Genomic DNA, 115,343 nt, shown 5'->3' on the forward strand with positions numbered 1-115,343 from the left:
GCCTCGGGCCGGGTGAGGAATGCGCCGGCCAGGGCCTGGGGTGTCGTCAGGGCGACGGACGGCAGCACGCCTTCGGCCTCCGGATCGAGTGTGGTGAAGCAAGACACAGTGTATTGCTTCACCACGCTCATCCAGGATCTCCCCCGGCCCGGGTCGCGAACGGCCAAGGTGGCGCGCACCGCCGACGGAACCGGCCGCCCAGCGAACGCCCGCTCGTGGGACCGGCCGTCCGTGGGACCGGCCTCCCATGGCAGGATCTCCGTCGTGACGAGCGCGGCCGGTGACTTCGAGTTGACCATGGATGAGCTGCGTGTCGTGGCGCGTTTCGCGGCGGAGAGCGCGCAGGAGGTCCTCTCCGTCTACGAGGACGCCCACCCCGGCGACCCCCGGCCCCGCGCGGCCGTCGATGCCGCGTGGGAGTTCGCGAACGGCGCCCGGAGGACCAAGGTCCAGCGCGTCACCTCTCTGGCAGCGCATCGCGCGGCGAAGGAGGCGGCCGACGAGGCCGCTTGTCTGGCCGCCCGCGCGGCCGGTGACGCGGCGGCGGCCGCGTACCTTCATCCCCTCGCGAAGGCCACCCAGGTGGGCCACATCCTGCGCGCCGCCGCATGCGCGGCGCGCGTCGCCGAGTTGACCGCGCCCGACGATCCCGACGCGGGCCTCGATCTCCTGGTGCGGACACGGCAGCGCGCGACACCGGTACTGATCGATGTCCTCCACAGATACCCCCTCGCCCCGACCGGCAGGAGCCGGGTCGCAGAGCTGATGAGCATGCTGGACGCTTCCCTGCGTGCCGTCGCCCGCCCGGGGACACCGGGCCGCTCCGTCCCGGCAAACCGGGCCGCGCCCTAGCTCCCGCTTCCCTCTTCCGAGTGGCGCGCGCGACTCCCCGGCATATCCGACGCCGCGGTGACGCACGACAAATGAGCGTGCTTGCTCACTCGTTGCGTCACCGACGCGGCCTGAGACTCCGTGGGGGGCCTGTGGAACTGTGGCTGCTGAACAATCTGCCCACCACCGCGATCGCCGCCGTGATCGTCGGCGGCGTCGTCATCCTGGCAGTGGGGGGCAGCGCGCTGACACACCGAATGCACCCGCAGCTGGCAGACGGGGAGCACAACGACATGGTCGGCGTCGTCCTCGGCATGTACGGCGCCATCTACGGCATCATTCTCGCGTTCGTCGTCGTGACGCTGTGGACCCAGGTGCAGGACGCCGACGCGGTGGTGCAGAGCGAGGCGTCGTCCCTGGCCCAGCTCACCTGGGACAGCGAGGTGTTCCCGCCCGCCCGACGCGACCGTGTCCACGCGGCCGTCGGCGCCTACACCCACAAGGTGGTCGACGTGCAGTGGCCCCTCATGCGCACCGGCAAGCCCCGGTACTCCGTCGCCCAGCAGCAGATGCGTGACCTGTTCACCTCGCTCCAGACGTACGAGCCGCGTACGGAGCGGGAGAAGGCCTTCTACCGCAAGGCGACCGACGACCTCAACGAGGTGGTCACCCAGCGCCGCGCCCGCATGACCATCGCCGGCCAGGAACTGCCCGGGCTGCTGAAGACCCTGGTGTACGGCGGCGCGCTCGCCTTCATCCCCCTGACCTTCCTCTACGGCATCAGCAGCCGCCGCGTCCAGCTCCTCTTCGTCGGCTCGGTCGCCGCCCTCATCGGGTTCAGCCTGCTGCTCGTCGTCGTCCTCGACCACCCCTTCGCAGGCAACATCAGCGTCGACACGGCGGCGTACAAGGTGGGCCCCCTGGCACAGTTCTGGTGACCTCGCACGAGCAAGGGGGGCGCGTGCCACGCCGCTTCGCGGGTCGCCTTCAGTGCGGCTTCACGTACTCGACCTTCACGACGTCCGGCACCTGGGGCAGCTTCTTGCGGCCCGTCAGGAGGGCCTGGACGGAGGTGTCGTTCATCAGGTAGCGGCGGAAGAAGGCGCTGGTGTAACCCGTGGCGATCCTGCGCTGGGTGGTCTCGTCGAGCCCCTTGTGCTGCTGGTCGGTGCCGTCCTGGGCGACGCAGCGGCCGGGCCGCTTCCCGGGAACGGCGTCGTTCTCACCGGCTACCTGCCCGCTGCGGGGAGACCACTGGGTGTTGAAGTAGTTGTGGTTGCCGCCGGTGAGGGTGATGCCGTGGAGCGGCGCCTTGTTGCGGCCCTTGTTCCACTTGACGTACTCACCGGTGTTGACCTGGTCGCAGGTTCCCCACAGCACGGCCATCGGGACCCGGGTGACGGGCTCGTTCTCCCAGGTGGCGGTGGGGGCGAGGCCGAGTGCCGCCTTCACCTTCACCCCGGCGGGCCAGTCACCGTGCCGCTTGTCGGAGGCGTGCTGCATGACTCCGCCGCCGCCCATGGAGTGCCCGAGAGTGCCGACCCGCCCGAGGTCCACGTGCTGGGTGAAGGAGACGGCACTCGCCCGGCCGGTCTTCGCATCCTTGAGCTTGCCCTTCAAAGGGCCCTTGCCCGCGTCGAGTTGCCGCCACAGATCCAGGTGCTTGTTGATGAGGGCGGCGCGCGCCTGGTAGACGGAGTCGGCCTGACCGCCGCTGGTGGCGTTGATGCCGTTGGCTCCCATGGAGACCACCACGAAGCCCTGCCGGGCCAGGTCCTTGGCCAGGTAGTCGTAGCCGGAGCTGCTCGGCAGCGGAGCGATGCCCGGCCTGCACGGCCACGCCGACAACCGGTCGCCCATCTTGCCCATGATCTTCAGCTGCCTGTCCGCTTCGGCCTTGTCACCGGCCTTCTCGGCCGCGGCCAGCGCCTTCCTGGCCTTCGTCATCCGATGCTGCGCGGCACGGTCGGCGCAGGTGTTCCACAGGCCGTGCTGCATGACGATCAGTGGATGCCTGCCCGGGGCCACGCCCTTGGCTCCCGGCCCCTTCGGATAGTGCACCACCGCGGCGATCTCGTTCTTCCCCCGGTACGGCGGCGCGGGCACGAACGCCTGGTTCCCCAGGTCGTAGGTCACCCGTCCCACCGACGGCGAACCGGCCCCGGTGCCGGGCGAGGCCGCACCGGCCATGGCCGGGTGGGGCATGACCGCCCCGAGCACGGTCACCGCGGCACCCGCGCACAGCGCCGCTGTACCGACTCGACCGCCGAAGGACTTCCTGCTGTGCGTCTCCGCCGCCATGCGGGGTCCTGCCTCTCACATCCTCATCGATGGATCGGTACGCCCACCGCCCCCGGGCGCGATGAGGCGCCGCGGATGCCCGGCGCACCTTCCATCGGTGTGTCACCTTGCATAAGACCGCCCACGAACCGAGGACTGCTTCCCCGCTCGCCGTGGACGGATTTCGGAGGTTAACGCGCAGTTGTCAGGAAGGTGTCAGAGCTACGGACAGCTCGCGCCCAGCGGCAGGAGGACCGGGCTGAGCCAAGAGGCCGATCGTTGGTCAGGGGCGACCCGTCTTCCGCGTCCGAGACCGCAGGCCCAGCCGAGTTGAGCTCCTCCGAACGTGATGGCGCCATCGTCATCGAGGTGTCGGAGGGGACCCTGCTGCCCGAGCAGCTGGCGGGCGCGGCGCGGCAGCGAGGTCGTTGGTTACGGGGAAGAATGTCTGACCATGAGCGATGACGAGATCACGCTGTTCGAGGACCTGCGGGAGCTGGCGCCGGTGGAGGAGGGGAAGCTCGGCCACCACACCGTGCTCAACGCGGGCGGGGCGCGGGTGGTCGTGCTGGCCTTCGAGGCCGGGCACGTGCTCAAGGAGCACCGTGCGCCGTGCCCCGTGCTGCTCCAGGCGATCGACGGGCGGCTGCGCGTGACCGCGGGCGACCAGATCGCCGACCTGCGTCCGGGCGGGCTCCTGTACCTGCCGGCCTCGGCGCCGCACGCCGTCGAGGCGCTCGCCCCCTCCCGGCTCTCACTGACCCTGATCGGCATCTGAGGCCCCGGCCCGAACAGCGCCCCGCAGGGACGCGGGGAACCGCGCGATCAGCCACGACGGGCCCGCGTCCCGGCGAGGCCCCGGACCCCTGGCGGTGCCCGGCGCCCACGGGCATCAGGCCAGGCTCAGGAACAGCTTCTCCAGTTCCTCCTCGGTCAGCGGCGGGCGCTCGCCGTCCGTGGCGGCGAGGCACTCGCGCATCCCACTCGCGATGATCTTGAATCCGGCCCGGTCGAGTGCGCGGGAGACCGCGGCGAGCTGGGTGACCACGTCCTTGCAGTCGCGGCCTGCCTCGATCATCGCGATGACGCCGGAGAGCTGTCCCTGGGCGCGGCGCAGCCGGTTCAGGACGGCGGTCATCGTCTCTTCGTTGTGGGCGGTCATGGGGGCCGCTTCCGTTCTGTCGCAGGGGTGGGCGGGCGGCGGTCGCGGTACCGCCCGCCCGGGGTGGGTCAGCCGTGCAGGCCCGCGCGTGCCGCGTCGAGGGTCTGCGGGTGCGGCCGGTTGTGCGGCAGCTTGGCCAGGACCGCGGCCATGCCGCAGGTGCCGCTGACGCCCGAGTACACCAGGCCCGCGGCGATCCCGGCGGACAGCAGCCGGGCGCGGGGGACGCGCAGGCCCACGGCGAGGCCGGTCAGGACGAGGGCGCCCGCGGCGAAGCGCACCTGCCGGTCCATCGCCCAGACCTGGCGCTGGACCGGCAGGTCGGCGACAGCGAGGGGCAGACCGGCGGACTGCCAGGCGTCGGTGCCGCCCGCCAGTTCGGCCGCGTCGATCCCGGCTTGCTCCAGTCGTTCGCAGGCCGTGCGGGAACGGGCCCCCGAGGCGCAGACGACTGCCAGTCCGCGGCGTTGCGCCGTCTCGCGCAGGTCGGGCAGCAGTGCGCGTACGGAGTCGAGGGGGACGTTGACGGCGCCGGGGACGTGGCCCTGGGCGTACTCGGAGGCGGAGCGGACATCCACGACGAGGACGCCGTCGGCGATGCGGGACTCCAGCTGGGGCGGGGTGAGAGGGGTGTTCACAGGGGTTCCTTCTTCGTTCCGGGGCTGGTCGGGAAAGTCGTGGTTCAGGCGGCGAGAGGAGCGGAGCGCGCCGGGTCGGCCGCGTCCGGACAGGTGGTCCGCGCGGCGGCCCAGGTGGCGTAGCCGCCGTCGAGGTTGGCGGTGGGACGGCCGGTGAGCTGGGTCAGGAGGCGGGCCGCGGTGTGGCCGCGCAGTCCGACCTGGCAGTGGACGATCAGCGGCTGCCCGGCAGGGATCTCGTCAAGGCGGTCGCGCAGCTGGTCGACCGGGATGTTGAGCGCGCCGGGGATCGAACCGCGGGCGTGCTCGGCCGCGGTGCGGACGTCGATCAGGGCGGCGCCGTCGGCGAGCGCGGCGTCCAGTTCGTGCCACTGCACCGCTCGACCGGTCCCGGTGGCCAGGTTCTCGGCGATCATTCCGGCCATGTTCACCGAGTCCTTGGCCGAGCCGTACGGCGGGGCGTAGGCGAGCTCCAGATCGGCCAGGTCCGGGGCGGTGAGACCGCCCGCCATCGCGGTGGCGATCACGTCGACGCGCTTCTCCACGCCCTCGGTGCCGACCGCCTGGGCACCCAGGATCCGCAGGTCGTCGGGGTCGTACAGGACCTTGAGGGCGATCGGGGAGGCCCCCGGGTAGTAGCCGGCGTGGGAACCGGGGTGCAGGTGCACGGCCTGGTACGGACGGCCTGCGGCACGCAGTCGCTTCTCGTTCCAGCCGGTGGCTGCCGCGGTGCGGCCGAAGACCTTCACGACCGCCGTACCGGCCGCTTCCCGGGCCCGCACCGGCCGCCCGGCGATCACGTCGGCGACGAGGCGTCCGTGCCGATTGGCCAGGTTGGCCAGCGGGACCAGGGCCGGTTCACCGGTCAGCGCGTCGCGCTTCTCCGCCGCGTCGCCGACCGCGTACACCCGCGGGTCGCTGGTGCGCTGGCATGCGTCGACGGCGATGCCGCCGCGCGGTCCGACGGCCAGACCCGCGGCACGGGCCAGCGCCGTCTCCGGTCGTACGCCGATCGCAAGGACCACCAGATCGGCGGCCAGGGTGCGTCCGTCGGCCAGCGTGACCTGGTCCGGCCCCACGGCGGCCGGCTGGGCACCGAGTTCGACCCGTACGCCGTGGGCTCGCAGCTCGGTGGTGAGCGGCGCGGCCATCTCCGCGTCGAGCGGCGGCAGCACCTGGTCGGCCAGTTCGACCAGCGTCACCGTCAGCCCGCGCTCGCGCAGATTCTCCGCGGCCTCCACACCGATGAAGCCTGCCCCGACCACCACGGCGGTACGGGCGCCCGCGTCGAGATCAGCGGCGACGCGGTCCGCGTCGGCCACGTCCCGCAGGGTGCGGGCCCGCTCGATGCCGGGCAGGTCGGGCACGAAGGGCCGGGCACCGGGGCTGAGGACGAGCCGGTCGTACGCCTCCTCGTACTCGCCGCCGCCGACCAGGTCGCGTACGCGTACGGTGCGGGCCGCGAGGTCGATCGAGACGGCCTCGCTGCGCACCCGCACGTCCAGGCCGAACCGGGCGCGCAGGGCCTCCGGCGTCTGCAGCAGGAGTGCGTCGCGCTCCTCGATGACGCCGCCCAGGTAGTAGGGCAGTCCGCAGTTGGCGTAGCTGACGTGGGCACCGCGCTCAAGGACCACGATCTCCGCGTCCTCCTCCAGCCGTCGCAGCCGCGTCGCGGCCGACATCCCGCCCGCGACGCCACCGACGATGACGACCTTCATGTTTCCTCCTGGCACGATCGCTCTCACCGTACCCCCGGGGGTATTCAAAAATACGGGTGGGGGTATCTGTACTGCTGTTCCGCAACGAACCGGAGGACCAGGTTCATTCCCGGACGACAACGCGACCCCTTCGGCAAGCCCGGCACCTGGGGCGTGCGGAGGGCCAGCAGGTGGCGGTGCGGGGCGTGGACGCCGGGGGGCTACTTGCAGACGGTGCCGTCGGCCGGGGCCTTGCCGTCGATCAGGAACGTGTCGATCGCCTTGGTGGCGCAGCGGTTCTCGCCGTAGGTGCCGTGGCCCTCGCCGTCGACGGTCAGGGTGACGCCGACGCCCTTGCCCAGTTGCCGGGCCATGCGCCGGGCGCCCTCGACGGGCGTGGCCGGGTCGCCGGTGTTGCCGACGACCACGATCGGGTCGGCGCCGGGCGCGGCCACCTCGGGCTTGTCCGCCGCGCCGCGCACCGGCCACTGCGCGCAGCCGAGCAGGCCCTCCACCATGGACGGGCCGAAGACCGGGGAGGCCTTCTCGAAGGCCGGACGCTTGTCGTCCACGTCGGCCCGGGTGTGGCGGCTGCGGGTGTCGGCGCAGGTGATCGCGGCGTTGGCGGCGTGCATGTTGCTGTAACGGCCCTTGTCGTCACGGCCGTTGTAGGAGTCGGCGAGCATCAGCAGGTTGTCGCCGGTGCCGCCCTGCATCGTCTCGCCCAGGCTCTGCGTCAGGGCCTCCCAGCCCTCCTCGCCCGCGTACAGGGTGGCGCCGATGCCGGTCAGGGCGAGTTCCTTGGTGAGCTTGCGGCCGCTCTCGGTGGGCGCGGGCTTCTTGTCGAGCTTGGCCAGCATGGCGTTGACGCGCCGGTTGCCCTCGGCGGCGCTCTTACCGGTCGGGCAATTGTCGGTGTACTCCTTGGCGCAGTAGGCCATGGCGGACTCCAGCGACTTCTGGAAGGCCGCGGCCTGGGCGAGGCCCGTCCGCACCGGGTCCTGGCTCGGATCGACGACCGCGTCGAAGACGGTACGGCCGACGTTCCTGGGGAACAGGTGCGCGTAGACCCCGCCGAGTTCGGTGCCGTAGGAGATGCCGAAGTAGTTCAGCTTCTTGTCGCCGAGCACCTGGCGCATCAGGTCCATGTCGCGCGCGGTGGTGGCGGTGCCGACGTGCGGGAGCACCTTGGCGGAGTTCTTCTCGCAGGCCCGGGTGATCCGCTCGGCGTCCTTGAGCGCGTCCCCGCTGCCCGGGTCGGTGTCGAGCGTCTTGTCGTCCAGGCACTTGACGGTCGTGGTGTTGCCGACGCCGCGCGGGTCGAAACTGACCAGGTCGTAGGCGGCGTTGAGCTTGGTGTAGTCCTCGGCCGCCTGCGGGAGCGTGGCGACGCCGGAGGCGCCGGGGCCGCCGAAGTTGTAGACGAGGGAGCCGATGCGCTGGTCGGAGTCGGTGGCCTTCTTGCGGATGAGGGCCACGCCGACGGTCTCGCCCTTCGGCTCGGCGTAGTCGAGGGGCGCCTTCATGGTGGCGCACTGCCATCCCTTGCCGGGCGCTTCGGCGGCGCCCTGGGCGGCGGACGGCGCGGGGCAGGGACTCCAGGACAGGCGCTGGCCGGTGAGGGCCGCGGGCAGCCCGCCCGTCCCCCCGGTCGGGGTCACGGTGGACGTCCGCCCGCCCTTGCCCGCGTCGTCGGACCCGCCGCCGCAGCCGGCGAGGGCGGGGATCGCGAACAGCGAGGCGGCGGCCAGCACCGCGGTGCGACCCGGACGTATGGGGTGGGGCATGCTGCGACTCCTGCCAATTTCGGTCATGTGAGAGTAATGAGAGTAAATGGTGAGCAAAGTCGGCTGTACTTTACCCACCGCCTCACATTGACCGTGCCGCACCCCGGCAGGGAGTCCGCGGCGGCCGTACGGACAACGGCGGGAAGCACGAACGCCCCCGCCACGGGACCCGAAGGCCCCTCGGCCGGGGGGCGTCGGCCTACTTGCCGGCGTCTTCGGCGCGCGTGTGGGCGACCAGGGCGTTCGCGTGTCCGTGACCCAGTCCGTGTTCGGCCTTGAGCCAGGCGACGAGCTCCATGTGCTTGGTCAGCGGCGAGCTGCGGATGAGGTCCATCCAGTCCGCGATCGGGCGCCCGTGCTTCTTCTCGATGGAGGGGAAGTAGCTCGCCGGGCCGTTGCCTGTCTGGGCCATTGCCGTGTCCTGTCTCTGGTGGGTGAGTGAGTGAAGGGGCGGGTGGAGGGCTCAGCGACTGGCGGAGGCGTACGCCCCGGCCAGGCGGGTGGTGACCGCGGCAAGGCCCAGCAGGCCCAGACCCGCCCCGGCAGTGAAGGCCAGGACGGTGGCGGCGGAGCCCGCGAAGCCGACGAGGACGGCGGCGGCGACGAGGCGGCTAGCGACGGCCCACCCCCGGACTCCGTGAGCGGCGAAGTGGCAGGCCAGCACGAGGAAGGCCGCGCACAGGGCGAGGTAGCCCACCATGCCGCTGAGCATGTGCAGAGTGCCGTGCCAGCTCATGGACGCGGCACGGGCGTCGGGGGCACCCGCGGGGAAACCGGCGCCGGGGTCGGCGGTGAAGACCGCGGAGAGCAGGAACGACGCGCCGAAGACAGCGGTCAGCCGGGGCGCCCACACCCCGCCGGGTCCGCCGCGCAGCACGCGGCGCATGCCGACGGCACCGGCGATCAGCAGCATGCCCGTCAGCAGGAAGCTGGCCACCTGGATCCAGCCCGGGCCGCCGAGGCTCAGCTGGCTGAGCGCGTTGCGGGTGAAGTCGAAGCCGTCCCGCGCGAGCCCCTGGATCAGGCCCGCGCCCAGGAACAGCGGACCGGCCACGACGGCTCCGGCCAGGAGGGTACGGGCCTCCGGCCGAGCGGTCGCCGCAGCGCCTGCGGTGCCTGCGGCGACGGGAGCTCCGATCGTGTGCGACGTCATGGCGCGATCCCCCAACTAGAACTAGACGGTTCAGTACTCCTCGCGGTGTGAGCGCTACAGTAGTCGGGTCAGAACTGGACTGTCCAGTACCGAAGGGAGCCGGGATGGAAGCGACCGAGCAGAGCAGGTCGGCCCGTAAGCGCGGGGCGATCATGGACGCCGCCACGCAGGTGTTCGTCGACAAGGGGTACGCGGGCACCAGCATGGACGACATCGCGAAGCTGGCGGCCGTCTCCAAGCAGACCGTCTACAAGCACTTCGCCGACAAGGAGAAGCTGTTCGCCGAGATCGTCCTGGCCACCACCCATCGGGCCGACGCCATGATCGACCTGGTGGCCGACATCCCGGCCGACGCCGACCGCCTGGAGGAGAACCTCGCCCGCCTCGCCCGGCAGTTCCTGACCGCCCTGACCCAGCCCCAGGTCCTCCAGCTGCGCCGCCTGGTCATCGCCAACGCCGACACCTTCCCCGAGCTCGGCGCGGCCTGGTACGAGCAGGGCTTCGAGCGGGTCCTCGCCACCCTGGCGGGCACCTTCCGGCACCTGGCCGACGCGGGGCTGCTCCGGATCGACGACCCGCTGCTCGCCGCCCACCACTTCTCCGGCCTGCTGCTCTGGATCCCCGTGAACCAGGCCATGTTCCACGGCGGCCCGCAGCACACCCAGGAAGAGCTCGACCGCTACGCCGACGCGGGTGTCAGCGCCTTCCTCGGCGCCTACCGCTGAGGCGGCCCCGGCCGTCAGGACACCGGCGCGAAGAAGGCGGCCCGGTGCCAGGTCTCCAGCCGCAGGAGGTCGAGCAGGGCCGTCTCCGCCGGGCCCGAGCCGGGCCGGACCGCGGCGACGACGGGCAGCGACACGACCGGGCACACCGGCCGGACGAGGTGCTCGTGCCCGTGGGGCACCGCGGAGGCCGGGACGAGCGTCACGCCGAGACCGTGGGCGGCCCAGCGCACGGCCGTCGCCGTCTGGGACACGCGGGCGACCGTGGTCGGGGTCAGCTCGTTGTCCCGCAGCACGTCCCGCAGTACGCCGTCGAGGGCGCTGCTCTGGTCGAACCGCACCCACGGCTCGCGCTCCAGCTCGCGCAGCGCGACCCGGTCCGCGGCGAGCTGCGGATGCCCGGCGGGAAGGACCACGACGAACTCCTCGTCCCCGAGGTGGTGGCCCTCGTACAGGCCTTCCCCGCACGGCCCGGCCATCAGGGCGAGGTCCAGTACGCCGCCGCGCGCGAGGCGCTCCAGCTCGGCGGGGTTCGGCTCCTCGAAGACGGTGACCTCAAGGCGCGGGAAGCGCAGGCGCAGCGCGCTCAGGGCACCGGGCAACTGCCGCGTGCCCAGGCCCATCTGCGCCGCCACCGCCAGTTCGCCCACCAGCTCGTCGGCGCCGGCCCGCGCGGTCGCCCGCGCCCGCCGCACCGCGCTCACGGCGACCTCCGCCTCCCGCAGGAACGCCCGGCCGACCACGGTGGGCACCAGGCCGGTCGGCGTGCGGGTGAACAGGGTCACGCCCAGTTCCCGTTCCAGGCCGCGGATCTGCTGGGACACCGACGGCTGGGCGACGCGCAGCAGTTCGGCCGCCGCCGTCACCGATCCCTCCTCGGCGACGGCCAGGGCGTACTCGAACTGACGAAGGCTCATCGGCTCCCGTCCCCTCCCTTGCGGTGGAGCGCGGTCCGCCCCGTGGTCATCGTTGTATGTAAGCGGCCGGGCTCCCCCGCTATTTCGTCCCGGAGCACACCGGTAGTACAACCGGTAGTACAGCGGAGTGCAGAGGTGAGCCGAGGACGCCGGGTCGCGGCAGGTGACGGGCGGTCTCGCCGGTGCGGCGGGGCAAGGGATCGGCCTCCGGGCCCCTTGCGGGTCCCGGAGGCCGATGTCATACGGGGTGCGCGTTTCCTGGACGTTCCTCTCCATCAGGGCTACGGGCCCGGAGTGCGGCCCTCGGGTGTCAGTCGCGCAGGTGGTTCAGGGCGGCACGCATCAGGGCCGCCCTGTCGGTGGCTTCGGTGACGTGCTCGAATCCGAAGCCGAGCAGGACGCTGTCGCGTGCGGTGACCGCGGCGTGGGGCCGGTAGAGCTCGCCGGTACGGGCCCAGTCACCGGTGATGTTGGCGCTTCCGGGCGGGGCCGGGGCGACGGCCCAGGTGCCGAGCGAGGTCTCGAATCCCTCGGTCTCGGTCGCGGTGCCGCCGACGACCAGTTGGGCGTTGTCGGCGAAGAGGCCGCGGCCGCCGTCGGAGGGGTCGGTGACGGAGCTGAGGGAGACCTCGACCTTCTTGCCCGCGTAGGCACTGAGGTCGAAAGCGGTCTGCTTCCAGCCGCCGGAGGAGCCGGTGAAGCTGTTCCAGCTGCCGCTGCTGCCGCTGGCCGTGCAGCTGGTCGCGCCGCGGGTGAGGTAGTGGCGCAGGAACGGGTGGGCGTTGATGAAGAAGCCCGCCGTGCACTGGGCGGGCACGGCGCCGGACGAGCCGCCGTTGCGGTCCGCCAGGGTGGTCCAGTCGTCGGCGCCCGGGGTGTGTGCCTCCAGCAGACCGTGGTCGAAGCCGTTCTCCAGGTTCCAGTTCAGCGCGAGGCGCAGCTGCGGCTGGTCGGCGGCCGTGACACCGGTGAGGTCGATGGTGTGGGTGAGGCGCTTGTAGTCCCGGTCGGAGTGGGTCGCGGAGGCCATGCCCTGGCCCGCGTACGGGGCGTAGGGGTTGGTCAGGCCGGGGTAGGCACCCGCCGCCGCGCTCTTGAACTGCGGGAACTGCTGCGCGGGCAGGTTGTCGGAGGTGACGGTGAAGCGGCCCGCCTTGTCCAGCGGGTTGCCTTCGGCGCCCGCGACCGGCCCGTCGGCTCCGGCGAGGACGCCGCTGCCGGTGAAGCGCTGGGCTCCGGCCGCGGGCAGACGTTCGTAGGCACCCAGGTAGTACTGCGCGAAGTCGTCGGTGAGCGCGTCGCCGAGGTCGACGTTGCCGCCCGCCCGCTCGCCGGACTCGATGAGTTTGCCGCCCTCGTTGAGGTAGGCGCGCAGGGCCAGCTGCGTGGGCGCGCCGGGCACCGGGTCGCCGGTGTAGTGCACCACCGCGCGGAAGTGCGACAGGACGCCCAGCGGGTGCGGGGTGCCCTGCTTGGCGACGTCCCAGACCGCCGCCGTACGGCCACTGGCCTTCACCGCGTCGACGTACTTCTGGGTCTGCGTGGCGCTCGCGCCCTCCTCGGCGACGACGAGGGTGTTCGCCTTGGGGCGTTCGGCGACGGTGTACGTGAAGTGCTCGCTGTCGGTGCGGGCCTTCTTGGCGCGGCCGCTGAACCACACCTCGACCTTGTCGCCCACACGCGCGCCCTCGACCTCGGCGCGGTACTGGTCGAAGTACAGGTTGTCCTCGCCGCCGTAGGTCTCGCCGCCCTTCCACCGCGTGAGTTCCTCGGTCTGCGTGCGGCCGCCGTTGACGCGGTAGCGCAGCTCCTTGTCGCGCACCGACCTGCGGGCGGTGACGGCGACTTCCTGGTCACCGCCGCGCGCGTAGGAGGTGGTGAAGGAGTCGGGGGTGAAGTCGGGGGCGTCGGCCCCGGTGACGGAGACCGGGCGGTCGGGGTGGAGCGCGGACTCGGCGACGGCGAGCGCGAAGGGCACGTTCTTCGCGAACTCCTGCTGGATCAGCTTCTCGTCGTCGGGGAAGGTGAAGACGGACGCGCAGTCCTGGGGCTTCCAGGCGTCATTGGGGTCGATGTTCGAGGCGGTCTGGCAGGTGGACATCTCCGGTGTGAACATCGCGATGCCGTTGACGTTGCCCGCGTGTCCGTCGGCCTCGCCGTTGGTGGTGTACAGCTCGGAGGAGACCTGCGGGTGGTAGCCGGGGACCGCGGGCTTCTCGGGGGTGCCGGCCAGGGCCTTGTAGAGCACGTCGTCAGGCGTGGGGGTGGCGACCTGCCAGCCCACCCCGTAGAGGATCAGTTCGGCCGCCGAGTGGTAGTTGATCCCGTACGTGAAGCCGATGCGCTTCTGGAAGCGGTCGATCGCCTTCGTCTCGGGCTCGGACATCGGGCCGGTGCCGCGGTAGGTCTCCGAGGACGCGTTCGGGGACGAACCCTCGTTGTCGTAGCCCCACTTGTAGGAGAAGTTGCGGTTGAGGTCGACGCCGTCGCCCGCGGCGATCCTGCCGTCGCCGTCGATGTCGCGGAGGTTCTTGCGCCACTGGCGGTCGCCGTCGGCGGCGTGCGTGAAGTCGTAGCCGTCGGGGCTGGCGGAGAGCACGAACCACAGCTCGGTGGAGTTCACGAGCTTGGTGATGCGCTTGTCCTTGCCGTAGTTGTCCAGGTAGTGGTGCATCAGGCGGCGGGTCATCTCGGGGGTGATCCACTCGCGCGCGTGCTGGTTGGACATGTACAGCGTGGCCGGCTTGGAGCCGTCCTTGGACTTCGCCGCGCCCTTGGAGAGCTTGAGGGCGAGGATGTCCTTGCCCTGGAGGGTCTTGCCGATGGAGACGACCTTGGTGAGGCCGGGGTGGGCCTGCGCGGTCTTGACGATCTCCTCCTGGAGCCCGCCCTTACCGCTGTAGGGCCGGTAGACGCCGTCGCCCGCGGCCGCGAGCCGCTTCTCGGTGGCCTGGGAGATCTTGCGCTCTTCGAGGTCGACGCCCTGGCGTTCGACCGACTTCGCCTGGGCTTCGGTCAGATAGAGCTCGACGCGTCCGGTGCCGCGTCCGGGCACCTGCCCGGCGAGTTCGTGGGCGTCCTGGCCCGCCTTGAGCACGATGGGGATCTGCTTCTTGGTGATCTCGGCCTGGTAGACCTTCACAGCCGCCGCGTCGCCGTCGGCCGAGGCTCCGGCCGGGCCGCTCGCCTGGGCCTGCGGTGCGGCGGCCACCCCGCCGACGAGCAGGGCACCGGCGGCGAGGATCGATCTCGCACGGGTTCTTCGTCTCATGAGCCCCCCTTGCAGTTGTCCGGCACGTTTGTGCGCGAACGCCAGGCTCGTCATGCTTCATGATCATGTCAATGGGTGGGTGGCCGGTTCCTGCTCCCGTCGGTACGCGTGTGGACCGCTGGGCCCAACTCCCTAGGCAGGGACGCGTGTTCGCGCGATGCTGGGGAGGTCGCCGCCGGGCCGCGCCTTGGCGCGCCCGTGCGCGCGCGTGGACCGCCCACGCCCCGCCGGGGCCCGCGCGGGCGGCCCGCCGCGCCCGCTCACCACGACCGGGGGAATCCACCGTGAAGGCCATCGTCCAGGACGTCTACGGCTCCGCGGACACCCTTCACGTACGGGACGTCGACCGGCCCTCCCCCGCCGAGGGCGAGGTGCTGGTGCGCGTGTACGCCGCCGGGGTCGGCCCGGACGTCCGGCACGTGATGACCGGGCTGCCCCTGATGGTCCGTCCGGTCTTCGGACTGCGCGGGCCCAGGAATCCCGTACGGGGCTGGGACGGCGCCGGACGCGTCGAAGCGGTCGGCGCGAAGGTGACGGACTTCGTACCCGGCGACGCGGTCTATGGGCACCTCGACGGCTCCTTCGCCGAGTACGCGCTCGCCAAGACCGCAAGGATCGCCCCGAAGCCCGAGAACGTCACCTTCGAGCAGGCCGCCGCCGTCCCGGTCTCCGGCGTCACCGCCCTCCAGGCCCTGCACACCAAGGCGGGCCTGCGGGCAGGCCAGAAGGTGCTGGTCATCGGCGCATCGGGCGGCGTGGGCAGCTTCGCCGTCCAGCTCGCCGTCGCCCACGGCGCGGAGGTCGTCGGCGTCTGCGGCGGCGCATCGGCCGACTTCGTGCGCTCCTTGGGCGCCACGGCCGTCCTCGACCACACCCGCCAGGAGATCACCGACAGCCCCCACCGGTACGACGTCGTCCTCGATGCCGCCGGGAACCGTCCCCTGCCCCGGCTGCGCCGCGTCCTCACCCCGAACGGCACCCTCGTGCGCATCGGCGGCGAGGGCGGGAGCCGATGGTTCGGCGACACCGGCACCCAGCTGCGGATGGCCCTGCTGACCCGCTTCGTACGGCACGATCTGCTCGGCCTGCTGGCCGTCGTACGCCGGGCGGACCTGCTGACCCTCACGTCCCTGATCGAGAGCGGCGCCCTCACTCCGGCCGTCGACAGCGTCCATCCCCTGGCCGAGGCCCCGGCCGCCGTCCGCCACCAGGAGCGGGGGCATCCCCGGGGGAAGGTCGTCCTGATCGTGGGGCCCGGGGCCTGACCGGCGGCTCGTTCCTCAGCCGGAAGCCCTGAGGCGTGCCACTTCCCCGGGCGCGGTGTAGACGGTCTGCCCCTCGGCGAGCTGCTGCTCCAACGCCGCCGCCGCGCGCTCGAAGTACTCGGCGCGCACGCCCGCGTCCCGGGACGCCCGCGCCATGTTGCGCACTCCGGCGAGCGCCACGTCGAGCCCCTGGGTGAACTCCGGCTTCGCGTCCGAGTCCACGTCGGCGGCGAGGTACTTGGCCGCCCCCAAGACCGCGCACAGCGCCGCGAGCGGCCAGGTCATCGGCCTTGGCGGCGATGAGGGCGTCCGCCAGTGCCCGTCCCATCTCGCCGAGACCGATGGCTGTGACTGCTGCGGGGCCGGGGCCGGGGGCGACCGTGGTGCCGGTCCTGGTGCTGGTGCCGGGCCGAGCCTGGCGCCGGTCCTGGTGTCGGTGCTGGCGCCGTGGCCCACAAGTGCTCCTGCTGGTGCTCGTCCGATCAGATGGGAGCGCGCAAGTTCCGTCCGTCGACGCGGGCCAGTTCCGGCCGTGAGCCGGAGGGGCGCGAACCGGAAGGCGTGAACCGGACCGGCGTAAGCCGCACGGGCGTAAGCCGCACGGGCGTAAGCCGCACGGGGGTGTGAGCCGGACGCGCGTGGACTCATGCGGGGGCAAGCCCCACCTCCGAATGTCCGGCGTGCTCCAGTGACCCGCACGGCCTCCGTACGCAAGGGTGATCGGCATGACGACCAGGTCGCTCCACTTCCCCGTACGCAGGCCCTCCCGAACGCGCCCGGCTCACCGGACTCGTAGACACCGCCTCCACCTGGTGGCGGCGGTGTCCGTCCTGACAGTGGCCGGCTTAGGCATCGGCCTTGAGCAGCCGGGGCAGGCGGCGACCGGGCCGACCGGTACCGTGTCGGCGCACGACGCGCCTGCTTCCGGGAAGGACGCCGGAGCCCACCGGCGCGACCAGCTGGACACGTTGGCGCGGAAGGTGGTGGCTGCCGGGGCACCCGGTGTGGTGGTGCGGGTGGATGACGGCCGCGGTCGGCCGATCGAGGTCGTCGAACAGGCGCCGTGGGCCCGCTCCGAGCACCGGCTCCGGCCGGGCGACGAGTTCCGGATGGGCTCCAACACCAAGACCATGATGGCCACCCTGGTGCTGCAACTGGCCGCCGAGGGCAAGCTCGCGCTGACCGACCCGGTGGCCAAGTGGCTGCCGGGCCAGGTGCCGGACGGCCACGCGATCACGCTGCGCATGCTGCTCAACCACACCAGCGGCCTGCACGACTACACCGAGGACCCGGAGCTCGTGCCCTCCATCCTGGGCAAGGACCCGAGGCGGTGGACCTCGGAGCAGCTGCTGGCCGTGGGCGTACGGCACGATCCGCACTTCCCTCCGGGCACGCGGTGGGCGTACAGCAACACGAACTACGCCGCGGTCGGCGCGGTCCTGGAGAAGGCCACCGGCCGGAGCCTGGCGGAGCTGGTCCGTGACCGGATCGCCCGGCCGCTCGGCCTGCGGCACACGTACTACGCCGAGGACTCGACCTGGCGCGGCCCGCACGCCCGCGGCTACGAACCCGACGCGGCGCACATGCCGCCGGGCGTGCCGCCCGAGTTCCGGAACTACGCCGGGGTGCCCCGAGCGGAGCACGTGGACGTCTCCGCCAACAGCCCTGCGTGGGGCGGCGCGGCCGGTGCGGTGGTGTCCACCGCCCGTGACTGGGACCGCTTCTACACGGCGTTGATGTCCGGCGAGCTGCTCCCCGCCGCGCAGCTGGCGCAGATGCGCACCACCGTGCCGATCTTCCCCGACCAGCCGGACGGGCCCGGCTACGGCCTCGGCATCCAGACCGCCACCACCGAGTGCGGCACGGTGTGGTCCCACGACGGCGGCATCCCCGGCTACCTCAGCACCCACCTCACGGACCCCACGGGGCGGCGCACCGCGAGCGTCCTCATCTCGACGGAGGCGTTCGCCGAGTTCCCGGAGGCCTTCCCCCAGCTGATCAAGTCGGCCAAGGCACTCCAGTCCGCCACGCTGTGCGCCCTCTTCGACAAGCCCGGGGCGGGCGGGGGCACCGCCGACGTCTCCTGATCCACGCGGAGACGACGCTGCCTCCCCGCACCGGATAGTGGAACCCGTCCCGGCGAGCGTGCCGAAACCGTCCCGCACATCGCCGACCGTCCCACCCGCACCACGTTTTGTCCCGTGGTGCGGAAACGGGCTGCCGGACAATTCCGTGGGCGCTGGAATCCCTGGTGCACGGCCTCAGTCGCCGTGTCCCGGCGAGGGGGTGCACAGCCCCTTTCGCGGAGCATCCGCGGGTCCCCCCTCGTTTCCGTACGCCCTGCCGTTCACGCGGAGGGCAGGGCGTACCCGGGGCGCGGCATTCCAAGACCACAGCGTCCACACAGGAAGCCAGCAGATGAACCTTCGCAAGAGCCTTACTCTCGTGACCGTCTCGATCGCCCTGGGCGGTGGTGTGGCGCTGGCCGCCCCGTCGGCCCAGGCCGATCAGCCCGCCTTCCGGAGCCAGGCCATGGACTCCGGCCTGACGGCCTCCGAGGCCACCCAGTTGCAGAGCACGATCGACACCCTTCTGGCCAAGGAGGGTGGAAAACAGACCGCCGCCAACGAGATCCGTTACGCGGACGGCAGGCTCCTGGTGCCGCTGCCCGGCGAGAAGTACGTACGGGAGCTGAACGGCAGTCGGGCCGAGGGCACTGCTGCCAGTGCGCGCCACACCTGCACGTACAAGCGCCTCTGCGGCTACTCCGGCCGGAACTACACCGGTCAGGAGCGCGAGTGGTACCAGTGCAACGTGCTCTACAAGAAGCCGAGCGGCTGGCGCAGCGGCGGCTCCTGGTACAACAACCAGACGCCGGGGCGGCAGGGCAGCTGGTACGACCACAACAAGCGCTTCCTCTCCCACACCAGGCCCGCGCCCTACGGAACCAACGGCAACTGGGCCCCCGTCGGCTACATCAAGGCCTGCTAGTACCCCGCACACGGCCGTAGGCCCCTGGCATCCACAGCGGGTCGTCTCCTCTCCCCGGAGGCGGCCCGCCGTCGCGCCGCCTGGCGGTCAGCGGTCGCACAGGGCCGCCTCCATGGCTTCTTCGAGGTGCTTCACGGCTTCGCCGCTCTTCGGTTCGAGGGTCATCGAGACGCTGGCGGCGCGGCCGTCGTCGGTGGCCGCGGCCCACGTTCCGTAGCCCGGTATCGCGCCGCTGTGGCCCCAGGCCACCTTGCCGCAGGAGGGCAGCTTCACGCTGACGATCCCCAGTCCGGCGTGGTAACGGCGCTTCTCCGCGGGGACGTTGGGGTCCTCCATGGGGACGGTGGTGCGCATCTCCTTGAGCTGGTCCTCCTTCAGGAGCCGCTCGCCGCCGTCGAGCAGCGCGGAGAAGAAGCGGTTGAGGTCGGAGTTGGTGGAGACCATCGCGCCTGCCGCCCAGGACGCGGAGGGGTCGATATCGGTGACGTTGCGCGGCGGGGCGTCCGCGTGATCCTGGCGGTAGCCCTGGGGGTGGCGTTCCCGGATGGTCGTCTCGCCGGGGGCGGGGAAGTAGGTGTGGCGCAGCCCGATGCGCCGGATGACGCGCCGGTCGACTTCCTCGGCGAGGGGCCGTCCAGTGACCTTCTGCACAATGAGACCGGCGATCAGGTAGTTCGTGCTGCTGTATCCCCACTCCGTACCGGGAGTGAAGACGGCTTCGTGGCCGAGGGCGACGTCCAGGGCGTCGCGGGGAGAGAGGTACCGGCGCTCGAGGATGTCGTTCGTGACGTCGCCCTCGTACTCGGGAAGTCCGCTGGTGTGCTGGAGGAGCTGACGCACCGTGATCTTCTGTCCGTCGATCCCCTTTCCGCGCACGAGGCCCGGCAGGTACGTCTCGACCGAGGCGTCCAGGGCGATCTCGCCCTCGTGGACCAGTTGCAGCACGACCACGGCGGTGAACGTCTTGGTGACGCTGCCGATCCGGACCTGGCCGTCCCGGGGCACCTTCGCGTGCGTGTCCCGGTCCCCCACACCCGCGGTATAGGTGCGGAGGTTCCCGTTACGGTCCATGGCGCTCGCCAGTGCCCCGAGGGCGCGGTCGGAGTGCAGCAGGGTGTCCAACCTCTGGCGCACAGGGTCTCGTTGGTCGGCGGTCGCGGGCGCCGCCAGGCCCACGGTGACAGCGGCGGCCAGGGCCAGAACGGTGAGGGGGAGTTTCTACGCATCAGGGTTCCTCCAGAGCAGCGGTGACGTGCCTCAGCGGTGAGATCAACTCTGCTGAGAGCGACCGCCGTTGTCCATCGGTGATCACCCTGACCGGTCCCTGATCCACCCTGGGAGCGGACTCCTGGTCACCCCTGGGAAGTCACCGCCGCGGCGGCGGTGAACCAGGCGTACACAGGAGCCAGCCGCGCCGAGGCGGGCCATCCGTTGACCGTCGACAGGAGGCGCCAGTACCGCTCGACGTGCGGGTCGGCGGTCAGGAGGAGGCGGGCGAGCAGCCAGCGCCGCAGGTCACCGTCACCCGCGTGCTCGAACGCGTACCCGTAGAGGTCGCTCAGCGAGTCGGTGAGCGGCGCGGTCAGCAAGGAGGCCGGGAGGATGCCGACGGTCGCGGCCTCCAGAACGCGTTCGCGCAGCGCCCGGTTGAGGTCGTCGTGCAGGGCGCTGACCGCCTCTGGGGAGGGCTCTTGGGCCTGGGCCTCGGCGACACGCCGGATCGCAGCCCGGAACTGCGTGCTCCGGCACAGCTCGGCGAGTTCCGCCCAGGCTCCGACCTGGTCCGGGGCGGGATCGTCGGGAAGCTCCGGCAGGACGGACCGCATCAGGCTCGCGAACTCCGGGTTGGCGTCCCCGTCCTCGAAGACGGCGTCGATGAAGTCGGCCACCAGCTGGTGCTGTTCGGCGCGGGAGAGCGTGGCGAGTCGGTGCATGAGGTCCACTTCCATGGGGGTGGGGCCCTGCCGTGCGACGGCCCGCAGGACCGCCCGGCGCAGCCGCAGGGCCTGGATCTGTACGTCGAGCGCGTCGGCGTGCGCCTCGGCGACTTCGGGGAGGGACACCTCGTGGTCCAGCACCTTGCGCACGGTCGCGAGGTCGAGCCCGAGCTCGCGCAGCGTCCGGACCAGGTCCAGGCGGGCGAGCGCGTCGGGGCCGTACAGCCGGTAGCCCACCGGGCTGCGGTCGGTCGGCGGAACGAGTCCCTTGTCGGAGTAGAACCGGATCGCCTTCACCGTCAGACCGGTCCGGCGTGCCAGCTCTCCGATGGAGTAGAGGGAGGATGAGGTGTCGCTGTGCATGCCCCTAGCTTGATGTCTCCCCCGACGGGAGACTCAACCGGTGCGGGGTGACCCGCCGAGTGGTGCGGGTTGCCTACCGAGCGGTGTCGGCTGAACGTCACCCCGTCGGGTCACCAGGACGACGGCGTACGTGCCGCTGCTCGGCCAGCGCCCTGAAGGAACACGGGCCGGGCCCAGACCAGCGTGTCAGGGTCGGCAGTGGCATGGCCACGGGGCCCTCGTAGCGGACGAGTCGAGCCACCTCCGCACCCGGTGAAGGACCGATTTCGAAGCCGGGCAGAAAAAGCAGGCTCCTCCCGGTCACATTTCCCCGCCGCCATCCGTCATGGCAGTGACCGCACGATGCACGGTCTTGAGACGACATAAGGAGATAACGATGGGAACACGTTCGATCACGGCGGAGATCCCGATGGAGCCGCGTCTGTCCGAGGACCCCGCGGAGCTCGTTCCGGAGCTGGCGGCGGTGTCGGCCGCGCTGTTCAAGGTCACCGGCAACGGTTCGGTGCCGCGTTCCACGATCAGTCTGCTGCAGCTGCGTGCGGGCCAGATCGTGGGCAGCACCTATCTGACCGTTCTGCACACCGGCTTCCTGCGCAAGGCCGAGGAGTCGGAGGAGCGGATCACGTCGGTGGCCTCCTGGCAGGACTCGCCGTACTTCACCGCCGCCGAGCGGGCGGCGCTGGCCCTCACGGAGGCGGTGCTCCAGCCGTCCGCGGACGGTGAGCGGGTCTCCGACGAGCTGTACGCCGAGGCGGCCGCGCACTACGAGCCCAAGGCGCTCGCCACGCTGATGTTCGCGATCGGGCAGGTCAACTTCTTCATCTCGGTGGCGCTCATCGCGAAGCCGGTGCCCGGGCGCTCGTTCACCGATCCGTGGAAGTGACCCGCCACAGGGCTCGGCTCGTGCGCTCGGATTCCGCCTGAGCCGAGCCCGGGGCGGCCGCATGTGTGCGGCGGCGGTCGGGGCCGCCGCCGCACACGCGCCTCCGCCGCCGAGGTGGCACGGCTCAGGCCCCGGCCTCCCCTCGGACGACCGCTTGCCGCCGGCGGATGGCCGCTGCCCGATTCGGATAGGGCAGAGCCTCGACGCGCCCTACGGTTTCGTGGAAATCGGCGCTCTGGAGGCGTACATGGACAGGTATCGCGGGGTGCGGACGGCCGTGGTCGTAGGGGCGGGCATCGCCGGTCTGACGGCGGCCACTGCTCTGGCGCGCGACGGCTGGCAGGTGGAGGTCGCCGAGGCCGGCCCGCCGGAGGCTCCCGCTGGTTGGGGGCTGTGTCTGACCGGCCCTTCGCTGCGCGCGCTCGACGAGTTGGGGCTCGCGGACGCGTGCACGGCCGAGGGCTACGGCATGAGCACGATCACGCACGTGGACGTGCACGGCGAGCCCGCGGGTGAGGTCCAGTTGCCGCGCCTCATCGGTGCGCGACGGCCGGCGATGGCGGGTATCGCGCGCCCCGCCCTCCACCGCGTCCTGCACGCGGAAGCCGAGCGGTGCGGCGCGGTGGTGCGCCACGGGCTGACCGTGGCCGCGGTGGATCACGATGGGGCGCTCGTCCGCGTACGGCTGTCCGACGGGACGGTACGGCGAGTCGCCCTGCTGGTCGGCGCGGACGGGATCCGCTCGGCGGTACGGGGCCTGCTGGGGCTCGAAGCCTCGCTCGACTTCCACGGGCAGATGGTCTGGCGGGCTCTGGTGCCCCGCCCGCGGTGGGCCACAGGGATCCATCAGTTCGCCGGGAAGGCCGACACCGCCGGACTCGTCCCCCTCTCGGACCGACAGGCGTACGTGTTCCTGACGGAGAACGGGGTGGAGCGGAGCGCCCTGCCCGAGGCCGAACTCGCCCCGCGCCTGCGGCAACTCCTCGAGGCGTTCCCGGGGCGGGTGGAGGAGATCCGCTCCCTCGTGGCCGCGTCGGCATCGGTGGTGCGCCGCCCGGTCCTCACGGCGCTCCTGGGAGGCGCCTGGCACCGGGGCAACGGCGTGGTCATCGGGGACGCCGCGCACGCGCCCGCGCCGCAGATGGCCAGCGGGGCCGCCCTGGCCATCGAGGACGGGCTCGTACTGGCCCGGGAGCTCGCGCGGCACGAGTCCGTCGAGCTGGGGCTCCAGGCATTCGTCGGCCGACGCGCGCGGCGGTGCCGGACACTCGTGGAGACCTCGGTGGCCATCGCCGGTCTGGAACAGGCGCGGCGCCACCACGAGGCGTATCCCCTGGCCGACTCCTGCCACCGGCTCATGGCCGAGCCCGCGTGACCAGGCGCGGGGCCTCTCGGAGCTTCTGCGCACCCGGCTCGGGGGAAGCCGACGACCGGCCTCCGTGGCCGACAATGGGCCCCTAGGGAAGGGTCCCGCCATCGTGCCGACGCCGCTGCGCCACCACCTCATCACCAGGTCCCGGAACCCCGCCGACCTGCTCAACGCCGCCACCCGTCTGTTCGGCGGCGCGATCTCCGCATCGCCCCTGGACGAGCTGTGCGGTGGCGAGCACGAACTGCGCGGCGTCGCCGCACCCGACTTCGCGGTGGGCTACTTCGCCTCGCCGCTCGACGTACGGGTCGCTACGCCCAGGGGCCGCGCCCGCGGCTCCTACTTCGTCAACATCGGTGTCTCCGGGGCCATCTCGGCCTCGTGCGGCGCGCTGCGGGCGACCCTCGACGAGACGACGGCGGGAGTCGCCAACCCCGGAGACACCCAGGAACTGCGCCCCCTGCGCGGCCGCAGGACGCGGTTCCTGGGCCTGCGGCTCGACGCCGCCCTGGTCGACCAGGAGTTCACCGCGCTGACCGGACATCCGCCGGTGTCCACCGTGCGCTTCGACTTCGCCCTGGACCTGGCCAGGCCCAAGGGCCGGGCGGTGCGCCTCCTCGTCCGCTCCCTGCTCGAACAGCTGGACTCGCAAGACCCCCTGTTCCAGCGCGCGGAGCTGCGGCGCGGCCAGCTGCGCTGCCTCGTCACCGCCCTGCTCCTGGCCCAGCCGCACTCGCACACCGACGAGCTGCGCGACGGCCCGCGCCCCGGCTACCCGCGTTCCCTGCGGGCGGCCCTCGCGTTCATCGAAGCGAACCTCAGCGAGCACATCGGCCTCGACGACATCGCCGACGCCGCGGGATGCAGCCCGCGCACCCTCAGCTCCGCCTTCCGCGGCCGACTCGGCCTCTCCCCCATGGCGTACGTCCGCGATCTGCGGCTCGACCGGATCCGGGAGGACATCCTCACCTCCACCGACCCCGTCGGCACGATCGCCTACCGGTGGGGTGTCTCGCACCTCGGCCGCTTCGCCGGTCAGTACCGCGCCCGCTTCGCCGAACTGCCCTCCGACACCGCGCGCCGCAGATAAGGCCGTGGTCGTGCGGGAGCAGCGCCGCTGACAGCCGGGGGAAGGCCGTGGCCCGGCCCGACGGCCGGACCACGGCCTTCACGACCGGGTGGCGACACCGCACCCGGCCCCGCCGCCCTGCCGCATGCGGGCGTCCATGGACGTGCTCCGGTCGTACGGGTCGACCTCGGGGCCGTCCTCGGCGCCGGGGGCGGCACGCTCGGAGCCGAACTTGGGGGTGAAGTAGCCGGTGGTGTTGTCACAGCCGCCGTTGGTGTAGTCCGCCTTGTACGACACCAGGGAGAACGTGCCCGGCTCGGTGATGACCTTCGCCGGGTTGTCCCAGCTCATCACCACCTCCCTCCGCACGATGGTGCGCACGACCTCGTCGCTCCCCCGCACGGCCCGGTCGCTTCCCTTCGCGGTTTGGTCGCTTCCCTTCGCGGCCCGTACGACCGGATAGACGTACGTGACGTCGCTGACGACCTCCAGGGCGCCGCGCTTCCCCTCCCGGAAGGTGATCCGCCCACGTGTCTTCACCACGTCACCGGCGGGCCGCACCTCGGCCTTCGGGAAGCGGCTGAACAGCAGCAGGGGGTCGTTCTTCCGGCTGGGGGTGTCGAAGGCGGCGGCCAGGTAGTCCCGCACGTCCTGCTGGCGGGGGTTGATCAGCGCGATGGCCTTCTTGGGCCGCTGCCCCCGCAGCACGTCCTCGTCGAGGCTGGACAGGGCGAGGAAGTCCCGGCTGCGCGCGAGCGCCCGCGCGACCTGGTCCTTGCTCATCCAACCGATGGCCCGCGCCGGCGGCACGTGGATGCCCGCCGCCCCGTCGCTCCACCGCGCCGCCGGAGAGCCCCTGAACGGCCGGTCCACCGTGGGCAGTTGCTCTGCCTCCCGTGCGGGCGGCTGTTCGGGGCGCTCCGACTCGGCGGCAAGGGGCTTGTCCCCTCCGTCCCCGCCGTCGCTCCCGAACCATCCCGACACCTGTCCCGAAGCCAGGGCCACGACCAGCAGGACGGCCGCCACCAGCAGCCCGACCACGTACCCGGCTTTGCCGCCCGCTCGCCGCGGGGAGGGCTGGTGCGTCCGCCACCCGTCCGGCGGGCCGGGCTCCTCCTGAAGGCGCCGCCCCACCATCCTGGCTCGCGCCGACGGCTCCTGCGGTGCGCCCGCGCTCCCGGCCTCGGCGTCCCGCAGGAAGCGCTCCCACTCCTCGTCCGATATCTTCCTGTCCCCACTCACGATGCGCTCCGCGCCCTCCCCGCCCTCTCACACCTCGGACCTTTGTTCCCGTACTCCATCACACCGCTTCACCACACCGCCACAGACCCCGCGCAGCGGCGGAACACGCGCTCGGCAGGCGGCCGTTCCCCTCGGCATCCCGGGCAAAGGTGCTGCAAACGCCGGTCAGCAAGGGATGGGGCCGTCGGCCTCGAAGAAGCCTCCGGTCGGGACCGCGCCTCCCTGGCGAGGACTCCGCCCCACCCGTCGTGAACCCTGCCCCAACCCCCGGTGAACTCCGTACAACCAGCCCCGCCCCTCGGCAGTCAGACCCGATAGCCCTCGTCCCGTCGACCGAGTGGGAGCCTCCGTGCCACACAGCCGCCGCATCCTCACCTACGCCATCGCAGTCGCCGCCGCGGTCACCACGGGGCTCGTGCTCCCGTCCGGTGCCGCCGCTGCCGCGCCCCGTGCCACCACGAGTGACTTCAACGGCGACGGCTACGCGGACCTCGCCGTCGGCGTCCCGGACGGGACCGTCGGCGGCCGGGCCGAGGCCGGGTACGTGAACGTCGTCTGGGGAGGTCCGAGGGGCGTCGGCGCCCACGGGAGCATCCGTGTCACCCAGGCCACCCCCGAGGTTCCCGGCACCCCGGAGACGGGCGACCGCTTCGGCGCGTCCGTGGTGCTGACCGACCTCAACGGCGACGGCATCGCGGAACTGCTCGCCGGTGCCCCGGGGGAGGACGTCACCGACCGCGGTACGGACGCGGGTACGGTCCTCGTCGTAGGCGGTTCGAGGAACGGGCCGGGACCGGGGTCGACGGTCCTGACCGGGCCGTCGCCGTCGGCCGCGTACGGCAAGTCGGTCGCGGCGGCCCACCTGACCGGCGGCGCCAACAAGACGATCGTGGTCGGCGGCACGGACAAGGTCGTCGCCCGGGTCATCCAGGGCGAGGACAGCATGGTCACCACCGTCGTCGCCGCCCCCATGGGCGGCCGCGCCCCCGTCCTGGCCACCGGTGACTTCGACAGCGACGGCACGGCGGACCTGGGCGTGGCGTACTGGACCGCGGACCGGCCCAGCACGCAGTCCCACGTACGCCTGTGGAAGTGGGACGCAGACCGGTCCGAGATGGCCAACTTCTGGAACACGGACAACGCCGGTGTGACCTCCCTGGCCGCCGGTGACTTCGACGGCGACGGCCACGACGACCTGGCGCTCGGCGAGTGCCGTGAGATCGCCGACGAGAACATCGACGACCCGTGCGGCCCCGAGCGGCTCGCCAAGGGCGGCGGCGTCCACGTCCACTACGGAAGCCGCGCGGGCGGCTCGTTCGGCAGCCGCACCCAGACCCTCAACCAGGACACGGAGGGCGTCCCGGGCGTCGCCGAGGACGGCGACCGCTTCGGCGCCGCCCTGGCCGTCGCCGACGTCAACCGCGACGGCCGCGACGACCTGATCGCGGGCGCTCCCGGTGAGGCCATCGGAAGCAAGGCGGGGGCGGGCGCCGCCTGGCTGCTGCGCGGCGGCGCCCGTGGCCTGCTCGACGCGGGCGGCGCCGCCAGGTCCGTCTCCTGGAACCAGGACACGTCCGGTGTCCCGGGAGTCGCCGAGGCGGGCGACGCCTTCGGCGCGGCGGTCGCCGCGGGCGACTACGACGCCGACCGCGTACCGGACGTCACGGTCGGATCCCCCGGCGAGAACGCCTCGCTGGGCGCCGCATGGCTCCTCCCCAGGGGTGCGGCCGGGGGCTCGCTGGCGTTCTCACCCCGCACGCTCGGCCTCCCGTACCTCTCCACCGCGCAGAAGTACGGGAAGGCGCTGAGCAGTCGCTGAGGCCGTCAGGGCACGGTGATGACGATCTTGCCGCGCGCGTGGCCGGAGGCGCTCTCGTCATGAGCCGTGGCCGTTTCCTTCAGCGGGAACACGGCGTGCAGCGGGACGGTGAGACCGCCGCGATCGGCGAGTTCGGCCGCCAGCGGCAGTCCCGCCCAGCCGGGTGACTCTCCTGCCGGGGAGCGGGAGAACCGCACGCCGTGGCGGTCGGCGTCGAAGTCCGCGATGGTCACCACGCGGTCCGGGTCGCCGACGAGGCCCACCAGTTCGGCGAGGGAGCCCTTGCCGGCCGCGTCCAGCACCACGTCGACTCCCTGGGGAGCCAGTGGGGCGAGGCGGTCGGCGAGGCCTGCCCCGTAGGTGACCGGAACGACGCCGAGCCGGTCGAGGAAGGCGTGGTTGCCCTCGCTCGCGGTGCCGATCACGGTGAGGCCGCGGGCCCGGGCGAGTTGCGCGGTGATGGTGCCGACGCCGCCGGCGGCCCCCTCGATCAGCAAGGTCATGCCCTCGGCGGCGCCCAGGGCCTCCAGGACGCGCGTGGCCGTGTCGATGTTGCCCGCGGCGCCACCCGCTTCCTCGAAGGACCACGACCGGGGCTTGGGCGCCCATGCCTCAAGGACGGCGTACTGGGCCGCGGCGCCTCCCTGGTCCGCGACCGGTACGAGACCGAAGACCTCGTCCCCCAAGGCGGTGCCGGTCACCCCCTCCCCCACCTCGTCGACCACTCCGGCGGCGTCCATGCCGGGGATGTGGGGGAAGTCCAGGGTAGCGATGCCCCGCAGCATCCCCGTACGCAGGTACCAGTCGGCGGGGGTGACACCCGTGGCACGCACCGCGATGCGGACCTGCCCCGGCCCGGCGTGCGGCTCTTCGGCCTCCTCCACGCGGAGGACTTCGGAACCGCCGTAGCGGTGGTATTGCACAGCGAACACGGACAACCTCCGTAGGTGGTGAAAGTGGTTCGGGAGAAGAGCTTGCCGCCACTCCCTATTTGACGCTCCGTCAGATCCGTGACGTTGCCGGATCCGTGGCGCTGCCAGATCCGCGGTCCCGTCAGATCCCCGCTTGTTTCCCGCCGGTGAAGAAATTGATCATGTCCTGCGGCGTGGGGTCGTGGGCGACCGCGGCGGCGGCCGCCGCGCCGCGGGGGAAGAGCTCTCGCTCGTACTCGGTGAGGGCGGTCTCGATGTCGCCGGGGTGCGCGGCGATGGCCCGGCCGAGTTCGGCGCCGTCCTGCAAGGCCAGGTTGGCGCCTTCGCCGTTGGGGGTCGCGAGGTGGGCGGCGTCGCCGAGCAGGGTCACTCCCGGCACCCGGTCCCAGCGGTGCCCGACCGGCAGGGAGTGGAGGGGGCGCAGGACCGGCGCGACGTCGCTGGCGGTGATGAGCGCGGTGAGCTCCGGCGCCCAGCCCTCGTACTCCTCCGCGATCCGCGCGGCGGCCGCGGCGGTGTCGGTGAAGTCGAGGGTGGTGAACCAGTCCTGCGGCTTGGTCAGTGTGACGTAGGCGTGCAGGGCCCCGCCCTTCTCCCGGTGGGCCACGAGCCACGTCCCGTTCCCGGCCGGGTCGAACGCGACGAGAGTGCCGCCGCCGACCGCTCGCGCGGTGGCCGGGTGGCGGGTGTCGGCGTCGTACAGACGGGTCTCGACGAAGGACCGGCCGACGTATGCGGGGGTGGCATCGGAGAGCAGGGGGCGGACTCGCGACCATGCGCCGTCCGCGCCGACCAGCAGGTCCGTGACGGCGGCGGCGCCTTGGGCAAAGGTCACCTCGTGGCGGCCCTCGGCGAGGGCGCGGACGGCGGTGGCCTTGTGGCCCCAGCGGACGGTGCCGTCCGGGAGTGTGTCCAGCAGGAGTTGGCGCAGTTCGCCGCGCTGCACCTCGGGGCTCCTGCCCGTGCCGTCGTCGTCCTTCTCGAACAGGACGGTTCCGCTGTGGTCGAGGAGCCGGAGCGCCTGGCGGCCCTCCAGGACGAGGCCGCGGAACTCGTCCGCCAGGCCGGCTGCCTTGAGGGCGAGTTGGCCGGTGTGGTCGTGGATGTCGAGCATCCCGCCCTGCGTACGCGCCGCCGGAGAGGGGTCCGCTTCGTAGACCGTGACCGGGATGTCGTGGAGGCGCAGGACGCGGGCCAGTAAGAGTCCGCCGAGTCCGGCGCCGATGATGGTGACAGGGGTGTGCATGGGGCTCCTTGGGTGTCGCGATGCTGCCGGCCGCTCCCGCTCGGGAGGCCCGGCCGGATCACGGGGAGGCAGAGGACACTCCGCTGCCGGGCGGGCGGGCTGAGTCACGGGGGGCAGGCGGCTCACCCGGCCGCGCGACCGAGCAGGATCACGGGGGGGCAGGCAGTCTGCCCAGCCGCGCGGCCGGGCAGGGGCGGCTCAGACGACGATGACCCGGCGCCCGCGCGTGTGACCCGCCTGGCTGTCGATGTGTGCCGCCGCGGCCTCGGTGAGCGCGTACACCTTCTCCACCGGGATGTGGAGCTTTCCGCGCCGGATGAGGTCGGCGACCGCGACGAGCGCTCGCGGCACGTCCCCGGTCACGCCGGAGAACCGGACGCCGAGGTCGGGCGCGCCGCGGTCGGCGATGGAGACCACCTTGTCCGGGTCCCCGGTCAGTTCGACGAGCTCGCGGATCACGCCCGACCCCGCGAGGTCGAGCGCCGCGTCGACCTGGCCGAGTCCCCGCACCCGCTCGACCCAGCCCTCGCCGTACGTCGTGGCGAGGGCGCCCAGGCTCCGCAGGTAGTCCTGGTTCGCGGCCCCGGCCGTGCCGATCACCGTGATGCCCCGGTCGCGGGCGATCTGCAGGACCGCCGAGCCGACTCCCCCGGACGCTCCGCTGACCAGCAGCGTCTGGCCGGGCCGCACCCCGGCCTGGTCGACGATGCGCAGCGCGGTCTCCACCACGGAGGGGTATCCGGCCGCCTCTTCGAAGGTCAGGCCCTCGGGCACCGGGGCCCAGGCCGTGAGCACGGCGAGCTCGGCATAGGTGCCCGAACCCCGCCCGAAGACGCGGTCGCCGACCTCGACCCCGTCGACGCCCGCACCGACCTCGTCCACCACCCCGGCGGCGTCCTGCCCGACCCCGGCGGGCAACTCGACCGGGCGGACCTGCTGGAACTGGCCTTCGCGGATCCGCCAGTCGACGGGGTTCACACCGGCCGCCCGCACGGCGACGCGTATCCGGCCGGGGCCCGCGTGGGGCTCCTCGGCATCTTCGAGACGGAGAACATCGGGACCGCCGAACTCGGCGAAACTCACTCTCTTCATGCGACCGACCGTAACACTAACGGTTAGTGTTTAGAAACGGATACTCCTTTGAATTTGGTAGTGTCAGCGGCATGACCGTGCCGACCGGACGCCGTGAACGCAAGAAGGCCGCGACCCGCCAGAAGATCGCCGACACCGCCCTGCGGCTCTTCCTGGAACGCGGATACGACGCGGTGGGCATCCGTGACGTGGCCGCCGAGGCCGACGTGGCCGTCACCACGCTCTTCTCCCACTTCGCCTCGAAAGAGGCCCTGGTCTTCGAGCAGGACGACAACTTCCGGCAGCGCCTCACGCAGGCGGTCACGGAGCGCGCGCCGCACGAGCCGCTCATCCCCGCCCTGCGCCGCGAGATCCAGGCCATGGTCCGGCACTGCACGGCGGACGGCACCGCCGAGATCTACCGCATGATCGACGAGTCACGCGCCCTGCGGGAGTACGAGGAATCGATGCGCCTGCGCCACGCCGAGTCGCTGGCGACGGCCCTCATCGACGATCCCGACCTGACCCGGAGCGCGACCGCCTGCCGGACGATCGCCCGGTTCGTGACCGAGGCCTACGCACTGGCCCGCGAGGCGGCCGACCCGGAGGCCGCCGTGGACGAGATCTTCCGGATGATCGAGGCGGCCTGGGACGTCGCGTGAGCTCCGCGAGCAGCCGCGAGGGCGGATCCGCGCGTCGGCCCTCGCACCGATCCGCGCACCGGCCCTCGCGCCCCTCGACGCCCAGGGTAACAGCTGTTACCATGCGTGCTATGGCGAAGACACAACTGGGCGCACGCGTGGACCAGGACGTCGCGGACCTGGCCAAGAAGCGCGCCGCCGACCTGGGTTTGAGCATCGGCGACTACCTGGCCCGGCTTGTCCAGGAGGACGCCAGCGGACTGCGTGCGCGGGCGGTGGACGCGGCCGCCGGATTCCTGGCCGAGCACCAGGCCGTCTTCGACGAGGCCGAGCAGACCGAGCAGGCATCCCGGGGAGCGCACGCGGCCTGATGGAGCCGCACGTCGACGTCTCCTGGATCCTGCACGTCACGGAAGCCGCCGGAGCCAACGATCCGGCCCCCGACGACTACGGCGTCCCCATCGCGGCGGTCGCCCGCCACCGGGCGGCACTGTTCGAACAGCCCGTCTACGACGGGCCGTACGCCAAGGCCGCCGCCCTGGTCCACACCCTGGGCCGCTGCCGCTGGCTGGAGCGCTCCAACCTCGCGGTCGCCGCCGCCACCGGCGTCATGTACCTCGAAGCCGCGGGAATCACCGTCAAGCCCACCCGCGAGCACGCCGTCGCCCTCAAGGACCTGCTCCTGGACCCCACTTGCACCGTGGCAAGGATCGCCACGCTGCTGCGGAGCTGGCCCACCGCCTGACCCCTCCGCGGGCCGATAGCCGCCCTCCTGGCGGGCGGCGGCCCGCCGCGCCGGACCCAACCCGCCGTCCCCCACGACAAGCCCGGCCCTCAGCGGCGTGGGCCACGCGCGCATGGCTGCGGGCCCCCTCCCCCGCATCGGATTCCGTTGCGATCACGCCTTTCTGATCACACGTCACGAGATGTCGACCAAAGCGCACTTCAGGGAGCCTCATTCGTGACATCGAGCGTCACCCCTTCCGCGCCGCCCGGCCCCCGCCACCGGCGAGGAACAAGCATTGTCCAGCCAGTCTTGGCGGATGCGCGATGAACATCGGCACGCGCATGGTGAGCGCTCACGCATCGCGTCGGCGGACCGCACGGACGGTCCGGCTCCTGTCCGGCCGCCCGTCCGCGGCGCGCGCCGTCCGGCGCCGCCGCCCCGCGTGCGGGACGTCGCATCCAGCGCCGAGCACGGAGTATGCCCAGGTCAACGGGGTCCCCCGGCTCCGCGGAGCACGGCGACCCCGTTCCCGTCCCCGCGCGCACATGGGCGTGAGCGTCCGTAGCGCGGCCGTCCGTCGACTGGGTGCCGCGGTCGGCGGGGCCGGTCACTGATGGTGACGGCCGCTTACCGCATGGCTGAAAATCGTCTCTGAGTAGCCGGGCATTTTTTGGAATCCTCTGGTCATGCGCCTCTCCAAGCACTTAAGTACCTGTCAGGCAGTCGCTACCAGCCAAGAGCGACAGCTGCCGGGCGGGAGATGAGCCAACGGCCGTCTCCGCCCTGTTCGTTCGCCCAGCCGTCGTCCTCGCACCACCGTGTCGCCCCGCCCCCCCCACTGCCCGAGGAGTCCCCCGCCCATGGCCGCCAGCGCACACCATTCGGTGTCGTGCTTACACCAACCGGCGAACCGTAGCGCTGATGTCGGCTGCTGCCCGGCGGCGCGCCGCACAGCAAGCTCCGCGCGGCCAGGCCGCGCGCCGCGCCACGGGGTCGTGCACGGGGACGCGTACGGAGACACCGACGCCCTGCTGACCGTCGGGCGGACCGCCACGTCCCGGCAGCGCTGTCCGAACCGGCCGGTCGCCGCGTGAAGGAGCCCATACCGCCAGGACGCCGCACCCACGAGAGCCAGCCGAAGGCGCACGGCTCCCGCCGGGAGGCGCGCTGATGGCGAGCGCGAACCCGGCCGGCCGTGACAGGGACCTCTACGCGGCCGTGCAGGACATTCAGGCGGGCTACTGGATGCAGATGCGGCAGGTACTGGCCCGGACGGGCACCTGGCCGCAGTGGACGTCCCGGACGCAGGTCCTCGGCGTCGTCGCGGCCCAGAACAACGTCGTGGAGTTATGGCTGGAAGAGGAACCGGAGAGCCTCGCCGCCCGGGTGATGTACGCCAGGGTCGCCACCGAGCGGGTGCTGCAAGCCCACCGCGGACACCAGGCGCACGACTCCCGGCAGGCGCGGGACCTGGAGACGCTGGCGGACCGGGCCCGGCAGGCGTGCCACAGGGCGGGCGAGGGAAATCCCGACGACTCCGTGCCCTGGATCTGCCGTCTGGCCCTGGCCGAAACGGACACCCAGGGACGCTACCCGGAGCATCACACGGCTCCGCCGCCCCATGAGTATCTGCTGCCCCGCGGGCCGTGGGGGCTCCTCGGGGAAGTGCACCGCCGGGATCCGTTCAACCGCGAGGCGTGGCACCGCATGTCCCAGGCGCTCCAGGCCCACCCGGGCCCGGCGGGCCGCCAGGCGGTCGCCACGGACTTCGCCCGCTGGGCGGTCTCGTTCGCGCCGCCCGACTCGCCCCTGCTCCTGCTGCCCCTCTACGCCCGTGTCCAGGAGCACCGGGAGCGACGGGACAAGGGCGCCGAGGTCACGCTGAACCTCCTGTGGACCAGGGAGGACACCACCCGAGCGGTCACGAAGGCGTTCGAGGGCTGGTTCCGGACGTGCGATCCGGCCACCAGTTCCCAGCTGGACCTCAACTACCTCGCGTACGCGCTGGCGAGGGGCGGCTTCGCCCAGTGGGCATCCGAAGTGTTCGACGCCATCGGCGACTTCGCCACGCCCGCCCCCTGGCAGTACGACGCCCGGTATCCCAGGGACCAGTGGCAGAAGGCGTTCGAGGAGGACCGCGACGCCTGCCTGAGAGCCCACCCGCGGCCCCCGGGAAGACACCCATGACCGTCGGCCCGGCCCCGCGGCGGGCGCCGCCGCGCCCCGTCGGCGGCCCGGCAGCGCCCCGCCTGCACGCCCTCCTTCAGCTCATCCAGCTTTCCTGTGCGGAGAACCCATGACTTCGGTAAGAGCACGGCGCCAGCGGCCGAACCCGGTCCATGACGACGGCGAGGACGCGCGCATCCTCCAATCACTGGGCTACACCCAGCAACTGCACCGCCGGATGGGGGCGTTCGGCAACTTCTCCGCCTCCCTGTCGGTCATTTCGATCATGTCGGGGACCCTGCTCCTGTTCGGCTACGGCCTGAACTCGGGCGGCCCCGCGGTGATCATGTGGGGATGGCTCGCCGTCGGGCCGCTGGTGCTGTGCCTGGCCGCGGCCCTGGCGGAGATCACCTCCCGCTACCCCACCAGCGGCGGCCTGTACTACATGGCCCGCCAGCTCGGCGGCGAGCGGTGGAGCTGGTACACCGGCTGGCTCAACCTGCTCGGCCTGCTCGGCGGCATCGCCGCCCAGGACTACGGCATCGCGACGTTCACCGCCGCGTGGATGAACCTGCAGTTCGACTACACGCCGACCCCGGGCTCCCTGCTCGCCCTGTACGCGGTCATCCTCGCGCTGCACGCCGTCCTGAACCTCTTCGGCACCCGGCTGATGAACATCCTGACGTCCGTGAGCGCGTGGTGGCACCTGGCGGGGGCCGTCGTCATCATCGGCTCCCTGGCGCTCGTGCCCTCCGACCACCAGTCGGCCGGCTTCGTCTTCTCCGAGTTCACCAACAACACCGGCTGGAGCGCCCCGGTGTACGTGGTCCTGCTCGGCATGCTGCTGCCGGTCTTCGCCCTGGCCGGCTACGACACCTCGGCCCATCTGAGCGAGGAGACCAACCACGCCTCCGTCGCCGCGGCCCGCGGGATCTTCCGCTCGGTGACGGTGTCCTGGATCGCGGGCGGCATCCTCCTGGCGACGCTGCTGTTCGCCATCCAGGACTACGCCGCGACCCTGAACAGCCCGACCGACGTGCCCGTGGCGCAGATCCTGCTGGACGCCCTGGGCATGGCCGCGGCCAAGGCCCTGCTCCTCGTGATCATCGTGGCCCAGTTCCTGTGCGGCTACACCGTGACCGCCAGCGCCAGCCGGATGATCTACGCCTTCGCCCGCGACGGCGCCCTGCCCGGATCGGCGCACTGGAAGAAGGTCAGCCGCCGCACCGCCATCCCCGCCAACGCGGTCTGGCTCGCGGTCGCCGTGGCGTTCGTCCTCGCCCTGCCGTCCCTGTACTCCTCGACGGCCTTCGCGGCGGTGACCGCCATCTCGGTCGTGGGATTCACCTCCGCCTACGCCATCCCGGTGCTGCTGCGGCTGCTCCACCGCGACCGCTTCTCCCCGGGGCCCTGGCACCTGGGCCGCTGGAGCCGGCCGATCGGCTGGGTGGCGGTGGTGTGGGCGGGGGCGGTCACGGTGCTGTTCCTGCTGCCGCAGAGCAGCCCGATCACCGCCACCACCTTCAACTACACGCCCGTGGCCGTGGTGGTGGCCTTCCTCATCGCCGCCCTGTGGAGGCGCTTCGGACGCAGCGCCTACCACGTGCCCCGCTCCAGCTCCCCCACCGAGGACAAGCAGTTCGAAGGCATCATCTGATGGCAGCGACACCGCGCGCCGCGCATGCGGTTCCCGGTGGCCCCGAGGCCCCGGAGCCGTCCGCTCCCGGCCCCGAAGCCTCCACGACCTCAACGACCTCAACGCCCCAGGGGAGTACGGTGACCGACCTCACGGAGTCCATCGAATCGGCAGAGCAGCTCGCCGTCGCCTGGCGCGCCATGGTGCTCGACCGCGCCGCGGACGCGGACGTACGCGACCTTCCCGGCATCGCCGTCCGCTGGGCCGACTCCCGTTTCGCGTTCTGGAACTGCGTCACCCTGACCGAGCCCGGAGCAGGGGCCGCTCTCGCCGCGCGGCGCCTGGGCGAGGCGGCGGACATCATGCGCGCGAAGAAGCACCCGGGCTTCTTGTGGCTCTTCGAGGACCTCCTCGACGAGGAGGCGCGCGCCGCGCTGGCCACGGCGGCCGAGCAGGCCGGTCTGCAGTACGCCTTCCCCGGCACGGGCATGGCCGGAGACCTGCTGCCCGTCCCCGACCCGGTCCACCCCGACCTGACGTTCGTGCGGGTGCGTACCGACGAGCACCTGCGGGCCTACGCGGACCTCCAGGCACGCGCCTACGGGTTCCCCTTGGAGGAAGCCCGCGACGGCCTGGTCGGCTCCGCGCGCTGGAAGAGCGAGATGTACGCCTACCTGGCCATGCGGGGGGACGTGCCGGTGGCGTGCGCCGCTACGGTCGAAGCGCAGGGGCGCCTCTTCGTCGCCTTCGTCGCCACCGACCCGCAGTGGCAGCGCAGGGGCTACGGCGAGGCGGTCACGCGCAAGGCGCTGCACGAGGGCGCCCGCGCCACCGGGCTGACCCGCGCCACGCTGCACGCGACCGTCGCCGGGGCTCCCGTGTACCCGCGTATCGGTTTCACGCCGAACTCACCCATGCACTTCTACAGCCTGAAGGAGTGAGCCGTGGGGACGGCCCGCGTCGACGAGGCCCGCCCCGGGTGGGGGCGGGCCGTCCGTCAGTCGGGCCGGGTGCGCCGCTGCCGGTCGTACTCCGCCCAGTCGTCCGGCGGATAGGTCGCCTGCGGCGCCGCGAGAGCCACGTCCACCTCGAGCGCGAGGTCCCCGTCGAAGAAGCCGTCCAGATCACGGAGCCTCTCCAGCGCGCGTACGACGTCCTCGCCCAGCGGGCGCGCCATCCGGTCCACGCCCGACGGCACAGCGAGCATGCCCTTGCGGACCATCCGCACCGCGTGGTCGGCCTCCGCGTCCAGGCCCAGCGAGATGTACCCGACGCCCAGGGCGACGCCCTTCAGTGCCCTGCGCACGCCCTCGCACAGATCCCTGATCCCGTGCATCGTCTGCATGGGACCACCCGCGGAGTGGTCCCCGCCCGGGTTCGGCCCGTACCGCTCCTCCAAACGCCGCCGCTCGCCCTCCAGCAGGCCGAGCACCTCACTCAGCAGACGGCCCACACGTCCCAGCTCGCCAAGATCGTGCTTCACGATGCCCCTCCTCACGCGGCCCGCCCTGGCCGCATGACCCCACCGTCACCACCTCGCAGCCGATGCACAAGACCAGCACCCGGACGCGGGTCCGCCCAGGGCGCTCCCACACCGCATGAAAGTGGCTCTTGACCCTCACGTGGCGTCAGGCCGCATAGTCGGTGCCGTGAAAGATCACTGGACTGTGGGGCGCGTGGCCGAGCTGGCCGACGTGAGCGTCCGCACGCTGCATCACTATGACGAGATCGGGCTCGTCCGGCCGTCGGCGCGGACCGCGGCCGGGTACCGGGCCTATTCGGCGGGCGACGTGGAGCGGCTCAGGGAAGTGCTGGCCTATCGGCGGCTGGGCTTCGGGCTGCGGGAGGTCGCGGAACTGGTCGGCGACCCGTCCACCGACGCGGTGGCGCGCCTGCGGCGGCTGCGCGGCCTGCTGCTGGAGCGGCGCGATCGGGCCGACGCCATGGTGGCGGCCATCGACAGGGAACTCACGACGCGGGCGAAGGGACTGAAGGTGACACCGGAGGAGCAACTGGAAATGCTTGGCGCACGGCTGTACGACACCATCGGGGGCGCGTACACCGCGACGAGGCGCACCGAGCCGCGGATCGCCGAGCGGATCTGGGACTCGCTCGGCGACGCGCGGACGGTCCTGAACGTCGGGGCGGGCACCGGCTCCTACGAACCCGCTGATCGCGACGTGACCGCGGTGGAGCCATCGGCGGTCATGCGGGAGCAGCGGCCCGCCGGTTCGGCTCCGTGCGTGGCCGCCGCCGCGGAGAGCCTGCCGTTCGAGGACCGGTCCTTCGACGTCGCGATGGCCGTCTCCACCGTGCACCACTGGGGGGACCCGATCGCGGGGCTGCGGGAGATGCGCCGCGTGGCCCGCCGCGTGGTGGTGCTGACGTTCGACACCGACGAGCCCGGATGGCCGGACCGGTTCTGGCTCACCCGCGACTACCTTCCCGAGTTCGCCGCCGTCCTCACGGAGTTTCCCTCGCTCGCCGGGATGGCCGACGCGATCGGCGCCCGCGCCGAGCCGGTGCCCATCCCCTGGGACTGTGCCGACGGCCTGTTCGAGGCGTACTGGCGCCGTCCCGCGGCGTATCTGGAGGAGGACGTGCGCCGTGCGGTGTCGGTGTGGACGAGGGTGGGGCCCGAGGCCGAGCAGCGGGCGGTACGAAGCCTCGGTGACGACCTGCGTTCCGGGCGGTGGGCCGAGCGGAACGGTGACCTCGCCGGCCTCGACGCGGCAGATCTCGGCCTCCGCCTGCTCGTGGCGTGACCGACCACCGGGCGCGACCGTGTCGAGGCCTACGTCGGCTGACGTTCCGCGAGTGGGGGCGGCCGCGGCCGGGACGCGGAGGCGGTCACGTGCGGACGTACTGGCGGAACAGCGCGCCCGTGCCCGGTCCGGGCCGTGGCCGGAACCCGGCCCGCGCCAGGAGCCGACCGGCCTCCTCCTCGGGGAACAGGCGGTAGGCGGAGTGCTGATGCGCCAGCACGGTGTCGTTCCGCAGGACGAAGTAGTCCTTGACGATCCGCCCGTCTCCGCCGTCCTGGACGTGCTGGACGTAGCGGAGTCCACCGGGCAGCGATCGCTCCGAGGAGCGATGTGCTTCCTGGACGGACAGCAGCAACAGCCCGCCCGGCCGCAGGGCGGCGGCGAGACGTTCCAGCCCCGCGGTGTTCTCGTCGTCCCGCAGAAGGTGACTGCCCAGGTGGGCGCCGTCCTGGTCGGCGAGCCAGAGCCAGACCCCGCCGACCGAGTAGGCCACGTCGAACGCGGGCCCCCACGCCGCGCTGACGATGTCCTGGTCGATGAGCCGCACCCGGCCGCCGAGCCGTGCTCGCGCCCGGGCCAGCATGCCCTGGGTGTGGTCGATGCCGGTGAGCCGCAGCCCCGCACGGGCGAGCTCCAACAGCCGCTCGCACACCAGCCCCGTCCCCACCCCCAGCTCCAGGACGTCCCGGCGCTCGCCGATGCCCGCCACCAGCTCGCGCGCGTAGGCGTCGTAGTCGTAGTAGCCCGACGTCATGATCAGGTCGTAATACCGGGCAAGCTCCGCGTATGAGTCGGCCACCGTGCGACGCTAGCGGGGCGCGCCGCGCACCGGGTAGGTGCGCGATCGGCCTACCCGGCCCGAGGGCGACGAGTGCGCAGCAGATCCCGTACGTCCCGCCCGTCGTTCTCCACGTCGAGCCAGGGCCGCCCCTGTTTGATCACCACGGGCGCACCGCCCTGCCGGTCGTCGACCCGGAAGACCCCACCCTTGTTGGAGCTGGTAGTCGCGGGCGAGCGACCGGCGCAGCCGTGCGACCGTGCCGATGAACTTGAACGGCACGCCCAGCGGCAGCAGTTCGCGCGCCGCACGCCGCAGCACTTCCTCGGCGTTGTCCGGCACGGCTGTCAATCACTGCTCAACAGCCTTTGAACAGTCGGTCAATTGCTGATGCGCGGCCTTGTGTGTAAGTCAACGCATTTGCGCGCCGCGGCAGTTGCGCGTCAACGCGGGCGGGAGTCAGCGCAGGCGGGAGTCAACGCAGGTGCGGATCAGCCGGTGGAGGGGGCGCCGTCGCGCGGGCGTCGAGCAGCTCGTCCCAGTGCTCGCTCGCCCATCGGCACGCGGCGGTCAGCGGCTCCAGCAGGCTGCGGCCCGGCGGTGTCAGCGCGTACTCCACGCGGAGTTTCGGGTCGGCGCGCACCGTGCGCAACACGAACCCGCCCCGCTCCAGACCGCGCAGCGACTGCGTGAGCGACTTCGGGGTGACACGGCCCAGCGGTACGCGCAGTTCGAAGAATCTACGCGGACCGTCCCCCATACAGCGCAGGACCATGGGCGCCCACTTGTCACCGAAGCGGAAGGGCAGCAGCGAGGACGGACACAGCTCGTCGAAGAAGTCGGGTGGCAGCGGTGGCCGGTGTGTCATCGAGGGTCTCCCGTAGCCGGTCTTGGTATCCAGCTGACCGGAGAGCCTGGTGATCGAGCAGGCCCCCGACACGTGGAACGACGAGCAGGCCGCGGGCGCAGGCCTCGCGTCCATGACCGCGATGTGCGGCCTGAACGCGCTCGGCCCCCTCACGGGACGCACCCTTCTCGTCGAGGGCGCCGCCGGAGGCGTGGGCAGCGCGGCGGTCGAGGTCGCCGGGGCACGAGGTGCCACCGTGATCGGGACGGCCAGCGAACGCAACCACGCGTTCCTCACCTCTCTCGGCGCCGTCCCGACCACGTACGGCCCCGGCCTCGTGCAGCGCCCCTCCGCTCTCGCTCCGCGCGGCGTCGACATCGCGCTCGACACCGCGGCCTCCGGATCCCTGGACGGCCTCGTCGCGATCACGCGCGATCCGGCGCGCGTCGCGACGGTCGCCGACCACGCGCGCGGGCAGCGTCTTGGCGCGCACGTGGTCAACGCGGAGAACGACTCCACCCTGCTCTCCGCGGCCGCGGAACTGGGCAGGCAGGGCCGCTACACACCCCGTATCGAACAGGCTTACCCCGCTCGCGGGGGTGGGGGCCGTTCCCGGGGTGAGGGCCGCTCACGGGGTGAGGGCCGTCCCCGGGGGCCGTCAGACTCGGGTCAGGGCGTACGTACCCGTACCGTCCTGCCTGCCGCCGGAGTACTGGCGTATGAACTCCCCGTCCGCGTACCGGTCGTGGCCCATCATGGAGCCGGTGTACTTGTTCTGCACACCGACCTTCGAGCTGCCGGGTACGTCGCGGTAGATGTAGAACCGCTGGAGGTCGTCCTCCGTGCAGGAAGCCGTCGTCACGGCCGCCCGTTCAGCGGCCGGGTTCTGCCCGGCGATGGTCGCGCACCCGCCGATGCCCCAGTTCCACAGAGTCGCCTCGATGACCCCGTTGCTCTCCGTCACGTTGCACAGGCGCCAGTTGTCCAGGTGGGCGCTGAAGATCGACGAGGGCCGCAGGCGGACAGCGTCGGCCGCCAGGATCGGTGCGCCCCAGGACAGGGGCTTGCCGGGTACGGCGATCTTGTAGACCTCGGCCTGGCAGTCGAGAGCGGCCCGTGCGCCGCGCCCGGCGGCCTTGGGCTGTCCGGCGGACGTGCCGTTGGTGAGAGTCTGGCGCTGCTGCGCGAGGCGGTCCCGCTTCTGCTTCGCCGTCGGCGCCACCGCACCCGCCGGGTGGTCGGCCTTCGCGGCGGCCGAGCCGCAGTCGAGGAGGGTTTGCGCCTTGGCCATGATGCTGCCGGGGGGCACCTGGTCCTGGCAGCGCACCGCGCCTTCCTCAAGGGTGGTGTAGGTGGTGAAGCTGCCACCGCCGGGCCCCTCGGCCCACTTCAACGCCCAGCTGCCGTCGCCCTGTTGGACGCGGTTGCAGTTGAGGCTTCCGTACGTGCCGGTGACCTTCTTGGTGCCCTTGTAGACGCCGTAGTAGCCGGGCTGGTTGAAGTTCCACGCGACCGAGTTCGATTCGCTGCTGGTGGAGGAGGACTCCATCTTGACGTTCAGGCCCACGCTCACTCCGGCCTTGCCGAGGGTCTCGGCGGCGAAACCGCCCTCGATGGTGTTGTTGAGCCCGACGGAGACCGTGATGGTCGTCTGGGTGCTGGTGGTGACGGTCTGGTTGCCGGTGGTGCCCTCGGTGACGTACCAGCCCTTGAAGTGGGTGATCGTCGGGGACACTTCGGTGGACTTGATGTACGGGTGACGTGTGCCGAGGTCGGCCGCCGTACAGGAGTCGCCGGGCCGGGGCGACGTCGTGTCGGCGGGTGCCGCGGCAGCCGGTGAGGCGGCAAGGCCCATGGCGGTGACCGCCCAGACGGCCACCGTAGCGGTCACTGCCGCGCGTGATCTGCCGATGCGGCTGACGGGTCCTGTGGAACGCATCGTTGCCCATTCCCCCTGGTCGTGTACATGTCTGGTCGGGGGTGAATGTAGCGGCCACAGGGGAAGTGGCGTGAGGCCGGAACTGGCCACCGCATCACGAGGCTTGTTCCGCCCCTGACGCAGACCGTGGCCGGGCCGGGCCGGTTCGATCCCCGATGAACCCGTACGCCACTGGACATGAGGCATCACCCTGCAAAACGCACCAGGCACCTGGCTCGCGGCGGTGGCCGCACTCGCCCTGTGCGCTGGACGCCCCACCGGCCGCCGCCCGCCGCCCGCCGCCGTCGGGCGGCCGACCGGCCGGGGGACCGCGGCTTCGCCACGTCCCCGCACGCCCCCCCTGCGGACCCCGAGCGCGCTCCCCCACCGACACGTTTCGCTCGCGCCCAGCCCGGTACCCCGTCTGCGGCCACAGCGTGCGGAGCGGCTCGGGGTGGCCAAGAATGGAGAGCGCTGTGACCAGATTCCCGGGCGTCCCGGCACTGACCCGTCCTCGGCCCGCGTCTTCCTGGGAGTCCGTATGGGTGTCACCGACCGATTTCGCGCCTGGCCCGTCTACCGGCAGCTGACGGGGGGCGACCGTTCGGGCCGAGGCAGCGCTGCCGTGTCGGAGCGGACCGCCGGGCTGCGGTCGCGTACCGAGACGGCGGAGCGGGTGACCCAGTCCATCTGCCCGTACTGCGGCGTCGGCTGCGGCCAGCAGGTGTACGTCAAGGACGACAAGGTCGTGCAGATCGAGGGGGACCCCGACTCCCCCGTGAGCCGCGGCCGACTGTGCCCGAAGGGCTCCGCGACGCTACAGCTGACCACCGGGGCGGCCCGCCGCCACCAGGTGCTCCACCGGCGCCCCCACGGCACCGAGTGGGAGCCGCTCGACCTCGACACGGCCATGGACATGGTGGCCGACCGGGTCGTCGCGACCCGCCGCGCCACCTGGGAGTGGGAGCGGGACGGCGTGCGCACGGCCCGCACCATGGGCATCGCGAGCCTGGGCGGGGCCACGCTCGACAACGAGGAGAACTACCTGATCAAGAAGCTCCTCACCGGCCTCGGGGTCGTACAGGTGGAGAACCAGGCCCGGGTGTGCCACAGCTCCACGGTCGCCGGTCTCGGCGCGTCCTTCGGCCGCGGCGGCGCCACCACCTTCATGCAGGACCAGCAGCACTCCGACTGCATCGTCATCCAGGGCTCGAACTACGCCGAAGCGCATCCGGTGGGCTTCCAGTGGGTGATGGAGGCCAAGGCCCGCGGCGCGACCGTCATCCATGTGGACCCCCGCTACACGCGCACGAGCGCGCTCGCCGATCTGTACGTGCCGCTGCGGGCGGGGAGCGACATCGCCTTCCTCGGCGGGATCGTCAACCACGTCCTGACCGAGGAGAAGTACTTCCGCGAGTACGTCCTGCACTACACCAACGCCGCCACGCTGGTGAGCGAGGACTTCCGCGACACCGAGGACCTGGACGGCGTCTTCTCCGGCCTGGACGAGGACAGGCGCCACTACGACCAGCACAGCTGGCAGTACGAGGGCGTGCAGGTACAGCAGCCGACCGGTGAGGTCGACGAGCAGTACCACGACCGTGTGCACGCCGCGGGCGGCGCGGAGACCCACGGCTCCGGCGGCGCCCCCACCGCGCCGGACGCGCCCCGCGACCCGACGCTCCAGCACCCGCGCTGTGTGTTCCAGGTGCTCAGGCGCCACTTCGCCCGCTACACGCCCGACCTGGTGGAGAGCGTGTGCGGGGTGCCGCGCGAGACGTTCCTGCGGGTGTGTGACGCGCTGACCGACAACTCGGGCCCGGACCGCACCAGTTGCTTCGTCTACGCGGTCGGCTGGACCCAGCACACCACCGGTTCGCAGTACATCCGCACCGCGAGCATCCTCCAGCTCCTCCTCGGCAACATCGGACGGCCCGGCGGCGGGATCCAGGCGCTGCGCGGCCATGCGTCCATCCAGGGGTCCAGCGACATCCCGACCCTGTTCAACCTGTTGCCCGGCTATCTGCCGATGCCCCACGCCCACCAGCACCTGGACCTCGACGGCTTCATCGCGTCCTCGCGCACGGAGAAGGGCTTCTGGGCGGACATGCGGGCGTACTTCGTGAGCCTGCTGAAGGCCTACTACGGGGACGCCGCGCGGGCCGAGAACGACTTCTGCTTCGACCACCTCCCCCGGATCACCGGCTCGCACTCCACCTACGACACGGTCCTTGCCCAGCTCGACGGCGTCTGCAAGGGCTACTTCCTGATGGGGGAGAACCCGGCGGTCGGCTCGGCCAACACCCGTCTGCAGCGCCTGGGCATGGCCGAGCTCGACTGGCTCGTGGTCCGTGACTTCTCCCTCATCGAGTCGGCCACCTGGTGGCAGGACGGGCCGGAGATCGAGAGCGGCGAGCTGCGTACGCGGGACATCGGCACGGAGGTGTTCTTCTTCCCGGCCGCGGCCCACACCGAGAAGTCCGGTTCCTTCACCAACACCAACCGGTGGGTCCAGTGGCACCACGCGGCCGTGGAGCCCGAGGGCGACGCCCGGAGCGACCTGTGGTTCACGTACCACCTGGGCCGCCGCGTCCGCGAGAAGCTGGCGGGTTCCGACGACCCGATGGACCGTCCCGTCCTCGACCTCGCCTGGGACTATCCCGTGGCCGGACCGCTGGACGAACCCGTCGCCGACGCGGTGCTCGCCGAGATCAACGGCCATGGCCCGGACGGTGCTCCGCTGTCCGCGTACACGGAGCTGAGGGACGACGGCTCGACGCGCTGCGGCTGCTGGATCTACTGCGGGGTGTACGCCGACGGCGTCAACCAGGCGGCCCGCAAGCGGCCGCAGGCCGAGCAGGACTGGGTGGCCGCGCAGTGGGCCTGGTCCTGGCCCGCCAACCGCCGCATCCTCTACAACCGGGCCTCGGCCGCCCCCGACGGCACGCCGTGGAGCGAGCGGAAGGCCTGCGTGTGCTGGGACCCGGAGGCCGGCCGGTGGACCGGCCACGACGTCCCGGACTTCGTCCCGGACCGCCCGCCCGGTCACGTACCGGACGAGGGCGCCACGGGCGCGGACGCCCTGCGCGGCGACGATCCCTTCATCATGCAGGCGGACGGCAAGGGCTGGCTGTACGCGCCCGCGGGCCTGGAGGACGGCCCCCTGCCCACCCACTACGAACCCCAGGACTCGCCCTTCGACAACGCGCTGTACCCACGGACGCCTCGCTCCCCTGTGCGGCAGCTCCTGTCGCGTGACGGCAACCGCTACCACCCCAGCGGCAGCGCCCCGGGCGCGGACGTCTACCCGTACGTCGTCACCACCCACCGCCTGACCGAGCACTTCACGGCCGGTGGCATGAGCCGCTGGTCGCCGTATCTGGCCGAGCTGCAGCCGGAGTTGTTCTGTGAGGTCTCCCCCGCGCTCGCCGCCGAGCGCGGTCTGGAGCACGGGGGCTGGGCGACGCTCGTCACCGCCCGCAACGCCATCGAGGCGCGCGTCCTGGTCACCGGACGCATGCGTCCGCTGACGGTCCAGGGCCGCACCGTCCACCAGATCGGCCTGCCCTTCCACTGGGGTCCCAACGGCGTGGTCACCGGCGACGCCGCCAACGAACTCGTCGCCATGGCCCTCGACCCCAACGCGCACATCCAGGAGGACAAGGCGCTCACGGCCGACATCCGCCCCGGCCGCCGCCCCCGCGGGCCCGCGCTGCCGCGTCTGGTCGCCGACTACCGCCGCCGCGCGGGCATCAGTGACACCACCGGAACGGAGCCCCGGACATGAGCGAGGAAAGGGTCGGGTTCTTCACCGACACGTCCGTGTGCATCGGATGCAAGGCCTGCGAGGTGGCGTGCAAGGAGTGGAACGCCCTTCCCGAGGACGGCCTGTCCCTCACCGGCATGTCGTACGACAACACGCAGGCGCTCGGCGCGTCCAGCTGGCGGCACGTCGCCTTCATCGAGCAGGCCGCCGCGCCGCGGGGGCGCACGCGGCTCCCCCTGGTCGAGGCCGATTCCGCGAAGGGGCCCGCGCCTGGACCTTCCGGAGCCACGTCCCCCGGACCTTCCGGGACGGCGTCCCCCGGACCTTCCGGGACGGCGTCCTCCGAACCTTCCGGGACGGCGTCCTCCGAACCTTCAGAGGCGGCGTCCTCCACGGACATGCGCTGGCTGATGTCGTCGGACGTCTGCAAGCACTGCACGCACGCCGCCTGCCTCGACGTGTGCCCGACCGGTTCGCTGTTCCGCACCGAGTTCGGGACGGTGGTGGTCCAGGAGGACATCTGCAACGGCTGCGGCTACTGCGTGCCCGCCTGCCCCTACGGCGTCATCGAGCAGCGACCCCACGACGGGCGCGCCTTCAAGTGCACCCTGTGCTACGACCGCCTGGGCGCGGGCCAGGAGCCCGCGTGCGCAAAGGCCTGCCCCACCGAGTCGATCCGGTTCGGGCCTCTCGACGAGCTGCGGGAGCGGGCCGCGCTGCGCGTCGACGAGCTGCACGAGGCGGGCGTGGACGGCGCTCGCCTCTACGGTCACGACCCCGAGGACGGTGTGGGCGGGGGCGGCGCGTTCTTCCTGCTCCTGGACCGGCCCGAGGTGTACGGGCTGCCGCCGGACCCCGTGGTCACGACCCGGGACCTGCCCGCCATGTGGAAGCACGCGGCCGGGGCCGCGCTGTCGCTCCTGGGCGGCGTGGCGGCGGCGTTCGCGCTCGTCGGCAGGAGGCGGCCGTGACGTCCGGGAAGCCCGCGGTGGGCGGGCGCCGCCGAGGGCGCCGTGGCGAACAGCTCATGGTGCCCGAGGCCGAGTTCGACTCCTACTACGGCCGCCCCGTCATCAAGGCGCCCTCGTGGGCGGCTCCCGACATCGCGGGGTACTTCTTCTTCGGCGGCCTGGCCGGTGCGGGCTCCGTGTTCGCCGCGGCCGCCCAGCTCACCGGGCGCCCGCGCACGGCGACCGCGCTGAAGGTCTCCTCGCTGGCCGGTGTCTCCCTCTCCGTCGCCGCGCTCATCCACGACCTGGGCCGGCCGGCCCGCTTCGCGCACATGCTGAGGGTCTTCAAACCCACCTCGCCGATGAGCATGGGCTCCTGGCTGCTGAGCGTGTACGGCCCCGCCGCGGGAGCGGCCGCGGCCAGTGCCGTCACCCGGCGGCTGCCCGGGGCCGGGGCCGTGGCCACGGGAGCGGCGGCCCTGCTCGGGCCGGCCGTCGCCGCGTACACCGGCGTCCTGGCCGCGGACACTGCGGTGCCCGCGTGGCACGGCGCCCATCGCGAACTGCCCTACCTCTTCACCGCGTCGGCGGCGGCCGCTGCCGCCGGTATGGCCCTCGTCGTGGGTCCCGTGCGGGAGAACGCCCCCGCACGCCGCGCCGCCGGGCTCGCCGCGCTCGCGGACACCGTGGTCGTCAAGGCGGCCGAGCGGCGTCTCGGCGTCGTCGCCGAGACGTACCGGCGGGGCCGGGCGGGCGTCCTGCTGCGGACGGCGCGGGGGCTCACGGTCGCCGGGGCCGCGGGCGCCGCCTTCGCGGGCGGCCGGCGGCCCGTCGCGATCGCCTCCGGCCTGGCGCTGCTCGCGGGCTCCGCGTGCACGCGGTTCGGGGTGTTCGAGGCCGGGATGGCCTCGGCCCTCGACCCGAAGTACACGGTGGAGCCACAACGCGCCCGCCTGGAGCGGCGCGCGCCATGACCACCGCCGTGCCGGACACCGACGCGCTGTCGGCCCTGATCGTGATCGACATGATCAACATGTACGACCACGAGGACGCCGAGCGGCTCCTGCCCGCGGCGCGGAAGATCGTGCCGGTCGTGACCGACCTCCTCGCCGCGGCACGGGCCCGTGGCGCCCCGGTGGTGTACGTCAACGACAACTTCGGGCAGTGGCGCTCCCACCACGGCGAAATCGTCGACGCGGCCCTGGCCGGTCCGCACGCGGACCTCGTCGCGCCGATCGTGCCGGACGACGAGGCGCTGTTCGTGGTGAAGGCACGACACTCGATCTTCTACGAGACTCCGCTGTCCTATCTGCTGTGGGAGCTGGGAGTGCGCCACGTGATCCTGTGCGGTCAAGTGACCGAGCAGTGCGTGCTGTACTCGGCGCTCGACGCCCACATCCGGCACCTGGACGTGACGGTCGTCTCCGACGCCGTGGCGTCGATCCATCCCGAACTCGCCGACGCCGCCCTGGAAATGATGCGCACGAACATGGGCGCGCGCGTCGTCCGTGCTCAGGGCGTCACGTTCGCGGGAGCAGAGTGAGCCGTCTGATGAGGAGCACATGATGACGCGTTACGGATACTTCCTGGCGAGCGAGGAGTTCTCGCCCGCGCAGCTGCTCGACCAGGCCCGGTCCGCGGAGCAGGCCGGTTTCGACTGCCTGGCCATCTCCGACCACTACCACCCGTGGATCGACGAGCAGGGCCAGAGCGCCTTCGTCTGGACCGTGATCGGCGCGCTCGCCCAGGTGACGTCGCTGCCCGTGACCACGTTCGTGACCTGTCCCACCGTGCGGATGCATCCGGCGGTGAACGCCCAGGCCGCCGCGACCGCAGGTGTGATCACCCAGAACCGCTTCCGGTTCGGCGTGGGCACCGGGGAGGCACTCAACGAGCACGTCCTGGGTGACGCGTGGCCCGCCGCGGACGTCCGTCTGGAGATGCTCGAAGAAGCCGTGCAGGTCATGCGGAACCTGTTGACCGGGGACGAAGTCACCCACCGGGGCCGCCACTACACCGTGGAGAACGCCCGCTTGTACACGGTCCCGGACGAGCCGGTGCCGATCCACGTGTCGGGGTTCGGCCCCAAGGCCGCCGCCCTGGCCGGGCGGATCGGCGACGGGTTCGTCACGATGACGCCGGACGAGGAGCTGGTCGGCCAGTTCCGCCGTTCGGGAGGCGGTCACAAGCCGGTCCTCGGCGGCCTCAAGGTGTGCTGGGGCACCGACCGCGAGGAGGCCGTCAAGACGGTGCACCGGATGTGGCCCACCCAGTTCCTGCCCGGCGAGCTCGGGCAGGTGCTTCCCACCCCCGCCCACTTCGAACAGGCGTCGACCCTCGTCACCCGGGAGTCCGTGGCCGAGGGCACGGTCTGCGGCGACGCCGTGCACGAACACGCCCGCGCCCTCTCCGCGTACGCCGACGCCGGATTCGACGAGGTGTACGTGGGCCAGATCGGCCCGGAGCAGCAGGGCTTCTTCGACTTCTACCGCAGCGAGGTGCTGCCGGGGCTGCGCGCGAACTGAGCACGTCGGGCACGACACAGGCGGACCGGACGGCCCGCCGGGTCGGCGCAGACGCGGCAACCACGCCGACCGCCCTGGTCGTTCGGCCCCTCCCGTGAGGCCGGTACGCCTGTGACACAACGAAGACTGCGCGGACGACCGCCGGTGACTCGGTGCGAGATACAAATGCTTCCGACCGCATGACATGCACCGCGCCACTTCTGGGGGAACCGTGCAGCACACCCGAGTCACCGCTCTCGCCGCCATCAGCCTCGCCGCCACCCTCTCGCTCACGGCCTGTGGCGACGACTCCGGCAAGGGCTCTTCCACCAAGGGCTCCCCGTCCTCTTCATCCTCCTCGTCCTCTTCGTCATCGTCATCGTCATCGTCATCGGAGGGTGGCTCGAAGTCGGAGGGCGGCAAGGGCTCCGGCTCGGAGGCGGGCAGCGCGAAGGCGGGCTCCGGCGGGGACGCCGGGGCGGGGGCAGCCGCGAAGGGCGCGGCGAAGACCGGCGGCAAGGTCACGTTCTGCAAGACGCGGGACCTGGCCATCGACGCCGCGGACGCCGCGCCCGACGCGGAGTCCGGCAGGATCGACGTCACCATGGTCAACCGGGGTTCGACCACCTGCTCCGCCACGGGCTTCGCGGGCGTCGACATCAAGGACGCCGACAACACCTCGAACCCCATCGAGCGCGGCCACGCCCAGCCCCGCATCACCACCTTGAAGCCCGGCGACGCCGCCGTCTTCAACCTCGCCTACACCATCGACCCCAGCGGCGACAGCCTCGCTTCCCCGACCAACCTCCTGGTGACGCCCCCGAACGAGACCCACAGCGTGAGCCTGAAGTGGCCCGCGGGCGCGGGGGCCATCAAGGGCGCTTACACAGACGTTCAGGTGTACCCCACCCACACGACCAACTAGCAGTGCTTCTTCTGCGTCGCGGCCGTGACTCCCTTCTTCGCGCGAGCCCTTCGAGGCCGCAGTCGAAGGGGTGGCCGACACTCCCCTTTGCCATGCACATCACAATAGCCCCGCCTCAGGTACGACCGCCGTTCACAGGGTGGTGGCCGGGTGTCAGAGCTGAGCGCCTTCGGCGAAGTCCGTCGTACGGGAGAGCGTCTCCCATGCGCGGATGTCCTCGTCCACGGCCGTGCGCGCGGCGGTGACCAGGCGCAGTGCGTCCGAGCCCAGGAGGAGGTGGGCGGGTGGCCGCTCGACCGAGGCGATGTGCACGACGGCTTCCCCGGCCTTGGCCGGATTGCCCAGTTGGTTTCCGCTGGCCCTCTGCCGCGCCGCACGGATGGGGGTGAACAGCTCGTCGTAGTCCGCGATGGAGCGCGCGGCGCGCGTCATGGACCGTCCGGCCCAGTCGGTGCGGAAGGAGCCGGGCTCGATCGCCGTCACATGGATCCCGAACTGTGCCACCTCCTTGCCGAGCGCCTCCAGAACGCCTTCCAGCGCGAACTTGCTGCCGCAGTAAGCGGACATGCCGGGCACGGCCATGAGCCCGCCCATGGAGGTGACGGCCATCAGGTGCCCGCGGCGGCGTCGGCGCATGTGGGGCAGCGCCGCCTGCAGGGTGGCCATCGTCCCGAACACGTTGACCTCGAACTGCCGCCGCACCTCGGCCAGCGGGGTTTCCTCGAAGGTGCCCTCCAGGCCGAACCCCGCGTTGGCGATGACGACGTCCAGGGGGCCGACGCCCTCTTCCACTTCCGTGACCACCCCGGGGACGGCGTCGTCGTCGGTCACGTCCAGGAGGCGGCCGTGAGCCTGCCCGGGTTTCAGCTCTTCGAAGGCTCGCAGGTCCTTCTCCGAACGGACGGTTCCGACGACGGTGTGCCCGGCGGACAGGGCGGCCTGGGCGAAGGCGCGCCCAAGGCCCGTACTGACGCCGGTGATGAGCCAGTTCCGCTTCTCCATCGCCCCTCCAGGACGGCCTCGTGAGGATCTGGAGTGCCCATGCTGTCGGCGGGAGGCGGCAGGCTCAAGGTGGTGCCCCACGTACCGGGTCGTGCGGCCCGTCCGTATACGGGCCCGGTCTCCAGCAGCTGAACCCGGATGGCGGATCTCAGGAGTCTCCTGGGCCTGCAGGGAGCCTACGGTCGGTGTGTGGCTCGAAAAGCGCAGGTCACCGAGGCCTGGCCAGGTCACGGAGGCTTGGGAGGTTCTGTGAGACGGTTCCCTGTTGTTGCCGTGATGGTTTCAGGGCTGGCGGTGTCAGGAGTGCTGTCGCCGCCAGTGGCCTCCGCCCGGCAGTTGGCCCCCGAGGGAACACAGTCGTTCACCGAACCGGGCACGCAGGATTTCACGGTGCCAGAGGGGGCCGACACCCTGACGGTACGGGTGTGGGGAGCCGGTGGGCCGGGCGGCAATGGCGGGAACGGGGGCAGCGGCGGCTCGTCCAACGCCGCTAGCGGTGGGGGCGGCGGCGGTGGCGGTGGGGGCGGCGGCGGGCAAGCCGGTGACTACGCCGAGTGCGAACTGACCGGGCTGCGCGGCGGGCAGGTCCTGCGGATCACGGTCGGCTCGGGCACCGGCCAGGCCCTGGATGCCCGCACCACCCGCATCGACAGGGTCGACCCCGGACAACCGACGGCGTTCGGGACCCAGCTGGCCGTGGCGGCCGGTGGAGGCCGCGGTGGCAACGGCGGAGACGGCGGCAACGGTACTGACGCGATCCTGTTCTTCGCGGGCTCCAACGGCGGCGGTGGCGCCGCGGGCGCCCGAGGCAGCGCTTTCGGAAGTGCCGGATGCTTCCGTCACGGCGACATCCGCTACTCCAACGAGAGAGTGACCCGTGCCAGGCCCGGCACAGCAGGTACCAGAGGCACCGCTGGTCTCCCCCCGTACAAAGGCGCCCTGAGGAACCGCGGCGGCGACGGTGGCAACGGCGGAAGCGGCAGCAGCGGCCACGGAGGGATCGGCGGAGGCGGTGGTGGAGGCGGGGGCGGATACGGGCACGGCGCCGAGCGCGCGAACGAGGCCGACCACCCCGGCCACCACGGACAACCGGGCACCTACGGGTCGGGCGGAGCAGGCGGACAGGACGGGCAAGCCGCTCCCGACTACTTCCGAGGTTCGGGCGGCGCAGGCGGCAACGGCCGGATCGATCTGGCCTGGGCACCGCGACCAGCCCCGCCGGCACCGCCCGCACCGCCCGACTTCCCGGAGCTGCCCGACATCCCGGTACTCGACGTCCCTGAACTGCCCGACCTCCCGGAGATCGACTTCCCGGAGCTGCCCGATCTCCCAGTACTCGACGTCCCTGAGCTGTCCGGCTACCCGAGGGAGCCCGGCACCTCCCGGGCGAGCGGGGCACCGTCCCCTGCTCCATGACGGATTCGGCGGGCTTCCGGCCGGGGCAGCTCGGCCTGTCCAAGAAGTACTCGTGGTGCGGCGCCATGCTCGCGGGCCGACTCGTCCACCTCACGTCCCCCGCGCCGGCCCCGTGCTCCGGGGAGGGCAGTTCAGCAGGTGTCGCGGTAGGCGATGCCTGGCAGGTGGGTCGCCCAGTCTGCGCGTGACAGGCCGGATCCGGCTCGTCGGCACACCTGGGCGATCAGGCTCGCGGGATCGATGTCGTGCTGCTGGAGTCGCACATGCCGCCCTGTGGCGTACAGCGTGTGGCTGTCCGGGCTGAAGGCCAGAGAGGTGATGGTGTCCCCGGGGGTACGGAGGGAGGTGCCGAGCAGCTGGCTGGAGGCCACGTCCCAGATGTGGAGGGTGCCGGCGTCACCGGCGACCGCGAGGAGGCGGCCGTCAGCGGAGAAGGCCAGGGCCGACAGCGTTTCGTGCGGGCCGCCTTTGCGGGTGGGGTAGAGGCCGGGCAGTACGCCGAGCTGCTTGCGCGCGTCCCCGTCCCACAAGGTGACGCCGCCCATCACATCGCCCACGGCCAGGTGGGTTCCGTCGGAGCTGAAGGCCAGCGCGGCCAGTTCGTCGGGCGCCAGGACCTGTCGCTTCACTCGCCCCGAGGGCAGTTCGACCACGTCACCACCCTCGGATATCAGCTGCCTTCCGTCGCCCCGCGCCGTGAACCGGCTGTCGGAGTAGAAGCGGGAGAGCGTCTTCAGCCGCTTTCGCGTCCTGATGTCCCAGAACTCCAGGGAGTGGTGCATGGAGGTGCGGGAAAGGATCAAGGTGCGGCTGTCGGCGGAGAACGTCACCCAGCTCAAGTCCTCGGCGGGTACGTTCACACGTGCGTGGACGCGGCCCGTCCGGGTGTTCGCCACGGTGATCTGTGCAGGCGGCGAGTCCGTCGAAGTGGGCCCTTCCCGGAGCCGCACATGGGCGGCACGGCGGCTGTCGGCGCTGAACGCGATGCGGTCCTGGCAGTCGGCGGACCGTTTCGGGCAAGGTCTTCCGAAGCCTGGGCCGCGGGTGCGACCACTGCGTACGTCGACCAGGTCGAGGGCCAGGATCCGGCCATGCTCACGGACAGCGGCCACGGTACGCCCGTCGGGACTCAGCCGGGAGGCCCCCAACGGCTGTTGCCGCCACCCCTTGGCGGTCGCTTGCCCCAGGCTGAGCGTGCGGACCACGGTGCCCCCACCGTTGACGTACCGGAGGGAGCGATTCGCCGTGTCGAGCGCCAGTTGGCTGGGCCGTTCGTTGGCCAGCGGGTAGCGGAAGACCGGGGCGCCGGGGGTCGAGAAACGCCACAGGCGGATCTCGTCGTCGGTCGCGGCGGCGACGAAATCGCCGTCCGCGCTGACCTGCAGGGCCTCGGCGCCGGGGGTTTTGATCCCGGCGAGACGCCTGCCGGAGGCCAGGTCCCACAGCCGGATGCCGCTGTCCGTGGACAGGACCAGTCGGCGGCTGTCGGGGGTGAAGGCGGCTTGTCCTTCACCACACGTGGCATTGATCTTCACGGTGAGCCTGCGCTGTGCGCGGATGTCCCATATCTCTGGTCGGCGCCGCTCTCGGCAGACCGCCAGTCGGCTGTCGTCCGGGCTGATGGCCATGCTCAAGAGGGGCGCCTTGCCCCCAGGGTCGGTCAGGCGCAGGAGCATGCGGCGGCTGCGGACGTCCCACACCTGCGTCACGCCGTCGGGTACTGCCTGCTCCGGTCCTTCGACCGCCGTTCCGCCGCTCCCCTCCATGACGGCCTCCACGTCACCACGGGTGCCGTCGTCAGTCGCCAGTAGCCGCCCAGACGGGCTGAAGTCCCAGGTCAACGGCGCTACGTCGGGCAAGGTGCCGATGGTTCGCCCGGCTCGGACGTCCCACAGGCGCACCCCGTCCTCGGCGTTCAAGGCCAGGGTGCGGCCGTCACCGCTCACGCGCCCTTCCTCCATCGGTTCCTGTTCCCCAATGCCGCGATAGGTGTGGGTCGGACGGCCGGTCGCCAGGTCCCGCACCCGGATCCGCCTGCTGTCGACGGAGATGAGCTCGCGGCCGGACCTCGTCAGATAGTGGCCCGGCTCCGCGGAACCGGGCCGGGGGATGCGGAACGCGCCCTGCTCCTTTTGCGCCGCGGCTCCCAGGAGCGCGGCCCGCGTCTCCGTCGTCTCCGCGAGGTTCCAGGCGACCACGCTCAGTCGCATGGCCGTGACGGGGTCGGAGGCCCGCATGCCGGTGGCGACGGCGGCGATGCGGCGGGCCTGTGCCTCCTGGTGCTGGCGGCTGTTGACACGGTTCTGCTGCCAGGCGACGGCGCCGGCCACCAGGGCCAGGACGAGCACGGCGGCCAGGGCCGCGAGCAGTCGGCGACGGCGGCGGTGTTCGCGGGTGTGAGCGAGGCGGCCCGCGGTCACGAACGAGCGTTCCAGGCCGGTGAGCTGAGCCGGGTCGGCCAGGAGCTCCTCCGCCGCGGCCAGGCGGGTGCCGCGGTAGAGGGTGCCGGGGTCGCGGTCCGATTCGTTCCAGATGCGGGCCGCCTCGGTCAGACGGCGTTGGGTCCGCAGCCGTTCGCGTTCCTCCTCGATCCACTCGCGCAGCCTGGGCCACGCGGTGATGAGCGCTTCGTGCGCGAGGTCGACCGTGTCGTCATCCAGGGTGATCAGCCGCGAGGCCGCGAGGTCGGCCAGCACGCGAGCGACGCCGTCGGAGTCGGTGAAGGCCAGCTCGGCGCGGTCGACGGGGCGCCGCGTGTCCTGGGTGCCGTCGCCGGGAGCGATCAGCCGCAGGAGGACGCGGCGGGCGTGCGCGGCTCGGGCCGGGGACATCCGCGTGTACAGGTCCTCGGCGGTCTGGGCGATGGCGCCTCGTATGCCGCCCGACTGTTCGTACGCCTCGACCGTCAACGTGCGGCCGCGACGGCGGCGCCAGGTTTCCAGCAGGGCGTGCGAGAGCAGGGGCAGGCTCCCGGGCTCGCCCTCGACCTCCGTGATGAGACGGGCGGTCAGGGCACGTTCCACGATCAGACCCTCCGCCTGGGCGGGCTTGACGATCGCCGCGCGCAGCTCGGCGCCGCTCATGGGCCCGACCGGCAAGCTCGATTCGCGCAGGGCCGTGGCGAGGTCGGGGTGCGCCAGGCAGTGCGCGTAGAAGTCGGCACGGACGCCGAGGACGACACGCAACCGGCTGTCCGGATCGGTGGCGGTCAGGAGCAGTTCCAGGAAGGCGGCTCGCTCCCGCGCGTCGTGGCAGAGGGTGAAGAGCTCCTCGAACTGATCGACGACCAACCACGTGTCGCCCTCGTCGGCAGCAGGTACGCACACCTTCGCGTGGGTACGGGCCGGGAACGCGCCCGGGGTCAGGATCCGGACGGCCGCCGGCCGCGCCCGGCCTTCGAGACCGCGCAGCCGTGGAATGAGCCCGGCCCGCAACAGGGACGACTTGCCGCTGCCGGACGGGCCCACCACCACCATGAGGCGATGCTCCACTGCCCTGGCCATCAGATGGCCGGTCAGTGCTTCACGCCCGAAGAACAACTCCGCGTCGCCCACGTCGTACCGGGCCAGGCCGCGATAGGGCGCCGGGGCGTCGTCGCCGTGCAGGGCGGGTGGCTGCGCGTCCTGCTCCACGGCAGCGGCCTGCCAGCGCCGCTCCCATTCCCGCTCGTCGCCGCCGCACGCCCGCACGTACGCCAGGGCCAGCGCCAGGGACGGCAGCTTCTGCCCGGACGCGGCCCGCGACAGCATCGCCGCGGAGAAGCCTGCCTTGGGGGCCATGTCCCGGTACGGGATCCCACCCGCCTCCTGGCGCAGCGCGCGCAACGCGAATGCGAAGCGCTGCACCGGCCCCGCCAAGGGATCAACCGGTTTCTCCTTGCGCCCCACCCTGGCCCCCCGACGCCCAGACGATCATCAGCGGACAGCTTACGAACGCCTTTCGCACAGCCACAACCAGCACCCGGCCAGAGGCATGGCCTCCTTTAGGCCACGACTCGGCTTGTTTCACGCCACGGAAGGGGGCTGTGCAACAACTCGCCAGCGGGTGAACTCGGTAGTGCACCGGCCACCACGGCTTGCCGCTCCGGCCGGGCCCCGGCCCGCCCGACCGCATGACCGTGGCGCCGGACGCCGGTCCGCGCAAACGCGTTACGGCTTCGCACTACGGAACACCCCAACCACAGAGGAGTCTTCGTGAATCGTGTCCAAGGAACCATGTCCTCCGCATGGCGCAAGCACCTGGTAGGTGCCGCGGCGACGGTGGCTGTGGCCGGCGGCAGCCTCGTAGGCTTCGCCGGCGTGGCGAACGCCGCGCCGCACGCGCCGTCCCAGCCCCAGGTATCGGTGAGTGCCGACGCCCCTGCCACCGCGGACTCCGCGGCGGCCTCCGGGTGGACCTTCTACCGCGCCTACTGGACCAAGAGCGCGTGCGTCAAGGAAGGCCTGGCGGGCGAGCGCAAGCACTGGTGGAAGGACTCCGACTGCAAGTACAAGCGCGGCCTTGACGGCCGGATGAAGTGGTTCCTCTACGTCTACGACCGCGTGGCCGGCTAGACGCCCTCCTTCGGTTTCCCTCCAGCAGGCCTCACTGGAGGGAAACCGATGGGTTGGCCCTGGTGGCTCCCTCCCTGCCCCTTCGAAGAAGCACCGGCGCCGGAATCAACAGCGAGGAGTGCCCACCACCAGCTCCCGCACCGCACTGCCGACGCGCTCTCCGCGCCGCGGCGACCCGAGCCCGGCCGCCGGTCATTCGATCCCCAGGGGCCCGATCCCCAGGTCCTCCCGCATGAGGCGGCGCATCTCCGCCATTGCCGTGCGACGCTGCCGGATGAAGGCCGCGTCCTCGGCGGAGCCGACCGCCACCCCGCGGGCGTAGGCGTCACGCAGTCGCCGCAGGCTGTGGAACGCCTCGTTCCCGGCCGCGACGACGAGCGGCGGGCCCACGAGCCAGAGCCGCTCGCTCGCCATGTGCAACCCGGTTCCGCGGAAGGCCTCGCGCACCGCCGCGTCACGCGCCGACTCGGACCTGTGGTCGCCCAGGGCGACGGCCCGTATCTCCTCACCCGCGTCCTTGAGAGCGGAGGCGTACTCGGTGTACACGACACGCCGCAGTTCGAGTGCGTACCGTGCTTCCTCGCGCCGCCACCTGTTGCGATCGGCGATCAGAGTGGCGGCGATGCCGATCGCCGCACCGGCCAGCGTGGAGAGCAGTGGCATCCAGTCCATGCGCCGCATGCTGTCCGAACCACCGCTCCCACACCAGCGGCCCATCCCGTGGCGATCCTCTTCCGGGCGGTGAACGAGCCGTTCCCCTTGCCGTCGAGGCGGTACGGGCTTCCGGAGGTGTCGCGCGCGATCAGGTCCGCCCTGCCGTCGCCGGTGAGGTCCCCGACGCCGACGAGGGCGTGCTGCACGTCAGAGCCGTTGTCAGTGGTGGCGGCGACAATCTCCTCATGACCTCACCCCAGCACCTCGACGGCCTCCTCACCCACTTAGGACTCGCGGAGGCCGCCACCTTCACCGCCGTGCGCGGTGGCGACGAGGACACCGTGATCCGGCTCTTCGGCGGCGACCCCGAGCGGGTCCGCCCCATGCGCCTGGAGGACCTGCGCAACCACTACGCCACGAACCTCATCCTGGTCTCCCGGTCGGGCCCGACCGTCGTCGTCGTGGAGAACAACGGCTATCAGGGGTCCCGTGAGGAGGTGCTGCGCCCGCTCTCCCGTCTGGGCCGCACCGCCAGCGCCTACTGGAACGTCAACGCCGTGTCCCGACTGAGCCTGGCCGAAGACGGACTGATCCAGTCCGTGCTCGACATGGTCGTACCCGAGGACCCGTTCGGGGCGCGCCCCGACGCCTGGGACCCCCTGCTGGAGGGCCTGGACCTGGCCGACGGTGACGGCTGGGGCGAAGGCCTGGCGGCGGTCGAGCGCGCGACGGACGTGCGCTTCGACGACGCGTGGGTCAAGGGCCCGCACCGTGTCGTGGAGATCGCGCCGGTGCCGGAGTATCTGCTGGGGCAGGGGCTCGTCGACTCCCCCCTGCTCAAGCGGGAGCCCTTCGCCGGCTACCTGGCCGACCTGGGGCCCGGGCTGCTGGGGCCGATGCGCCGGCACGCCCTCGACCTGGCCCTCACCCACGCAGGCCTGCGCCATCACCCCCTTGCCACCGCGGCCCTCACGGCGCACACCCTCCCGGCCACCGGGCGGCAGCGGCTGCGCGACGAACTCACCGCCGCGCACGACCAAGCGCTCCCCCAGGCCCGCGCGCTACTCATCGGCGAGCCCAAGGAGTTCGAGCCCGAGTGGGAACGCCCCTCCCACCGCCTCTTCCGCCAGGCCATCGTCTTCGGCGTCCTCGCACGCTGCGTCGCCGCCCACCTTCCGGCCCCGACGGACCTGCTCCCGGACGTCGTCAGCTCCCTCACCACGGCGATGACCGGAGAGGGCGAACGGGTGGAGGAGTTCTGGATGCTCGCCCACCTGCACGACGCGGCACGGCGGATGAGCTGAGCGCGACGACGAGGCCTCCCCCCTGTCCGGCGAGCTCATCCGGCACGCCCTGGGCGAAGTCCTCGCCTTCATCACCCGACGGAGGACCCTGCGCCCCGCCGAGGAGTACCGCACCCCCACCGGCACGGAATGGGAGGACGAGGTTGTCACGGATCTCCTCCAACTGGCCTCACCGTCAGCGTCGACGAGCCGGTAGGGCTCATGCCAGTCGCCGGTCCCCACCAGCCGACCCCACCGAGGAACGGCCAACCTCGACAGGCCCCGTTGGGCACATGATCGTCCATCACGACCGCAGACCGTACTGGGCGACAACCTCACCTGCGCCGAATCCGAGATCAAACAGATCGATGAAGTGGCCAGCCGCAGCCGGGTCGACCAGTACACGCAGGCCACGACCGGGCTGCTGCTGCGCTATGTCGACGCGTCCACCGCCCGGGCTGCCACCGCCGCCATGAACGGCCTGACCTTGCGCGGCCCGGCCGCGTCGCAGCCACCCGCCCGCGACGAGCGAGGACATCCTGCGCCGGGCCCTGTGCCCGAACCCGGCGCTGCCCGCTGCGGCCGGGGCCTCCGCGGCGCCGGAGCGGGCCTGACGGCCGGATGCCCGCGCGCCGTCGAGGCACGGCCCGGGGGCTGGGCGCCGTCAGCTCGGGGCCCCCGCGCCGCGGACGGGTCCCGCCCAGGTGCGCGGTGCCTGGGCAGGGGTGAGGATGCGGCGCAGAGGGCCGCGCTGCGAGCGCCGGTCGGCCGGTCTGCTGCCGCGGGCAGGTGTCACGTCATTGGGAAGGTGAACGGTCATGGCGTACGACGAAGTGCTGGCGGAGCGGATCAAGGAACGCCTGGAGCCGGAAGGGGTGAACGCCAAGAAGATGTTCGGCGGGATCACCTTCCTCCTCCAGGGCAACGCGCTGGCCAATCTCTACGAGGAGGGCCTGATGGTCCGTGTCGGCGCGGACGGGATGGAGGAGGCCCTCTCCCGCCCCGGCAGCAGGCAGTTGGTGTTCCGCGGCAAGGAGCAGGCGGGCTGGGTGGTCCTCGCGGAGGAGACGCTGGACGACGACGTGCTGGAGGAGTGGCTGCGGTGGGCCATGGAGGTCACCGCACAGCTGCCGCCCAAGTAGCGCCACCCGCAGGCCGCGGCCCGGCGGCGCCGGGGGCATGTGCTCACCGGTCCCCGGCGCCGTCGTGGGTGAGGCCTCGGGCGGCGCTCAGCAGTCGCCGTCCCAGCTGCTCCAGGTAGGGGGCCAGTTCCGGGCTGCCGGTGATCTCCTGGCAGGACTCGAGGTCGATGTCCAGGAGTCGCGCGGCGATGTGGCGGGGGTTGTCCGCGGCGAGGTCCAGGGGGCCGTGTGCTCGTCGACAGCCGTGACGCGGCCGGGCAGGGACCAGGTACGGGCGCGCACCGTGTCGGTGTCCGCCGCGGCTGTGGCACGGAAGGTGTAGCGGGCGGGAGCGGTGGCCAGGCGGGTGGCGGCGTCGGTGGCGGGCGTTCGCGCGGGGTGGCGCGGTGGCCGGTGGGGCCTTCTACACCGACGCGTTCGACTGCAAGTACGTCCGGGACACGGGCGTTACCGGCCCCCTGTCCGCGGTGATCCGGGCCTGCCGGACGGTCCTCGACCTGGACCCGGCCCTCGTCGTGCCGGGCCACGGCCGCGCGCTCACGCCCACTGCAGTACGGGACCATATGGCCTACTTGAGCGAACTCGAGCACCTCATCAAGGAGCGGCACGCCAAGGGCCGGCCCTTCTACCGGGCCGCCTCCGACATCCTGGCGCGCGGCTTCCACCCGGACGTGGGCGCGCCCGAACGCGTCGTCATCGTCACCGGCGCCGAATACGCTCACCTCGACGGCCGCAAGCCCCCGCACGTGCTCCAGCTCGGCGAACAGGCCGCACGCTGGACCTACGAGCAGCACCTCCCCGCGGCTGTGCCGACATGGCCCGGCGGCGCGCCCGCGCCGGGTGATCGCTTCAGCGAGCAGCAGGAGAACACGTGCAGACCTACGTCAGCCCGCCAGGCATCGCGCACGGACGGTACGCCCTCACCACCGACGACATCGCCGCCGCCCTGCGTCGGCGCCACCCCGAACTCGCCGGACACCCGGACGTCCTCGCCGCGGCCCGCGCGGTGACCGGGCGGCGCCGCAGACGCACGCACCCCTGCCCCGACACTCAAGCGCCCGAGCCGTACGCGGTGCAGGACCGCCACGGCCAACTGCGCACGCTGATGCAGCAGGCGTGCCGCCACGCGCTGCAGCGCGCCGGGGTGGCCGCGCAGGACGTGGGAGGGCTCGTGGTCGTCCAGGACCCGCCCCCCGCCGAGGACGATCCGTTCCTCGACAGCGACCTGGTGCTCGCCCTCGGCCTGCCGTCCACCACCGCGCGCGTGCCGCTGACCGGCTTATCCACCACCGGCGCGGTGCACGCGCTGATCGTGGCAGAGGACATGGCACGTGCGGACAGGTCCGTCCTGGTGGTGGCGGCCGGGATCCACGAGCCGTTGGCCTCCGCTTCCGGCGCCCCCTCCCCCGCCGCCCTCGTCCGGTGCCTCATGGTCAGCGACGGCGCGGCCGCCGTACTCGTCAGCAGCCAAGCCCCCGCCACTCCAGGCCTGTACATCGACGAGACCTGGCAGTACGCCCGATACGACAGCCACGCCTCCACCCACATCGGGGGCTACCGCGCCGAAGACCATCCAGGCCTGGCGGCACTGCCCTGGCTGCGACCGGGCCAGGAACTCCCCGACTTCGCACTCGTCCACCCCGGCGGCCCGACCCCACTGCACTCCCTGGCCGCAACACACCCCTTGCCGCAGACCGCACTTGAGACCTCACTCACCAGCATCGCCGATGACGGCGACCTGGGCGCCGCTTCCGTGCTGCGCATGCTGGCCCGCCTCCACGAGAGCCCGCCCGCCACCGAATCCCACGGCCTGCTGCTGGGCCTGGCCCCGGGCCACCTGGCCGCGGCCTGCCGGGTCCGGTGGGCAACCTCAGCCACTTCTCAGCGGAATCGGCCGAAGTTGACACACAAAGGCGCTTCCTGACCGCCTATGTTCACCGTAGCGATCCATTAACTCGCCGTACGTCTGGTCTTGTTAGGCGTACGACCACGACGACTCGGGTGATCACTCTGCAACGCGCTTTGCGGCAACGTCCGGCTCCGCCCGCTCAAGGCCAGGGGGCGAGGCGGTGACCGGACCAGTCGAGTGCGCCCTGTCAGCAGCCGCCCAGGCGGTGCGACAGCACACTTCGGCGCAGCGAGCACCCCGCGCGGCACGCACGACGGCCGTCTCGTCACCTTGGATCTCCGGAGAAAGCGAGAGCGAGAAACGCGTATGGAAAAGCAGAACCCAGGCGTCGCCTGCGAACGGTTACGCCCGGAGCCGACAAGCCCTGAGGCCTGCGCTGCCGACGGCCGTCTGGCCGCGCTGGTCCGGGGCATCGCGGAGGTCCTCCGCCAGCGCGGTTACCACGTCGGCCAGGCCATCACGTGCACGGTCGAGGACGGCTTCTTCCCGCAAGTGGTGGTGAAGGTCGACGCCACCACCTACCTCAACATCTCCTGGCACGAACCCGCCCTCTCCTGCACCTGGCGAGCCAGCAGGCTCATGGCAGGACGACAGGACGTGGTGGAAGAACTGAACCTGAACGGCGGCGAACTCACCGCCGAGGAGATCGTCGAAGCCAGCCTCAGCGCCCTCGCACTGCCCTCACGACAGCCGTGGAGACCGTGAGACAGGCAGCCACCGCGTACCGGCTGCCGTGGATGTGGGCGTGGGCGGTGTGCGGATGGGGACGGAAATAGGGGTGCACGGACGCGCCCGGGGCCCGACGCACGTCAGTCGTCAGCCTGAGGCCTGTCGGCGCGGTAGAAGTAGTGAGTCCTGTCGTCGACCGGATTATCCGGTTCCAAGTCCCCGGTACCGACCCGGCGCAGTCCGGCCCTCTCCAGCGCCCTCCACGAAGCGCGGTTCGCTGCCACCACGGGGACGAGAACGCACGGCGCCGCCGGGTGCTCGGCCCAGGTTCGCTCGATGACCGCGCGAATCATCGCCGTCCCGATGCCCTGCCCGACCCGCTGGGGGTCACCCCCTCATGTCGCACCACGCCCGCGCGCGCTGACGCCATCACGTCCACCGCTCCCCTGCCAGGTGCCGTTCCGCTGCCGGCCGCGGAACAGGTCGTACGGCCGGGCCCAGGGGCCGTATCGCTCCGCAACATCCCGCCACGGGCACCGGTACGGGTGCGAAACCGCACGCCCTAGTTGGGGGGTGACTCGTCGGCGAGCTGGTTGCTGCGGTCGATCTCCGCCATGTGTGTCTCGGCCCAGACCCGCAGGGCGGAGAGCGGAGTTTCGAGGGACAGGCCGAGTTCGGTGAGCCGGTAGTGGACGGCGGGCGGCACGGTGGGTTCCACTCGGCGCGCGGCCAGGCCGTCGCGGACCAGGCTCTGCAGGGTGACGGACAGCATCTTCTGTGAGATGCCGGGGATACGGCGCCGCAGTTCCGCGAAACGGAGCCCGTCCGGAACCTCTTCGGCCAGCACCTTGACCACCATCGACGTCCACTTGGTGCCGATGCGGTCGAGCAACTTGCGGGTCGGGCAGCACGGATCCAGCAGATCACCCCGCTCACCGGGCCGCCGCCGACCGGGTTCGCCGGGCCTCGATGTGGTCACTTGGAGCTCACCACCTGAACGGAAAGTGCCGTCTTGGACGGACCAGGATAGTTCCCTAGCGTGACCTGGTCACCATTCCTCACCACACACTTGGAGCCTCTCCATGCCCGAACTGCGGCGCGTCCCCGTCAACGGTGTCGAACTGAACGTCGCTCTCGCCGGATCCGGCCCGGCCGTACTGCTGCTGCACGGTTTCCCGCACACCTGGGAGCTGTGGACGGACGTCATGGCCGACCTGTCCGGCCGCTACCGCGTCATCGCGCCGGACCTGCGCGGGTTCGGCGCGAGCGGCTCGGCCGCCTCCGGATACGACGCTGGCACCCTGGCCGAGGACGCCGCGGCGCTCCTCACCGCGCTCGGCGTGTCCTCGGCCGCGGTGGTGGGCATCGACGCGGGCACCGCGCCGGCCTTCCTCCTCGCCCTGCGCCGCCCCCATCTCGTCCGGCGCCTGGTCGTCATGGAGTCCCTTCTGGGCAGGCTGCCCGGCGCCGAGGACTTCCTCGCCGACGGGCCGCCGTGGTGGTTCGGCTTCCATTCCGCCGCACCCGGCCTCGCCGAGTCCGTGCTGGAGGGCCACGAGGCCGCCTACGTCGACTGGTTTCTGCACGCCGGCACGCTCGGCGACGGGGTGCGCCCCGCCCTCCGGGACGCCTTCGTCCGCGCCTACACCGGCCGCCAGGCCTTGAGCCGCGCGTTCTCGTACTACCGGGCGCTGCCCCAGAGCGCGGCACAGATCGAGCAAGCCGTCGCCACCGCCCGCCTGACGGTGCCGACGATGGCGTTGGGCGCCAGGCCCGTCGGCGCTGCGCTGGAACGCCAACTCCGCCCGGTCACCGACGATCTCACCGGCCACGTCATCGAAGACTGCGGCCACATCATCCCACTGCACCGCCCGCACGCCCTGCTCAAGCTGCTGCGTCCCTTCCTGGCTGGTGAAGACGCGAAAGCAGCGTGACCAGGGCCCCGGGTTGACTTTCGCCCGCAGAGTGCACGGGAGCGCCCGCCGAGTACACGGGAACTCCGCCACGCCACTCCAGGGCGCGACGCCCCTGACACGCGTCAACTCCTAGCTGTCGTAGCCGTGTTCATCGCGATACGCTACCTGATCATCCGTCAGCGGACGGTGTGTCAGGAGACAGCGCGTCGACGCCCCTGTGCACCGCGACTCAGGGCACTCGGCACGAATGGCCGAACCTCGCGTCTCCACTTCAGTTGGTACGCACGCGCCCCTTGCGGCCAGCGGGATAAGAGGGAGTAATGATGGGTGCACCGGCGCCCGCCCCCGCACACCGGGCGGGGTTCACCACCCTCCCCCGGACTCGCTGACGGCCGCACGCGCTCGTCATCGCCGCGGAACGGGGCCCGCACTCGCCGGTGAGGGCAGCACGGCACCGCGGCGCCATGAAGGCGTCGGCACCACGGGACCACGGCACCACAGGCCGACTGCACCACAGGGCGACTGCACCACGGACCACGACCACCAGCACGCCCCGCCCTGATCTCCAAGAGCCACCGCACGCAGGCCTCTTCGGACGGCACGCACAGCAACGTCACTCGTAACTGGCCACGTGAACCGGCGGCACAGACCATGAGGGGGACGACGCACATGGCATCAGGACAATCTCCGCCCCACGGCGCCCGGCGGCGAGGGCACATCACCCGCAGCCCCCTGCTCCGGGGCCCCGGCCGACGTCGTATCCGACTCCCCCGCGATGCGGCCGAACGCCCCGGAGCAGGGCTTCCGGCCGCCCGCAGGAAGCCGAGCCGTGTCCGCCAAGCTTGACTCACACCCGGCGCGGGACGACGAGGCGCTGCGGCACGTGCTCGAGGACGCCTCGATGGGCCGGTGGGAAGGGCCGCGGGACGTGCTCGTCGCCACCGGGTCGGACTGGGACCGGAGGATCTTCCGCCTTCAGGTCCTCGCCGAGGCCGGGGCGCGCCTCAGGTTCGCCGACACCTGGGCCGAGGCCGAGCCGCACTCCGCGCACGCCCTCGCCCTGCTCGCGAACGTGCAGGCCCTGCGCGCGATGATCGCAGGATACGACGAGGGCCGGACCCAGATGGAAGAGGCCTGGGCCACCTGCCGCGCCGCCCTTGAGGTGTGGCCGCAGGACGTGGCGCCGCTGGTGGTCATGCTCGCGCTGCTGCGCACCCACGCCCCCGACCGCGACACCCTCAACCACGTGTGGTCGGAGATCAAGCGACGCGATCCGTGGAACCGCGAGGCCCACCACGAGATCGTCACCTACCTCTTCCCCCGCCACCACGGCGCCCAGGGCGAGGCCATGTGGTGGGCCGAGGAGCAGGTGGCCCTCGCTCCCCGGGGCCTGCCCCTCGCGGTGCTGCCGCTGGTGGTCCTTGCCGAGGCGCACCGCTGTCGGCAGGAGCAGAACCAGGGCGCGTACGGCCTGGTGATCCACCCCTGGGCCGACTGTCCCCAGGCCGAGCAGGCACTGCAGCGCTGGTGGCGCCACCGGGCGCCGCAGCCGCACGCCTGCTTCGCCGACGACGCCAACTACCTGGCGCACGCCCTGTCGTTCGCGAACCGCCACGACGAGGCCCGCGAGGTCTTCGACGCGATCGGCCCGTACGCCACGCACGTCCCCTGGTCCTACTGCGGCCGCGCCCGTGAGCTGTTCCTGCGCCACCGCAGCTGGGCCTACAGCCCGCCCCGGCGGCGAAAGCGCCCCTGAGGGCGAAGCCGCTTCCGCACGCCAACACCGTCACCCACGTGTCACGCACGACTCGTACAGGAAGGGAAGGGCACCCGGTGCCTCTCGATGTATCCCGCGTCTCCGACGAGGAGCGCCTCAAGCAGCTCGGCTATCGCCAGACGCTGTCGCGCTCCATGTCCGGCCGCGCCAACTTCGGCGTCAGCTTCACCATCATCTCGATCCTCTCCGGCTGCATGACGCTGTACGGCTACGGCATGAACACCGGCGGCCCCGCCGTCATCATGTGGGGCTGGCTCTTCGTCGGCCTGATGACCCTGTTCGTCGGCCTGTCCATGGCCGAGGTCTGCTCCTCCTACCCCACCAGCGCGGGCCTGTACTTCTGGGCCCACCGCATGGGCCCGCCCCGCACCGCCGCCGCCTGGGCGTGGTTCACCGGCTGGTTCAACACCCTCGGGCAGATCGCGGTCACCGCGGGCATCGACTTCGGCGCCGCCACCTTCCTCAACGCCCTCCTCGACCTCCAATTCGGCTACGAAGCCACCCCCGGCCACACCATCACCCTCTTCGGAGCCATCCTCGTCCTGCACGGCATCCTCAACACCTTCGGCGTACGCATCGTCGCCCTCCTCAACGAGGTCTCCATCTGGTGGCACATCGGCGGCGTCCTGCTCATCTGCGGCGCCCTGGTCCTCGTCCCCGACCACCACCAGTCCACCCGCTTCGTCTTCGGCGAGTTCGTCAACAACACCGGCTTCACCTCCAGCCTCTACGTGGTGGCCATCGGACTGCTGATGGCCCAGTACACCTTCACCGGCTACGACGCCTCCGCCCACATGACCGAGGAAACCATCGACGCCGCCACCGCCGGGCCCAAGGGCATCGTCCGCTCGATCGTGGTCTCCCTGGTCGCCGGGTTCGTCCTGCTCTTCGGCTTCACCTACGCCATCCAGTCCTACAGCGGCGCCCTCGACTCCGACACCGGCGTCCCCCCGGCCCAGATCCTCATGGACGCCCTCGGCACGGCCACCGGCAAGTGGCTCCTCGTCGTGATCATCGTCGCGCAACTCTTCTGCGGCATGGCCTCGGTCACCGCCAACTCCCGCATGATCTACGCCTTCTCCCGCGACGGCGCCCTGCCCTACTCCCGGATCTGGCACAAGCTCCACCCGGGCACCCGCACCCCGACCAACGCCGTCTGGCTCGCCACCGGCGGCGCCTTCTGCCTGGGCCTGCCCTACCTGTGGAACAGCACCGCCTACGCGGCAGTGACGTCGATCGCGACGATCGGCCTGTACATCGCCTACGTCATCCCCACCTACCTCCGCCTGCGCCAGGGCGACCGCTTCGAACGCGGCCCCTGGCACCTCGGCTCCTGGTCCACCATCATCGGCACCATCGCCGTCGCCTGGGTCGCGGTGATCACCGTGCTCTTCATGCTCCCCCAGGCCTCCCCCGTCACCGCCAAGACCTTCAACTACGCCCCCCTCGCCGTCGGCGTCGTCATCGCCTTCTGCGCCACCTGGTGGCTGGCCTCGGCCCGCAAGTGGTTCCTCAACCCCAACCACCCTCGAAACCGCGCCCCGCACCAGGTGCACGTGGTCGAGCAGGAGGTGAGTCGCCCCTAACACCTACGCCGGAGTCCGCGTCGGCCCCCACGCTGTCCCGGAGGGTCGGTGCGGCCGAAGGCGCCGAGGGAGCGGAGCGCCTCCTGGCAGTGCGCGGCCTGTGCACAGAAGGGGCACCGCCTCGCGAGCGCCGTCGACACGTGGGCTGCGGGCATCAGCGACACTCTCACGCCGGACCTCATGACCGAAGGCATCGGGCTCAAGCTACCGATCGCCGCGCTGGAACCATGCCCAGGACGCCCACCCCACCGTCGCCCACAGCGTCGACGTCCTGCGTGCTGACGGCGGCGTCACCGTGCTGCTCCGCGGCAGCGGGTTCGCCCCGCACCTACCGTACGGCAGCCTCTGATCTGAGCTGATCTCGGGAAAACGGTGTAGTGGGCACGGGCGGGTCGGTAGCGTCGCGGCCATGTTGAGTGCCGACGAGCCGCTGCTGAACGACCCGAAGGACGAGCAGATCCAGAAGCTCCCGGGTGAGATCGCCTCGGGCGGCAGCAGGGCCATGGGCCTGACGGTGCGTCATCCGGAGGGAACGCCGACGGAGAGCACCCAAGGCTCCCTCCTCGGCCGGCACTCATGCGGAACATCGCGACATCGCGCGTAGCCCGAGTCCCCCACACCCCCAGGAGCCGTCTTGCACATACCCAGATACGTCACCGCCGTCTGTGCCGCCGCCGCGGCGACGGTCATGGCCACCTCCACGTCCGCGGCCGCGGCGACCGGCCCGGAGCAGGACAATTTCCTTCCTGCCATGGTCTACTCCATCCTCCGCCTCGACATCGATCCGCCGGGCGCCAATGACTGGAACTGCCGTCCCAGCGCCGCCCACCCGCGTCCGGTCGTCCTGGTACACGGCACCTACGAGAACCGCTACAACAACTGGGCCCGGATGTCCCCCGAGTTGAAGGCCCAGGGCTACTGCGTCTACGCCCTCGACTTCGGCGACACCGACGACGCCGCAGTGGCTCTCGCCCCCACCGTCAAGGGCTACGGAGACATCAAGAAGTCCTCCAAGGAACTGGCCGCCTTCGTGGACAAGGTGCTCGCCGCCAGCGGCTCCGGCCAGGTGGACCTCGTCGGCCACTCCCAGGGCGGAACCCTGTCCCGCTGGTACCTCAAGGCCGACGGCGGCGCGAACCCGAGCGACCCCTCGAAGAACAAGGTCAAAAAGGTCATCCAACTCGGCGCGACCAACCACGGCACCACCCTCAGCGGCATCGAGACCCTCGCCGACAAGCTCCACATCCTCGGACTCGGCGAGAAGCCCCTGGGGAAGGCCGGCATCCAGCAGTACGTGAAATCCGACTTCATCAAGGAGCTCAACGCCGACGGCGACACCGTTCCCGGAGTCGACTACACCGTGATCGGCACGAAGTACGACGAGATCACCACCCCCTGGCAGAGCACGTTCATGACAGCGGGCCCCGGAGCGACCGTGCAGAACATCGCCTTGCAGGAAGGATGCTTCGTCGACTTGTCCGCCCACTTGAGCATGTCGTACAGCCCACGCGCGATCGGACTGGTCAAACGCGCCCTGGACCCCACAGCCCCGCCAGCCCCCTGCGTACCGAGGGCACCCGCCTTCTGATGCCGACCTGAAAGCCCCCGGCCAAGGCTGAGCCGGATGTCCCCGGTGGGGCGGGGCGTCTACTGCCGGGTGGCGATGCGGGCCATCGTGTGGCGCAGCACGCTCCAGGACAGGTCGGAGTAGGTGGTGAAGCTCTTCTCGGTGTGGTCGTGCTCGTCGATGTACCGGAAGACGTCGCGGGAGAGGACGGCCGGGACGTGTTCTTGGACGGAGGTCTCGTCTTCGTTGAGGTAGACGTGGAAGCTGGCGGCGAAGTCACCGGTGTCGTTCAGGAGCGCGGCGGGCCGCGGGCCGCCGTCGAGGGGGCAGTGGACCTTGTGGACGGCGTAGTGCTTTCTGGACAGCCAGGCGCACATGCCCGGGGTGAGGGTGCCCAGACCGCGTTTGTCCGCCTCCCATGCCAGCCGGTCGTAGGACATGACGTCGAGTCGGCCGGTCAGGCACAAGATGATGCCGGTGGTGTCGCCGTGGGAGTGGATGGGCGAGTAGTGCTGGGCCGGCCAGATCTCCAGCACTGCCGGAGACCCGAAATCCGCACTCCAGGCATCGGCGGGGGCATCGCCGCGGTCGACGGCGAGATCGTCGTAGGTGCCGCGGCCGGTGCAGGCCACCCGGATGTAGGGCGGGTGCGTGGGGTCGATGGCGGCCTTCTTGATGAGGATCTCCCGCAGCAGCCCGGCACCCCCCGGAGCAGGCTCCTTGCCCGGCTTCCCAGGTGGCCGGGCGGGAGGCGCGAGAAGGGCGCGGATGGCCTGCACCTCCCAGGTCGCCAGGCGCACATGGGCGGCCTTGCGCACCAGGTCCGCCACGACCGGCGGCACGAGCAGCTGGCGCACATACTCGTCGAAGGACGAAGGCTGCTCCACCGTCAGCGAAGGCACCAGCAGCTCTGCCTTGACCCGCAGTTCCTTCTCCTCTACGGAGGTGATGTAGAAGGGGGGCCGTGCGTGATCGCCGCCGCCGGGCGGGGGCGCGGCGTCGGACAAAGACGTGTGGGAGTTTTCGGTCATGCCGGGCATGCTCCCTGGCCTACGTCACCGCTACGTCACCGCCCCCTCCTGGCCGCGACGGGCGCCCCGCGCGACCGCCACCAGGGCTCTTGAGCTCACCCTTCTCGCCTCGCGTGACCTGCTCGCCGGCGTAGCTCAGGCTGTCGCTCCGCGCGGAGACCAGCGCCGCCGCCGACTTTTCGGCCGCGCCGCCGCCCGTGCGCCCGGCCGCGACGTCGCACACCGACGCGGTGCGCAGCGCTGCGCGGGGTGGGGGCCGTTGCCGTTCCGCCAGGACCGCGTACGGTCACGTCGGGGTACGGATCGTTCGTCGGTCGGCGGGTCGCCGTCCGGAAAGCTGAGGAGTGCGATGAATTCGTGGAAGGCCACGCTGGACGCGGCGGGCATCGACAGTCCCGAGCTGCGTGCGGACTTCACCCGCCTGCGCCGCGTGGTCTCGCGCTACCGGCGCCACCAGTACCTGGCGGTCCGCCTGCTGCTGCCCGGGCCCATCGTGCCGCACGTGATCGCCGCGACCGTCTTCATGCACCACACCGACACCATCCTCGACCGGGAAGGGCCGGTGGAGGAGCGTGCCGCCGCCTACGAGCGGTGGGCGGAGCTGGTGCGCGAAGCGCTGACGGCCCGGCAGAGCGACCACCCCGTGCTGCGCCCCCTCCTGCACACGCACGGGGCGTACCCCCGGCTCGAACACCACATCAAGGAGTTCCTCGACGCCGGGCGGGTGGACCTGGAGTTCACCGGGTTCGCCGGGGAAGAGGACTACCAGCACTACGTCGACGCCTACTCGCTGCCCGCGTTCCTGCTCGTGGCCGGTCTGCTGGTGCCCGACCCGGACGACGTGGGCTACCGCGGCGCCTGCCGTCGGTTCATCGACGGAAGCCAGCGTCTCGACTTCGCCACCGACTTGGCCGAAGACCTGCGCGCGGGACGGCTCAACATCCCCGTGCGGACGCTGGAGCGGCACGGGGTGACCCGTGCCGACCTCGAGTCGCACCGGGACTCGCCGGAGGTTCGCTCCCTGCTGGACGAGCTGATCCGGCAAGCGCGGGCCAGCCTCGTCGAGAGCCGCACGCTGGTGACGCACCTGCCCGAGGCGCACCGTCCGATGGGCAGGGCGCTCATCGCCATGGAGGAACTGACAGCCGACGCCGCCAGGCGCAAGGGAGCACGGCTGCTGAGCTCGTCGGCGCGCGCCTCCGTCCCCGCGGCACTGCGCCTGCTGGCCCGCGAGTACCGGCGCCGGAGCTGACCCGCCCGGGCAGGCGAGCCGAGCTGCCGCGAACGGGGGATTCCGATCAAGGTACCTAGTAGGTACCATCGGGGTCATGCCGTCTTTGAACATCAGCTACAGCGACGAGGAGATGGAGGAGCTGCGGGCCGCCGCGGCCGCCGCGGGCGTCTCCCTCAAGCAGTACGTCCACGACCTGTCGCTGCGCGAGAAGCAGCGGCTGCAGTTCGTGCGGTACGCCGTGTCCTGGGGCGAGCAGCACCGCGGCGAGTTCGACGAGGCCTTCCCCGACGAGGTGCCGCCGTCGACCCGCACGCAGGGCACCGAAGCCGCCTGATGGTCCTCCACATCGACATCGCCTGGCTGCTCGACGTCCAGGAGCAGTCCGTGCCCGAGGACGTCACCGTCGCGGACTACTCCGCCCTGGTCGCGGCAGTGGCCCGCCACAAGACCCGTATCCCCCGCCCCGGCATCACACCGCCCGACGCCGCCTGGCGCGCCGCGGCCCTGCTGCACACCCTGGTCCGGCTCGAACCCCTGCCGCACCGCAACTCCCTGTACGCCTGCCAGGTCGCCGTCTCCTACATGCACGCCTGCGGCGAAGGCATCGACCCGCCCTACGGCGCGCTCGTCGAACTGGTCCGTGACATCCAGGGCCGCAAGACCACCGTGTACCAGGCGGCCGACCGCATCCGCGGCTGGCGGCTCTGAGCTCACCCCGGGGCTCCGGGGCCGCTGCCGTTCTCCAGCGGCCGGGGCTGAGGCGCCTGTCCAAGCGGGAACCCCCTCGCTGCGGCCGGGACAGGTTCGACGCCGGCCGCAGCGCCCTGCGGGATCAGGACTGGAGTTGCTCCAGTGTCTTCTTGGCATTGGCGAGTTTGGGTCCGTAGGTGACGGGGTCCTGGGTGTTGAGCTGGGTGTAGAGGTCGACGGCTTCCCGCACCAGGTCGATGGCGCGCTGCTTCTGGCCCGTGCCGAGCAGGAAGGACGTGGTGGGCGACATGATCCAGTCGGCCAGTTGCGGGCGGTAGGAGGGGTTCCGCGTGCTGAGGATCCGCAGGTTGTCGATGGCCGTGACGGTGAGGTCGGTTGCCTTGGCCTGGAGTTCGGGCTTGCCCCAGAGGTGGAGGGCGACGTCGATCGATGCCCAGGAAAGGCGGTAGGAGAGCTCCTCATCACCCGGGTTCTCCGCGATGAGCACGCGGTAGAGGCTGATGGACTCGTCGCCCACCGCCACCGCCTCATCCCAACGCCCGGACTGGGCGAGGAACGCCGCGGCCGGAGAAGCCGCCCACTGGGCGAACTGCCGACGGTAGGCGGACGTCCTTCTGCAGAGGATCCGTAGGTTGTCGATGGCGGAGACGGTGATGTCCGTCGCCTTGGCCTGGAGTTCGGGCTCACTCCACAGATGGAGAGCGACGTCGATGGACGACCACGAGATGCGGTACGCCAGCTCGTCGTCATCCGGCTTCTCCGCGGCGAGCGTGCGGTAGAGGGTGATGGCTTGCGTTCCGAGCAGGTACGCCTCGTCCATACGGCCGACGTGTACGAGGAATGGCGTGGTCGGCGAGGTGGCCCAGGCCGCGAACCGGGGCCGGTGAGCGGGGTTCTTGGCCGCCAGCACACCGGCCGTCAAGGTGCCCTGAAGGGCGAGGTCGGCGGCTCTGGCCTGGAGCTCGGACCGTTGCCACCAGAGCCCGGCGATCCCGATCACGGTCTCGGCCGCGCGGTGGACGAGCGCGTCGTCCTGCGGGTGATCCGCGGCCAGCTTCCTGGCGAGCGCGATGGCCTCCTCGCCGGTGGTCACCGACTCCTCCCAGCGGCCCGCCGCCGCGAGGTAGTGCGTCAGGAGGACCAGCGCCTCGATGGTCTTGGGCAGGTGGCGGGCATCCAGCCGGGCCAGGCGGCGCAGGAGGCGGCACGCCGCTTGCTGCGGCTCGACGGCTTCCGCGGCGCGCTGCGTGTCGGACAGGCGCCTGGCGCACACCTCCAGCGCGGCTATCAGGCGTTCCGCTCCGGTCTGCTCCTCGGCTGTCAGCACGTGATCGGCGGTGGCCCAGTGGTACGCCGTCACGCGGCCGCCCAGCAGGGGGCGGGTGAACAGCTTGCCGCTCGAAGGGTCGAACACGGCGAGTTCCGCCTTGCCGTCGCCGTCGTAGTCGGCGGGTACGGGAACGTCACCGGCCTGCCCCCAGGTCTCGGTGAGGGCTTCGCCGCCCGAGGTTCGCCGGACGCGCCAGAGTCCCCGCGCCGGTTCCCAGACCGTCTCGTCCAGGACGCCGTCACCGTCGAAGTCCGCCCATACGGTCATGGGCGCGGGCGCCGGGCCGGAGGACTTCCGGCGGAAGTGCCAGTACCAGAGGGTGACGTGGACGGCGCTCAGACCGGCGAGGTCGAGCTGGGCCTCCTGGGCTGTGGACCGCTCGATGGTGAGGCGCCAGGTGGTGGCGGGGCTGCGGCCGTAGAAGGCCTGATCGGTCATCGGCCTGCCGGGGTCGCTCTTGTCGAAGGTCGCCTGGACCGTGCTGGTCCGCGGGCCCGCCGCCGCCGTGCGCGGAGAGCCGTCGCGATACCGGTTGGTGGCCGTGCCCGGATGCTCGACCAGGACGGTCATGCGGGGGTTGGCAGACGTGGCGCCGAGCAGGCCGACGTGCAGGTAGGCGGTCTTCATCTCGAAGCGGTCGACGAACGCGTCGAGGGGAACGGTGAAGGTGGCGGTGCCGTTGGTCCGGAGTGCGTTCAGCACCTCGGGAGTGGTCACGCGGAGGTAGAGGACGTCCTGGTCCAGGCCGTACGAGTCGTACTCCTTGCGCCGGTCCATGAGCGCGAACAGCTGTCTCTTGGAGTTCTGGTACTTCTCCAGCAGGCCGTTCACCCGGCTGTCGTCACCGCGGGCCAGCGGGTGGTAGGCGTTCTCGATGTCATCCGGGTGCAGGAAGCCGTAGTCGAAGGTGAACACGGGCGTGTGGCTGCTGAAGGTCCACAGGTCCACTGTCCGGTTGGCGTAGTAGCAGTACTCGGTCAGCAGGTCCATGTAGTGCTGGTTGCGGGTGACCATCCGGCGGCAGATGTCGGTGAGCTGCGTGATGTCACGCTGCCAGCCCGCCTCCAGGTTCGTCAGCCGCGCGATGTCGTTCGTGTTGACGGCGATCTTGGCATCGGCCGCGGCCAGGTTCAGTTGCTGATGGGTGATCTCCAGCATCTGCAGCGCCCGCTCCCTGACCAGCTCCACCTGCCGGGCCAGCAGGTTCTTCTCCTCGTTCTCCAGCTTTCCGTCGACCTTGGCCTGGAAGAGCTGGACCAGGGTCCCGGACGCGTCGATGAACTTGGCGGCCTGGTCCCCGAGGTCGGTGAGCTTGGAGGTCTTGATGTCGACCCCGGGGCGCGGCTTGGGGCCGTCAGCGGTCCAGTCGAACCAGTTGACCAGATAGCTGCCGTCCCGGTACTTCCCGGTGACCGTGTCGAAGCCCTCCATGGACGCGGCGCTCTTGGCGATCATGTCGCCCGCGGCGAGCATCGCCGCGATGGTGGCACCGCCGGTGTAGAGGGCGGAGACAGCGGCGGCGATGACGATCGCGGCGCCGATCACCGCGCCCAGATCGTTGCCGGGAGGGAACTCCAGGCGCTCGCTGACCAGCTTCGCGCGGACCGCGTCGAGTTGGGCCTGGACCTCGCGCAGCTGCTTGTCGAGGATGTCCGCCCGGCCCTTGGCGGCGTCGACTCCCGCCTTGGCCGCCCTTCGCTCCGTGTCCAGGACCGTCTTCATGTCGTTGAAGTGGCCCAGGTCGGACTCGACCAGCTGGATCTTCTGCGCCTCCCCCTTGGCGAAGAGCAGCAGGTCCGTCGCCGCGGTGTACACGCCCACCACCAGGTCGCCGTAGGCGGTGACGAACTGTTCCTGCGCCGGGAAGTTCGGCACGACGTCCACGTCGTACGGCACCCCGAGGGGGGTCAGGTTGGTGGCGAGATACTGGGACAGTTCCACCGCACGGGCATGCCCCGGCCGCAGCACGAGCGCCTGGGTGAACTCGTGTCCGGCCGTGATCCGGTTGTCGTTCCGCTCCGCCAGGCCCGGTGCGTAACAGCGGAACAGGTACTCGCCGACCCGTGTCCGGTACTCCGCCCAGGCCTCGGTGTACGCCGCACCCAGCTCCCCGCGCACCATGGCCCACCACGCGTCGGCGGTGTGCGTGCGGAACTCGGCAGCCACGCTCGGTCCCGCCGCCGGTCCGGGCTGGCCCGCCGTACCGTCCCGCCCGGGCTCTCCGGGGCCGTTGTACCCCCCTCCTCCCGCTCCTCCGCCGCCTCCCGGCCCCGCGGGTCCGGCGTCGCCGCCCTTGCCGTCGCCCAGCACGCCCGACCCCTCGACCGTCTCCACGCGTATCTGGGCGCCCGGCCCGCCGACCGCCCCGTTTCCGCCGCGTCCGCCCGGACCGCCGTAGCCGGGATCCCGGCCGTCCTCCCCGGGCTTGGGCGGCTTGGTGCCGTCCTTGCCCTGGCCTCCTTGGCCGCCGGTGCCGCCCGGTCCTCCCGTGCCGCCCCGCGCGATCAGCCGTACGTCCCAGGCCCGCGCCGCGAGCAGGGTGATCGGGGTGGCGGCGCCCCCTGGCGCGCCGTTGCCGCCCGGGCCTCCGGCCTTGCCGTCGCGGCCGCCCGAACCGCCGCCGGTGCCCCCGGCACTGCCGACCGCACCGGCGGCACCGACCGGGCCGGTGGTGTCGACGCCTCCGCCGTTGCCCCGGTAGGTCTCGGCGACCAGCAGCACTGGGTACCCGGTGAGGGGCAGGACGTATCCGGGATCGTGCGTGATCTCACGGGCTATCAGCACCAGCCGCGTGCCCGGGGCCGGTCTGTCCGCGCGGATCTCCTGTAACAGGGCACTGTTCACTTTGATGGTGTCCCGCAGATAGACCCAATCAGCTGCGGACACCTCGACGTTACGCGTCCGCGGGACCAGGTCCGCGGATGTCCCAGGGGTGGCTGTACTCATCGCGTGCTCCTCCGATCGATGTGGCGGCCCGACGGCGGCGCGGCGCTCGAACGCGAGACGGGTGGGTGGGTGCTACGGAACCGGGCTCGACCGCGCTGCCCGGCGACTCGGCCTCCTGCCGACCGAGCGGGGCCGGCCCCTCGCCCGGCCCTGCTCGCCCGTCATCCGCGCCACGGCTCCTACAGCCCTGTCCACTCCCCCGCCCGGACACATCCGGCGCCGCCGCCCCTGCCGTCACGGCTTGCCCAGAATGCCTAGGCGAGGCCGATGGCACACGTTCCGGTCCGCTCAGCGGAACAGGGGGTCCCGACCGGTGCCTCGGAGATACGGGCCCCCTCGGCCGAAGCCGCGAGAGACATCGGCTGCCGCGACACCACCCGAGAGGATGAATGAGCGCCACGCACGAGTGATTTCACCTCCCGCACCGTCGCCAGGGCGGCGCATTGGCTTGACTCTGAGGTCATGGACAAGTCGCCCATGGCCGGTGCAAACACACTCCGACCCAACGTATCCGCCCGGTGGGCAGCTCGGTTGGCGACCCTCATGGCCGCCCTCACGCTCACCGCCGTCACCCTGGACGCGACTCACGCCGGCGCGGAGCCCGCGGCGTCGAACTGCTTCGTCAACGGCCAGCCCCAACCGGGCCCCGAGATCGACGGAACGGCTGGAGACGACGACATCCGGTGCGACAGCCTCGTCTCCGGAGACGTGATCTTCGGCCACGACGGGAACGACACCATCCGGGTCACCTTCAACCACGCCGGAGTCATCAACGGCGGCAAAGGCCAGGACACCGTCCGCCTTGAAGAGGAGAACACGGGCCTCGTCCAGGCCGGAGACGGCAACGACGACGTCATCGCCTCCCACAACGGCCAACTCGGCCGGATCCACGGCAATGCGGGCGACGACGAGATCCAAGTCCTGCTGAACGACGGCGAGGTCGACGGCGGCCCCGGCAACGACGTGTGCCGCGTCAACGAGGGCATCGTCCTCAACTGCAACCCCTAGGCGGGTGGCCGCCTCAGCGCCCCGGCCACCGCGCGATCGCACGCCGTTGAGCGAGTCGGCGAGCATTACTGGGTGCTGGAGAGCCGCCTCACCGCGGGCTCAGTGGGCTCGGTCGCGCTGCTCTTCATCCGGCCACTGGGCCCTCGATTCGCCGGGCAGTACGGCATCGGGCGAGCTCGTGGAACAGTGAGCCGTCGTCCCTCGCGGTGTCCTTGGCTCCGTCACAGGTGTTCCGCATGGCCCGCCGCACGCAATCCGCCTCCAGGCGCCGCCAGTCCGCCGCCAGTCGGCGCAGGAAGCCGCTGTAAGCTCCACCTCCCTTGTCTTGCAAGGGAAGTCGGCGGCCAGAACCTGCCCCTCAGTGTGCCGAGCGGCCCGCCCCGTGCCCACCCTCGGCCGAGGGGAGCGTGCCGGGTGCATACGAGTTCGCGGACCCCACGTCGCCACCTTCCTCCCTGGTGAACCGGATCGGCCTGCCCAAGGACAGCCCGCCGCTGGCCGCGGCGGAACGGATTTGTCAGGATGGCCGCGAACAGAAGTGTGTACAGAGCGCATAGCTACGAATAATTCCGCCATCCTTCTGGGCCCACGGCTATCAACCGCCCCCTTGGGCAGCTTCTGTTGCGGTGGCACCTGCTCTGGCTCAAAGGAGGCGGTGGTGGAGGGTGGACCTTTCGTGACTCTGGATGAGCCGATAGCAGTGGTGGGCGCCTCGTGCCGCCTGCCGGGCGGGATCAATGGTCTGGACGAGTTATGGACCGCCCTGATGGGAGGGCGTGATCTGGTCGGTGTGGCGCCGCCCGACAGGTTCGACGCCGAACGGTGGTTGTCGGCCAACCCCCACCGGAGCGGCAAGTCGTACACGGTGGCGGGCGCGTTCCTGGCGGACGTGGCGGGCTTCGACGCCGACTACTTTCAGATCTCCCCGCGCGAAGCGGCTCAGATGGACCCGCAGCACCGGCTGCTCCTCGAGCTCGCGGTGGAGGCCCTGGACGACGCGGGTGCCGTCACCAGCTCGCTGGCGGGCACGGACACCGGCGTCTTCGTGTCCGTGGGAGGGCACAGCTACGCGACGCTGCAGGCGATGCGTCCCAAGTTGATGGACAGCCACAGCGCGCTGGGGATCATGACCTCCTTCGCCGCCAACCGCATCTCCTTCCACTTCGATCTCCGCGGGCCGAGCGTGGTGGTGGAGTCCGCGTGCTCGTCGTCTCTGGTGGCCCTGCACGAGGCGTGCGAAGCGCTGCACCGGGGACGGGTGGGCATGGCCGTGGCGGGCGGCGCCAACCTGTTGCTGGCTCCGACCGACTTCGTCGCCTCCTCCCGTGCCACGATGCTGTCCAGACGAGGCCGTTCACAGACGTTCTCCGCTGCCGCGGACGGGTACGCGCGCGGCGAGGGCGGCGGCCTGGTGGTCCTCAAACGACTCGCGGACGCCCAACGCGACGGCGACCGCATCCACGCGCTCATCCGGGGCACCGCCACCAACAACGACGGTCACACGCCGGGCATTTCCGTACCGGACGCGGGAGCGCAGCGGTCCCTTCTGGAGCAGGTCTATCGCCGTGCGGGCGTCGATCCGGGCGATGTGGTGTATCTGGAGACCCACGGCACGGGGACGCCGGTGGGGGATCCGATCGAGTGCCGGGCGCTGGGGATGGCGATGGGCCGCTCGCGGGGGGCGGCCGATCCCCTGCCGATCGGCTCGATCAAGACCAACGTGGGCCATCTCGAAGGCGCTTCCGGGATCGCGGGTCTGCTCAAGGCGATGCTCGTACTCCGCCACGGAGCGATCCCCGCCTCCCTGCACGCCACTCCCCTCAGCCAGGCGATCGACTTCACCGCTCTGGGGCTCGAACCCGTCCTGGCCGCACGCCCTCTTGAGGTGACCGCGCGCTCGCTGGTCGGCGTCAACTCCTTCGGGGCGGGCGGGTCCAACGCCCACGCGATCCTCGCGGCCGCGCCGTCGGCCCCGCCCGCTCCTGCCGAGGCGACCGGGCACGGGGACGTACCGGTCGTCGTCTCGGCGCGCACCCGCGACGCTCTCGCCGAAGCGTCGGAGCGGATGGTGCGGCACCTGGAGGGCCTGGACCAACGGGACTTCTACCACCTCGCCGCCACCTCGGCCCACCGCCGCGAGCGGCACCCGTACCGCGCGGTGGTCCTTGCGGGCACCGCACAGCAGGCCGCCGAGCGGCTGCGGGCCCTCGCCGAGCGCTCACCCGGCTCCCGCGGGACAGCCACCGCCCGAGGCGTACCGCGCGGCAAGGTGGCGTTCGCGTTCAGCGGCAACGGCGCTCAGTGGGCGGGCATGGGCGCCGATCTGCTGGACGGCGACGCGGTGTTCGCCGCCGCCGTAGCCCGGGTAGACGCGCTCCTGACACCCGCCCTCGGCTGGTCGGTGGAGCAGGAGCTGCGCGCGGCGAAGGCGGAGAGCTCGGCCGCGACGGAGATCGCCCAGCCGTTGTTGTTCACCGTGCAGGTGGCCACGGTGTGCGTGCTTGCCGCGCGGGGCTTCAAGCCGGAGGCGGTGGTCGGGCACAGCGTCGGGGAAGTCGCGGCGGCGTGGGCCGCGGGCGCCCTCGACCTGGCCACGGCGTGCCGCGTGGTCGCCGAGCGCAGCCGGGCGCAGGGGCCGACCGCGGGCCTGGGCCGCATGGCCGCCATCGGGGTCGGCGGCGAAGAGGCCCGCCGCCTGCTGGCCCCGTACGAAGGACGCCTGGAGGTCACGGCGTTCAACAGCGATCGCGACCTCACCGTCGGCGGCCCGCAGGACGCGCTGGAGGAGCTGGGTGCCGAAGCCGCGCGACAAGGCATCTTCTTCCGGCTGCTCGACCTGGACTACGCGTTCCACACCTCGGCGATGGACGGCATCCGTGACGGTCTCCTCGCCGCCCTCGAAGGCGTCGAGGCGCGCACCACGGACACGGCGTTCACCTCGACCGTGACCGGCGGGCTCGTCGACACCCGCACGCTGGGCGCCCACTACTGGTGGGACAACGTACGGCAGCCGGTGCGGTTCGGCTCGGCCGTGCAGGAGTTGCTCGCCGCGGGCTGCGACACGTTCGTGGAGATCGGGCCTCACCACGTCCTCCGGGGTTATCTCACCCGGCTGTGCTCCACCGTCTCGGGGCAGACGGCCGTCATCCCCACGCTGCTCCGCGACGGCGACGGGTCCGCCGCGCTCGACACCGCACTCGCACATCTGCTGGCCGTCGGCGCCGACGTCGTATGGAAGGAGTGGTTCCCCCGGCCTGCCCGGGTGGTCGACCTGCCGACCTACCCCTGGCAGCACGAGCGGCACTGGCACGGAGCCCCCGACTGGTGGGACGAACGCCTTGTGCTCGGCAGCACCGGGCACCCGCTCCTGGGTGAGCGGATACCGGGCCCCGAGCCCGGCTGGGAGTGCGACGTGGAGCCCGAGAGGGTGCCGTGGGCGGGCGACCACACGATCAGCGAGAGCGTGGTCATGCCCGGCATGGCCTTCGCCGAGATGGCTCTGGCCGCGGGTGCCGAGGTGTTCGGCGCGCCCGTTGAGGTCCTCGGTCTGCGCATCGACACCGCGCTGACCCTTCCCTGGCAGGACGACGCGATGGACGTGCGGTTGCGCACCAGCTTCAGTCCTGACGACGGCGTGACGCAGATCAGCAGCACCGACGGCGACGGTTCCAGCTGGCAGGCCCACGCGCGCGCCCAGGTCCGGCGCCTTCTGCGGCCCCGGCCCGGCCCCCTGGACCACACGGCATCGGACCCGCCCGAGGCCGGTGCCGGGGAGCGGGCGGCCCAGGACCACTACGCCCGCTGTGCCGACGCCGGCCTGAACTACGGTCCGCACCTGCGGATCCTGCACAGTCTGCGGGCGACGGCCAACGCTGCTTCGGCCCGGTACGCGCTGCCGTCCACCACCACCTCCTTTCACGGCCACCCGGTCGTCATGGACGCCGCGTTGCAGACCGCGCTGGCGCTGCTGCCCGACGACGGCCGGATCTACGTGCCCGTATCCGCCGGTGCCCTCCGGTACTGGGACACCCCGGACGCCCTCGGCCTCATCGACGTACGGGCGCGGGCGGTCACATCCGACGAAGGCGTCGTGGACGTCACGGTGACCGACCTCCATGGCGCTGTCACCCTGGAGATGACCGAGGTACGTCTCAAGGCCCTGGACGAGCGCCGCCGTCGGCCCACGGAGTACTACACCACTGAGCTGCGCGCGGTGCCGCTGGCCGCCGTCCCCGCCCCGGCCATCGCGGCGTCCGACCTGGCGCGGGCGACCCGAGCCGAACGGCAGGCCCTGCCGCGCGGGTGGCGGGACAGCAGGGAGAACGGCCTGGCCGCCCGGACCGGCGAGCTCAGCGGCCACTTCTTCGCCCAGGCCGTGCGGGACATGCTGCCCGGCGAGGAGGAGTTCACCCTCGGCCGACTGCTGGCGGCGGGGCTGCGGCCCGACAGGGAACTGCTGGTCCGCTCGCTGGCCCGGATGGCCTGCGACGCCGGCGTCATGACGGCCCTCGGTGACGACGCGGAGGATCCCCGCTGGCGGCTCGTCGCGCCGCCACGCCCCGCGGCCGTGCTTCAGCAGATGACGGCCGACTTCCCGTCCGAGGCGGCCTTCCTGACCCTGTGCACCCTGTGCGGCAGCCACTTGGCCCCCATGCTCCGCGGTGACCTCGACCCGGTGGACCTCATGTTCAACGGCGCCGACCGGGACCTCATCGAGCAGGTGTACAGCTCCACGGTCCCCTCACGCCTGGCCCGGCGAAACGCCGGGATCTACCTGCGCGAGTTCCTCGCGCGATGGCCCGCCGACCGGCCGCTCCACGTGCTGGAGATCGGCGGCGGCACCGGTGGCACCACCGCGTCCCTCCTCCCCCTGCTGCCTCCGGAGCGCACCCGGTACGTCTTCACCGACGTGTCGGCCGGGTTCTTCACCCGTGCCCAGGAGCGCTTCACCGCCTACGACTTCGTCGAGTACCGCACGCTGGACATCACCGCCGACCCCGTGGCGCAGGGCTTCGCCGAGGGCGAGTTCGACCTGGTGATCGCCGCCAACGTCCTGCACGTCGCGCCACGCCTCACCCAGGCGCTCCACCACGTGACCTCGCTGCTCGGCAGCCGGGGAGCGCTCCTGGCCGTGGAGTCGAGCGACCCGCGCCTCGACGACCTGTGCTTCGGCGGATTCGACGGCTTCTGGACGTTCGCCGACGCTCCCCTGCGCACCCGCAGCTGCCTGCTGACCGCCGACCGGTGGATGCCGCTGCTCGCCGAGTGCGGCTTCACCGACGCCACGTACGCCACGCAGGACCTCGACGTCGACGACGCCGAGGACAGCGTCATCCTCGCCACCCGCACGGCCCTTGATACGACGCCTGTCGCGTCGGCACCCGCCGGCCAGAACCCCGTGCGGTGGCTCGTCGTCGCGGAGCGCCCTGAGGGGGAGCTTGCTGGTCGCCTCGTCGAGTCCCTGCGGGGGTCCGGGGGCCCGGACGTGGCGGTCGTTTCCGCGGGTGACAGCTCGCGTGTGGAGTGGCCGCCGTCCGAGGGTGAGCGCCCGTCCGGTGTCGTCGTCCTTCTTGACGAGGCGGCGTCGGGCAGCTCGTCGGGCGAGTCGCCGCCGTGGTACGGAGGGCCGTCGTGCCCTTCCCCGCCCGGCCAGGGGCTCGTCCCGTCACCGGACCAGGACCTCATCGATCCCATGCTCCGACGGGCCGCCATGCTGCGGGATCTGGTCGCCGCCCGGCACCGCGACCCCTCCCCCGACCCGCTGCCCCTCGTCGTCGTCACCCGGCCCAGCGGGGCCCTGCCCGCCCCCGAGCGCCCCCTCGCGCCCTCGGACGCGGCCGTGTGGGGCATGGCACGCAGCCTGGCGAACGAAGAGCCTTCGCTGCGGATCCGGCGCGTGTCCCTGGACCGCGGGGACGACCCCGCCCAGGACGCCGCGCGGCTGGCTCAAGTGGTCAACGCGGACACGGCGGAGGACGAGCTCGTCCTGACGCGCGGTGGCTGCTTCGCCCCGCGCACCAGGGCCCGGCTGCCCGCAGCCCCCGCTGCGGCCAGCGGCCCCTACCGCCTTCACACCGACCGTGGCGGCGGGGCGGCGGCGCTGTCGTGGATCCAGGACACGGAAGGCGCCCCCGGCCCCGCCCCCGGCCAGATCGCGATCGCTGTGCAGGCCGCCGCGCTCAACTACCACGACGTCATGACCGTCACCGGCTTGATCACCGAAGACACCGACACGCCCGGCTTCCAGCACGACCGCGTGGGTCTGGAGTGCGCGGGCACCGTCACCGGAGTCGGCCCCGGAGTGACCGGCTTCGCCCCGGGTGACCGCGTGTTCGCCTTCACCACCACCTCGATCGCCTCCCGGATGACCACACCCGCCCACCTGGCGGGGCACATCCCCGACGGCATGAGCTTCGCCGAAGCCACGACGCTCCCCATCGCCTTCGCCACCGTCCACTACGGCCTCACCGACCGCGCGGACCTACAGGCGGGCGAGACGGTCCTGGTCCACGGCGGCGCGGGGGGCGTCGGCCTGGCCGTGCTGCAACACGCGCGGCACGTCGGTGCCCAGGTCATCGCCACAGCGGGCACCCCTGCCAAGCGCCGTCTGCTCCGCCACCTGGGGGTCGCGCATGTCCTCGACTCACGCAGCCTGGACTTCGCCGAACAGGTCCGCCGCCTCACCTCCGGCGAGGGAGTCGACGTGGTCGTCAACTCCCTGACCGGCGAAGCCGCCGCCCGCAGCCTCGAACTCCTGCGCCCCGGCGGCCGGTTCGTGGAACTCGGCAAACGCGGCTTCCAGGACAACAGCCGCCTGCTGCTCAAGGCCCTCGCCGCCAACTGCAGCTATCTGGCCGTCGACATCCTCAAGATCGTCGCAGGTCCACCGCACCGGGCTCGGCGCCTCACCGAGGCCGTCACCGATCTCGTCCGCCGCGGCGTCTACCGGCCGCTTCCGCACAGCATCCATCCCGCGGCGCAGCTGCAGGAGGCCTTCACCCTCTTCCGGCACTCCCGCCACGTCGGCAAGGTCGTCCTGTCCCTCGAAGAACGCCCGCCGGTCCGCTCCGCGCCCGCACCACTCCGCCTGAACCCCCACGGCTCCTACCTGATCACCGGCGGCCTCAACGGCTTCGGCGCCGCCACCGCCCGCCACCTCGCCACCCTGGGAGCCCGGCACCTCACCCTCGTCGGCCGCCGCGGCGACAGCACCAGCGAATCCGCGGCCCTCCTCACCGACCTGCGCGCCCAGGGCGTGGACGTCAGTGTCCACGCGGCCGACGTCACCGACCCCGCCGCCCTCCGTACGGTCATCGACTCCGCTCCCCTGCCGCTGCGCGGTGTCGTCCACGCCGCGATGGAACTCAACGACACCCTCCTCAGGGACTCCACCGACTCGGCCTTCCGCGCCGCGCTGCCCGCCAAGGCCAAGGGCGCGCGTCTCCTGGACACCCACACCCGCCACCACGACCTCGACCTCTTCGTCCTCTACAGCTCCACCAGCTCCCTGCTCGGCTGGCCCGGCCAGGCCAACTACAACGCGGCCAACGTCTACACCGAAGCCCTGGCCCGCGCCCGCCGCCAGGACGGCCTGCCGGCCCTCGCTGTCGGCTGGGGCGCCATCACCGAGGTGGGTTACGCCGCCCGCACCTACTCGGACGAATACCTGGGCCGGCAGATCACCACCCCGCTGGCCCCCGCCGCGGCCCTCGATTCCCTCGCGCTCCTCACCCACTCCACCGTCGACGTCGCCACCGTCGTCGCCCACGTCGACTGGCACCGGGTGCGCACCGCCACCGTGGCGGGCGACGTCCCCCGCCACGCCCACGTCCTCGCGGCCGTCCCCGAGAACACCGACGACTCCCACACCCTGCGCGAACAGATCACCGCGCTCGACCCTCCCCAGGCCGAAACCCTGGTGCGCGACACCCTCACCGAACTCCTCGCACGACTTCTGCGCACCCCCACCGAACGTATCGACCAGTCCATCGCCCTCAAGAACCTCGGCATCGACTCCCTGCTCGCCACCGAACTCACCACCACCATCCGCCGCAACCTCAACTGCGAGCTCGCCACGGTGGCGGTCATCAACGCCACCGGCACCGACCACCTGGCACGCATCCTGCTCCCCCAGCTCATGAGCCCGAACGGCGCCCGCAGGGATCCTGATTCCTAGATCGCGCACGGCTCCCGGCCGACCACGGTGACCGGTCGGCCGTCACACAGGTGGGGCGCCCCGTATCCCACGAGGCGCCCCACCTGTGCCTTCCCCTCTCAGAGGGTCGTACTGTCCCCCGGCCACGTCTGCGGCAGCGGATCAACTGCCCTGGTCAGCGTGTGCCGCAGAGATTCGGCGAGCGCGGCGTCCGCGGTGGACGCCGCCTGATGCACCAGCTCTGAGCGCTGCCAGAGCATCAGGGTCTGCACGGCCGCGTCCCGGATCTGAGGTCGCCGGTCGCCCAGTGCCTCGACCAGACCGGCCTCGGCCGGGTGGCCGTCCAGCACCGATGCCGCTGCCGCGTGGTGCAGTCGTCGTACGGACTGCACCGCGTGCAGGCGGACGTCCGTTGACGGGTCGTCCAGGACGTCGGCCAGCGGGTCGAGGGCGGCCGGATCGGCCGTGTCGCCCAGGGCCATGGCCGCGGAGACGCGGACCGTGGCGCTGTCCGCTCCGAGGCGCAGGGTGTAGCGCTCGACGGGCGGCGGAGTCAGGCGCCTGAGCCGCGTGTACCCCCACGCCGAGCGCGGAAAGGTGTCGGGGTACGCCAGGGCGCCCCAGCTCATCACCTTGCGGACCAGACGGTTCTTCGGGGGGCGGGGCTCGAGCAGGTCGCGGAAGGGCTCCACGTCCCGGTCGGGGTCCAGCTCCGCCGCGACCCGGATGGCGAGGCCGTGGAGGTCCGGCTCGTACAGGTCGTCGAGGTGGTCGAGCGCGGACAGGCGCGTGACGAAGCCCATGACGGCGGCGTCCGCCCGGGGCCCGCCGGCCCTGTGGAGGTCCAGCAGAGCGCCGGAGAAGTCCTTCTTCCGGTCGCTGAACAGCGTGGCCTCGGCCTCTTCAAGGCTGCTGGTCATGTCGGCCTGCCTGCCTTTCTCGTGTTTCCGCGTACGGACGGTGGGGGCGGGAGTGCTACTTCTTGATGGCGAAGAACACGCAGCCCGCGGCGGCGAACGCGGCCTTCTGCTGTGCGGTCGTGGCCCCGGGGTTCCTGGCTCCGTGCCAGGCCCCCTTGGCGCACCTGATGCCGTACTTCTTGCCGTACTTCCAGACCGTCTTGCCCGCCTTCTTGGCCCAGCCCTTGGTCTTGTCCCACCACTTGGGGTCGGCCACCACCGGGTAGGCGGTGGACGCGTCGGTCTGGATCGTCCGGACGAGGTCGTTGCCGTCGAGGCGGTAGCTGGTGGCGATCGCCTTGCCGTTGGCGTCCTTGGCCCAGGGCGCTTCGAACGCCCCGATGATGTCACCCTCGCCCTCGGCCGTGCTGTCGGTCGTGCCGTCGGCGATGACCAGGCTGTCGTCCTCGGTGAGGATGGGGACGGCGTCCTTGGGCAGTTCGAGGGGGAAGCGGTACTCGGTGGGAGCGGACGCGTCCCGCAGCGTGACCAGGGCGCTCGCGCTGCCGTCCGGCTCGACCTGCGCGGCGACGTCCGTGGCGCCTTCCGTCAGCTGCGGGTAGACCACGGTGCCCTCGGCGGACGTGTGGGCCTTCGCCGCGTCCGAGCCGGGCAGGCCGATCTTGATCCGCGCGCCCGTGGGGTCCGTGACCGTCAGCTTCCCGGCGCCGGTGGCGGGCAGGTCCACCCGCGTGCCCGAAGCCTCCGCCGTCAGGCTGCCGTTGGCCGCGGACCGGGGCTTCGCGACCCGCGCGGCCCCCGTGGCCTTGTGCACGGCCGCGGCCGTACTCGCGGCCGCCACGGCACGGGCGGCGGCTTCGAAGGACGCGCTCGCCTCGTCCTGGTGCCGTTGGGCGCCCTCGGCACCGTCCCCTGGCACGCGGCGCGACAGCACGCCCAGCACCGCTCCGCCAGTGGCGACGCATACGCCCTGGAGGCCGCGGAGTTCTCCTACGCCGTCTCCGCCCGGGCACTGTGCGACGCGGCGACCCTCCCCCGCGCGCCCGGTTGCGGGACACCGCCCCCCAAGGCTCCGGTGACGCCCACGCGCGACCCCAAGGACGCGCTGTTGCGGCTGCGCACGGCGCCCCCCGGCCGACGGCGGTGTCCTGCTCCTCTCCGGCCCTGCCGACTTCGGAGGGTACGAACTCATGCTTTCCGAGGGCCCGTTGGCCATGTCATCCGTTGCCGAAGCCATTCGCCACAGCGACCGTCCCCCCACCGCCGTACTGGTCACCGACTGCCACGGCGACGGCGTGACCACCGACGCAGAGGCGTCGCTGCACCTGGCCGACGCCCTGCTCCGGGAGGGCGCGGGCGCGGTGGTCGCGCCCCTGTGGCCCCTGTGCGACCGGGCGCGGTCGGTGTTCCTCCACCTCGTGCGCCACTGCTTGGTCACCCAGGACGCCACCCCCGGGCAACCGGCTGGCGACTTCGCCGCCCGAGGCATTCAGGGCGTGTCAATCCCTCCTCCCGGGGCGGCGGCCCCGAGACTGGTCATCCCTGTTCACGGGAGTTCCCCCACGTCCTCTGCTGCGGGTTGTCGTGCCGGCTTTCATCGTTGTGCTGTCGCTGCTGTTCCTCTGGTCCCTCGTCTCGCATCGGCTGGCCCGATGGAGCATCACCGCGCCGATCGCCTTCGTCGTGGCGGGCATCGTCCTCACCCGTGGCCCGCACCCGGCCGTGCCGTTCGACCTGGAGGCGCACAGCTTCGAGGTGGCCGTCGAGATCGTGCTGGCCGTGATGCTGTTCATGGACGCCACCGAGGCCCGCGACTACGAACGCCTCGGCAGGTCCGTCGGCGAAGGCCGTCTGCTCGGCATCGCGCTGCCCGCCTCCGTCGCCCTGGCCACCCTCATCGGCGCCGTCGTCTTCCCCGGCACCAGCTGGTGGCTCCTGGCGGTGGCCGCGCTCGTCGTCATGCCCGTCGACCTCGCGCCGATCGCCGGATTCCTGCGCGACGCGCGGGTCCCGCTGCGGGTGCGGGCCGCGCTGAACATCGAGGGTGGCTTCAACGACGGCCTCGTCTCCCCCCTCTTCCTGTTCTGCGTGGCGAACCTGGCCACCGCACACGGCAGTACGTTCGCGGAGCTGCTCTGGAGCGTCGTCAAGGGCGCGCTCCTCGCCGTCGTCGTCGGCAGCCTGCTGGGAACGGGGGCCGCCTGGCTCGTCCGGCGGGCGTGGGACGACGGCTGGGCCCGCCCGGCCGCACTGCGCACGGCCAGCCTCGCCCTGCCGTTCCTCGCCTATGCCGTCGCCACCACCGCGGGCGGCAACGGCTTCGTCGCGGCCTTCGTCACCGGCCTGTGGTACGCCACCACCGCCCACGCGATCGCCGGGGACAACCTCGGCCTCGTGCACGAGGTCTCGGAGCTGATGGCCCTGGCCGTGTGGTTCACCCTGGGCAAGATGGCCACCGACGCGTTCGCCGACGGCGTCTCCGGGCGCGTCGTCCTGTACGGGCTGCTCGCCCTGACCGTGGCCCGCCTGGTGCCCGTGATGGCCTCGCTGGCGGGCACCGACCTGCCCCGCACCGAACGCCGGGCGATCGCCTGGCTCGGCTCACGCGGCGTCACGTCCATCGTCTTCGCCCTGCTCGCCTCCATCCAACTGCCGCCGGACGACAGCGCCTTCATCATCAGAGTGATGTGCACGACGGTCCTGCTGAGCGTCGCGCTGCACGGCATGACGCAGGAACCCGTCGCCCGCAGGTTCGCGCGCGCCCCGCGGCCCACCCCGTGACGCCCCTGGGCCGACACACCGGGAAGCGCCAGGATCAGGCGTTCTTCCACGCCGTACGGGCGCGGGCGGCGAAGTCCTTCGCGTCCTCGCGCCGGGCCACCGTGCCGTAGCGGGCCGCCAGGTCGTCGACCGGCGCCTCGGCCGCCTCCTTGACGTCCAGGACGAGCAGGCTCGTGCCGTCCTCCACGTCCGCGCTGAGCAGGATCATCCCGGCGTACTCCGCCCCCTCGCGCTGCGCCTCCAGCGTGCTGCCGAGCGCGGCGCCCGCCGTGGCCCCGAGGAGCGCGCCCAGCGGACCGGCGGCAAGGCCGAGCAGCCCGCCCACCGCTCCGGCACCGACCGTCGCCTCGCCCGCTTCCGTGTCCTCGCAGAGGGGAACGTCCAGCGTGCCGTCCGCGGCGCGTTCGAGGACCGCGACCTGGCGCAGCCCCGGCAGCCGCAGGGCATCGGCGTAGGCGACCCGGCACTGCTCGGGATCGCGGAAGGCGAGAGTGACAACCCGATGGACAGCCATGCGCGAGCGGCCCTCCTGCTCATGATGTGGAGTGGTGCCATCGACGCTAGGTCACACTCCCCGCCACCGCCACAGCACTCCTGGCGTGACCGCTCAGGCACTCGGGCCGGTACGCGCGAGGTCGTTTGATCCCCCCGGGGACGAGGTGATGCCGTGGTGGGGCGGGAGACCCTTCAGGGGCCGGGCGACCAGCTTGCCGGACCCGGGCCGGTTGCGGTGTCGGCGTGCTCGGCCAAGGGCGGCAGGGCCTCGTGGAGCTGGCGGAACCCGTCGGAACAGGTGAGTTCGATCGCGGCGACGACGGATGACGAATGGCGGGTCGGCAGCCGATGACAGCCGCGCGGGACGACGTGGAGCCGGGCGGTGGGGAGCTGTTCGGCCAGGCGGTGCGAGTGGGCGGGCGGAATCGTGGGGTCGTCCGCCCCGACCAGGATGTGTACGGGGATCCGCCGCAGGGCCTCCAGCTCGGTGACGTCGTGGCGCATCAAAGCCTTGAACCACCGGGCGGCGACGTCCATGGGCGGCTGCGTGCTCAGCCTCGGCTGCCAGAGGTTGTGCAGCCGCAGGGCCAGGCCCGGGGCGCGGATGCACATGCTGGCCATGACGTGGCGCACCAGACCGATCAGGCGCGTCGGCAGCGGGTGGCCGGCGGCAGCGAGGTCGAGGCCGCCGCTGCTGGAGGCGGCCAGGAGCACCGCGATGACCTTGCCCCCGAAGAGTCCGGGGCGGTGGGCTGCCAGGGTGAGCGCCGCCGCGCCGCCCATGGAGTGGCCGACCAGGACGACCGGCACGTCCCCGGGTGCGGTGGCGGCGATGACCGCCTGGAGGTCGTCGGCCAGCAGGGACATCGCGGGCCGGGCGGTACCGGTGGTGGACCGGCCGTGTCCGCGCTGGTCGTAGCGCACGACGAGGGTGGTGGGACGGGCCAGTTGTGCCACGGTCTTGTCCCAGATGGCAGAGGTCGCCTGCCACCCGTGGGCCAGGACGAGCACCAGATCGGGGTCGCGCGGCCCGCGCAGGTAGAGGGCCAGACGGGCGCCGTCCGGCCGCAGCAGGCCGACGGGGGTGCGGGGGATCTCGGGCACGGACGTCTCCTCGATGCGGCGGCGGTACGGCTTTCCGGGGCGGTCGGCGGTGGTGGTGGTGCGGGGCGTTTCTGTACTGCGGGGCTTGCTGAGTCATGCCCTGCCGGGGACAGGAAGGCACACGGACTACAGACGCAGGAGGCCGTAGCGCAGGTTGTAGGGGCCTCGGCCGCCGCCTCGCAGCGGTGCGCCGCCCGGTCCCGGCTCCCGGGCCCCAGCTCAGGCCCCACCCCGTAGTGCCCGGGCACCAGAACGTCCGAGCAACTGGTGCCCGTGCACCAAGGCAGGACGGCAGCGGGAGACGATGCCCGGCGAGGCGCCGCACGCGAGGGTGGAAACGCGTGGATCTCACGCGGTTCCCCTTGGCTGAGCGGTGTCTGGAGTGATCAACAGGTGGTGGCATTTCTCGACGGTACGGACGATGCGGCGGGGGCGGCCGAGCCGGGCGAGTCGGCCAAGTCAGCTGACCGGCGGAGCGGTTCGGCCCCTCGGCGGAGCAGCGCGGTCGGTGGCGCCCGCCGCGCCGGGGCCACGAGTGAGACCGAGGGTGAGTCCACGGGAGAGACCGAGCGAGCGGGCCCGCCGCGCGGGCGATCGGCTCGCGTCGGGAGGCTGTCCATCGGCGCCCTCGGCATCCTGGCGCTCGCCCTCGGCGCACTCCAGTCGATCCTCGACCCCGCCCTGCCCCTGCTCCAGAGGGAGTTGGGAGTCAGCCCGGCCGAAGGAGCCCTTGTCGCCAACACCTTGCTCGTCACCGGCGCGGTCGTCGCGCCCCTCACGGGAAAACTCGGTGACCGCTACGGCGGGAAGCGGGTGCTCGTCCGGCTGATGGCCGTGGTCTCGGTCGGCGGTCTGGTGGCCAGTCTGGCGCCGAACCTGCCGGTGCTGTTACTCGGGCAAGTGCTGCAGGGCGTCATGGTGGGTGCGCTGCCGCTCTCCTTCGTCCTGGTGCGCAGACACCTCGCGGCCGGGCAGTCGCAGATGGCGATCGGCCTGGTCATGGCGCTGTTCACGGGCGGCGGCATGGTGGGGACGCTGTTCGCGGGGCCGGTCGCGGAAGGCCTGTCCTGGAAGTGGATGTTCGCGCTGCCGACGATCGCGATCGTCGCGGCGACGGCGGTCGTGGCCCGGGTCATGCCGCACGATCAGCCGGTCCGGGCGGACAGCGGGATCCACTGGCCCGGCGTGGTCCTGCTGAGCGGCACGTTGCTCACGCTCATGATCGGGCTGGTGAAGGTGACGAGCGGTGACCTCCCGCCCCTCGCGGTCGGTGCCCTCGCGGTGGCCGTGGCCGTCCTCGCGACCGGATGGGTCGCCGTCGAGCGCCGGGCCGCCTCGCCGACGGTCGATCTCCGCATGCTGGCCCGGCCCGCGATGTGGAACGCGTGCGTGTTCACCTTTACCATCACCACTAGTTCCGGGATGGTGCTCTTCCTGCTCCCGCAGCTGTTCGCGGTACCGGCCGACGGGTACGGCTTCGGCGCCGGAACCACCGAGATCGGCCTGTTCCTGCTGCCCGGTGCCGTCGCCGGGGCGGTCAGCGACTGGGTGGGCGGGATCACGACGCGGCGTTTCCGTCCGCGGGCCGTGGTCGTCGCGGGCACCGTCGTCACGGCGGCCACGATGATCGCCCTGGCGTCGCTGCACGGCGCGGTGTGGCAGCTCGTCCTGGCGAAGGCGCTGACCGCGTTCGCCGCGGGCGTGGCCACCACGGCGTTGCTCGCGGGTGCCGCCACCGCCGTCGACGCCGAGGACACCGGCATCGCCACCAGCCTGCTCGTGGTGACCCGCGTGATCGGGCTCGCCCTGGGCGTCCAGATCGGCGGCGCGATCCTCGACGCCGGGGCCGACCCGACGACGGGTCTGCCCGCCGAATCGGCCTTCGTCACGGGCTTCGCCGTCTCCGGCCTCGTCGCCGCGCTGTCACTGCTCGTCATCCGTATCACCAGGACCCGTATGACGAACACCGCATGACGAGGATCCGTACGGCGAACACCGCATGACGAGCATCCGCATGCCGAAGTCCCCCTCAAGAAGGCCCGCACCACCAAGGCCCGTTCCACCGAGGCCCGCGCTGCCAAAGCCCGCACCACGAAGCTCCGTCTCACGATGAAAGGAACCCAGTCATGACGTCTACCGGCCCGTCGACACACGTGAGTACGACCGCGAAGCGCACCGTACTGATCTCCGGAGCCAGCATCGCCGGACCCGCCCTCGCGTACTGGCTGCACCGCTCCGGCTGCGCCGTCACCGTGGTGGAGAAGGCGGGCGCGCTGCGCGACGGCGGTTACCCGATCGACATCCGTGGCACCGCGGTCGAGGTGGTCCGGCGGATGGGGATACTGCCGCGGCTCCAGGACGCGCACATCGACACGCGCCGCTTCACCTTCCTCGACGCCGACGGCAGCGAGGTGGCCGTGCTCGGCCCCCACGCCGTCGTGGGCAGCGTCGAGGGGCAGGACCTCGAGGTGCGGCGCGGGGACCTGGCCGCGATCCTCCACTCCCTGGTCCGCGACGACGTGGAGTTCCTGTTCGGCGACTCCATCGAGGCCATCGACACCCTCGGCCGGCGCGGACACGGCGTCGACGTGACGTTCCGCAGCGGGCGGCAGCGCACGTTCGACCTGGTGATCGGCGCCGACGGCATGCATTCGAAGACCCGGGAGTCCCTGTTCGGGCCGGAGGAGCAGTTCCACCGCTATCTCGGCTACGCCTTCGCCGCCTTCACCATGCCGAACACCTTCGGCCTCTCCCACGAACTCATGATGTGGAACACCCCGGGCAGGGCCGCGGCCCTCTACGCCGTCGGGTCGAGCGACGAGCTGCACGCCTTCCTGGTCTTCCATCGGCCGGAGCCGCCGCTGGACTCCCTCCGCGACCCCCACGTCCAACGGGACCTGGTCGCCGCGGTCTTCGCGGGCGCGGGGTGGGAGGTCCCCGGCATGGTCAAGGCGCTGCGGGAGGCGGCCGACCCGTTCTTCGACACGGCCGGTCAGATCCGTATGCCGCACTGGTCAAGGGGCCGCGGCGCGCTCGTCGGCGACGCCGCGTACGCACCCTCGTTCCTCACCGGCCAGGGTTCGAGCCTCGCTCTGGCCGGCGCCTACGTGCTCGCCCACTCCCTTGCCGCGCACAGCGACCACACCGCTGCCTTCACCGCGTACGAACGCGATCTGCGTGCGTACGTCACCATGAATCAGGCGCTGGTCGGCAACGGCTCGGCCTCGCTCCTGCCCACCACGGCGCGGGCCCTGGAGGAACGCAACACCAGGCTGCGGAACCTCGTCACCCTGCCCTCGGCGACGGCGCCACCGGCCCACTCCGCCCTCGCGCTGCCCGCGTTCGCCCCGCTGCCGTGACCTGAGGGGCCCCTCGCGAACAGGAAGGCGGCGCCGCCCTAGCCCGGAGCGGCGCCGCCTTCAGGGGCCGCCTGGGCCAGGCCCGTCCGGTAGGCGATGACGACGAGCTGCGCCCGGTCGCGGGCCTCCAGCTTCGTCATGGCGCGCTGCACGTGGGCGCGGACGGTGAAGGGGCTGAGGAACATCTGCTCGGCGATCTCCTGGTTGGAGAGGCCGGTCGCGACCAGGGCCACCATCTCGCGTTCGCGCGGGGTGAGCACGGCGAGCCGTCCGGGGTCGCGCGGCGGAGCGTCGTCCGGCGTGGCCAGGAAACGGGCGACCAGGGAGCGGGTGGCGGCGGGCGAGAGCAGGGTCTCGCCGTCGGCGATCGTCCGCACGGCGGACAGCAGCTCCTCGGCCCCGATGCCCTTGCCGATGAAGCCGCCCGCCCCCGCGCGCAGCGCCTGGGCGACGTACTCGTCGGTCTCGTACGTGGTGAGGATCAGGATGCGGCTGGCCCGCAGTTCCGGGTCCGCGCAGATCTGCGACGTGGCGGTGAGACCGTTCACCTCGGGCATGCGGATGTCCATGATCACCACGTCCGGGCGCAACTCCCGGGTGAGTCGCACCGCCTCCCTGCCGTCGGCGGCCTCGCCGACCACGGTGATGTCGTCGGCGGAGTCGAGCAGCAGCCGGAAGGCCCCGCGCAGCAGGGCCTGGTCGTCGGCGAGCAGCACGCGGAGCGTCATGGCGCGTCCCCGGCCCTTCCGCGGCCCGTACGGGCGTCGACGGTCCGTTCCTCTGCGGGCGTTGCTCCGGCCTGCGTCGGCGCCGTGTCCTTCGCGGGCGGGAGGGGCAGCTCGGCGGAGACGAGGAAGCCGCCCTCCGGGTGCCTTCCCGCGGAGAGGTGGCCGCCGACCGCGGTGGCGCGTTCGCGCATGCCGATGAGGCCGTAGCCGGGCGCGCGACCCGCCGCCGCTGGCGTACTCGATCCCGTCGGCGCACCGGGCCCCGTGGCCGCGGCCGGCACCGTACGGGCGCCTCCGCCGTCGTCGGCGACGGTGACGGTCAGGCGGTCGCGGTTCCAGGCGAGGCGCACCCGCGCGCTGCTCGTGGCGGCGTGTTTGGTCACGTTGGTCAAAGCCTCCTGGACGATGCGGTAGGCGGTGAGGTCCACGCCCGGGGGCAGCGGTCTGGCCGTGCCGTCGTGACGCACCGACACCTCCAGGCCCGCGCGGCGGAAGGAGTCGAGGAGCGTGGGCAGGTCGGCCAGGCCGGGTGCCGGTTCGGCGGGCGCGGCGGCGTCCCCGGACTGGCGCAACAGGCCGACCGTGGCCCGTAGTTCGTCCAGCGCGTGGCCGGTGGTCTCGACGAGCTCGCGCAGGCTCGTGCGGGTCTGCTCGGGGCGGGCGTCGAAGAGGTGGGCGGCGACCGTGGCCTGCGCGTTGGCCAGGGTGATCTGGTGGGCCACGAGGTCGTGCAACTCCCGGGCGATGCGCACCCGTTCCTCGGCCACTCGGTGCCGCGCCTCGCTGTCCCGGGTCTCCTCGGCCCGCCGGGCCCGCTCCTCCACGGCCGCCAGGTAGGCCCGCCGGTTCCGCGTCGAGTGACCGAGTACGCCCGCGACCACCGGGAACGCCGCCACCGCTCCCATCCGGCTCACGTCCTGCCCCGAGAGGTTCTCGAAGAAGGGGGTGGGCGCGACGAGGAGCAGTGCGGAGAGGAGCAGCACCGCGCTCTCCGCGCGCCGTTCGGTGCGTACGGTGAGCGCGTACGCGTACGCGGCGATCACGGCGGGGGCCACGATGAGCGGGGTCAGCAGGAGGCCAAGGGGCGGCACCAGCATGCCGCTCGCGGTCGTGGCCGCGAGGGCGGCCAGGGGTGCCCGGTGCCGCAGCGGGAGTACGGCACAGGACACCACGGCGATGAAGTAGGCGGCGGCGGGCGGCGCCGACGCCGTGTCGTCGACGTGCAGCACGCCGCCGAGCAGACAGAGCGCGAACGCCGTCGCCGTGACCGCTGTCTCCCGCCGCCACGTGCCGCGGGAACGCGGGCCGCCGCCACCTGGGTTCGTCATGACCGGCTCAGTACCGGTGGCGGCCGACGGGGAGCGGCGACACCGCCGCGTCCGGCACGGTCGGGGACGCCGGGGCGTGCCCGCTCAGCTTCTCGCCCTCGATGTCCACGTTCGGCAGCACGCGGTTCAGGATACGGGGCAGCCACCAGGCGCGGTGGCCGAGCAGCGCCAGGGCCGCGGGGGCGATGGCCATCCGGACCACGAAGGCGTCGAAGGCGACGGCGGAGGCCAGGCCGACGCCCATCGTCTGGATGGTCGGGCTGCTCATGCCGATGAATCCGGCGAACACACTGATCATGATGATGGCCGCCGCGGCCACCACGCGGCCGCTGTGCCGGAAGCCGGTGACGACGGCCTCGCCGGGGGACGCGCCGTGGACGTAGGCCTCCCGCATGCGGGTGAGCAGGAAGACCTCGTAGTCCATGGCGAGGCCGAACACGATGCCGATGATGAGGATCGGCATGAGCGACATGACCGGTCCGGTCTGTTCGATGCCGATGAGGTCCGCGGCCCAGCCCAACTGGAAGACGGCGACGACGACGCCGAACGCGGCACCCACCGACAGCAGGAAGCCGACCGCGGCCTTGACCGGGACCAGGACCGAGCGGAAGACCACCGTCAGCAGGAGCACGGCCAGGCCGATGACCACGGTCAGATACGGGATGAGGGCGTCGGCCATGGCTTCGGAGATGTCGATGTTCAGCGCGGTCTTGCCGGTGACCAGGACGCCCGCGCCGGTGTCGGCCTCGACGTCGGAGACCGCGCTCCGGATCGCCTGCACCAGGTCCTTGGTCTCGCCGCTGTTCGGCGCGGTCCGCGGGACGGCCGTGAGGACGGCCGTGTCCTCGGTCCGGCTGAGCACCGGATCACCGACCGAAGCGACCCCGTCCACGGCCCGTACGGTCTTGGCGACCAGGTCCGTGGTGGCGCGGCTCTCCGTGGACTCCGAGGTGTCCACGACCACGGTCAGGGGGCCGTTGAAGCCGGGGCCGAAGCCTTCCGACAGCAGGTCGTAGGCGCGGCGCTGGGTGGTCTCCACCGACTTGGACTCGTCCCCGGGCAGCCCGAGTTCGAGGCTGAGCGTGGGCAGGGCGACGGCGCCGAGACCGAGTACGGAGACCACCAGGACGGTCACGGGGCGGCGCAGCACGAACCGTGCCCAGCGGGTGCCGATCCCCGCGGGCCCGCTGTCCGGGCGGGCGCCCTCGCGGACGGTGCGGGACAGCACCCGGCGGCCGAAGAACCCGAACAGCGCGGGGACCAGGGTCAGCGCGACGAGGACGGCGAGGGCCACGGCGCCCGCGCCGCCCAGGCCCATCCTGGTGAGTTCGGGGATGCCGACGACCCCCAGGCCGACCAGGGCGATGAAGACGGTCGCCCCGGCGAAGACGACGGCGGATCCGGCCGTGCCCACCGCCCGGCCCGCGGCCTCCTCCGGCTCGCTGCCCCGGGCGCGTTCGTCGCGGTAGCGGGAGGTGATGAAGAGCGCGTAGTCGATGCCGACCGCGAGGCCCAGCATCAGCGCCAGGATGGCGACGGTGGAGGTCAGGCCCAGCGGCACGGCGAGGGCGGAGACCAGGCCGAAGGCGATGGCCACGCCCGTGAAGGCGCTGAGCAGCGAGAGGCCGGCCGCGACCAGCGAGCCGAGGGTCAGGACGAGGACCACCGCCGCCACCGCCACGCCCACGACCTCCGTCGTACCGCCCGGTGACTCCTCCGACGCCAGGGCGGAGCCGCCGATCTCCACGGTCAGTCCCGCGTCCCGGGCCTGGCTCGCGGCGCCTTCCAGAGCGCTCTTCGTGGGCCCGGTCAGGTCGACGGCGTCCGCGGTGTAGGTGATGGTGGAGTAGGCGATGGTGCGGTCCTTGCTGACGGCACCGGTCTTGTAGGGGTCGGTGGCCGAGGCCACCTGGTCGCCGCCGTCCAGCAGGCCGAGCGCCTCCGCGACGGCCGCCTTGTTCTCCTCGGCCGTCATCCGCTGCCCGTCCGGGGCCCGGAACACCAGACGGGCCTCGGCCCCCTGGGAGTTGCTCTGCGGGAAGCGCTCGTCGAGCAGGTCGAACGCCTGCTGCGACTCGGTGCCGGGCATGGAGAGGTCCTCGTCCTCCCCTGACGGCGCGACGGCGGCGGCGAGCCCGGCGAGCACCAGGGCGGCCAGCCAGAGCCCGCCCACGAGCCGACGCCGCCGGAAGGCCCACCGTCCGACCCGGTAGAGAAATGTCGCCACCTGTTGATCACTCCAGACACCGCTAGACGAGGGGAAACGCGCGCGATCGGCGCGTCTTCCACACTTGCCTGCGGCGCCTTGCGGGGCATCGTCTCCGGCTGCCGTCTTGCCCTGGTGCAGGCGGATCAGGCGGTCGGGGGGTCTGGTGCGTGTGCACTACGGGGCGGGGTCTGACCTGGAGTTCGGCCGGGCCGCATGCGGCCGGGCCACGGTCCGGGCTACGCGGGCAAGGCCGCCAGTGACACCGTGACGACCGTCGGCGCCGCTCGCCCCGCCTCCCGCAGGGCCTCGGCGACCATCTCCACCAGCCACACCGCGACGTCCGGCGACCACTCGCGCGTGCCGCAGCCGAAGCGGAGCACCTCGCGCATCCCCTGGGTGTGCGTCGAGCGGTCGAGATCGAGGGCGAGGCCCACGAGGCCGCCCTCCGCCGCCGACGCGGAGACGTCCACCGCTCCCTGGGCCTTCTCCCGCACCGCCGCGCACAGGGCCGCCGTGTCGGGCTCGGCCGCTCCGCCCTCGCCGAGGCGGCAGGAGACGGTCACAAGCACTTCGTGCCGGGCGTCCGGATCGGCCAGGTCGAACCACGGTGCCAGCTCGATCTGGTGGAAGGCGGTGTCGCGCTCGGTCGCCTGCAACGGCAGCAGGGCGTGCAGGCCCGTGAACGTCACCGTGCCCACGCGGGCCAGCGTGTCGGACAGCACCAGGGCGATCGGCCGGACGGGCAGCCCCGGACGCGGCGGATCGGTGTGGACACCTGCCCCCAGCCACGCCAGTTGGTGCACGGCGCCGTCCTGCGTCCAGTCACCGCCGGCGTCTTCGTGCGCCCACGCGGTGGGCTCGTGCTCGGCCGTGACCTCGCCGTCCTCGTGGAGCACACCGCTGACGGTCCGCCAGCCGTAGGAACCGGCCCGGTCGACGGCCAGAAAGAGGAGCTCCTCCTCGACGGAGCCCTCGGCGTCGGCGTCCCGCGTGACCACCCGGTCGAACCACGGATGCCGCCGCAGGGTCCCGTGCAGACCGACGACGACGCTGGGGGGAAACACAGGCGGGCACTCCCTCGACACGGAATGAAAAGCGGACGGTGCCGGAAGATTATCTTCCGGCACCGCCTCAGCCCTTGATCACAGGCCGCAGCCGAGCCTCTGCGTCGCGGTGATCTTCTTGTAGCTGTCGTCCGGGTAGCCGATCAGGTCGACGTCGATGACGCTGCGGAAGTCGTACTGGCCCACGTTGTACGTGCACTTGTACGCGGCCGCCGCGCGCTTGCCGCTGCCACCGCCGGAGTAGACGTTCTTCACGTCCGTGGCCAGGGTCTTCCACTCGCCCCCGCGCTTGACCTGGAGCCACACGGTGACCTTGGCCTTGACGCCCCGGGCCGGGCCGCTCAGGTTCTTCCACCAGCCGTGCGCGTTGATGTGGCCCCGCACCGTGTGCGAGAAGTGGACGTTGTCGCCCAGCGTCTGGAACGCCCCGACGCCGGACCCGGCGCGGGCGGACTGCGCGGAGGCGGCACTGCGGTACGACGGCGCGTCGGAACCGGCGGCCTGAGCCGGGACGGCCGCACCGACAGCGAGCAGAGTGGCCAGGGCAGCCGAAGCCGCCCCCGTACGGATACGCACGTGGAGTTCCCCCAAATAAGGTCGTTCGGTCGCGACACGTTCGCCGCGACGTTCGTACGCGCCGCAGTCTAAACACCTGGTCCGGGGCCTACGAACGGCGGTGCCCCCCTAGCGGAGCCCCACCCTCCCGGGGCCGCCGGTGGGAGTGTTCAGCGGCCCCGCAGCCGCGTGGAGAGAACCGCCATCGTGGCCATGAGGGTGGGGAGGACCAGCATCGCGGTGCGCAGGGTGGTGGATTCGGTGAGGGCGCCGATGAGGGGCGGACCGGCCAGGAAGCCGACGTAGCCGACCGCGGAGACGGCGGCGATGGAGGGGCCGGGGCGTTCGGGGTTGAGGTCGGCGGCGTGGCTGAAGACGACGGGGATGACCGCGGCCATGCCCAGGCCGAGGAGGCCGTAACCGACGAAACCGGCGTGGACCGTCGGTGAGGCGACCGGGATCAGCGCGCCCACCCCGGCGACCGCCGCGCAGCCCAGCGTGAAGCGGGCCGTACCGACGCGGGAGCGGACCCGGTCGGCACCGAGCCGTCCGACGACCATCCCGGCCGAGAAGACGGCGAAGCCCGTGCCCGCCAGACCGGCGGACGCGCCCGTGGCCTCGTGCAGATAGACCGCGCCCCAGTCGTTCACGACCCCCTCCCCCATCAGCGCGCAGAACGCGACGAGGCCGGGGATCCACAGGCCGGGGCCCGGCAGCGCCAGGAGCGGCCCCGAGTCCGCCGCCCGCTCCGCCCGCCGCGGCTCGGGCGCCAACGCAGTCGCCGCCCAGGCCGCCACCGCGCACAGCACCACCGCGGTGACGGCGAAGTGCGGCCCGGTGCCCACGCCCGCCGACGCCACGAGCCCGCCGACGCCCGCCCCCACGATGCCGCCGAGGCTGAACATCGCGTGGAAGCCGCCGAGTACCGGGCGCGCGTACGCCCGCTCGACCAGGACGCCCTGGGTGTTCATCGCCACGTCGACAGCGGTGTTGCCGCACGCGAACAGCGCGAGCACCGCCGTGAGCAGGGCGAGCCCAGGCGCGAAGGCGATCCCGGTCAGCGCCGCCAGGTAGAGGGCCATGCCGACGCGGAGCACCGTGCGGCTGCCGTACCGGGCCACCAGGCCGCCCACCAGCGGCAGGCCGACGAAGGCGCCGCCGCTCAGGCCCACCAGCGCCACCGCCAGTTCGCCCGCGGAGAGGTCGAGCCGGTCCTGGACCGCGGGCACCCGGGCCGCCCAGGTGGCGAAGGCGGCGCCCGTGACGAAGAAGACCGCGCTCACGGCGAGCCGCATCGCTCTCAGGCGGGGCGGGGACGGGAAGCGGGGTCCGGTGTGCAGGGGTGGGCCCGGGGTGTTCAGGGGTGAGTGCTCCGTCCTGTCCGGTGGTGCCCCGTCCGGCTTCTTCCCCATCGGCGTACGGGTCCTTTCCTGTGCTGGTCCTGTGCCGCTACGGGACGTCGGCCGCCCGGCGCCGTGCCGGCGCGAGCAGGGCGTCCCGCGCCCGGGGCGTAGCCCCGGGCGTAGCCGCGCAGGTCCTGGAAGAGGGTCTGCGCCCAGCACCCGCCGGGCGAGCCTGAACCGCGGGTGCCGCCGTCGAGCGCTAGCATGCCGCGGCCCCCGTCAGGCACCTGCGCTCCGGCCGCTCCCTGCGGAACACCGCCTTGGCCGTGGGGAGTTCGGGAAACGGACCGAGTGCGGCGGCCAGGGAGGACAGGCCCGCCGCCAGGTCGATCGCGGGGCTGAAGCCGAGGGCGGCCAGACGGGAGACGTCGGCGACGAGGGAGAAGCTGTCCTCCAGGCTGCTGTCGTCGGCGTCGAGGAGCGCGGGCCGCCCGGTGGCCTCGCCGACCGCCTCGGCCAGCTCGCGCATCGACACCTCGGTGCCGCTGCCCAGGTTGTAGGTCTCGCCGTCCTGTCCCCGGTCGGCGAGGGTGACGAGGGCCCGGCACATGTCGTCGACGTGGATGAAGTCCCGCGTCTTGCGGTCGATGTCCCCCACGACGGGAATCGGCAGTTCGTTGAGGTGCCAGCGCAGGAACTGCGACACCTCGCCGCCCGCGCGGGCCGGGTCCTCGCCGGGTCCGTAGATGACGAAGGAGCGCCCGATCACGACGGGCAGACCGGCGGACTGGTGCAGGCTGCGCAGGACGAGTTCGCCCGACAGCTTGGAGGCGCCGTACGGCAGGAACGGCTGCGTGGGGTGGTCCTCACCCATCGGCGTGCGCTGAGGAGTGCCGTAGACGACCGCGGAGGAGACGTAGACCAGGCGCTGGGCGCCGAGTTCGAGGCAGGCGTTGCCCACGTTGCAGGTGCCCAGGGCGTTGAGGTGGAAGTCGTGGCGGGGCTTCTCCACCGACACGGTGCCGCTGGCGTTGCCCGCCAGGTGGAAGACGACGTCGGCCCCTTGCAGGGCGAGCAGGGTCTCGCCGTAGTCACGCAGGTCGGCGCGGGCGTACCGCACGCCGGGCAACGCGGCGATGTCCTCGGGGAGTTCGGCGTGATCGACGACGGTGACCTTCTTGCCGAGGCGGCTGAGGGCGGTGACCAGGTGTCGGCCGAGGAAACCGGCTCCTCCGGTCACCACCACTTCGTCGTGCCCTCGAAGGCCGCCGAACATGTCTGACGCGTGGATCAAGGTCGCTCCCAGGTGTGTGGGGTCCGGAACCGCGCCGGTGTCCTGCGCCGGGGCGCGGCACGCGGGAGCCGACAGCGGACGGACGGATCGGTCCGGGCGTGACGCGGAACGTCGCGCGGCACGCGGCCGGTCGGGACGGATTCAGTGCGGATCGTATGGATCGAAGAGATAGAAGAGATCGACTGGATCATGCGGATCGGTGCGCATCGGCACAGGTCAGCATCGGTGCAGGTCGGTGCGCATCGGCATGAGGCGCGCGGATCGCCGTGCGGTGCGCATCGGCACGAGGCGTGCGGATCGCCGTGCGATGCGGAAGACGTACGTCGGGCCGCAGAGTCACGCGGAAACTCCCCGCCTGACTCCAGTGGAACACGTGGCCTCGCCACCACAACAAGGCCGCCGGAGAAGATGGCCGATGTGGCCGCCCCGCCCGGACGGACTCCGCCGCGCGATACGGAGGATGGCTGAAGACACACCCCCGGAGGAAGCGACTGCCCCGCTCACGCGTACCGGAGCCCTTGGCGCGGCGGAGGCCGGAGCGTCTCGGATGGCTGAATCAGCACGCGTTACGCGGACGGGGTTCTTCAGCGCGAACCCACGGGTCCACTGGTGTGCGTCAGGCCGATGCGTCCGTGGGTTCGGGGGGAGGCACGAGGTTGCCGGGCGATTCGAAGGGCTTCGGCGATGACCTCGGCCGGACGTCCTCGGCTATGACGGGCGCCCGCCGAACTGCCAGTCGTGCACCTCGATATCGGCGTACCGGTCCGGGGTCAGGATGGTGCGAGCCGCCTCCGGGTCCGGTGCTCGGAGCAGCGCCGCCGTGCCCAGCCAGGTGGCGCCGTTGTCGGACAGCAGCGGTCCGTAGGCGATCAGCTCGTCCCGGTCGGGCGGCACCGCGAGGTCGGCGGCCTGCCCTGTGCCGAGGCCGAGCACCAGGTACCGATTGCCGCCGGTCCGGCCGCCAGGGAAGTCCCACATGGTGCGCCCCAGCGTGTTGCGCCACCGTCGCAGCAGCACGTCCCGGTAGACACCGGCCTGGTAGTTCGGCTCGTCGAAGGCGAACGCGCGGGCAGCGGCGGGATCGGGCAGGTCGAGGATGTGCACGCTTCCGGTGGGTGTGTCACCGTCGGCGGCGAGAGTCGGACCCCGGGCGATCATCTCCTTCGCGTACTGGTCCATGTAGGACCAATGCTCTTCCCCCAGCTCGTGGCGCAGTGGCAGGGAGGCGGGCCGATCGCGGTGGTAGCAGAGGAACTCCATGCCTGAAGGATCTCTTCGAGGAGGTGCCCAGGTCGAGCGGGTTTCCCTGCGAGGACTGCTCGACGGCCTGCTCCAGCAGGGCCCGCGCAGAGTCCGCGTAGCGCGTCACGGTCTTCTCGTCGAGCCCGAACACCTCCGCGAGGTGGAGTGCCGGAGCCGCGCGTCACGGTGTCCGTTGACCGGCCCGGTCGCGGTGCCGCCGGGCGTGCCACGCGGCGCCGTACAGCAGCACGGCGACGGCGAAGGAGGCGCCCGCCGTCTTGGCCGCGGGTGTCAGCACCTCCTCGGCGAGCGTGCCCCACGGAGTCTTGACGGTCCTGCTGGGATAAGAGGTCTCGGTCACGCCGCCGCCGAGGTCGCGGGTGATCGGGCGGCTGTAGTCGTACTCGGTCTGGTAGCGGTGGGCGCTGAAATCGTCGCGGGCCTGCGCGACGCCGCCCAGCACGGTGGCGGTGACCAGCGCGGCCACCACGCTCCAGCGCTCCGCGGGACGCAGGCGGGCGGTGCCGTCGGCCTCGGCCGCGGTGCGCGCCCGGCCGCGGCGGCGCCAGAGGTGCGCGCCGATGGCCGCCAGGCCGACGACGGTGCTCACGTACTGCAGCAGCCGGGCGGGCGACAGACCTCCCAGGACGGGCTCGCGCAGCAGCGCCACACGCGTCACCCAGAACCCGTCGCCGTGGGTGAAGGAGTCCCACGCCAGGTGGGAGGCGATGCCGATGAGCGCCGACAGCAGGAGCCACAGCGCGTGGCGCGACGTGCCCCGCGCGCCGTCCGTCCGCCCGGGGCCGGGCAGGGCGCGGTCGGCGGGGAGCAGGGCCGTGACCGGTCGGTGCAGCAGTCGGTAGGCGGCGACCAGACAGAGGGTGAAGAGCAGGTCGACACCCAGGCCCCAGCCGGGCGAGTGCGTGGTCGTGGCGTTGACGAGGGGCTCGTGCCAGTCCGTGGAGCTGGTCGCGGTCAGGCCGAGGGCGCCCAGGAGGTAGGGGACGTCGGGCGCCACGGCGCCCGCGACCAGAGCCGACGCGACGAACGGTCGGCGCAGCAGGGGAAGGACGGCGGCAGGGTGGGACAAGGTGAACGGCAAGGTGAGCTCTCTTTGCTCTGCGGGAGGAGCACAGTCCCGTCCGCGTGGGGCTGTCGCGGGGCGAGGGCGCGCGGCCGTCACGGCCGGACGGCCCGCCGGCAGTACTCCTGTAGTACGCCAAGAAGAGTATTCACTTGAACGGACTATGGCAAAGAGTGCCCTGCCCTCGCTCGTCGGCGGCAGCCGGTGGCACGCATGGGGCCGCCCTCCCGTCCGTCGACGAGAGGGCGGCCCGGAGGGAAGCGCCAGTCAGTGCCTGCGGCGCAGCGCTATCGCGCACGTGCCGAGGGCGGCTGCGAGCGGCAGCACGAGGAACATGCCGATCAGGGGCAAGAGGTCGGACCCGGCCCCGGTGAGGGCGGCGACGGTCAACGGTGCCGACGCCACGGCCATCGCGCCGATCTCCCGGGCTCCCGAGGACCGCCGCCGCACAGCGAGAGCGGCCCCCGCGACGGCCAGGACCAGCATCGGCCAGACGCCGTAGTCCGTGGTCACGCCGAAGGCCCCGGTGTCCGCGACGACGACCGGGAACCATCCGATGCCCGCCACCGCCGCGGCCGCCGCCGACAGACCCTCGCCGGGCCGGCGGTCCACAGGGCAGGCGAGCACCACGGCGACCGTCAGGAGAGCTGCCGCGGACGTCATCCACCCTCCCTGGACCAGCGGCGCGTCGATGGCTCCCTGCACCGCCGTTCCCAGCAGGCCGCCCGCGGCTGCCGCCACCCCGAGCACCCACCGTCCGGCCAGGGCGACGATCGTGCCCACGCACACCGCCAGCGAGCACATCAGGTGCAGGGCTTCGGCGAGATCCATGTGCGTGAGCTGCAGCCACGCCGGGGCCGGGGAGATGACGAGCCCGGCGTACCAGCGGGTGAGGACAAGACCGTTGCCCACCGCGGCGGCCGCCAGCGCGAACGGGGCGGCCACGGCGAAGAAGCGCCCGCCGCTCGACGCCGAGTCGAGCCGGAGGCGTACCCGCAGGGCGTGGGCGGCCAGATCGGCATCCGCACGCAGCCGGGCCGCGCGCGGCAGGTCCGTGGTCATCTCCCGGTGGACGTCGACGATCTCCTCCCCGTACGTGGACCGGTAGTCGGCCGGGTACAGGCGGAGCACGTGATCGATCACGCGGGCACCGCTCCGCCACCGGCCGCAAGGCGCCGCTTGACCTCCTGGGCGGTCGCGGCCAGCCGTTCCGCCTCGGCCGCCAGTTTCGCCCTGCCGCTGTCCGTGAGGGCGAAAGTGCGGCGGGCCCGGCCGCCCACCACCTCTTCGCTCTCCACCTTGATCAGCTCCTCGTTCAGCAGCCTGTCCAGGGCCCCGTAGAGCGCCCCGGTGCGCGGCACCACCCGGCCGTCGGTGATGGCCTTGACCTCCTGGGCGATGGCGTATCCGTGCCGGGGCGCGTTCGCCAGCGCGGTCAACAGCAGCAGTGCCAGTTCCTGCATCCCTCGCTCACTCATGACACCAGAGTATTCCGCCTTGCGGACCATGCCCTGCGTGAGGGAATGGTCCAGGACGGCACCGCCGCCGTGATCAGACCGGCCACGCGGTGATCATTCCAGCCCTTCTGCCGTCGCGGGCCCCATTTCCTCGGCCCACCGTCGACTCCAGGCGGCCAGCGGGCTCAGCGCCTCGACAAGTTCCTGGCCGAGCCGGGTGAGGCGGTAGCCATCGCCGTCCGGGGCGAGCAGGCGGGCGTCGGCCAGCTCCTCGATCCGGGTGCTGAGCACGCTGGAGGACATGCGCTCGCAGCGGCGCTGCAATTCACGGAAGCCGACCGGAGCTTGACTCAGTTCCCACAGGATCCGCATCGCCCAACGCCGTCCGAGCAGGTCGAGTGCGGCCATCACGGGACGACCCGATTCGGAGCCCCGCACCGGCACACCTGGACGTGGCGCCCTGGCTTCCATGTTCACTCCTTGCGCTTCGGTTCTCGAAGCATCATAGTGATTCGGAAATCGAAGCAGGAGGTGCCGAGATGCCACGCATCGAACCGTGCACCCCGGCCTGCACCGGCGACGTCGGCCGGGCGCCGCGCCGATGGGTTCGGCATCAACGCCATGGCGATCACGACGCTGACCAGCCCCGCTCTCGCTCACCGACGCTCGTCCGAGACCAACCCGTACGTCAGATGCACTCATCCCCACACCGGAGGTTCCATGCCCAAGGGCTACTGGGTCAGCGTCTACCGCACCATTTCAGACCCTGAGAAGCTGGCTGCCTACAACAAGCTGGCCCCCCTGGCCGTCGAACCCGGGGGCGGTCGGACCCTCGTCCGTGGCGGCCGGGTCGTGGCGCACGACGCCGGGGTCGCCGAGCGCACCGTCCTGGTCGAGTTCGACAGCTTCGAGCAGGCCGTCGCGGCGTACGAGAGTGAGGCCTACCAGGAGGCGCTGGCCGCCCTCTCCGACGGCGTCGAGCGCGACTTCCGCATCGTCGAAGGCCTCGACTGACCAAGGCCCGGTCGGAACTTCACTGAAGACCCACCTGGTTCACGAGCGCAGGTAGGTGAGGTTGAGCGGTGTGGCACCGGCGACGGAGGAGTTGAGGTTGAACGGGATCCTCTCCCAGCCCTTCTCAGGCGAGTCGGTGGCCTTGATGACGTCGATGTCGATGATCTCGCTGTCGCCCTCTTCGGCCTCCGTGGTGTACGCGAGGTAGAAGGGAACGGCGTGGCCTCCGCCTGCTCCTGGGGAGCCCTCGTTGAGATTCAGAGCGGACTGCTCGGCCCGGTAGACGCGTGACGGCTGTGCCCACGCCAAGTGGAGGACCAGATTGGTCAGCGCGGCCCCCTCTTCCCGCATGTAGGCGAGGTACCTGCCCTTGCCCTTCTCGTTCATGTTCAGACGGCTGTGAACGAGGGTGTAGCCCGTAGGGACCTCACTGGTGGATTCGAAGACCCAGAGCCCGGTGATTCCCTTTTGCGCGTTCGCGGCCATGTGCTCCTCCTTGGATTCAGGAACGGGGCTGGACGGTGAGGTGGATGTCTTTCCGCACGTCGGCACGTTCGGGCGAGGTGACCGTGACGGTGAAGTCGCCCGGCGTGTCCCCGGCGTACAGCGTCGTCGCGGGCGCCACGCCCTGGTCATCGGTTCGGGACGGGTACGTGGCCGCGCCGGTGTCGAACTCGGAGCCGGTGGATCCATTGATGGTGAACGTGATGGGCAGCGAGCGCACAGCGACGTCGTTCTCGGTGATGCGTACGTCGAGCTCGTGCGTGAACGCGTAGTTGACCTGCTCTGCCTGACGATCGGCAAGCGGGTCCACCAGATCCACCGACACCGTTGGGGAAGGTGCCTGCACGGAAAAGTGGCGGGGAGCGGACGGCGGTGACTTCAGAAGGCCTCTGTGGGCAGTGGCGGTGATGGCGTGCGGGCCCGGGGCCCAGTCGACGCTGGGAGTGTAAGCCCACATGGTGTCCGTCACGGGCGCCTCACCCGGCAACGAGGTACCCCCCTCGGCGAGCGTCACCCTCTCCACTCCAGGCTCGGCCGTGCCCGTGACCTGCTCACGCAACACGGTCACCGTCGACCCCTCCGAGGGGGTGGAGATCACCGGAACGGCCACTCTCTGCGGTATGGCTGCGTCGAAGGTCACGTGCGTTGGTTTCGAATAGATGTCGCCATAGTGGTGATCGAACCGGGCACGGTACGAAGCAGTGGCGGAGACCCAGTGGGTGCCTTCCGTCCAGTCCGTTTCCGGGGTGTACGTCCAGGTGTTGCCGAAGACCGGAGTGGTGCCCAGCAAGGTGGCCCCCTCCTTGATGCTCACCTGGTCGGACGGGGAGTCGGCCGTGCCGGTGATCGGCTCCCGCGGATCGGTCACCGTCGACTTCTCGCCTGGGGAATCGATCACCGGGGCAGGAGGGTTGGGCGGGTGGTGCATCTCTTGCTCTTCCATGAGCGGTTTCCCTTGTCCGATGCTCCTGCGAGGGGCGGCGTTGGATGGTCAAGCGCCTTCTGGATTTCAGTGGGGGTGCGCCGCCATCGGCTCCGGCGGGTGGTCGCAAGGTGTGATCGCAGACGATGGTCCGGTCGCGGCGTGCTTCTCGAAGCGTCGCTGCACGAGGGAGCGGCTCAGGTGCGGGTCGCGGCCGGTGTGCAGCACGGTTCGGAAGCCGTAGCGGGCCACGGCCCCGGCCGCATGATGCGGGGTGAGGATGGCCCTCGGCCCTGCGGGGACCTGGCATGTCGCCTTGCCGAATGAACAAGGCTCGCGGGCAGGCCACTTCGCATCACCCATGACCGCACACCCTAGGCGCGCGCACCCCAAGTTGCCGCGGACTCAACGGGTTTGGCCCGTTCAACTCCATGGCAGGCGCGTTTTGTGCGACACCCGGCACCCTGAGCCGAAGGGGGCCGCATCGCCTTTAGACCGATCGGGGGAAGGTGGAGCGGTCTCCGTCGATGTGGGCCCGCAGCGCGGAAGGATGCGTTCCATGCGAACCATGAAACGCGTTCTCCTCGCGGCTGCGGCCGCGTCGCTGCTGGTGGCGAGCCACGGCGCAACCGCCGTGGCCTCCGCACCCGCACCCACGCCCGTACGGTCCACGCCGGCAGCCGGGCCAGGCTGGCACCACGTGGCGGATTTCCCTCCGGCCGAGGAACACCGCTGTCATGAGCGCGGCCGGTGGTACTTGGAGAACGGCGTACGCGCCTACGAGTGCCGGGCCGCCGGAGTCTGGGAGTTGTGGGTTCTCACCGAGCCCTCCTGACCAGGGCCGGGGCCGGATCGTTGTCCCCAGCGGCCCCAGGAACCCGCGCCGCCCTTCAGTCACATCCCGTGGAGCTCCTTCAGCAGGTGACCGTCCTGTGGGTGCCGATGGGGTCGCTGCTACCGTCCGCAGCCATGACCGACAACGTGTATGTGGGCAACGCGGGCAAGGACGCGGCACTGGACCGGGGGTGGCTGCTGGGGCACTTCAGGGACGCCTCCGATCTCCGGCACAGCGAGGCCGTGGAGATCAAATGGGGCGTCCATCCGCAGAGCGATGAGCGGGCTCAGTGGGTGACCGGTGAGGAGCGCACCGCCCTGCTGGTCCTCATCAGTGGCCGCTTCCGGGTGGAACTGCCCGGTCGCAGCGTGCTCCTGTCCCGGCAGGGGGACTACGTCGTGTGGGGCCGGGGCGTCGACCACTCCTGGTTCGCGGAGGAGGAGTCCGTGGTCCTGACGGTCCGCTGGCCGTCCGTCCCCGGCTACAAAGTGATCGATGAGGACGACGTTGCTGCTGATCACAGCCAGTCGTTCAGTACTGCGACCAGCACCGCGGCCTCGTAAGGGCCAGTGACCAGCGCCCTTCGCAGCAGGCCCCTGGGGCGCGCCACGCAAGGCCGTGAACTGGGCACCTCCTCTCTTGCGGCAGCTCGCGCCGCTGTACGGTGCCTCGTCAGCCACCGTGTGCCGGTGCGGAGGACGGGCAGAACACGGCCTCCAAGGCCTTGCTCACATCGAGCTCCACGGCGCTGGGTTTGGCGCTCAGGGTGAAGGACAGCGCGAACTGGCGACGGCCGTCTTCCGAGTAGAAGGTCATGGCGATGGAGCCGGGGGCCAGCCCGCCCGTGATCAAGAAGTCGTCGCCGCAGCCGCCGCGGCCTTCGTCCCGGGCGTGCGGGGCGACGGGCAGCCGGTCGGTCAGGATCCGCTGGAGTTCCGGCGGCAGCAACTTCCCCTGGGCGAAGGCCCGGTTGAAGGCGCTCACGTCGTGCGCGGTGGAGACCACCCCTCCGGCCCCCGCGCCGGTGAGGCTGGCGTTGAACCGGTCCACGTCGCGCGGCCTGCCGTCGGCGTCGGGGTAGTAGCCGTGGCCGTGCGGTCCCTCGATGCCCTCCGGTGGCCTGACCCTGAGGTAGGTCTTGGTCATCTTGAGCGGGCCGAACAGGCGCGCGTGCAGCTCGGTGGCCAGGTCGTGGCCGGTCAACCTCTCGATGATCAGGCCGAGGAGGGTGTAGTTGGTGTTGGAGTAGAACCACTTCTCGCCCGGCTCGCCGGTCCGGGGCCGAGCACGGCTCCACTTCACCAGATCCAGCGGCCGGTAGTGGGTCGTGAAGTCGAACACGTCGAACGAGGGGTCACCCTCGCTCCCGTCCGGGTTGGGCTTGCCCGCGTACCAGTCGGGAATGCCGGAGGTGTGCCGGAGCATCTGCCGTACGGTGATCTCGTCGGCCCGCGTCACCAGGTCCTTCTCCACCACCTCCGGCAGCAGGTCGCCGAGCTTGTCGTCCACGCCCAACTCGCCCTCCGCGACCAGTTGCAGCACCACGGTGGCCACCATCTGCTTGGTCTGTGACCAGATCGGGAAGCGGGCGTTCGCGGGGATCCTGCCGCCCTCGCCGTTCAGCAGCCGGGTGCCCGCGCTGCCAAGACCGACGGACCTCCCGTCGACGTAGGCCCCGCCCACGACCCCCACGACCCCAGGGATCCCGGCCAGCTGCTCCATGGCCTTCTGCACGTTCCCGTCCGGCGCCGGGGCCGCGGTGGCGGGCGCCGGGGCGGCGGCAGGCAGTGGGGCGGCCGTGGCAGGCCCGGCCTGAGCCATCATCAGCATGGCGACACCGGCGGCCGGACCAACCCTCCTCAGCGGCGGGCGTACGTTCTCACGGGGCACGGCGCGCTCCTTCTAGGGATCACCTACGAAAGCCGGGGACACGACGCCCTCGGCACGGACCGCTGGGGCCCGCGCCTCCATACAAGGCGTGAGACCGTTGCGGTGGCGTATGTGCTTCTCGATACGCCCGCGATACACCCGATCCCCCGGCGCCGACGACCGCTACGTCCATGCCCTCGCGGGCACGGCGGCGCCCCGGGCGGCACCCGGACAGCCCTCCGCGAGCCTCACGCCCCCGACCTCTCCCGCACACCCCCCGCCTCCCCCGCCGCCCTCCGCACCGCGGGCCCGCACAGCCGGGCCACCGGAAGGCAACAGAGCAGGAAGACCAGCGCGAGCGCGCCCCAGCCCGCACCGTCGGCCCCGGTGACCAGCGTGGTGACGAGGGCCGGGCCGACCGCGACGACGGCCCCCTCCGTGGTGGCGGCGACCGCCTGGTACTGCCCCTGGGCCCCGGGAGCCATGAGGCTGAGGGAGAGGCCCCAACGGGCGGCGACGTAGTACAGCTCGCCGACGACGTGCAGGCACAGGCCGCCCAGGACGAGCAGACAGGCCACCAGGGGACTCGTGGGCCAGGCGGCCGCGGCGAAGACGAGACAGCAGCCCGCGAGCGCGAGACCGGCGCGCCGGGAGGAACGGACCGCGCCCACGAGCCGCTCCCCGCTGCGAGTCACGCGGATCTGGAACAGGGCGATCAGGAGCGAACTGACGAGCACGGCCAGCGGCGCGATCCACACCGGGGCCGCAGTGTCGTCCTTGAGCCACAGCGGCAGCCCGCTGGAGAGCAGCGCCCAGCACAGGGCCAGCAGGGCGGTGCTGCTCATGACGGCGACGAACGGCAGGTTGCGGAGCGCCGCCGTCCCGGCGGGGCGGCGGGCTGCGGGCGCGGGCGGGACGTGCGGCAGCCGGGCGAGGACGGCCGCTGAGGCGGCGAAGGTCAAGCTGTTGACGACGACGGCCGCGTGGTACGGGCCCGCGGCCGAGCGCGAAAGGACCCACGCGGCGCCGCCCGCCCCGGCCGCGTACAACAGGTGCTGCACCACGCGCGCGCGGGCGAGGACCGGCATGCACGCGCCCTCCGGCATCAGCAGATACACGAAGGCGACCTTGGTGCCCTTGGCGGCCGTCTCCATGGAGGTGAACAGGGCGGCGGCCACGAGCAGCGGCCAGAAGCTGTGCAGGGCCAGGAAGGCCAGGGAGAAGAGCGCGCGCAGGGCGGTGACGGTCAGCAGCACCTCGCGGGCGCCGAGGCGGTCGGTGAGCGTGCCGATCGGCAGCGCGACGAGCAGACCGATGCCGCCGCCGATCCCCATGGCCACTCCCACGGAGGCGGCCGGCACGCCCTGAATCGTCGTCAGGTAGACGGCCCACATGCTGAACCACAGGCCGTCCCCGAACGCGGTCACCCCCTCGCTGAGCAGGATGCGGCGGACGGTCACGCGGTCACCGCCGGTCTCCCGTACGGGTCGTGGGATCAATTGCAGCGCCCCTTCCTCACCAAGTGCTGAGGGCTCCTCACCGAGTGCTCAGGGCTCCTCACCCTGTACGCGGGACTCCTCACCCTGTTCGTACGACTGCTCGCGATACGGCGTACGGTTCCTCGCGACGTGCGCACGGCTCTTCTCCCTGCGTGCACAGCGAGAGAAACCGCCCTCCACGCTCGCACCGCGACGGACGCCATAAGTCCTGGAAGGAGCCGCGTTTTCGCTTCTTACGGACCTCCCTTTTCGTGGTGAGCGAAGCAGCCGCCGACAAACGTTGTGACAGCGATGGCCACAAATATCGGAGCGCGAGTACCCAGCGCTTCACGAGGCAAACAGCGCTACTTTGTGTTCGCGCTCCGAAGTCCGGGTCCGCGCTAAAGCAGCGCCCTGACCTGTGCATTTGATGGAACTTCAGATTCCGAAATCACTGCTTGCACATCTTCGCCGAGAATGCCGATTCACCTTGACAGGCGCGCAGCAAAGGCCGCTATCGTGGCGACGCAGCACAGAATTGACAGGAGACGATCAGGCTCTCCCCGGCCTGTCCTGACGCCTGGCAATCCCCCCACCCGTGGCTGCGCGCCATGCAGTGCGCGGCCCCGCATTTCCACCGGAGCAGAAATGGCACACTCTCCGATCAGCATTCTCTCCCAGGTCGATTTCAATGGTGAGCCGCTCACCGAAGAGCTGCTCATGAAGACCTTCCACCAGCTGATGGACGAGCACGGCTACGTCCTGATGTGCAACGTCCGCGAGGAGTTCGACCCGGTGCGGTTCTGCCGTCGGCTCGGTCGCTTCGTGCCCAACTACACCGGCGCCGTCGTCGGTGACGTACGCCCCGAACCCGGGATGGACGACGTCTACCACGCGGGCAACACCCGGCCGCTGACCCCGCATTCGGAAGGGTACGACTTCGCCGTCGTCCCGCCGCGCTACATCGCGCTGTGGTGTGTCACCCCCGCCGAGGGCCCCGGCGGCGAGACGACGCTCGCCGACACCCGGCCCTGGGTCGAGGGCCTCACCCCCGCGGAGCGCGAGCGCCTGCGGGCGGACGCCTACGACTGGAAGACCACCGAAGGCGTCCAGCGCCTCGGGCTCGACCTCAAGACCCGCCACCCCCTCCTAGAGGAGACCGATGGCGGACTCATCGTGCGCTTCAGCTGCAACAACCTGATCCGGGACGACGACGATCCGGCCGTCGAGCTGCAACAGCGGTGGCACGCCGCCTTCGACCGGGAGCACGTGGCCGTCGACTACACGGAGCGCGACATGCTCGTGTGGGACAACTGGCGCCTGCTGCACGCGCGCAACGCCTTCACCGACCGCAGTCGTCATCTGCGGCGCATCCAGATCGCCGCCTGAACGCGGTCGTCACCGTCCGGCGCCCCGCGTCGCCGCCGACTCGCGCCCTCCTCCCCCGGCTTCGCCTCGCTCCGCTCTTCGAGCCACCGCTCCCCCCTTCCAAGGAGACCCCCGTGTACCGCACCATGCTGCACAGCAAGATCCATCGGGCCACCGTGACCCAGGCCGATCTCCACTACGTCGGCTCCCTGACGCTGGACCGCGACCTCATC

General features: G+C 71.8%; 96 protein-coding genes and 3 pseudogenes (2 of these 99 cut by a window edge). 50 read left to right on the forward strand and 49 right to left on the reverse strand.

Annotation, left to right across the window (positions count from 1 at the left end; genetic code table 11):
- Positions 1-107: the beginning of a helix-turn-helix domain-containing protein gene (locus C9F11_RS01425; protein WP_138957507.1), read on the reverse strand. Its footprint begins 598 nt before the window's first position; only the first 107 of its 705 coding nucleotides appear in the window; it begins with the start codon at positions 105-107; its stop codon lies off the left edge, out of view.
- 157 nt (positions 108-264) lie between these two features.
- Here C9F11_RS01425 and C9F11_RS01430 point away from each other — a divergent pair, with 157 nt between their 5' ends.
- A complete protein-coding gene (locus C9F11_RS01430; RefSeq protein WP_249401541.1) occupies positions 265-852 on the forward strand; it encodes a putative immunity protein in 588 nt (195 codons plus the stop codon).
- Between the two features lie 131 nt (positions 853-983).
- Positions 984-1,769: a DUF4239 domain-containing protein gene (locus C9F11_RS01435; protein WP_138957508.1), complete on the forward strand. Its 786-nt coding sequence runs from the start codon at positions 984-986 to the stop codon at positions 1,767-1,769.
- A gap of 49 nt (positions 1,770-1,818) precedes the next feature.
- On the opposite strand, the gene C9F11_RS01440 is transcribed toward C9F11_RS01435, so the two are convergent.
- Positions 1,819-3,132: an alpha/beta hydrolase gene (locus C9F11_RS01440; RefSeq protein WP_138957509.1), complete on the reverse strand. Its 1,314-nt coding sequence runs from the start codon at positions 3,130-3,132 to the stop codon at positions 1,819-1,821.
- Positions 3,133-3,565: 433 nt separating this feature from the next.
- Here C9F11_RS01440 and C9F11_RS01445 point away from each other — a divergent pair, with 433 nt between their 5' ends.
- Positions 3,566-3,889 carry a cupin domain-containing protein gene (locus C9F11_RS01445; protein WP_138957510.1) on the forward strand — a complete coding sequence of 108 codons (324 nt, stop codon included), beginning with the start codon at positions 3,566-3,568 and terminating at the stop codon, positions 3,887-3,889.
- A gap of 114 nt (positions 3,890-4,003) precedes the next feature.
- On the opposite strand, the gene C9F11_RS01450 is transcribed toward C9F11_RS01445, so the two are convergent.
- The 6 genes from C9F11_RS01450 to C9F11_RS01475 all read right to left on the reverse strand — a co-directional run bounded on the left by C9F11_RS01450 (position 4,004) and on the right by C9F11_RS01475 (position 9,548).
- Positions 4,004-4,273 (reverse strand): metal-sensitive transcriptional regulator, encoded by a 270-nt coding sequence (locus tag C9F11_RS01450; protein WP_030671004.1) that lies wholly within the window; start codon positions 4,271-4,273, stop codon positions 4,004-4,006.
- A 68-nt stretch (positions 4,274-4,341) separates the two neighbouring features.
- Positions 4,342-4,911: a rhodanese-like domain-containing protein gene (locus C9F11_RS01455; protein WP_138957511.1), complete on the reverse strand. Its 570-nt coding sequence runs from the start codon at positions 4,909-4,911 to the stop codon at positions 4,342-4,344.
- A gap of 44 nt (positions 4,912-4,955) precedes the next feature.
- Positions 4,956-6,629, reverse strand: a complete 1,674-nt coding sequence (locus tag C9F11_RS01460) for an FAD-dependent oxidoreductase (RefSeq protein ID WP_138957512.1) — start codon at positions 6,627-6,629, stop codon at positions 4,956-4,958.
- A 200-nt stretch (positions 6,630-6,829) separates the two neighbouring features.
- Positions 6,830-8,395 (reverse strand): alpha/beta hydrolase, encoded by a 1,566-nt coding sequence (locus C9F11_RS01465; protein ID WP_138957513.1) that lies wholly within the window; start codon positions 8,393-8,395, stop codon positions 6,830-6,832.
- A gap of 199 nt (positions 8,396-8,594) precedes the next feature.
- On the reverse strand, positions 8,595-8,807 hold the full coding sequence (locus tag C9F11_RS01470) for a DUF4287 domain-containing protein (protein WP_138957514.1): 213 nt from the start codon (positions 8,805-8,807) through the stop codon (positions 8,595-8,597).
- A 51-nt stretch (positions 8,808-8,858) separates the two neighbouring features.
- Positions 8,859-9,548 (reverse strand): DUF998 domain-containing protein, encoded by a 690-nt coding sequence (locus C9F11_RS01475; RefSeq protein WP_138957515.1) that lies wholly within the window; start codon positions 9,546-9,548, stop codon positions 8,859-8,861.
- 104 nt (positions 9,549-9,652) lie between these two features.
- Here C9F11_RS01475 and C9F11_RS01480 point away from each other — a divergent pair, with 104 nt between their 5' ends.
- On the forward strand, positions 9,653-10,273 hold the full coding sequence (locus tag C9F11_RS01480) for a TetR/AcrR family transcriptional regulator (protein WP_138957516.1): 621 nt from the start codon (positions 9,653-9,655) through the stop codon (positions 10,271-10,273).
- A gap of 14 nt (positions 10,274-10,287) precedes the next feature.
- Here the strand turns inward: C9F11_RS01480 and C9F11_RS01485 are convergent, their stop codons facing one another.
- Complete coding sequence (locus C9F11_RS01485; protein WP_138957517.1) at positions 10,288-11,187, reverse strand: LysR family transcriptional regulator; 900 nt, start codon at positions 11,185-11,187, stop codon at positions 10,288-10,290.
- A gap of 310 nt (positions 11,188-11,497) precedes the next feature.
- On the reverse strand, positions 11,498-14,458 hold the full coding sequence (locus tag C9F11_RS01490) for a M14 family metallopeptidase (protein ID WP_138957518.1): 2,961 nt from the start codon (positions 14,456-14,458) through the stop codon (positions 11,498-11,500).
- Between the two features lie 284 nt (positions 14,459-14,742).
- Here C9F11_RS01490 and C9F11_RS01495 point away from each other — a divergent pair, with 284 nt between their 5' ends.
- The gene (locus C9F11_RS01495; RefSeq protein ID WP_171075600.1) at positions 14,743-15,723 is read left to right on the forward strand and encodes an NAD(P)-dependent alcohol dehydrogenase; all 981 of its coding nucleotides are present in this window, start codon (positions 14,743-14,745) and stop codon (positions 15,721-15,723) included.
- A gap of 15 nt (positions 15,724-15,738) precedes the next feature.
- Here C9F11_RS01495 and C9F11_RS01500 read toward each other — a convergent pair whose 3' ends face one another.
- Positions 15,739-16,008, reverse strand: a complete 270-nt coding sequence (locus C9F11_RS01500) for a hypothetical protein (RefSeq protein ID WP_138957520.1) — start codon at positions 16,006-16,008, stop codon at positions 15,739-15,741.
- A 536-nt stretch (positions 16,009-16,544) separates the two neighbouring features.
- Between C9F11_RS01500 and C9F11_RS01505 the strand changes: the two genes are divergently transcribed.
- Both C9F11_RS01505 and C9F11_RS01510 read left to right on the forward strand, forming a co-directional pair.
- Positions 16,545-17,810, forward strand: coding sequence for a serine hydrolase domain-containing protein (locus tag C9F11_RS01505; protein WP_212767784.1), 1,266 nt, complete (start codon positions 16,545-16,547; stop codon positions 17,808-17,810).
- A gap of 358 nt (positions 17,811-18,168) precedes the next feature.
- Positions 18,169-18,714 (forward strand): hypothetical protein, encoded by a 546-nt coding sequence (locus C9F11_RS01510; protein WP_138957522.1) that lies wholly within the window; start codon positions 18,169-18,171, stop codon positions 18,712-18,714.
- A gap of 87 nt (positions 18,715-18,801) precedes the next feature.
- On the opposite strand, the gene C9F11_RS01515 is transcribed toward C9F11_RS01510, so the two are convergent.
- Both C9F11_RS01515 and C9F11_RS01520 read right to left on the reverse strand, forming a co-directional pair.
- Positions 18,802-19,848, reverse strand: a complete 1,047-nt coding sequence (locus tag C9F11_RS01515; RefSeq protein ID WP_346347220.1) for a serine hydrolase domain-containing protein — start codon at positions 19,846-19,848, stop codon at positions 18,802-18,804.
- Between the two features lie 218 nt (positions 19,849-20,066).
- Positions 20,067-21,014, reverse strand: coding sequence for a MerR family transcriptional regulator (locus tag C9F11_RS01520; RefSeq protein ID WP_138957524.1), 948 nt, complete (start codon positions 21,012-21,014; stop codon positions 20,067-20,069).
- 376 nt (positions 21,015-21,390) lie between these two features.
- On the opposite strand from C9F11_RS01520, the gene C9F11_RS01525 reads away from it, so the two are divergent.
- From C9F11_RS01525 to C9F11_RS01535, 3 genes are all read left to right on the forward strand, one after another.
- Positions 21,391-21,897 carry a carboxymuconolactone decarboxylase family protein gene (locus C9F11_RS01525; protein WP_171075601.1) on the forward strand — a complete coding sequence of 169 codons (507 nt, stop codon included), beginning with the start codon at positions 21,391-21,393 and terminating at the stop codon, positions 21,895-21,897.
- A gap of 247 nt (positions 21,898-22,144) precedes the next feature.
- A complete protein-coding gene (locus tag C9F11_RS01530; RefSeq protein ID WP_249401543.1) occupies positions 22,145-23,272 on the forward strand; it encodes an FAD-dependent monooxygenase in 1,128 nt (375 codons plus the stop codon).
- A 103-nt stretch (positions 23,273-23,375) separates the two neighbouring features.
- Positions 23,376-24,356 carry an AraC family transcriptional regulator gene (locus C9F11_RS01535; protein WP_138957525.1) on the forward strand — a complete coding sequence of 327 codons (981 nt, stop codon included), beginning with the start codon at positions 23,376-23,378 and terminating at the stop codon, positions 24,354-24,356.
- Between the two features lie 78 nt (positions 24,357-24,434).
- On the opposite strand, the gene C9F11_RS01540 is transcribed toward C9F11_RS01535, so the two are convergent.
- Positions 24,435-25,580 (reverse strand): hypothetical protein, encoded by a 1,146-nt coding sequence (locus C9F11_RS01540; RefSeq protein WP_138957526.1) that lies wholly within the window; start codon positions 25,578-25,580, stop codon positions 24,435-24,437.
- Between the two features lie 346 nt (positions 25,581-25,926).
- Here C9F11_RS01540 and C9F11_RS01545 point away from each other — a divergent pair, with 346 nt between their 5' ends.
- On the forward strand, positions 25,927-27,396 hold the full coding sequence (locus tag C9F11_RS01545) for an FG-GAP repeat protein (RefSeq protein WP_249401544.1): 1,470 nt from the start codon (positions 25,927-25,929) through the stop codon (positions 27,394-27,396).
- Positions 27,397-27,401: 5 nt separating this feature from the next.
- On the opposite strand, the gene C9F11_RS01550 is transcribed toward C9F11_RS01545, so the two are convergent.
- The 3 genes from C9F11_RS01550 to C9F11_RS01560 form a co-directional block, all read right to left on the reverse strand.
- Entirely contained in the window at positions 27,402-28,328 is a 927-nt protein-coding gene (locus tag C9F11_RS01550) for an NADP-dependent oxidoreductase (RefSeq protein WP_212767785.1), read from the reverse strand.
- A gap of 121 nt (positions 28,329-28,449) precedes the next feature.
- The gene (locus C9F11_RS01555; RefSeq protein ID WP_138957527.1) at positions 28,450-29,574 is read right to left on the reverse strand and encodes an NAD(P)/FAD-dependent oxidoreductase; all 1,125 of its coding nucleotides are present in this window, start codon (positions 29,572-29,574) and stop codon (positions 28,450-28,452) included.
- Between the two features lie 198 nt (positions 29,575-29,772).
- Positions 29,773-30,666 carry an NADP-dependent oxidoreductase gene (locus C9F11_RS01560; RefSeq protein ID WP_138957528.1) on the reverse strand — a complete coding sequence of 298 codons (894 nt, stop codon included), beginning with the start codon at positions 30,664-30,666 and terminating at the stop codon, positions 29,773-29,775.
- A gap of 71 nt (positions 30,667-30,737) precedes the next feature.
- Between C9F11_RS01560 and C9F11_RS01565 the strand changes: the two genes are divergently transcribed.
- The 6 genes from C9F11_RS01565 (at position 30,738) to C9F11_RS01590 (ending at position 36,756) form a co-directional block, all read left to right on the forward strand.
- On the forward strand, positions 30,738-31,307 hold the full coding sequence (locus C9F11_RS01565; RefSeq protein WP_138957529.1) for a TetR/AcrR family transcriptional regulator: 570 nt from the start codon (positions 30,738-30,740) through the stop codon (positions 31,305-31,307).
- A 110-nt stretch (positions 31,308-31,417) separates the two neighbouring features.
- A complete protein-coding gene (locus C9F11_RS01570; RefSeq protein ID WP_138957530.1) occupies positions 31,418-31,657 on the forward strand; it encodes a hypothetical protein in 240 nt (79 codons plus the stop codon).
- Positions 31,657-32,031, forward strand: a complete 375-nt coding sequence (locus tag C9F11_RS01575) for a fic family toxin-antitoxin system, toxin component (RefSeq protein ID WP_138957531.1) — start codon at positions 31,657-31,659, stop codon at positions 32,029-32,031. The genes C9F11_RS01570 and C9F11_RS01575 overlap by 1 nt, the downstream gene beginning before the upstream one ends.
- Before the next feature lie 1,152 nt (positions 32,032-33,183).
- Positions 33,184-34,200, forward strand: coding sequence for a hypothetical protein (locus C9F11_RS01580; RefSeq protein WP_138957532.1), 1,017 nt, complete (start codon positions 33,184-33,186; stop codon positions 34,198-34,200).
- Positions 34,201-34,309: 109 nt separating this feature from the next.
- On the forward strand, positions 34,310-35,836 hold the full coding sequence (locus C9F11_RS01585) for an amino acid permease (protein ID WP_138957533.1): 1,527 nt from the start codon (positions 34,310-34,312) through the stop codon (positions 35,834-35,836).
- A gap of 119 nt (positions 35,837-35,955) precedes the next feature.
- Positions 35,956-36,756 (forward strand): GNAT family N-acetyltransferase, encoded by an 801-nt coding sequence (locus C9F11_RS01590; RefSeq protein ID WP_171075602.1) that lies wholly within the window; start codon positions 35,956-35,958, stop codon positions 36,754-36,756.
- Between the two features lie 56 nt (positions 36,757-36,812).
- On the opposite strand, the gene C9F11_RS01595 is transcribed toward C9F11_RS01590, so the two are convergent.
- Positions 36,813-37,298 (reverse strand): hypothetical protein, encoded by a 486-nt coding sequence (locus tag C9F11_RS01595; RefSeq protein WP_138957535.1) that lies wholly within the window; start codon positions 37,296-37,298, stop codon positions 36,813-36,815.
- Between the two features lie 184 nt (positions 37,299-37,482).
- On the opposite strand from C9F11_RS01595, the gene C9F11_RS01600 reads away from it, so the two are divergent.
- Complete coding sequence (locus C9F11_RS01600; protein WP_171076042.1) at positions 37,483-38,580, forward strand: MerR family transcriptional regulator; 1,098 nt, start codon at positions 37,483-37,485, stop codon at positions 38,578-38,580.
- Positions 38,581-38,665: 85 nt separating this feature from the next.
- Here C9F11_RS01600 and C9F11_RS01605 read toward each other — a convergent pair whose 3' ends face one another.
- Together C9F11_RS01605 and C9F11_RS01610 are read right to left on the reverse strand one after the other, a co-directional pair.
- Positions 38,666-39,379 (reverse strand): class I SAM-dependent methyltransferase, encoded by a 714-nt coding sequence (locus C9F11_RS01605; protein WP_171075603.1) that lies wholly within the window; start codon positions 39,377-39,379, stop codon positions 38,666-38,668.
- Between the two features lie 454 nt (positions 39,380-39,833).
- On the reverse strand, positions 39,834-40,226 hold the full coding sequence (locus C9F11_RS01610) for a helix-turn-helix domain-containing protein (protein WP_138965888.1): 393 nt from the start codon (positions 40,224-40,226) through the stop codon (positions 39,834-39,836).
- A gap of 61 nt (positions 40,227-40,287) precedes the next feature.
- On the opposite strand from C9F11_RS01610, the pseudogene C9F11_RS48435 reads away from it, so the two are divergent.
- A pseudogene (locus C9F11_RS48435) lies at positions 40,288-40,794 on the forward strand (zinc-binding dehydrogenase); the annotation flags it as partial.
- 69 nt (positions 40,795-40,863) lie between these two features.
- Here C9F11_RS48435 and C9F11_RS01620 read toward each other — a convergent pair.
- Positions 40,864-42,144, reverse strand: a complete 1,281-nt coding sequence (locus tag C9F11_RS01620) for a hypothetical protein (RefSeq protein ID WP_138957536.1) — start codon at positions 42,142-42,144, stop codon at positions 40,864-40,866.
- A gap of 520 nt (positions 42,145-42,664) precedes the next feature.
- On the opposite strand from C9F11_RS01620, the gene fdh reads away from it, so the two are divergent.
- The 6 genes from fdh to C9F11_RS01650 all read left to right on the forward strand — a co-directional run bounded on the left by fdh (position 42,665) and on the right by C9F11_RS01650 (position 50,268).
- Positions 42,665-45,910 carry a formate dehydrogenase gene (gene fdh, locus C9F11_RS01625; protein ID WP_138957537.1) on the forward strand — a complete coding sequence of 1,082 codons (3,246 nt, stop codon included), beginning with the start codon at positions 42,665-42,667 and terminating at the stop codon, positions 45,908-45,910.
- A complete protein-coding gene (locus C9F11_RS01630; RefSeq protein WP_138957538.1) occupies positions 45,907-46,860 on the forward strand; it encodes a 4Fe-4S dicluster domain-containing protein in 954 nt (317 codons plus the stop codon). The genes fdh and C9F11_RS01630 overlap by 4 nt, the downstream gene beginning before the upstream one ends.
- Positions 46,861-46,916: 56 nt before the next feature.
- Positions 46,917-47,813, forward strand: coding sequence for an NrfD/PsrC family molybdoenzyme membrane anchor subunit (gene nrfD / locus C9F11_RS01635; protein ID WP_138965890.1), 897 nt, complete (start codon positions 46,917-46,919; stop codon positions 47,811-47,813).
- On the forward strand, positions 47,810-48,382 hold the full coding sequence (locus C9F11_RS01640; protein WP_138957539.1) for an isochorismatase family cysteine hydrolase: 573 nt from the start codon (positions 47,810-47,812) through the stop codon (positions 48,380-48,382). Before nrfD ends, C9F11_RS01640 begins: the two co-directional genes overlap by 4 nt.
- A gap of 22 nt (positions 48,383-48,404) precedes the next feature.
- Positions 48,405-49,364 (forward strand): TIGR03557 family F420-dependent LLM class oxidoreductase, encoded by a 960-nt coding sequence (locus C9F11_RS01645; RefSeq protein WP_138957540.1) that lies wholly within the window; start codon positions 48,405-48,407, stop codon positions 49,362-49,364.
- 211 nt (positions 49,365-49,575) lie between these two features.
- Positions 49,576-50,268 carry a DUF4232 domain-containing protein gene (locus C9F11_RS01650; protein WP_138957541.1) on the forward strand — a complete coding sequence of 231 codons (693 nt, stop codon included), beginning with the start codon at positions 49,576-49,578 and terminating at the stop codon, positions 50,266-50,268.
- Positions 50,269-50,421: 153 nt separating this feature from the next.
- Here the strand turns inward: C9F11_RS01650 and C9F11_RS01655 are convergent, their stop codons facing one another.
- Positions 50,422-51,270, reverse strand: a complete 849-nt coding sequence (locus C9F11_RS01655; protein WP_138957542.1) for an oxidoreductase — start codon at positions 51,268-51,270, stop codon at positions 50,422-50,424.
- Between the two features lie 390 nt (positions 51,271-51,660).
- Between C9F11_RS01655 and C9F11_RS47205 the strand changes: the two genes are divergently transcribed.
- A complete protein-coding gene (locus C9F11_RS47205) occupies positions 51,661-52,686 on the forward strand; it encodes a hypothetical protein (RefSeq protein WP_171075604.1) in 1,026 nt (341 codons plus the stop codon).
- Between the two features lie 131 nt (positions 52,687-52,817).
- On the opposite strand, the gene C9F11_RS01670 is transcribed toward C9F11_RS47205, so the two are convergent.
- Positions 52,818-56,465, reverse strand: coding sequence for a DNA-binding protein (locus tag C9F11_RS01670; protein WP_249401545.1), 3,648 nt, complete (start codon positions 56,463-56,465; stop codon positions 52,818-52,820).
- 435 nt (positions 56,466-56,900) lie between these two features.
- On the opposite strand from C9F11_RS01670, the gene C9F11_RS01675 reads away from it, so the two are divergent.
- Positions 56,901-57,239 (forward strand): hypothetical protein, encoded by a 339-nt coding sequence (locus C9F11_RS01675; protein WP_138957545.1) that lies wholly within the window; start codon positions 56,901-56,903, stop codon positions 57,237-57,239.
- Positions 57,240-57,431: 192 nt separating this feature from the next.
- Here C9F11_RS01675 and C9F11_RS01680 read toward each other — a convergent pair whose 3' ends face one another.
- Entirely contained in the window at positions 57,432-57,911 is a 480-nt protein-coding gene (locus C9F11_RS01680; RefSeq protein ID WP_249401546.1) for a hypothetical protein, read from the reverse strand.
- A gap of 227 nt (positions 57,912-58,138) precedes the next feature.
- Here C9F11_RS01680 and C9F11_RS49625 point away from each other — a divergent pair, with 227 nt between their 5' ends.
- Entirely contained in the window at positions 58,139-59,197 is a 1,059-nt protein-coding gene (locus tag C9F11_RS49625) for a DUF6461 domain-containing protein (protein ID WP_138957546.1), read from the forward strand.
- A 283-nt stretch (positions 59,198-59,480) separates the two neighbouring features.
- Here C9F11_RS49625 and C9F11_RS01690 read toward each other — a convergent pair whose 3' ends face one another.
- Positions 59,481-59,714: a hypothetical protein gene (locus tag C9F11_RS01690; protein ID WP_138957547.1), complete on the reverse strand. Its 234-nt coding sequence runs from the start codon at positions 59,712-59,714 to the stop codon at positions 59,481-59,483.
- 280 nt (positions 59,715-59,994) lie between these two features.
- Between C9F11_RS01690 and C9F11_RS01695 the strand changes: the two genes are divergently transcribed.
- The 3 genes from C9F11_RS01695 to C9F11_RS01705 all read left to right on the forward strand — a co-directional run bounded on the left by C9F11_RS01695 (position 59,995) and on the right by C9F11_RS01705 (position 62,932).
- Positions 59,995-60,318 carry a TfoX/Sxy family protein gene (locus C9F11_RS01695; RefSeq protein WP_138957548.1) on the forward strand — a complete coding sequence of 108 codons (324 nt, stop codon included), beginning with the start codon at positions 59,995-59,997 and terminating at the stop codon, positions 60,316-60,318.
- 871 nt (positions 60,319-61,189) lie between these two features.
- Positions 61,190-62,242, forward strand: coding sequence for a hypothetical protein (locus C9F11_RS01700; RefSeq protein ID WP_138957549.1), 1,053 nt, complete (start codon positions 61,190-61,192; stop codon positions 62,240-62,242).
- 291 nt (positions 62,243-62,533) lie between these two features.
- Entirely contained in the window at positions 62,534-62,932 is a 399-nt protein-coding gene (locus tag C9F11_RS01705) for a hypothetical protein (protein WP_138957550.1), read from the forward strand.
- Between the two features lie 104 nt (positions 62,933-63,036).
- Here C9F11_RS01705 and C9F11_RS01710 read toward each other — a convergent pair.
- Positions 63,037-63,276: pseudogene (locus C9F11_RS01710) on the reverse strand (GNAT family protein); the annotation flags it as partial.
- 182 nt (positions 63,277-63,458) lie between these two features.
- Complete coding sequence (locus tag C9F11_RS01720) at positions 63,459-63,875, reverse strand: helix-turn-helix domain-containing protein (RefSeq protein WP_138957552.1); 417 nt, start codon at positions 63,873-63,875, stop codon at positions 63,459-63,461.
- Between the two features lie 103 nt (positions 63,876-63,978).
- Between C9F11_RS01720 and C9F11_RS01725 the strand changes: the two genes are divergently transcribed.
- The 5 genes from C9F11_RS01725 to C9F11_RS01745 all read left to right on the forward strand — a co-directional run bounded on the left by C9F11_RS01725 (position 63,979) and on the right by C9F11_RS01745 (position 69,763).
- The gene (locus C9F11_RS01725; RefSeq protein ID WP_138957553.1) at positions 63,979-64,830 is read left to right on the forward strand and encodes an alpha/beta hydrolase; all 852 of its coding nucleotides are present in this window, start codon (positions 63,979-63,981) and stop codon (positions 64,828-64,830) included.
- An 811-nt stretch (positions 64,831-65,641) separates the two neighbouring features.
- Entirely contained in the window at positions 65,642-66,568 is a 927-nt protein-coding gene (locus tag C9F11_RS01730; protein WP_249401548.1) for a hypothetical protein, read from the forward strand.
- A gap of 77 nt (positions 66,569-66,645) precedes the next feature.
- Positions 66,646-68,175, forward strand: a complete 1,530-nt coding sequence (locus C9F11_RS01735) for an amino acid permease (protein WP_249401549.1) — start codon at positions 66,646-66,648, stop codon at positions 68,173-68,175.
- 409 nt (positions 68,176-68,584) lie between these two features.
- On the forward strand, positions 68,585-68,779 hold the full coding sequence (locus C9F11_RS01740; protein WP_138957554.1) for a hypothetical protein: 195 nt from the start codon (positions 68,585-68,587) through the stop codon (positions 68,777-68,779).
- 30 nt (positions 68,780-68,809) lie between these two features.
- On the forward strand, positions 68,810-69,763 hold the full coding sequence (locus C9F11_RS01745) for an alpha/beta fold hydrolase (protein WP_212767786.1): 954 nt from the start codon (positions 68,810-68,812) through the stop codon (positions 69,761-69,763).
- A 59-nt stretch (positions 69,764-69,822) separates the two neighbouring features.
- Here the strand turns inward: C9F11_RS01745 and C9F11_RS01750 are convergent, their stop codons facing one another.
- Positions 69,823-70,773 (reverse strand): hypothetical protein, encoded by a 951-nt coding sequence (locus C9F11_RS01750; protein ID WP_138957555.1) that lies wholly within the window; start codon positions 70,771-70,773, stop codon positions 69,823-69,825.
- Between the two features lie 349 nt (positions 70,774-71,122).
- Here C9F11_RS01750 and C9F11_RS01755 point away from each other — a divergent pair, with 349 nt between their 5' ends.
- From C9F11_RS01755 to C9F11_RS01765, 3 genes are all read left to right on the forward strand, one after another.
- Positions 71,123-72,025, forward strand: coding sequence for a squalene/phytoene synthase family protein (locus C9F11_RS01755; protein WP_138957556.1), 903 nt, complete (start codon positions 71,123-71,125; stop codon positions 72,023-72,025).
- Between the two features lie 76 nt (positions 72,026-72,101).
- Positions 72,102-72,341: a hypothetical protein gene (locus tag C9F11_RS01760; protein WP_138957557.1), complete on the forward strand. Its 240-nt coding sequence runs from the start codon at positions 72,102-72,104 to the stop codon at positions 72,339-72,341.
- On the forward strand, positions 72,341-72,715 hold the full coding sequence (locus tag C9F11_RS01765) for a toxin Doc (protein WP_138957558.1): 375 nt from the start codon (positions 72,341-72,343) through the stop codon (positions 72,713-72,715). The genes C9F11_RS01760 and C9F11_RS01765 overlap by 1 nt, the downstream gene beginning before the upstream one ends.
- 124 nt (positions 72,716-72,839) lie before the next feature.
- Here the strand turns inward: C9F11_RS01765 and C9F11_RS01770 are convergent, their stop codons facing one another.
- Complete coding sequence (locus C9F11_RS01770) at positions 72,840-76,994, reverse strand: VCBS repeat-containing protein (RefSeq protein WP_138957559.1); 4,155 nt, start codon at positions 76,992-76,994, stop codon at positions 72,840-72,842.
- A gap of 543 nt (positions 76,995-77,537) precedes the next feature.
- Between C9F11_RS01770 and C9F11_RS01775 the strand changes: the two genes are divergently transcribed.
- A complete protein-coding gene (locus C9F11_RS01775; protein WP_138957560.1) occupies positions 77,538-78,002 on the forward strand; it encodes a hypothetical protein in 465 nt (154 codons plus the stop codon).
- 700 nt (positions 78,003-78,702) lie between these two features.
- Positions 78,703-86,178 (forward strand): type I polyketide synthase, encoded by a 7,476-nt coding sequence (locus C9F11_RS01780; RefSeq protein WP_269078123.1) that lies wholly within the window; start codon positions 78,703-78,705, stop codon positions 86,176-86,178.
- Positions 86,179-86,276: 98 nt separating this feature from the next.
- On the opposite strand, the gene C9F11_RS01785 is transcribed toward C9F11_RS01780, so the two are convergent.
- The gene (locus C9F11_RS01785; RefSeq protein WP_138957562.1) at positions 86,277-87,077 is read right to left on the reverse strand and encodes a HEAT repeat domain-containing protein; all 801 of its coding nucleotides are present in this window, start codon (positions 87,075-87,077) and stop codon (positions 86,277-86,279) included.
- Positions 87,078-87,132: 55 nt separating this feature from the next.
- Positions 87,133-87,996 carry a hypothetical protein gene (locus tag C9F11_RS01790; RefSeq protein ID WP_138957563.1) on the reverse strand — a complete coding sequence of 288 codons (864 nt, stop codon included), beginning with the start codon at positions 87,994-87,996 and terminating at the stop codon, positions 87,133-87,135.
- On the opposite strand from C9F11_RS01790, the pseudogene C9F11_RS49890 reads away from it, so the two are divergent.
- Together C9F11_RS49890 and C9F11_RS01795 are read left to right on the forward strand one after the other, a co-directional pair.
- A pseudogene (locus C9F11_RS49890) lies at positions 87,961-88,056 on the forward strand (hypothetical protein); the annotation flags it as partial. The gene C9F11_RS01790 and the pseudogene C9F11_RS49890 overlap by 36 nt on opposite strands.
- 605 nt (positions 88,057-88,661) lie before the next feature.
- Positions 88,662-89,858: a cation:proton antiporter gene (locus tag C9F11_RS01795; RefSeq protein WP_138957564.1), complete on the forward strand. Its 1,197-nt coding sequence runs from the start codon at positions 88,662-88,664 to the stop codon at positions 89,856-89,858.
- Positions 89,859-89,892: 34 nt separating this feature from the next.
- Here C9F11_RS01795 and C9F11_RS01800 read toward each other — a convergent pair whose 3' ends face one another.
- Together C9F11_RS01800 and C9F11_RS01805 are read right to left on the reverse strand one after the other, a co-directional pair.
- The gene (locus tag C9F11_RS01800; RefSeq protein ID WP_138957565.1) at positions 89,893-90,372 is read right to left on the reverse strand and encodes a hypothetical protein; all 480 of its coding nucleotides are present in this window, start codon (positions 90,370-90,372) and stop codon (positions 89,893-89,895) included.
- Positions 90,373-90,545: 173 nt separating this feature from the next.
- Positions 90,546-91,457: an alpha/beta hydrolase gene (locus tag C9F11_RS01805; protein WP_171075607.1), complete on the reverse strand. Its 912-nt coding sequence runs from the start codon at positions 91,455-91,457 to the stop codon at positions 90,546-90,548.
- Positions 91,458-92,093: 636 nt separating this feature from the next.
- Between C9F11_RS01805 and C9F11_RS01810 the strand changes: the two genes are divergently transcribed.
- Both C9F11_RS01810 and C9F11_RS01815 read left to right on the forward strand, forming a co-directional pair.
- Positions 92,094-93,431 (forward strand): MFS transporter, encoded by a 1,338-nt coding sequence (locus C9F11_RS01810; RefSeq protein WP_138965900.1) that lies wholly within the window; start codon positions 92,094-92,096, stop codon positions 93,429-93,431.
- Between the two features lie 152 nt (positions 93,432-93,583).
- Positions 93,584-94,816, forward strand: coding sequence for an FAD-dependent monooxygenase (locus C9F11_RS01815; RefSeq protein ID WP_138957567.1), 1,233 nt, complete (start codon positions 93,584-93,586; stop codon positions 94,814-94,816).
- Positions 94,817-94,854: 38 nt separating this feature from the next.
- Here C9F11_RS01815 and C9F11_RS01820 read toward each other — a convergent pair whose 3' ends face one another.
- From C9F11_RS01820 to C9F11_RS01880, 12 genes are all read right to left on the reverse strand, one after another.
- The gene (locus C9F11_RS01820) at positions 94,855-95,544 is read right to left on the reverse strand and encodes a response regulator transcription factor (RefSeq protein WP_138957568.1); all 690 of its coding nucleotides are present in this window, start codon (positions 95,542-95,544) and stop codon (positions 94,855-94,857) included.
- Positions 95,541-96,872, reverse strand: a complete 1,332-nt coding sequence (locus C9F11_RS01825; RefSeq protein ID WP_138957569.1) for a sensor histidine kinase — start codon at positions 96,870-96,872, stop codon at positions 95,541-95,543. Before C9F11_RS01825 ends, C9F11_RS01820 begins: the two co-directional genes overlap by 4 nt.
- A gap of 7 nt (positions 96,873-96,879) precedes the next feature.
- A complete protein-coding gene (locus C9F11_RS01830) occupies positions 96,880-99,099 on the reverse strand; it encodes an MMPL family transporter (RefSeq protein WP_138957570.1) in 2,220 nt (739 codons plus the stop codon).
- A gap of 218 nt (positions 99,100-99,317) precedes the next feature.
- Entirely contained in the window at positions 99,318-100,145 is an 828-nt protein-coding gene (locus tag C9F11_RS01835) for a hypothetical protein (RefSeq protein WP_171075608.1), read from the reverse strand.
- A 78-nt stretch (positions 100,146-100,223) separates the two neighbouring features.
- Positions 100,224-100,721: a hypothetical protein gene (locus C9F11_RS01845; protein WP_138957573.1), complete on the reverse strand. Its 498-nt coding sequence runs from the start codon at positions 100,719-100,721 to the stop codon at positions 100,224-100,226.
- Positions 100,722-100,870: 149 nt separating this feature from the next.
- Complete coding sequence (locus C9F11_RS01850) at positions 100,871-102,112, reverse strand: MFS transporter (protein ID WP_138957574.1); 1,242 nt, start codon at positions 102,110-102,112, stop codon at positions 100,871-100,873.
- A 190-nt stretch (positions 102,113-102,302) separates the two neighbouring features.
- Complete coding sequence (locus tag C9F11_RS01855) at positions 102,303-103,337, reverse strand: NAD-dependent epimerase/dehydratase family protein (protein ID WP_249401550.1); 1,035 nt, start codon at positions 103,335-103,337, stop codon at positions 102,303-102,305.
- 708 nt (positions 103,338-104,045) lie between these two features.
- Positions 104,046-104,597, reverse strand: a complete 552-nt coding sequence (locus C9F11_RS01860; protein WP_138957575.1) for a YciI family protein — start codon at positions 104,595-104,597, stop codon at positions 104,046-104,048.
- A gap of 163 nt (positions 104,598-104,760) precedes the next feature.
- A complete protein-coding gene (locus tag C9F11_RS01865) occupies positions 104,761-105,681 on the reverse strand; it encodes a DUF4184 family protein (RefSeq protein WP_212767787.1) in 921 nt (306 codons plus the stop codon).
- Positions 105,682-105,930: 249 nt separating this feature from the next.
- Positions 105,931-106,806, reverse strand: a complete 876-nt coding sequence (locus C9F11_RS01870; RefSeq protein WP_138957576.1) for a hypothetical protein — start codon at positions 106,804-106,806, stop codon at positions 105,931-105,933.
- On the reverse strand, positions 106,803-107,141 hold the full coding sequence (locus C9F11_RS01875) for a PadR family transcriptional regulator (RefSeq protein ID WP_138957577.1): 339 nt from the start codon (positions 107,139-107,141) through the stop codon (positions 106,803-106,805). The genes C9F11_RS01870 and C9F11_RS01875 overlap by 4 nt, the downstream gene beginning before the upstream one ends.
- 93 nt (positions 107,142-107,234) lie before the next feature.
- Complete coding sequence (locus C9F11_RS01880; protein WP_346347221.1) at positions 107,235-107,528, reverse strand: helix-turn-helix domain-containing protein; 294 nt, start codon at positions 107,526-107,528, stop codon at positions 107,235-107,237.
- A gap of 312 nt (positions 107,529-107,840) precedes the next feature.
- Here C9F11_RS01880 and C9F11_RS01885 point away from each other — a divergent pair, with 312 nt between their 5' ends.
- Positions 107,841-108,134 carry a DUF1330 domain-containing protein gene (locus C9F11_RS01885; protein WP_138957579.1) on the forward strand — a complete coding sequence of 98 codons (294 nt, stop codon included), beginning with the start codon at positions 107,841-107,843 and terminating at the stop codon, positions 108,132-108,134.
- Positions 108,135-108,173: 39 nt separating this feature from the next.
- Here the strand turns inward: C9F11_RS01885 and C9F11_RS01890 are convergent, their stop codons facing one another.
- Together C9F11_RS01890 and C9F11_RS01895 are read right to left on the reverse strand one after the other, a co-directional pair.
- Positions 108,174-108,620, reverse strand: coding sequence for a hypothetical protein (locus C9F11_RS01890; RefSeq protein WP_138957580.1), 447 nt, complete (start codon positions 108,618-108,620; stop codon positions 108,174-108,176).
- Positions 108,621-108,636: 16 nt separating this feature from the next.
- Positions 108,637-109,581: a hypothetical protein gene (locus C9F11_RS01895; protein ID WP_138957581.1), complete on the reverse strand. Its 945-nt coding sequence runs from the start codon at positions 109,579-109,581 to the stop codon at positions 108,637-108,639.
- Between the two features lie 547 nt (positions 109,582-110,128).
- Between C9F11_RS01895 and C9F11_RS01900 the strand changes: the two genes are divergently transcribed.
- The gene (locus C9F11_RS01900; RefSeq protein WP_138957582.1) at positions 110,129-110,395 is read left to right on the forward strand and encodes a hypothetical protein; all 267 of its coding nucleotides are present in this window, start codon (positions 110,129-110,131) and stop codon (positions 110,393-110,395) included.
- 134 nt (positions 110,396-110,529) lie between these two features.
- Positions 110,530-110,958, forward strand: coding sequence for a signal peptidase I (locus C9F11_RS01905; protein WP_138957583.1), 429 nt, complete (start codon positions 110,530-110,532; stop codon positions 110,956-110,958).
- Between the two features lie 109 nt (positions 110,959-111,067).
- On the opposite strand, the gene C9F11_RS01910 is transcribed toward C9F11_RS01905, so the two are convergent.
- Together C9F11_RS01910 and C9F11_RS01915 are read right to left on the reverse strand one after the other, a co-directional pair.
- Positions 111,068-112,285 (reverse strand): serine hydrolase domain-containing protein, encoded by a 1,218-nt coding sequence (locus tag C9F11_RS01910; protein WP_138957584.1) that lies wholly within the window; start codon positions 112,283-112,285, stop codon positions 111,068-111,070.
- A gap of 227 nt (positions 112,286-112,512) precedes the next feature.
- The gene (locus C9F11_RS01915) at positions 112,513-113,763 is read right to left on the reverse strand and encodes an MFS transporter (protein ID WP_138957585.1); all 1,251 of its coding nucleotides are present in this window, start codon (positions 113,761-113,763) and stop codon (positions 112,513-112,515) included.
- A gap of 627 nt (positions 113,764-114,390) precedes the next feature.
- Here C9F11_RS01915 and C9F11_RS01920 point away from each other — a divergent pair.
- Complete coding sequence (locus tag C9F11_RS01920) at positions 114,391-115,131, forward strand: TauD/TfdA family dioxygenase (RefSeq protein ID WP_138957586.1); 741 nt, start codon at positions 114,391-114,393, stop codon at positions 115,129-115,131.
- Between the two features lie 113 nt (positions 115,132-115,244).
- Positions 115,245-115,343 carry the 5' portion of an aspartate 1-decarboxylase gene (gene panD, locus C9F11_RS01925; protein WP_138957587.1) on the forward strand. The gene runs 339 nt beyond the window's last position, so only the first 99 of its 438 coding nucleotides appear in the window; it begins with the start codon at positions 115,245-115,247; its stop codon lies beyond the right edge, outside the window.

It is taken from the genome of Streptomyces sp. YIM 121038, assembly GCF_006088715.1.
GTDB lineage: Bacteria > Actinomycetota > Actinomycetes > Streptomycetales > Streptomycetaceae > Streptomyces.

What these genes read in the sequence shown, in the direction of transcription:
- C9F11_RS01440 (WP_138957509.1), bottom strand. Translation starts at nt 3,132, where the DNA reads ATGGCGGCGGAGACGCACAGCAGGAAGTCCTTCGGCGGTCGAGTCGGT.
- C9F11_RS01445 (WP_138957510.1), top strand. Translation starts at nt 3,566, where the DNA reads ATGAGCGATGACGAGATCACGCTGTTCGAGGACCTGCGGGAGCTGGCG.
- C9F11_RS01450 (WP_030671004.1), bottom strand. Translation starts at nt 4,273, where the DNA reads ATGACCGCCCACAACGAAGAGACGATGACCGCCGTCCTGAACCGGCTG.
- C9F11_RS01460 (WP_138957512.1), bottom strand. Translation starts at nt 6,629, where the DNA reads ATGAAGGTCGTCATCGTCGGTGGCGTCGCGGGCGGGATGTCGGCCGCG.
- C9F11_RS01465 (WP_138957513.1), bottom strand. Translation starts at nt 8,395, where the DNA reads ATGCCCCACCCCATACGTCCGGGTCGCACCGCGGTGCTGGCCGCCGCC.
- C9F11_RS01470 (WP_138957514.1), bottom strand. Translation starts at nt 8,807, where the DNA reads ATGGCCCAGACAGGCAACGGCCCGGCGAGCTACTTCCCCTCCATCGAG.
- C9F11_RS01475 (WP_138957515.1), bottom strand. Translation starts at nt 9,548, where the DNA reads ATGACGTCGCACACGATCGGAGCTCCCGTCGCCGCAGGCACCGCAGGC.
- C9F11_RS01480 (WP_138957516.1), top strand. Translation starts at nt 9,653, where the DNA reads ATGGAAGCGACCGAGCAGAGCAGGTCGGCCCGTAAGCGCGGGGCGATC.
- C9F11_RS01485 (WP_138957517.1), bottom strand. Translation starts at nt 11,187, where the DNA reads ATGAGCCTTCGTCAGTTCGAGTACGCCCTGGCCGTCGCCGAGGAGGGA.
- C9F11_RS01490 (WP_138957518.1), bottom strand. Translation starts at nt 14,458, where the DNA reads ATGAGACGAAGAACCCGTGCGAGATCGATCCTCGCCGCCGGTGCCCTG.
- C9F11_RS01500 (WP_138957520.1), bottom strand. Translation starts at nt 16,008, where the DNA reads ATGACCTGGCCGCTCGCGGCGCTGTGCGCGGTCTTGGGGGCGGCCAAG.
- C9F11_RS01520 (WP_138957524.1), bottom strand. Translation starts at nt 21,014, where the DNA reads ATGCACAGCGACACCTCATCCTCCCTCTACTCCATCGGAGAGCTGGCA.
- C9F11_RS01525 (WP_171075601.1), top strand. Translation starts at nt 21,391, where the DNA reads ATGGGAACACGTTCGATCACGGCGGAGATCCCGATGGAGCCGCGTCTG.
- C9F11_RS01530 (WP_249401543.1), top strand. Translation starts at nt 22,145, where the DNA reads ATGGACAGGTATCGCGGGGTGCGGACGGCCGTGGTCGTAGGGGCGGGC.
- C9F11_RS01555 (WP_138957527.1), bottom strand. Translation starts at nt 29,574, where the DNA reads ATGCACACCCCTGTCACCATCATCGGCGCCGGACTCGGCGGACTCTTA.
- C9F11_RS01560 (WP_138957528.1), bottom strand. Translation starts at nt 30,666, where the DNA reads ATGAAGAGAGTGAGTTTCGCCGAGTTCGGCGGTCCCGATGTTCTCCGT.
- C9F11_RS01565 (WP_138957529.1), top strand. Translation starts at nt 30,738, where the DNA reads ATGACCGTGCCGACCGGACGCCGTGAACGCAAGAAGGCCGCGACCCGC.
- C9F11_RS01570 (WP_138957530.1), top strand. Translation starts at nt 31,418, where the DNA reads ATGGCGAAGACACAACTGGGCGCACGCGTGGACCAGGACGTCGCGGAC.
- C9F11_RS01575 (WP_138957531.1), top strand. Translation starts at nt 31,657, where the DNA reads ATGGAGCCGCACGTCGACGTCTCCTGGATCCTGCACGTCACGGAAGCC.
- C9F11_RS01580 (WP_138957532.1), top strand. Translation starts at nt 33,184, where the DNA reads ATGGCGAGCGCGAACCCGGCCGGCCGTGACAGGGACCTCTACGCGGCC.
- C9F11_RS01585 (WP_138957533.1), top strand. Translation starts at nt 34,310, where the DNA reads ATGACTTCGGTAAGAGCACGGCGCCAGCGGCCGAACCCGGTCCATGAC.
- C9F11_RS01610 (WP_138965888.1), bottom strand. Translation starts at nt 40,226, where the DNA reads ATGACACACCGGCCACCGCTGCCACCCGACTTCTTCGACGAGCTGTGT.
- C9F11_RS01620 (WP_138957536.1), bottom strand. Translation starts at nt 42,144, where the DNA reads ATGCGTTCCACAGGACCCGTCAGCCGCATCGGCAGATCACGCGCGGCA.
- fdh (WP_138957537.1), top strand. Translation starts at nt 42,665, where the DNA reads ATGGGTGTCACCGACCGATTTCGCGCCTGGCCCGTCTACCGGCAGCTG.
- C9F11_RS01630 (WP_138957538.1), top strand. Translation starts at nt 45,907, where the DNA reads ATGAGCGAGGAAAGGGTCGGGTTCTTCACCGACACGTCCGTGTGCATC.
- nrfD (WP_138965890.1), top strand. Translation starts at nt 46,917, where the DNA reads ATGGTGCCCGAGGCCGAGTTCGACTCCTACTACGGCCGCCCCGTCATC.
- C9F11_RS01640 (WP_138957539.1), top strand. Translation starts at nt 47,810, where the DNA reads ATGACCACCGCCGTGCCGGACACCGACGCGCTGTCGGCCCTGATCGTG.
- C9F11_RS01645 (WP_138957540.1), top strand. Translation starts at nt 48,405, where the DNA reads ATGACGCGTTACGGATACTTCCTGGCGAGCGAGGAGTTCTCGCCCGCG.
- C9F11_RS01655 (WP_138957542.1), bottom strand. Translation starts at nt 51,270, where the DNA reads ATGGAGAAGCGGAACTGGCTCATCACCGGCGTCAGTACGGGCCTTGGG.
- C9F11_RS01670 (WP_249401545.1), bottom strand. Translation starts at nt 56,465, where the DNA reads ATGGCCCCCAAGGCAGGCTTCTCCGCGGCGATGCTGTCGCGGGCCGCG.
- C9F11_RS01675 (WP_138957545.1), top strand. Translation starts at nt 56,901, where the DNA reads ATGTCCTCCGCATGGCGCAAGCACCTGGTAGGTGCCGCGGCGACGGTG.
- C9F11_RS01680 (WP_249401546.1), bottom strand. Translation starts at nt 57,911, where the DNA reads ATGGACTGGATGCCACTGCTCTCCACGCTGGCCGGTGCGGCGATCGGC.
- C9F11_RS49625 (WP_138957546.1), top strand. Translation starts at nt 58,139, where the DNA reads ATGACCTCACCCCAGCACCTCGACGGCCTCCTCACCCACTTAGGACTC.
- C9F11_RS01690 (WP_138957547.1), bottom strand. Translation starts at nt 59,714, where the DNA reads ATGTCCTCGCTCGTCGCGGGCGGGTGGCTGCGACGCGGCCGGGCCGCG.
- C9F11_RS01695 (WP_138957548.1), top strand. Translation starts at nt 59,995, where the DNA reads ATGGCGTACGACGAAGTGCTGGCGGAGCGGATCAAGGAACGCCTGGAG.
- C9F11_RS01705 (WP_138957550.1), top strand. Translation starts at nt 62,534, where the DNA reads ATGGAAAAGCAGAACCCAGGCGTCGCCTGCGAACGGTTACGCCCGGAG.
- C9F11_RS01725 (WP_138957553.1), top strand. Translation starts at nt 63,979, where the DNA reads ATGCCCGAACTGCGGCGCGTCCCCGTCAACGGTGTCGAACTGAACGTC.
- C9F11_RS01740 (WP_138957554.1), top strand. Translation starts at nt 68,585, where the DNA reads ATGTTGAGTGCCGACGAGCCGCTGCTGAACGACCCGAAGGACGAGCAG.
- C9F11_RS01750 (WP_138957555.1), bottom strand. Translation starts at nt 70,773, where the DNA reads ATGACCGAAAACTCCCACACGTCTTTGTCCGACGCCGCGCCCCCGCCC.
- C9F11_RS01755 (WP_138957556.1), top strand. Translation starts at nt 71,123, where the DNA reads ATGAATTCGTGGAAGGCCACGCTGGACGCGGCGGGCATCGACAGTCCC.
- C9F11_RS01760 (WP_138957557.1), top strand. Translation starts at nt 72,102, where the DNA reads ATGCCGTCTTTGAACATCAGCTACAGCGACGAGGAGATGGAGGAGCTG.
- C9F11_RS01765 (WP_138957558.1), top strand. Translation starts at nt 72,341, where the DNA reads ATGGTCCTCCACATCGACATCGCCTGGCTGCTCGACGTCCAGGAGCAG.
- C9F11_RS01770 (WP_138957559.1), bottom strand. Translation starts at nt 76,994, where the DNA reads ATGAGTACAGCCACCCCTGGGACATCCGCGGACCTGGTCCCGCGGACG.
- C9F11_RS01775 (WP_138957560.1), top strand. Translation starts at nt 77,538, where the DNA reads ATGGCCGCCCTCACGCTCACCGCCGTCACCCTGGACGCGACTCACGCC.
- C9F11_RS01785 (WP_138957562.1), bottom strand. Translation starts at nt 87,077, where the DNA reads ATGACCAGCAGCCTTGAAGAGGCCGAGGCCACGCTGTTCAGCGACCGG.
- C9F11_RS01800 (WP_138957565.1), bottom strand. Translation starts at nt 90,372, where the DNA reads ATGGCTGTCCATCGGGTTGTCACTCTCGCCTTCCGCGATCCCGAGCAG.
- C9F11_RS01815 (WP_138957567.1), top strand. Translation starts at nt 93,584, where the DNA reads ATGACGTCTACCGGCCCGTCGACACACGTGAGTACGACCGCGAAGCGC.
- C9F11_RS01820 (WP_138957568.1), bottom strand. Translation starts at nt 95,544, where the DNA reads ATGACGCTCCGCGTGCTGCTCGCCGACGACCAGGCCCTGCTGCGCGGG.
- C9F11_RS01825 (WP_138957569.1), bottom strand. Translation starts at nt 96,872, where the DNA reads ATGACGAACCCAGGTGGCGGCGGCCCGCGTTCCCGCGGCACGTGGCGG.
- C9F11_RS01850 (WP_138957574.1), bottom strand. Translation starts at nt 102,112, where the DNA reads ATGGGGAAGAAGCCGGACGGGGCACCACCGGACAGGACGGAGCACTCA.
- C9F11_RS01860 (WP_138957575.1), bottom strand. Translation starts at nt 104,597, where the DNA reads ATGGAGTTCCTCTGCTACCACCGCGATCGGCCCGCCTCCCTGCCACTG.
- C9F11_RS01875 (WP_138957577.1), bottom strand. Translation starts at nt 107,141, where the DNA reads ATGAGTGAGCGAGGGATGCAGGAACTGGCACTGCTGCTGTTGACCGCG.
- C9F11_RS01880 (WP_346347221.1), bottom strand. Translation starts at nt 107,528, where the DNA reads ATGGCCGCACTCGACCTGCTCGGACGGCGTTGGGCGATGCGGATCCTG.
- C9F11_RS01885 (WP_138957579.1), top strand. Translation starts at nt 107,841, where the DNA reads ATGCCCAAGGGCTACTGGGTCAGCGTCTACCGCACCATTTCAGACCCT.
- C9F11_RS01890 (WP_138957580.1), bottom strand. Translation starts at nt 108,620, where the DNA reads ATGGCCGCGAACGCGCAAAAGGGAATCACCGGGCTCTGGGTCTTCGAA.
- C9F11_RS01895 (WP_138957581.1), bottom strand. Translation starts at nt 109,581, where the DNA reads ATGGAAGAGCAAGAGATGCACCACCCGCCCAACCCTCCTGCCCCGGTG.
- C9F11_RS01900 (WP_138957582.1), top strand. Translation starts at nt 110,129, where the DNA reads ATGAAACGCGTTCTCCTCGCGGCTGCGGCCGCGTCGCTGCTGGTGGCG.
- C9F11_RS01905 (WP_138957583.1), top strand. Translation starts at nt 110,530, where the DNA reads ATGACCGACAACGTGTATGTGGGCAACGCGGGCAAGGACGCGGCACTG.
- C9F11_RS01920 (WP_138957586.1), top strand. Translation starts at nt 114,391, where the DNA reads ATGGCACACTCTCCGATCAGCATTCTCTCCCAGGTCGATTTCAATGGT.